The organism is Mesorhizobium sp. M0621, from assembly GCF_040320745.1.
Taxonomy (GTDB): domain Bacteria; phylum Pseudomonadota; class Alphaproteobacteria; order Rhizobiales; family Rhizobiaceae; genus Mesorhizobium.
Genome location: NZ_JAMYQF010000025.1, coordinates 1 through 88,007 on the forward strand (window position 1 = coordinate 1; position 88,007 = coordinate 88,007).

Consider the following 88,007-nt stretch of genomic DNA (forward strand, 5'->3'; position numbering starts at 1 on the left):
CCAAGCCACCAGGCCCAATCACCTTCCGTCACGGCCTTCAGCACTTCCAATCCATCGCACACGGCTGGGGCCTGCGAGATGTGTGAATCGCCTAGCCCACTCCGTGGGGCGAGGAACACCCCATCCTGCGATGGAGTGCCGGCAGGCAAATGAGGGAAAGCGCCAGCGCTCGTCTTCCCCTTCTCCCCCTGCGGAAGAAGGCCAGCAGCGTCAGCGCCCCGTTCACATGCGACGAAAGCAGACACACGCGCGCCCGTTCACCTCTCGGCCTTCACAAGTGTCCAGATCCAGCCGGCAAAGGTCAGCACCAGGAACGGATAGCCGGCGGCGGGCAGGGGTGCCGAGGTCGGCAGCAAAGGCGTGCCCCGGAGGATCATGCCTGCCGAGACGACAAACAGCCCGGCGGCCACGAGGGCGGTGAGCCGCATCCACACGGCGAAAGTCTTCGGTGCGCTGACCATGACAAGCGCGGCCGCCCACAGCGAGATGCCGCCGACATAGGAGGGCACGCTGGCCTCCAGTCCCGCCGCATTGCCGGCCAGCAGCAGGCTTTCGCCGGCGAGAAAGCTTAGGAACCCGGCCGCAACACAGTCATTGCCCAGCCGCTGGTATTTCATCGTCAGCAGCGCGGTCGCCACCACCAGCGCCACGCCGTCGATCGTCCACAGCGTCTCGCGCAGTTCGGCGCTGGCGACGAAGGTGCCGGCAAGCCCGAAAGCGCCACCGATCGCCAGGCCGGTCGCGGCAATGACATCCAGAGTGTTGGAACGCATTTGAAATCTCCCCCAGCGGAGGATACTCCCCGGCGGGGCGATCTCAAAGCCCGGAGGGAAGCGCAAGGCGGAAAACGGCGGAGGTGTCGGGAAGCCCCCTGGCGATCCGGCCTTGTCACGCCCTCGCCAGCGGTCGGAGAGTGGCCGACGCGAATGCCGGTGAGGCAGTTGCCTGAGCCCGCGTCGGCCACTGGCGAACCGAGGTCCGCCGCCCGATTTTTCTAGCGCTCCGGCGATACCCGATCAACTGGGCCGGAGCCGTCCGTACGCATTCGTACAAACCCTTTCCTGGGTATCACTTTCTCATTGCCGTCCGCTCGTCTGGCGCGGCGATCGGAGACCTATTCACGTCTAAGCAAGAGCACTATCGCAAGCCGTGCAGTTAAAATTGCCGCTACGGCGATACGAGAGGCGAAAGAAAAAGCGAATCCCTATCAATGGGTTACGCGGAATTGTCAGTAACCTTTTGATTCCGTTTGAGTTTTTTACCAAATCAGAATAGTATCTGTGTTGGCGGGGTACGCCGGAACCCCCTCGGGCGGTATCGTAGATGCTGCAGTCGGACGGACGGTCGCCCACTTTGGATGGTGGCCTACAAGCCCCCGATGGCAACGAGGCCGGGACCCGCCGCTTTCATATCTCGTAGCCGTAAAACCGGAAGATTTTCTTCTGCGCGTCCGTAAGTTTCAGTGTCCAGTTCTTCCACGGCAGAAGCGTGACACCGCAACCCGCGTAGTGGCCGTTGCCACGAGACGCCATGCGATCTCGGAGAGCTTCCGCGTACTCTGTATTCCACTTTTTGGTTCCGGCGTTTGCTGCTTGGTAAAAGGCGCTGGCAACCACGTCTGCAATCTGACAGCCCGCGTTTTTGTTGTGCTCGATAACCTCAATCAAACGATGGTCGATCACCCTGAAATCTGGGACGTTAGCGGTCTGGTAAATCCGTCCATTCTCGGATTGTTTCGCCAGTAGGTGTATGTACGTTTCAACGTGTCGATACGAGTGCCCACCCCGCTTCGAAAACACCAGCTTTACGTGTCTAGGCTCACCTATCTCGCTGATCGACCGGCGCGCGCACCACTGGCTGACACGTTCGAGTAAGACGCGGATGCAGTAGTTGTAAAAGTAGTTGTGCTTGTGAAGAGTGACTGCTTCGGCTTGGGGATTGCGATACCCCCGCATGTTCTTTTTGTTCGACGCGACGACAAAGAAGCGCAGATTCTCGGCGGCTAGAGCTTGGCAGACGGGTAGCTTTTTGTGTTCGACCAGATTGCGAAAATGCAGGTCGGGGCTTTGCGTCGAAAAGACAGATTTCTTGATTGTCTGTATGAGCGGCACCAAGTCAGGCTCACTGGTGGCGCGCGCCACTGCGCAGCCGACCGTGAACCATTCACTCGCGCCATTCGGATCTATCGGTGCAACAGTTTTGATACCAGGGTCGCCAGCTTCATCAAAATAGGCAACGAAGTACGGGTCTGGTACACTCCCCTCACAAGCCATTCGATATGAAGGCGACCGACAAAGAAAAGAGTCAAGTTGAGAAGTTTCGTGACGCCGCCCGTGAACTGGAAACAGACCAGCCAGAGGAAGCCTTTGACCGCGTGTTGAAGAAGGTGATCAAGGACGCGCATCCAACAGACCATGCGCCTCATCGCCTGAAAAGAACTCCAAGCCGTCAAATAATTGAACGGAACGGGGACGAAACGAATTGCAATGAAAGGCGAATTCAGCCAAGATTCGCCTGTTAAAAAAAGACCCCGCCGAAGCGGGGCCAGTTGGCACTAGAGGGAGATTACCGCCTTAGCAGGACGGAAAACTCCGGCAATGCTCTCGGACGAACTCAAGTCGTCCAAAACGTACACGCACGTAGAAGGTGACGTGTACGGCCTTCGGCCAAGAACATGTAACCATGTTCGTGTCCTCCACCGGGATGGTTCCCGGTTAACCGGAACGCAGGATACGCCCCGCCGGGTATCAGGGCGGGTCCTGTGGCCGGTCTGGAGTTGGGCCGAATCAGATATATTCGATTCAAATGCGCGGTACGACCCCAACAGCTCGCCATGCCCGGTTTTCACAGGCAAACAGGGCGCAAACGGGGCTAGGTAAACACTTCGACGTGTTGACTTCTGTCTCGCCGATATAGGACGACAATCCTAGGTCGAGTTAGGTCGGTTAATCTTTGCAAATACCGATGGCATCTTTCAAGAGATTGCTTCGGATTTGGAAGAACTTCCTCCTGCACCCGACGACCGTCCAGCGCCTCCGCCACCCGGAGACCAATCTCCCACGTGCAGCCTCAGCGTCGCGCTAGCGGGGGGCCCGCTGCCTCCGGCAGCTCCCCCGCTTTCGAAGCCTGTCATCGATCCACCGGATCGATGACTTGGCACGCTTTGCGCGCCAACCGGCTTCTCAATCCCCCATCTTCAAGGCCTGGATAAACGCCTCCTGCGGGATATCCACCTTGCCGAACTGGCGCATCCGCTTCTTGCCTTCTTTCTGCTTGTCCAGCAGCTTGCGTTTGCGCGAGACGTCGCCGCCGTAGCATTTGGCGGTGACGTCCTTGCGCAGCGCCGAGATGGTTTCGCGGGCGATGACCTTGCCGCCGATGGCGGCCTGGATCGGGATCTTGAACAGATGGTTCGGGATCAGCTCCTTCAGCTTCTCGCACATCTGCCTTCCGCGCTTTTCCGCCGCCGTGCGGTGCACCAGCATGGAAAGAGCGTCCACCGGCTCTTCATTGACCAGGATCGACATCTTGACGAGGTCGCCTTCCTTGTAGTCGGTGAGGTGGTAATCGAAGGAGGCGTAGCCCTTGGAGATCGACTTCAGCCGGTCGTAGAAATCGAAGACGACTTCGTTGAGCGGCAGATCGTAGATCAGCATGGCGCGCTTGCCGACATAGGACAGGTCGGCCTGGATGCCGCGCCGGTCCTGGCAGAGTTTCAGGATGCCGCCGAGATAGTCGTCGGGCGTCAAAATGGTGGCGCGGATCCACGGCTCCTCGATGGCGGAGATTTTCACCACGTCGGGCATGTCGGCCGGGTTGTGCAGCTCCTTCATCGAGCCGTCGTTGAGCAGCAGCCGGTAGACGACGCTCGGTGCGGTGGCGATCAGGTCAAGGTTGAACTCGCGCTCCAGCCGCTCCTGGATGATTTCGAGATGCAGCAGGCCAAGGAAGCCGCAGCGATAGCCGAAGCCGAGCGCGGCGCTGGTTTCCATTTCAAAAGAGAAGCTGGCGTCGTTGAGGCGCAACTTGCCGACCGCGGCGCGCAGATCCTCGAAATCGGCGGCGTCGACCGGGAACAGGCCGCAGAACACCACCGGCTGCGCCGGCTTGAAGCCGGGCAGCGCCTTGGCGGTGGCGCGCTTGTCCTCGGTGATGGTGTCGCCGACGCGGGTGTCGGCCACTTCCTTGATCGAGCCGGTGAAGAAGCCGAACTCGCCGGGGCCGAGCTCGTCGACATTGATGCGGGCCGGCGTGAACACGCCGGTGCGCTCGACCAGGTACTTGGCGCCGGTGCCCATCATGCGGATGGTCTGGCCCTTCTTCAAAACGCCGTCGATGATGCGCACCAGAACGATGACGCCGAGATAGGCGTCGTACCAGGAGTCGACCAGCATCGCCTTCAGCGGCGCCGAAGCGTCGCCCTCGCGCGGGGGCGGCAATTGGTGAACGATGGCCTCCAGCACATCGGGAATGCCAAGCCCGGTCTTGGCCGAGATCAGCACGGCGTTGGAGGCGTCGATGCCGATCACCTCCTCGACCTGCTCGCGGATGCGCTCGGGCTCGGCGGCCGGCAGGTCGACCTTGTTCAGCACCACGACGATCTCGTGGTTGTTGTCGATGGCCTGGTAGACATTGGCCAGCGTCTGCGCCTCGACGCCTTGCGACGCGTCGACGACCAGCAGCGAGCCCTCGCAGGCGGCCAGCGAACGCGACACTTCATAGGCGAAGTCGACATGGCCGGGCGTGTCGATCAAATTGAGGATATAGTCCTCGCCATTGTTGGCGCGGTATTTCAGCCGCACCGTCTGCGCCTTGATGGTGATGCCGCGCTCGCGCTCGATGTCCATCGAGTCCAGCACCTGCTCCTTCATGTCGCGCAGCTCCAGCCCGCCGGTCAGCTGGATCAGCCGGTCGGCAAGCGTGGATTTGCCATGGTCGATATGGGCGACGATGGAGAAATTGCGGATGTGGTCGAGGGGCGTGCTCATGGCGCGCGTTTAGCAGGGGCAGGGTTGAGGGGCAAGCCGAGCAGCCCGCTGCCGGGGCAGGCGTGGGCGTTTGTCGGCTTTCCCAGCGGATTTCTAGGAAAATCGATAAATTTTAACCATGTGCGTTAGAGCATAATTCGCGATCGGCATGTTAGCGGGAGACAATATTTCTAGCGAGGATCAAGGCATGCGGGGGCTGGCAGGCAGGTTTATCAGGTCGCGGAGCGGCTCATTCGCACCAATTCTCGTTCTCGCCATGATTCCGCTGATCACCGCGATCGGCTTTTCGGTCGACTACACCCGGGCGGTCCAGACCAAGTCGGACGAACAGGCGGCACTCGATGCCGCGATCCTGTCGATCACCACGATGGATACGGCCTCGACGAAGGCGCAGCGCCAGGTGGCGATGCAGGCTTCCTACGCGGCCAATGGCGGACAGGGCACCGCGACGCTTAACGCCTTTGACGTCAGCGCCAACGGCACGGCCACCGCGCAGGCCATGGCGAGCTTCCCCATGCCGACCGTTTTCATGCAGATCGCCAGGATCCCCACGGTGGCGATCGGCGTTTCGTCGGCGGTAAACAAGACGCCGGCCCTGGTGGAGGCGACCTTCAAGGTCACCGGAGTGTCGGGTTACTGGAACAAGACAATGACGCTCAACGGCAAGATGTTCGGTGCGGCGCAGGACAAGCCGCTGATGACGATCGATTACGTCTACGGCGGCGGCACGGATCCCAAAGGTTACGGCACCACCACAGTCAGCAAAATCGACAGTTTGGGCGTTGCCACGGTGGTCCAGACGCAGGTCTGCAAGGTCGGCAAAAAGGCGCCCACCGGGGTGACGCTCAACACCGACCAGTATGGCACGACATATTACTGTGTGGACACGATGTCTCCTGGCAATACCGCCGGTGCGTCAATCGACGTCAGCCAGATGGCTGGCCTCAATCTGCAGATGTACGTGAAGCCGGGCAACCCGCAAAACCTCTCTTCGAATGATGCGGCCACGTCCAACCGGCTATACAGCGGCGCCGGATACAGCACCGCGGCACAAAAGGCCCTGGACCCTTCCAAATACCTCCCCGTCGAGGTTGCCAGCAACACGATCGTCGACATCTTCCGCCTCGTGCCCTGCGGCGAGACCAGCGACCAGGCTTGGGAGGACGGCGGCAACCCGGTTCCGGCGCCTGTCAGCAACGCCGACTTCTTCTACAACGTGACCGGCAAGTGCGACTTCAACAAGCGGCCGAACAACACGCGGCTGACGCAGTAGAAATTGCCGATCTCCCCCCTCGTGGGGGAGATGGCCGGCAGGCCAGAGGGGGGCGCTGTCCCGCCGGCTTTGCCAAGGTCCATGGTATCCATCCCCACTTGATCTGACCGATCTGACCATCGTTCCATGTTGCTCGCTGTTGCCCGACGACGTCGGCAGGACGTCCGTAGGTGTTCTACGGCGCCCCCCTCTGTCCTGCCGGACATCTCCCCCACGAGTGGGGAGATTGGCAGTCTCGTCGGCCGCGCTCCTGTTGCGAAGGCTGATAGTTGGCGAAGGCAATGATGAGGCTGATCTCCCTCCTTGCGGGGGAGATGGCCGGCAGGCCAGAGGGGGGGTGCTGGCCCGCCCGCCTCACATGGGACCCTCCCTGACGATCACAAACCGGTGAGCGCTGTAACGAAGCGGCAGACGGCGGCGAAGTGGGGACATGAGCGGCGCATCCAGGCGCCGCCGCCCATGGAGCCAGCCGATGTCGCGATACCGCAAATTCGTCACAGTGGCCAGCCTTTGCGCGCTTGCGCTGGCAGTGGCGCTCGGTGCGGCCGCCGCCCGGCCGCTCACCGTGGTCGAGTTGTTCACCAGCCAGGGCTGCTCGTCCTGCCCGCCGGCCAACGCCAATCTGATCAAGGTCAAGGACCAGCCCGGCGTGCTGGCGCTGTCCTTCAACGTCACCTACTGGGACTATCTCGGCTGGAAGGATACTTTCGGCCGCCAGGAGTTCACCCAGCGCCAGGTCAGCTACGAACCGGCGCTCGGCCATGACGGTCCGTTCACGCCGCAAGTGGTGGTCAACGGCCATGCCGATGTCGTCGGCGCCGCACCCGGTGAGATCGAAAAGCTGATCGCAAGCACAGGCCGCATCAGCGGCCCGTCGCTGTCGCTCGACGGCGGCAAGATCAGCATCGGCGCCGGCTCGGTGCCTGGCGGCAAGGCCGATGTCTGGCTGGTGCGCTATCTCAGGGGCGTCGTCCAGGTGCCGGTGGCGCGCGGCGAAAACACCGGCCGCACGCTGCCGCATGCCAATGTCGTGCGTTCGCTCAAAAAACTCGGCAGCTGGACCGGCGACGCCACGGCTCTGGACCTGCCGCCGGCTTCGGACGGCCTGAGCACCGCCGTGCTCGTCCAGTCGCCAGGCGGCGGGCCGATCCTGGCCGCCGCGACCAACTAGATCACGCTTTAAAAAGAGATTGCGCAAACGCCGCACGCGCGGCGCCGCATAGCACGGCCGCCAAGAGGCGCCCCGACGACCAACCCCAAGGAGAGACCATCATGACCACTCTGTTCCGCCTGACGCTGCCCGCCCTCGCTTTCGCTCTGTGCTCGACGGCGCTGTTTGCCGGCGGCATCGCCCGTGCCGACGACGCGATCAATGCGATGAAGCCGGCCGCGAATGCGATGAAACCCGCCGCGGATGCGATGAAGCCTGTAACCGACGTGATGAAGCCCGCCGATCCGATGGCCACCAATGCGATGAAGCCAGCGGCTGACGCCATGAAACCCGCCGCCGATGCCATGAAGCCAGCAGCGGATGCGATGAAGCCGGCGACGGATGCCACGGCCAACTAAGCTGCGGGCCAGCGGCGCACGCGAATGTGAGCCCCCGCCGCAACTCGTGCGTCGCGCCGCCGTTCCTGATCCAATAGACTGATCCCAATGGAAGCCACGAGGAGTGCAACCATGACCGACATCAAGATTTCAAACCGTTCGTTCGGCTTTGTCAAAGGCGCGCTCGCCGCGCTTGCGCTGGCCGCCGCGGGCGCCGCCTTCTGGCTGACGCCGGCGGTTTCGGCCGAGGACGCGGTGAAGATCCCGCCGCCGGCACTGGACGAAAAGGCGGCGGCCGGCAGTGAAAAGGCAATCTTCGCCGGCGGCTGCTTCTGGGGCGTGCAAGGCGTCTTCCAGCACGTCAAGGGCGTGACCAAAGCCGTCTCCGGCTACACTGGCGGCGACAAGGACACCGCCGTCTACGAGACAGTCGGCTCAGGCAGCACCGGGCACGCCGAATCCGTCGAGATCACCTACGATCCGTCCGAGGTGACCTATGGCCAGCTGCTGCAGGTCTATTTCTCGGTCGCGCATAACCCGACGCAACTGAACTTCCAGGGACCGGACTCCGGCACGCAGTACCGCTCGACGATCTTTGCCGAAAACGATGCGCAAAAGAAGATTGCTGAGAGCTACATCGCCCAGCTCGACCAGGCCAAGGTGTTCCCGGAGCCGATCGTCACCACGCTGGAAACCGGCAAGACCTTCTATCCGGCCGAGAACTATCATCAGGATTTCCTGACGCTGAACCCGACCTATCCCTACATCGTCTACAACGACCTGCCCAAGGTGGCGAACCTGAAGGCGCTGTTCCCGGCGTTGTACAGCGAAAAGCCGGTGCTGGTGCTGTCGGCGAGCAATTGAGCTCTCGAAGGGAGACGTCGGCGCGAAGCACCCCCCTCTGCCCTGCCGGGCATCTCCCCCTCAAGGGGGGAGATTGGCGGCTCCGGCGCTCTGCACATTCTTGCTACGTCAGAGATCGGCGAAGGCGACCAAACGCGTAATCTCCCCCCTTGAGGGGGAGATGGCCGGCAGGCCAGAGGGGGGTGCTTCGCGCCTCCGCCACCTCAATCATACGTCAAATCCGATCAATCATACGTCAGATCCGTCGCCTTGCCGCCGAACACCCGGTAGGCATAGAACGAATAGAAGATGATGATCGGCAGCACGACCACGGTGCCGGCCAGGATGATGGCCAGGCTTTCTGGTGCCGAGGCCGCTTGCCAGATGGTCAGGCGGTCCGGCACCACGAACGGATAGAACGACCAGGCGAGACCGGCAAAGCCGAGCGCGAAGATCGCGGCCAGCGTCAGGAACGGCGTCAGCGAATGGCGGTCGCCGGGCTTCGGCAGATGGAAGGTCTGCCGCCACAACCACAGAAACAGCAGCGCCGACAGGATCGGCAGCGGCGACAGATAGAGCATCGACGGCCAGACGAACCATTTGTCGAAGATGCGCGGGCTGGCGAAGGGCGTCGCCAGCGAAATGGCAGCCATGCCGAGCGCCGCCAGCACCAGCGTAGTGCGTAGCCAGCGCACGGCCTTCTTCTGCAGCTCGCCCTCGGTCTTGTAGATCACCCAGGCCGCGCCCATCGCCGCGTAAGCCGCGGCCAGGCAGAACGCCACCAGCACGCCGAACGCCACGCCGCCCGGCCCGACATCGAGGCCGAGCACATAGACGCCCAGCATATAGCCCTGCGCCAGCGAGGCGATGAGCGAGCCGAGGAAGAAAATGCGGTTCCAGCGGTGCTTGCGCTCGGTCGGCACCTTGGCGCGGAAATCGAAGGCGACGCCGCGCAGGATCAGCCCGACCAGAAGCACGAAGACCGGAATGTAGAGCGCGGTCAGGATGACGCCATGCGCCAGCGGGAAGGCGACCAGCAGCAGGCCGACGGCCAGCACCAGCCAGGTTTCGTTGGCGTCCCAGAACGGGCCGATCGCGGCGATCATCGTGTCCTGTTCGGCATCTTCGGCGGCGGCGAACAGGATGCCGATGCCGAGATCGAAACCGTCGAGGATGACGTAGATCAGGATGGCGAGGCCCATCAGGCCGGCGAAGATCAGCGGAAGCGCGGTTGGCCAGTCGAAGGTCATTGCTCTCTCGTCCTTCTCATTACGGCTTCCGCCCTTCGTCATGGCTCCGGGCGTTCGTCATCCGAAAAACCAAATCGTCGGCTTTTCGTCCGCTGCGCGGACCATTCCTCACTCCCCCGCAGCCGGCTGCGACATCGGCGCGTTGAGCACGCCCGGCAGCGGCGAGTTATCGCCGTCCTTCGCAGCCTTCAGCGCCAGGTGCACCAGCACGCCGAGATAGGCGATCAGCAAAAGCACGTAGAGAACGAGATAAATGGCGAGCGTCAGCGCGACATGGCTGCCGGCCACCGGGCCGACCGCGTCGGCGGTTTTCAGCACACCGGTCACCAGCCAGGGCTGGCGGCCGATTTCGGTGGTGTACCAGCCGGCCAGCGTCGCCAGCCAGCCCGACAGCGCCATCGGCACCATCAGCAAAGCGAGCGGCTTCGGCAGGCTGTGGCGGCGCTTGAGGAAGAAGGCCGCCGACCACGACACAAGCAGCATCAGGATGCCGGTGCCGACCATGATGCGGAAACCCCAGAACACCGGGAACACCGGCGGATGGTTGCCGGGATAATCGTTCAACCCCGGCACCACGCCGCTGGTCGAGTGCCGCAGCACCAGGCTGGCGCCGTCTGGAATGGCGATCTCGAACCTGTTTTCCTTGGCCGCTTCGTCGGGCAGCGCGAAGAGCACCAGCGGCACGTTGGGGCCGGTGTTCCAGTTGGCCTCCATGGCGGCGATCTTCTGCGGCTGGTGCTCCAGCGTGTTCAGCCCATGCTGGTCGCCGGCGAAGATCTGGATCGGGATCAGGATCGCCGCGGTGAAAACGCCGGTACGCAGCGCTTTCCACATCGATTCCGAGCGGTCGCCGGTGAGGTAGCGCAGCGCCGACAGGCCAGCAATCAAGAACGACACCGTCAGGCCGGAAGCCAAGAGCATGTGGGTCAGCCGGTAGGGCATCGACGGGTTGAAGACAACAGCCCACCAGTCGACGGCGTGCGCCACGCCGTCGCGGATCTCGAAGCCGGCCGGCGTCTGCATCCAGGAATTGAGCGCGATGATCCAGAAGGCCGAGACGGTGGTGCCGCCCGCCACCAGCACCGTCGCCAGCGTGTGGATGCGGTTGGAGACGCGGCGGAAGCCGAACAGCATGATGCCGAGGAAGGCCGCTTCGAGGAAGAAGGCGGTGAGGATCTCGTAGGCCAGCAGCGGCCCGGCGATGTTGCCGACCTTTTCCATGTAGCCCGGCCAATTGGTGCCGAACTGGAAGCTCATGGTGACGCCGGTAACCACACCCATGGCGAAGGACAGCGCGAACACCTTCACCCAGGTGAAATACGCACGTATCCAGGCGGAATCGCCTGTCGCGTTGTAGCGCAGCTTGAAGAACAGCAGCACCCAGCCAAGCGCAATGGTGATCGTCGGAAACAATATATGGAACGAAATATTCGCGCCGAACTGCATGCGCGACAGGATGAGCGGGTCCATGGTGGGCTCCGGCTGCTTCTAATGATTGAAGAATAGGGCGCGAGCCGGACTTGGTCAAAGCGGCGTCCCGCCGCGAGGCGGAACGCCGCAGCGACCCGCCAATATGACGCATGCATGCTGTGCCCGGCCTGTGCGCCCGTGGCCTGAAATCCCCGTGGCCTGCAATCGGCATGGTCTGCAATCCCCATGGCCTGCGATCATTGTCGAGAACTGTCAGCAGCGGCCTTGACTTCCAGTTGCACGGAACGACATTCGGCCTATATCAGGGGACCTCTTTCAAGCAGCCGTTTTCAGCCATGCCTTCCATCCTGTCCATTTCCGGGGTCTCCAAGACCTACGCCACCGGTTTCACCGCGCTCAAGGAGGTCAATCTCGACATCCAACGCGGCGAGATATTTGCGCTGCTTGGTCCGAACGGCGCCGGCAAGACGACGCTGATCTCGATCGTCTGCGGCATCGTCAACCGCTCCTCGGGCACCGTCACGGTCGACGGTCACGACATCAACAGGGACTATCGCGCGGCGCGCAGCCTGATCGGGCTGGTGCCGCAGGAACTGACCATCGACGCTTTCGAAAGCGTCTGGGCGACGGTCAACTACAGCCGCGGCCTGTTCGGCAAGCCGGCCAGCCCGGCCTTCGTCGAGAAGGTGCTGCGTGACCTGTCGCTGTGGGACAAGAAGGACGCCAAGGCGATCACCCTGTCGGGCGGCATGAAGCGCCGGCTAATGATCGCCAAGGCGCTGTCGCATGAGCCGCGCATCCTGTTCCTCGACGAGCCGACCGCAGGCGTCGATGTCGAACTGCGCCAGGACATGTGGGCGATGGTGCGCCGGCTGCGCGAGGACGGCGTCACCATCATCCTCACCACGCATTACATCGAGGAAGCCGAGGCGATGGCCGACCGCGTCGGCGTCATCAACCGCGGCGAGATCATCCTGGTCGAGAACAAGGCCGAACTGATGCGCAAGCTCGGCCGCAAGCGGCTGGTGCTGGAACTGCGCAATCCGCTGACGGCAATTCCGGAGGCGTTCTCAAGCTACGCGCTGGACCTGTCGGGCGATGGCGGGCAGCTGACCTACACCTATGACAACCAGGCCGAGCGGCCGGGCGTCGCCTCGCTCATCCGCGACCTCGAGGCCGACGGCATCCAGTTCCGCGATATCGACACGCAAAACAGCTCGCTCGAGGAGATCTTCGTCAATCTGGTGAGGAGAGAGCCATGAACCTGCGCGCGGTCATGAATTTTCGCGCGGTATGGGCGATCTACCGGATGGAAATGGCGCGTGCCTTTCGCACCGTGCTGCAGAGCATCGTCTCGCCGGTCATCTCGACATCGCTGTATTTCGTCGTCTTCGGCTCGGCCATCGGCTCGCGCATCACCGAGATCGACGGCATCAGCTACGGCGCCTTCATCGTGCCGGGCCTGATCATGCTGTCGCTTTTGACGCAGTCGATCTCCAACGCCTCCTTTGCCATCTATTTCCCGAAATTCGTCGGCTCGATCTACGAGGTTCTGTCGGCGCCGGTCTCCTATCTGGAGATCGTCATCGCCTATGTCGGCGGCGCGGCGACCAAGTCGATCATCCTCGGCCTGATCATCCTGGCGACAGCGTCGCTGTTCGTGCCGCTCACCATCCTGCATCCGTTCTGGATGCTCGCCTTCCTGGTGCTGACGGCGGTGACCTTCAGCCTGTTCGGCTTCATCATCGGCATCTGGGCAAAGAGTTTCGAGCAGCTGCAACTGGTACCGCTGCTGATCATCACGCCGCTGACTTTCCTCGGCGGCAGCTTCTACTCGATCAACATGCTGCCCGGCATCTGGCGCACGGTGACGCTGTTCAACCCGGTCGTCTATTTGATCAGCGGCTTCCGCTGGAGCTTCTACGGCAAATCCGACGTCTCGGTCGGCATCAGCCTCGGCATGACTGTCGTTTTCCTGCTGGTCTGCATAACCATCGTCGCCTGGATCTTCAGGACCGGTTATCGGCTGAGGAACTGACCCTGGCAGGACCTGGGTTCCTCGCCCCACGAGAGTGGGGAGAGGTGGCCCGGCGTAGCCGGGACGGAGAGGGGTCTTCGCGGCGGCTGGGAGATTGTTGTTCGAGGGTTCCTGATGGGCTTCGTACCATCAGGCCTTGTGCTCTGCCCACGGTGGGTTGGCTTGGCGAATGGCGTCCCCCTCTCCGTCCCGGCTTCGCCGGGCCACCTCTCCCCCGCTTCGCGGGGGCGAGGAACCCAAGTCCTGTAAGCCACATCAAATCGCCTTGACCAGCCGCAGCAGCCCCAGCATCTCGACATAGGTCCCCTCGCGGAAGGCGATGTAGACCGGCTCCTCGACGCCATGGAAACGGCGCTTGAATGCCGCCTGGCCTTGCAGGTTGAACCTGCGCCGGTTGACCCATGGCGAATCGTAGGCGCGCTGAAAAGTGTTGCGCCAGAAGTCGCTTTCGGCAAAGCCGCTCGGGCCGATGTCGACGAGCGGCGACAGGCCGAGCGTGACCACCGAGATGCCCTCTTCGCGAAAACGGTCGACGGCGTACTTGGTCAGGCCGATCTCGGCATGCGGCGAGGCATCGATGTGCTTGCGCTTGAAGGCGGTGGTGTAGCCGATGACCTTGCCGTCGCGATACAACGGGTCGAAGTCGAGCAAGGCGACCAGCTCGCCATCGGGACCGTGCAGCACGAAACGACGCATGTCGATGCCGAGATGGTCGGCGAACGGGCGGTTGAGAAAGCCCATCTCCCAGCGCTTGACAATGCGGTCGCTGCGCCAGTTTTGGGAAAGCCGTGCGATCTCGTCGAGGTGGATCGTGCGCCTGTCCTCTTCGAACGAAAAGCCCTTCTTCAGCAGCCAGCGCTCGGAGTAGCGCACGGTCTCGTTGCGCTTTCCAGAAAAATCATGATCGGGCAGGGTGAGGCGGGTATCGATGCCGAGCCGATTGACCTTGTAGCCGAGCCCGGCCAGCACGCGTGCGGTCTCTTCGCCGATCTGCACGAACCACGGGCTGCCGGCGGTCTCGACGAAGCGTCTGATGTAGTCGGGCCGCAGCATTGGAGCCGCCACCGGATCGCCGAGCGCGAAATGATGCTTCATCTTGGTGCCGAAGGCGATGTAGCCGTCGGCGTCGCCGAAATAGGAAAGCTTGTTTTGCACGGCGCTGGAATAGGCGAGCGAGAAGTCGCCATGGCGGCGAACCAGCGCCAGGCGCTCGATATGCGTCAGCTCCCGCCGCGCCACCTCGGGCGCGGCGCCCTCAAGGATTTTGTCGAAATAGATCCGCAAGGAGGGCATGGTCGAGATTCCGCGTGCCGCCACAGCGCCGCGCGTTCAAGACGCGCAAAGGTGCCGTAACACTTTGATTCTGCGCATGACCTCGAAAACCGAACTCGGCTCCGGGCACACACGTGGGGGATAACAGAGACCCGCCAGCCCCCGAGCCTCGAATCAATCACATTGCCGCGACCTGATTACCGCTGATATCGCGCATATGCCATATAGAGCGCAACCACGGTTCGGCGTGTGGCTCGAAAATCGTATGGCTCGAAAATCGGTGGCGGTTTGCTGTATGGATCCTGCGCGGGATCAAACGGTTACAGCGCCCTGCGAGCTTATTGCAATGGTCGAATGGGATTCGAGAGTGAATGGCTGATATGACAATCAGATCGGTTGCGGACCTGCCGATAACAGTCGAGCCGGCAATCGTCGTCGGCGCCGGTGTTGCCGGACTGGCAGCGGCGCATGCCTTGATGAACGCCGGCGTGCCGACGGCGATCCTGGAAAAGGAAAGCCGACTGGCCGAGCCCTGGCACCGGCGGCATCAGCAGTTGCACCTCAACACCCATCGTGATCTTTCTTCGCTGCCCGGCCTTGCTTATCCCCCTGGCACGCCTGCGTTCCCGCAAAGGACGGCCGTCATCCGCCATATGAATGATTTCAGGGAGGAGAACCGGCTGCCGGTTCAGTTCGGAGTCGCTGTCGAAGAGATAGCCTTCAAGGGCGATCATTGGGCGCTGATGACCAGCGCCGGACTGCGCCTGGCCCGCAATGTCGTCATCGCCACCGGCCGCGACAGGCAGCCGTTCATTCCCGAATGGAAAGGCATGAAGGGTTTCGCCGGCCGCATCATCCATTCGGCGGATTTCGGCAACGCGCAGGGCTATGCGGACCAAAAAGTGCTGGTCGTGGGCGCCGGCAATTCGGGTTTCGACGCGCTCAATCATCTGGCCGGCATAAACACGGCCGCCATCTGGCTGTCGGCCCGCAACGGCCCCGCTTTGCTGCCCAAGCGGATCGGCAAGATCGCCGTGCATAGGCTTTCGCCGCTCATGGCGCGCTTGCCGTTGCGGATCGCCGATGCGGTGATGGCGGCAACGCAGCGCCTGGTCTTCGGCGACCTGACCAAATTCGGCCTGCCGCCGGCGCCCTCGGGCGGCGCCAGCCGGCTGACCTCGGACTACACCGCGATCGCCGCCGACGATGGCGCCGTCCACGCCATCAAGTCGGGCAAGATCACCGTGGTGCCGGCGATACGGGAATTCACCCGCGACGGCGTGATCCTGGCCAATGGCAGCCTGATCCATCCCGACATCGTCATTGCCGCGACAGGCTACCGCACCGGGCTCGAGCCCATGGTCGGCAAGCTTGGCGTGCTCGACGGCAAGGGCGTTCCGCTCTTCAACGGCGGGCAAGCCGATCCGAAGCTGCCCGGGCTGTGGTTCACCGGCATGCGGCCAAGCATTCGCGGCTGTTTCGCCAATGCCGGCATCCTGGCCAAGGCGATCGCCAAGCGGATCGCTGGCTCATCATCCGGCGCCGCACGCTGATTTCGACTCGAGGCCCGACGCTTCGTCATCCACGGGCGGAAGGAGCGCAGCGATGCAGCGCAGACCCCAGATCCATGCCGCGACTTTCAAGCGTTACGGCGGTGCAGAATTCTGCTCCGCCGTCCCTGTGCGGCTCTACCAACGTCGATAAGCGATCAGACCGCGATCTTGCCGCCGCCCTGTTTGGTGATGGCGACCACCGACGGCCGCACCGGCATGTCGGGCTTGAAGTCGGGCCAGCGTGTCGACAGGTCCTCATAGTAGGACGGGCGGCCGAACGGCTCCCAGTCCTCGCCGCCGTCGCCCGGATGCTGGACGGCGACAAAGGCGGTCTGGTCGTCGGGCGCAAACAGCGGACCGCACATTTCGGCGCCGATCGGCACGCGGAAGAACAGTTTCGAGGTCGCCCGCGCGGAGCCTTCGGTGTCCACCGCCCACAGGCCATCGGTGCGGCCGGTGGCTTTCGGGCCCTGGCCGTCGGTGGCCACCCATAGGCGCCCAGCCGAGTCGACCGCGCAATTGTCGGGCATGCCGAACCAGCCATTGGCCGTCGTTGCCGTCGAAAAGGTGGCGCCGACATCGGCCACCGAGGGATCGCCGCATTTCAAAAGCACTTCCCACTTGCCCTTGGTGGCAGTGAAATCGCCGCCATCCTCCGATATCTCGATGATGTGGCCGAAGGCGTTTTCGGCGCGCGGGTTGGCGGCATCGACCTGGTCGGCCTTGCGCTTCGAATTGTTGGTCAGCATGACGTAGACCTTGCCGTTGACACCATTGGGCTGGATGTCTTCGGGGCGGTCCATTTTGGTGGCGCCGAGCAGGTCGGCGGCGCGCCGTGTCTCGATCAGCACGTCGGCCTGGTTGGCAAAGCCGTTTTCGGTCGTCAGCGGCGCCTGGCCGAAGACGATCGGCAGCCATTCGACCGAACCGTCCTCGGCGAACTTGGCGACATGCAGCGTGCCGTCGTCGAGCAGATCCTTGTTGGCGGCATGGTCGTTCGGATTGAACGTACCCTTGGTGACGAATTTGTAGACATAGTCGAAGCGCTCGTCGTCGCCGAGATAGAAGACGACGCGGCCATCTTTGGCGACGATCGATTCGGCGCCCTCGTGCTTGAAGCGGCCCATGGCGGTGCGCTTCCTCGGCGTCGAGGTCGGGTCGTTGACATCGACCTCGACGATCCAGCCGAAGCGGTTGGCCTCGTTAGGCTCCTTGGCAAGGTCGAAACGGTCGTAATGTGCGGCCCACTCATAGGCGCCTTCGGGAATGCCCAGGCGCTTGTAGTTGGCGGCCTCCTTGTGGCCCTCCGGCAGGTCGCCGGAGAAATAGCCGTGGATGTTCTCCTCGGCCATCACGTAGGTGCCCCAGGGGGTGACACCGCCGGCGCAGTTGTTGAACGTGCCGAACACCTTGGTGCCGGACGGATCGGCATTGGTCTTGACGCGGTCGTGGCCGGCGACCGGACCGGACAGCGCCATTTCGGTGTTGGAGGTGATGCGGCGGTTGAGCTTGCCGTCGCGCACCACCTGCCATTTGCCGGAGACCTTGCGGATCTCGACGATGGTGCCGCCGTGGGCTGCCATCTCGACATCGACCTGCTCCTTAGAGAGCGGTGCGACCTCGGCCGACTTCTTGCCGTCCTTGTCGACGATCCTGACGATGCCCGGGAACATCAGATGCGGGTTGGTGTATTCGTGGTTGACGACCAGCAGGCCGTGTTCGGCCGAACCGTCGATCGGGAGATAGCCGACATAGTCGTTGTTGTAGCCGAATTGTTTCGCCTGCGCCTGCGCCGACTGTTTCGTCGGGTCGAACTCCGGCGAATCGGCAAACAGCGGATCGCCCCAGCGCAACAGCACATCGGCGTCGTAGCCGGGTGCGACATGGTGCTTGTCGTCGATGCCTGCCTCCAGCTCGTCGAACGCGAAGGCAGAGCCTTCCGCTGCCCGCGCTTCGTCGGCGCTGACCAGCGCCAGCGGGCTGACGGTGGCGGCGATAGCCGAGACGGCGAGCGAGCCCTTGAGGAAGCGACGGCGCGAGAACCTCGTGGCGATGATCTCGCCCATGGTGCGGTTGTCGGTGGGGTTGGTGGCCGGGCCGTCGTTTTCCTCGAGCAGGCTAGTGCGGAATCGGGCGTCGGCGGAGCGATGTTCGGTCATTGGGCTTTGCCTCTGGCTTCGGGGGGATGGCTGAAGCGTGTTGCCTGTTTAACCCCTTATATCCGGTCGATCACATTTTCGTGACACCTCAAACCGCTTTCAATCGCATTCCACGGTCTCGGCAGCCGACCCTTTCGCAATTGCGCAACGTGGGGACCAAGGTCCCTGATCGGGCCACGCAAAGGTCCCTGTTGGCGCGGCATCGGTCGCGGGCCCCTTACGCCAAAGCGGCTATGTCGGCAATGATCGGCGGTTTGCCAACGCCGGCGTCGGCCTGATGAAAAAGGAGACCGAGATGCGTGGATCGATCCCCGCCCGCTATCGCTGGCTGGCTCTGAGAGCGACATCGGCATTGGCGCTGGCCATCGCTCCCTGTCAACTCGCCTTCCACGGTTCCGCTCCCGGCATCGTTGCCGCAGCCGCGCACGCCAAGGATGGCGGAAATAGTGGCGGAAGTGGTGGAAACGGTGGAAACAGCGGCAATTCCGGGGCCGGTGGTGGTAACAATGGCGCCGGTAACGCTCATGGCGGAACCGACAATTCCGGATCCGGCAATGGCGGAGCTGGCCGTCATGTCAATGCGGCCACCGGCGACAAGGTCGAAGTGGACGGCAACAAGATCGAGGTCGAGCATCCCGACGGCATCAGGGAAGAGATCGAGAACGGCCGTTTCGAGATGAAGGATGCTCTCGGCCGCACGATCGTCGAACGTCCGGCGACGGCGGACGATTTCAGTCGCCTCGAGGCATTGTGAGGCAAGGCCAGAAGCAACAGCCAACCTCACAGTCACCTCCGCCGCCCCCGGCGGAGGTGACCTTGATGTTCGGCATCTGCCGCCGCCCAGACATCGGGAAAGCCAGTCTCCCGTCGGCGATGGCGGTCGCGGCGCCGTTCATACGAAGCTAATATAGCATACGAATAGGACTTTAGTCCAACCTTGCGCTTGCAAAGGTCCTAGGGGACAACCGCAACGGTCGGAGGTCGCTTCCGGGCACCACGTCTTTCGGCGATGTTGGTTGCAACTGCAACGTTGAGGGTGGGCGCGCCGGCTCAATCGACGGAGATCAGGATGCACAGATCGGTCACGACCCGTTGTTGCTGGCTGGCGCTCAGATCCGCGGCTGCGCTGGCGTTGATCATTGCCCCCTATCAAATTGCCCTCCACGGCTCCGTTCCCGGGATCTATGCCGCCAGCGCACAGGCCGGCAAGGGTGGCGGCGGCAACGGCGGCGGTGGTGGCGGCAATTCCGGTGGCGGCAATTCCGGCGGCGGTAATAGCAGCGGCGGAAATAGCGGCAACAGCAACGGGAACGGCAACAGCGGCAACAACGGCAAATCGGGATCCAATCAGGGTAAGAGCGCGAATCATGTCAATGCCACGACCGGCGACAAGGTCGACGTGACAGGCAACAAGATCACAGTCCGGCATCCCGACGGCATAACGGAAAAGGTCGAGAACGGTCGTTTCAGAATGGAGGATGCTCTCGGTCGCACGATCATCGACCGCCGGGCCACGCCGGCCGATGTCAGCCGTCTCAAGGCCTTGTGAAGCTTGCTAACAGGCAACGGCCGGCTTCACATGTCACCTCCGCCGCCCCCCGGCGGAGGTGACCTCGTTTTTAGGCCGGCGCCGCGCGATTTCCGGCACCGCGATGACTCAAGTCCCTGGAGCGGTTCGGGTTTGGTTGAAGCGCTGAACTGTTAAGCACGGTTCCCGTCGCGGTCGCGCGCCTCACGCATCATCAAGGCGGCTTCAGTGCGGTTTCGCACATTGAGTTTCGACAGCACGCCGGTCATGTGATGCTTGACGGTCTTCTCCTGAAGCTCCAGCCGCAAGGCGACTTCCTTGTTGCTCAGCCCCTCAGCCACCAGCCGCAGGATTTCCGTCTGCCGCTCGGTGAGTTGCCGCAGGCGGTCCGCTATGCCGTTGGTGGGTTGCTGGGACTGGAGATCCGAAAGCAGCCGGGCCGACAGCGTCGGCGAAAGATAGCTCTCGCCGGCCGCCACGTTGCGTAGGATGTCGGCAAGCGCGCGAGATCCGATACCTTTGAGGACATAGCCGCACACCCCTGCATTCAGGGCCATGGTCACATCGGCATTGGCCTCCGAAACGGTCAGCATGACGATCTTCTGGGCGGGATGGCCGGCGAGGATGCCGGCAACCGCGGCCAGACCGCCGCCCGGCATGGAGATGTCGAGCAGCAATATGTCGGGCTGCACGGTCGCGGCGATGCGTTCGGCATCCTGCGCCGTGGCACCCTCGCCAACCATCTCGAAGCCTCCGATCTCCGACAGGCTGCGCGTCACGCCTTCGCGGAAGAGGGGATGATCGTCGATAATGGCGATGCGAATGACACCAGTCATGCTTGCTCCTCGACCGATAGACGGATTACCAAACGCGTGCCTTGCGGCCCGGTCAAGGTTTCGAACTGGCCGCCAATGCTTTCGACCCGCTCTCTGAGACCAGCGAGCCCGAGGCCCTCGTCCCGGGCCGGATCGAAGCCTGGTCCGGCATCCGATACTTCAACGTAAAGCCTGCCACCCTTCATTCCGGCACTCACCGCCTGATCCTTGCCTCGCGCGTGGCGATAGGCGTTGTTCAGCCCTTCCTGCACGAACCGATAGATGCTGATCTTCTCCGAGGCGCCGGGCTCTGGCAACTGTCCGGCCAGCGTGAGGGTCACGGACGTTCCCGTCCGCAGCTGGTGTTCGTTGACGGCCAGCCGCAGAATGTCGTTTGCGGCGGCCGTCTCTATCTGCGGCAGGACGAGGCCGGTGCAGATACCGCGTATTTCGCGCAATGCATCCTCCAGTGTCTTGCGGATCATCGCGACCTCGGTCGAGCGGCTTTCGCCCGAATGGCCATCGCCGGAAAACACCGGACTATCCATGCGCAGTGCCGCCAGCGCCACGAGTTGCGCCGGACCGTCATGGAGATCGGCGCCGATGCGGCGCAAATATCTTTCGTTGAGCGCGGTGGCGCGACGGGACGCCCGCTGCACGCGCAGTCGCAAGGCGCTGTTCTGCGTCACCAGACCTTGCAGCTCCGACACCTGGCGGCGCAGCGCGCCGCGCTGATCGTCGATGGTGCGGCTGCCGCGCAGGACGATGCCCGACAGGAGCAGGAAGGCCGCCAGCGTCGCGCCGGCCACGATCAGCCAGCTTGACCACAAAGCGGAGGCGAGCGTGGCTTTGAAGTCGTCGGCGATCTCATAGAATTCGGTGACGGCCACCACCTCGCCCGACCACGGCTCGCGCACGGGATTGTAGATCTCCAGCAACGGTACGCCGATCGCCTCTTCCTGGCTTTCGTTCTCATCGAACGTGTCGAACTGGGCGACGACATCGCCCTGGAAGGCGGAGCGCAGGCCACTGCTCGGTTCGAAGCGGCGGCCGATCAGCGCCGTCTCCTTGGCATAGAGAATCGTGCCGTCGCGGCTCCAGAGCTTGAACGATACGAGGCGCTTGCCGAGCGCGCCCTGGCCAAGCGTCTCGTCGAGCGCCTGCTTGACGGAGTCGCTGAGTTCCTGCTGCTTGCGCAAATCGGGAAGCAGCGGTGCAATCACGCTGTCGACATACAGCGCCGTCGTGGCGGCCGAATTGCGGATCACGCCGTCCCGGATCTGCCCCGTCACCCAGGCACCCACCACCAGCATGACGGCAAGCAGGCCAAAGCCGCCGGCAACGACGAATTGCAGGGCAAGGGAAAGCTCGCCCCAGCGCCGCGCCAAGTTTTGAAAAATACGAATCATGAACCCCTGACCGCCCTTCAATCGATAGGCTGGGCGATTTCAGCACATTGAGCTTCCGGCTTGCCGTTGCCAAGGCCTACGTTTGGCCGAGGTCGCTTGACGTCTCGGCGCGCTTCGGAAACAAGGGCCGCGACACACGCGGCGGAAGCCGCTTCGAGAGGGGATGGTACGTTGAGTTTTTCGGGATTGCTGCAACTCGGCTTTTCGACCGTCATTTTCCTGCTCGCGGCCACCGCCGCCAAGCAATGGGGCATGGCGCCGAACCTTGGCAAGATCCTGCTGACGCTGGCGCTTTATTCTTTGGGCAATCTGATCATGCTGCGGCTGATCCGCGAATTCGGCATGTCGGTGTCGTTCAGTCTGTCGGCCGTCATCCAGCTGGTCTCGGTGAATGTCGTCGCGTTGGTCTTCTTCGGCGAACGGGTCAACGCGTTGCAGGCGACCGGCATCATGCTGGCAATCGCCGCGGTGGCGCTGATCACGCTCGGACCCTATCTGCAAGGTCGGTTGTAACAGGCGAATTGCCGATGAAGAACGCCGCGAACACTCTGCTTAACCGGGTCGAATTCCCGGTGCTGCTGGCCGGCATGGTCATCGCCGCCGGCCTGTGGGGCTTCGAGGAGTTGATGGAGGTGGCGCGGGCCACGACGCCGCACGCTTTCGACACCGAAATCATGCTCGCCTTCCGCAAGGCGGGTCAGCCCGACAGCCCGATCGGGCCGCACTGGCTGGAAGGCGCGATGCGCGACATCACCAGCCTGGGCAGCGGCGTCGTGGTGGTGCTGATCGTAACGGCGGTAATCCTTTATCTCTTGCTTATCCGCAGGCCGGCGACCGCCCTTTTCGTCTTCGTCGCGGTGGCCGGCGGTCAAATCCTGTCGAGCCTCCTGAAAGCCGGCATCGATCGGCCGCGCCCCGAACTCGTCTCGCATCTGGTCAGCGAGAACTCGCTGTCCTTTCCGAGCGGCCACGCCATGCTCTCGGCAGTTACCTATCTGACGCTCGGCGCGCTGGCAGCGCGCTTCCTGCCGGGGCGAACGACGAAGATCTATGTGCTGTCGCTGGCCGTGCTGACGACGCTGCTGGTCGGCATCAGCCGCGTCTACCTCGGTGTACACTGGCCGTCGGATGTGCTGGCCGGCTGGTGCGCCGGCTTCGCCTGGGCGATGCTGTGCTGGCTCACTGCCTGGGCGTGGCAACGATGGCGCGGGCAGCGCCCGAACGGCGACAGCGAGACCGGCGACTAGATCAGCCGGTTGATCAGCCCGTGCCCGCAGCCCGTTAGCAGGAAAACCACCGACAGCAAGCATGCCGATGTCATGAAGGTCTTGAGAACAGTCATACCGCGTTACCCCACCCCAGATGGAACACCCTAGCCCGCAATTCCCAGGAAGTATCTGAAAAAAATGGTCGACCAGGCGACAACGCTTACGGCTCAGACGTTCATATTGATGGTTGAAACATCATAATAATGGTATTATACATTATTTCTGCAGACTCAGACGGGGATTCCGGCCGATGATCACTGCCGCGCAGATGCGCGCCGCAAGGGCGCTGGCCGGCATCGATCAGAAGACGCTCGCCGAGCGTGCCGGCGTTTCGCTTCCGACGATACAGCGCATGGAAGCAAGCGACGGTGTGGTCAGGGGCGTGGTCGACACGCTGATGAAGGTCATCCAGGCCCTCGACCGGGCCGGGGTGGAATTGATCGGCGAGAACCAGACCAGCGAGCGCGGCGGCCGGGGCGTGCGCCTCAAGCCTGTCGTGCCGCCAGATCCCAAGGCTGAGCCGGCATAAAGTCGCGACGGCGACCGCCGACAGTCCTGCCGACGATCCCGCCGCCTTTCAGGTACGGAAGGCAGTCAATGGATCAGACGCAGCGGGCGGTACATCAACCGGCCCACAAGTCGGCAAAGCCGACATTTTCCGAATTGTTCACGCCAAAGCTGGTGACGGTCTGGCGCGAGGGCTACACGCTCGCGAACTTCAAGGCCGACGTCATCGCCGGGCTGACGGTCGCCATCGTCGCGCTACCATTGTCGATGGCGATCGCGATCGCCTCGGGCGTGACTCCCGAGCGCGGCCTCTACACCTCGATCGTCGGCGGATTCATCATTTCGGCGCTCGGCGGCAGCCGCTTCCAGATCGGCGGTCCGGCAGGTGCCTTCATCGTGCTGGTGTCCGCTACGGTTGCCCGGGTCGGTATCGACGGACTGCTGCTGGCAACGATGATGGCGGGCGTCTTCCTGCTCGCCATCGGCTATCTCCGGCTCGGAACCTACATCAAGTTCATTCCCTATCCGGTGACGGTCGGCTTCACCGCCGGCATCGCCGTCATCATCTTTTCAGGACAGATCGTCGAACTGTTCGGGCTGAAGCTTGCCGGCAAGGAGCCGGGACCGCTGGTGCCGAAGTTGATAGCGGTCGGCGAGGCGGCCGGCACCATCAACCTCGCGGCGGCCTTCGTGGCGGTGTTGACGATCGTCACCATCGCCGGCCTGAGGCGCTGGCGGCCGACATGGCCCGCCATGCTCATCGCCATTGGGCTGGCATCGCTGGCCGTGGCGCTTCTTTCACTGCCCGCGGAGACGATCGGCACCCGATTTGGCGGTATCCCACGCAGTCTGCAAATGCCTGCCTTGCCGCCGATCGGCCTGGACAGGATGATTGACGTGCTGCCGGATGCCATCGCCTTTGCCTTGCTCGGCGCGATCGAATCGCTGCTGTCGGCGGTGGTCGCCGATGGGATGACGGGCCGGCGGCATCGTTCCAACTGTGAACTGGTGGCGCAAGGCTTTGCCAACATCGCGTCCGCCCTGTTCGGCGGCATCTGCGCCACCGGCACCATCGCCCGCACGGCAACCAATGTGCGGGCCGGCGCCCACGGGCCGATTTCGGGCGTGGTCCACTCGGCCATCCTGCTGGCGCTGATGCTGGTGGCCGCGCCGCTCGCCAGCTACATCCCGCTCGCCGCCCTTGCAGGCGTGCTGGCGGTCGTGTGCTGGAACATGTTCGAGAAACAGGCCTTCGCCACGCTGTTGCGCGCTTCGCGCGGCGACGCGCTGGTGCTGATGGCGACCTTCCTGCTCGTCATCTTCCGCGACCTCACCGAAGGGATCGTCGTCGGCTTCGTGCTGGGGTCGATCCTGTTCATCGACCGTATGGCCAAGAGCATCGCGGTCGAGGCCGATCAGCCGCTGGTGCGGGAGGACGAGGCCGACAGCACCAACGCCTACGATTCGAGCGAGGCGACCGACGCCGACACCGTCGTCTACCGCATCTCGGGCGCCTTCTTCTTCGGCGCCGCATCGACCGTCGGCACCGTGCTCGACCGCATCGCCGACCAGCGCAAGAACTTCATACTCGACTGCTCGGCCGTACCATTCTTCGATTCGACGGCGGCCAATGTCATCGAGGGCGCCGCGCACAAGGCCAGGCGCGCCGGTGTCCGCTTCATCATATCGGGTGCTGCCCCGCAGATACGGCGCATGCTGATCAATCACGGCGTCAAGCGTCCGCTGGTGACCTATGCCGCCTCGATCCGGGACGCCAGGGCGCAGCTGAAAGGGAAGCTGGAGGCAGAGTAGCAACTGATTTTGCCGGTCGGACAAGGTGCCCACCTGTTGAACTCTTGACCCTGAGTGGCTCACGCACGACGCGACGTGAACGACCGCATTGCGCCTATGTCGGCCGTAGAAGTCGGTCTCGCCATTGCCCGGAAGCAGAGGTCGCCGGCGAAGCGGAGCGATCGTCGTTGCCCAACATCTCGAGCACAGAATATCCGGCACTAAAGTGGACGGTTATGGCGAACCAGCAGCAGAGCGATGCCCAACGCCGGAAGCGTCGCCGTCGCGACGACGAGGAAGACGAATTGCAGGCCGGCCGACGCAGCGACCAAGCCGAGCGCAGGGCTGCCGAAGCCGAGCGCCACGTCGAGGAAGACGGTGTAGAGTCCCATGGCCAGGCCGCGGCTGCGTTGGGGAAGACGGCTTACGGCCTCGGCACCGAAACCGGGATAGACCAGCGAGTAGCCGAGGCCCGTCAGGCCCGCACCGACGGCGGCGAGAACGGGCCCGGGCGCAAGCCAGATCAGCATCAGCCCTGCCGCCTCGACCGCCACGAAGATCACAGCGACGCGCGCGCCCCCTAACCTGTCAGGCAGGTGGCCGAAGCACAGCCTTGCCGCGATCAGCGACGCGGCATAAGCGGTGAAGGGAAGCCAGACCGGCTGCCAGCCGCGTTCGGCAAAGAGCAGCGCGCCAAAGGACAGGATCGCGCCATAGCCAAGGCTGCTGAAAGCAGCTCCGATGCCAGGAAGCCAGACCGCTTGCGCCACGCTCGTCCATGATTGTCGCGCGGCACTCGCGGCGAGGCTGGTGCCACGCATCGGCAGGATGGCAAGCAGCGTCGCAAGCGGCAGGCCGACCGTCGCGAATGCGATCGCGGCGAAGCCGCTCGCCGCGTAAAGCGCAGATCCGATCGGCGCGCCTAGCGCTAACGCCGCGAACATCGCCGTGCCCACCCAGGCTATGACCTTTCCGGAGTTCTGTCCGCCCGCAAGGGAAAGGCCCCAGGCGACGCCGCCGGTGATGATGAAGCTCTCAGACGCGCCCAGTACCGCCCGGCCGGCGAAGAGCGCCGATGCGGACGCTACCGGCCGGTCGAGCAATGCCAGCGAGCCGAGGTAAATGAATCCCGCCAGGGCAGCTGCAATGAGGCCGACGATGACGGCCTGCTTGCCGCCGCGCCCATCGGCATAATTTCCGGCTCCAATGCGCGACAGCATCGAGGCGACGAACTGGCTGCCCGTCACCAGCCCGACTGCGAAGGGACCGAAGCCGAGCTGCTGGTGAAGATGTAGCGGCAGGACGGGTAGCGCCAAGCCGATCAGGAGAAAGCCGGCGAAGACAGCCGCCATGACTGGCACCAGTTCCGCTATCGCGCCATTTCGGTCTGAAGTCCGCGCCATTTGTGGCCACCGATAACACTTTGACAGCCGGCTGTTCCGATCAGTAACGTTCGTAGGTCACGCGCCAGCCCTCGGCCGGATTGTCCGGCGTGAGGACCAATTTGTTGTCCGAGACTTCGAATTTGCGTTTCATGCTCTTCCCGACAAGGTTGCGGACCAGGGAGGACTCGATCGTGATGACGAAGGTCTTGTCCTGGTCGTTGATGGTGATCGGCCCGTAATAGGCTTCGTAGCCATTCGCCGTGTAAGGCGTGTCAGGCGCCTTGGCGTCGGGGTTCTGGGCCTGCACCGAGAGAGTGCCGGCCTCGGTGAAGATGACCTGGCCGGAATATGGCACGGGCTTGAGGTTTCCATCGGCGCCGGCCTCGAGCGACCTCATGCGCCATGCGCCGATGATCGGGGACTCTTGGGAGAAAGCCGGCGTGGCGACCGAAAGCGCAAGCGCCAGGGCGGCTATCTTCAATCTCATCGTCATATGCGTGTTCCTTTTCTGAGTTGTGGGTGCGCACAGGCCGTCCGCCCAATCTTCGCTCACACCGAAAGCATGACCTTGATGGCGCGCCGCTCGTCCATGGCGCGGTAGCCTTCAGCGACCTCGGCCAACGGCAGCTTGAGGTCGAAGACCTTGCCGGGCTTGATCGCGCCCTTGAGCACACGATCCATAAGGTCGGGCAGGAAGCGGCGCACCGGCGCCGGGCCGCCCAACATGCGCTTCTGGCCGAAGAATAGTTTTTGGCCGTCGAAATTCACGCCGTGCGGCACGCCGACATAGCCGATGGTGCCGCCGGGGCGGGAGCAGGCCAGCGCCTGGTCGAAGGATTCTCCCGTGCCGACGCATTCCAGCACCGAGTCCGCGCCAACGCCCTTGGTGAGTTCCTTGATGCGCGCGACGCCTTCCTCGCCTCGCTCGGCCACAATATCAGTGGCGCCGAACTCGCGGGCGAGTTTTTGGCGGCTCTCGTGCCGGCTCATGGCGATGATACGCTCGGCGCCCATCTCCTTGGCCGCAAGCACGCCCATCAGGCCGACCGCCCCGTCGCCGACCACCACTACCGTCGATCCTTCTCGGACCTCGGCTGCGTCGGCCGCATACCAGCCGGTGCCGAGCACATCGGACACAGCCAGCAGGTCAGGGATGAGTTCGGCCGGCGGCACCTCGGCGGTGGCGACGAGTGTGCCATCCGCCAAAGGCACGCGGGCGTAAGGCGCCTGCGCGCCCGACATGAACTCGCGCTGCACACAGGACGACTGGAAGCCGAAGCGGCAATGCGGGCAGGTATTGTCGGAGAGGCAGAACGAGCCGACGACGAACTGGCCGGGACGGACCGTGCGCACCTCTGCGCCGACCTCGACGACGATGCCACAATATTCGTGGCCCATATGCATTGGGCCGTCGACCGGCTGCAGCCCGCGATAGGGCCACAGGTCCGAGCCGCAGATGCAGCTTGCCGACAGCTTGATGATGGCGTCCGTCGGCCGCATGATTTTCGGATCGGCGATTTCCTCGCAGCGGATGTCGCCTGGTTTGTGAAGAACGGTTGCGAGCATTTTGGTTCCTTTTCGAGTGGAGAAGATCAAGCGCCGTAGTCGGCGTCGCTGACATGTTCCAGCCAGTCCACGACCTTGCCGTCCTTGACCTCCTGGACGGCAATGTGGGTCATGGCGGTCTGAGGCGCCGCGCCGTGCCAGTGCTTTTCGCCGGGCGCGAACCAGACGACGTCTCCCGGACGGATTTCCTCGACCGGGCCACCCTGGCGCTGCACGCGGCCAAGGCCGGAGACGACGATCAGCGTCTGGCCGAGCGGATGCGTGTGCCAGGCGGTGCGGGCGCCGGGCTCGAAGGTCACCTGTGCCCCTTGGACCCGCCCGGCATCGAAGGGATTGAAGAGTGGATCGATCCGCACCGTTCCGGTGAACCAGTCAGTCGGCCCCTTGGCGGAAGGCCTTGTGCCTGCGCGAAGAATTTCCATGGTGATCTCCTTTGTGTCCTCAAGTGCGTTCGATGCGAAGCGGGAACTCGCCGCGAATGTGCAGGGCAGGCTCGCCCTCATCGAAGCGGCCGAGCCTGATCAGCCCGGGATGGCGATAGTCGGCGTAGAACATGGCCAGGTTGCCCCAGGGCATGAAATAGCAGAGGTCGTAGGGCTGCTCGTTGGCGAACGGACCACTTCCCTTCTCCGTCAGCTTGCGCGGCAGATAGGCGATCTTCTCGTTATGCGCGTAGTCCTCGATCTTGAGATCAAGCGGCAGCATGGAAAAGAAGTCGCGCGCCGACGGATTGTCGTAGAGCGTGGCGGTCATGGTGCGGCCGTTGAAAACCATCCTGATCTTCATGTCGGTTGACTCCTGGCTGACTGGGGCTTCGCCTTCTTGGCTGGCGGCTGCGCGAGGCAGGGCCGCCATAGCCAGCGCGGCGCCGAGCAATGTCCGTCGGTTAAGCGGTGCACGCTCGATGGTCATGGCAAGGACCTCCGGGCCAAATGCGATGCGGCAAGGGCGGCGAGCGCCGATCCACAGAGCAGCATCGCGCCGAAAGTGAATGCACCCCACCAGCCGACCGTATCGAAGAGCGTGCCGCCGATGGCGGCGCCGCCGGTGATGGCGAGCTGGATGACGGCTACCTGCAACCCGCCGCCTGCTTCCGCGTCGTCCGGCAACGTGCGGCTGAGCCACGTGCCCCAGCCAACAGGCGCGGCCGTGCCGAAGAAACCCCAGGCAACGAGCAGCGGCGCTGTAGGAATCGGCATCGCACCGAAGGCGATGAGCGCTACGGCCAGCGCGGCCATGACCAGCGGTATGACGATGAGGACGCTGAACAGGCGCGTGCGCAAAAGCCGGCCTATGCAGAGGGTGCCGAGCACCCCGGCCAGCCCCATCGCCAGCAGGATCGCCGAAAGCGCGGCGATGTCGAGCCGGGTGACGCTCTCGAGGAAGGGCCGAAGATAGGTAAAGAGCGCGAACTGGCCCATGAACAGCATCATGATCGACGCCATGCCGATGGCGACAGGAAGACGGCCGAGCAGCGCCAGCGGATTGCCTGGACGCTTCCTCTGGCGCGGGGGCAGCACCGGCAGGCTTATCCACTGCCAGGCCAGCGCCAGGAGCCCAAATGGCACGACGAGGAAAAAAGCGCCGCGCCAGCCGACATAGGCGCCAAGAAAACTGCCCAGCGGCGCGGCGATGGTGGCCGCAATGGCATTGCCGGCGTTTAGCATGGCGAGACCCTTCGGAACCATGTCTTGCGGCACGAGGCGCATGACGATCGCGGTCGACATCGACCAGAACCCGCCGATCGCGATGCCGAGCAGCGCCCGACCGACCATGAGAAACGCGTAGTTCGGCGCGAAGGTGACAGCCAGCCCGGACACGATGAGGAGAAGGGTGAAGCCGGTCACGACCAGCCGCCGGTCGATCCGGCGCGTGAGGCCGGCGACCAACAGGCTGGTCACGAGGGCGAAAGCGCCCGAAATCGAGATCGCCTGTCCCGTGCGGCCCTCGGTGATGCCGAGATCGGCCGCTAGCGGCGACAGCAGGCTGACCGGCATGAATTCCGACGCGATGAGCACGAAAACACACAGCGCCATCGACAACACGGCGCCCCATGCGGCGCGGTCTTCGACAAGCCTCGTGTCGTACGTCGTTTCCATAATTGGCATCCTTGCTGGGCGACCGGGCGGATCAGCCGCCAATCCCCGTCGCGATGCCACAAGATATTGCAGAGGAACCCATTCTATTAGACTAAGTAATTCGCATGGACTTATCTGTTCATGATATAAATGTCCGACGAGAGGTGCCTAGTGCAGCGCGATGGCATGAAGGATCTGCTATGGTTCGTGGCGGTCGCGCGGGAGCGCAGCTTCACCAAGGCGGCGGCCAAGCTCGGAACCTCGCAGTCGACCCTGAGTTCGACAATCAAGGAGCTTGAAGCTCGTCTCGGCGTCCGCCTGCTGACACGTACGACGCGGAGCGTCGCGCCGACCGAGGCCGGCGAGCGACTTTTCCAATCTCTTGTTCCCCGCTTCGAGGAAATCGAAGCCGACCTTGCAAGCCTGGTGGCCTTTCGCGACAAGCCCTCCGGAACGGTCCGTATCACGCTGTCCGACCATGCGCTCCAGACGACCGTCTGGCCGAAGCTGAAGCCGTTGCTCAGCAACTATCCTGACGTGCGCGTCGAGCTCTACAGCGACAACGGCATGAAGAACATTGTCGAGGAGCGCTTCGACGCAGGCGTGCGGCTTGGTGAGAGCATCGACAGGGATATGATCGCAGTGCGCATCGGGCCGGATTGGAGGCTCGTGGCCGTGGCTTCGCCGGAGTACTTTTCCCGCCATCCGGTTCCGAGTGCACCCCAGGATCTGGTCGATCATGACTGCATTAATATGCGGCAGGCGACGTTCGGCGGATTATATGCCTGGGAATTCGCCAGGGATGGCCGCGACCTTCGTGTGCGGGTGGAAGGCCAACTCACCTTCAATTCGTCCATTCCCATGATCGAGGCTGCGATAAGCGGCTTTGGGATCGCCTATGTCCCGGAAAACCTCGTCAGCCACCACATCGCCAAGGGATGCCTTAGGCTCGTGCTTGACGACTGGAGTCCGCCATTTGCGGGCTATCACCTCTACTATCCGAGCAGGCGACAGCTCTCGCCTGCGATGGCGATGATCGTTGAGGCGCTTCGTCATCGCATCTGACCTCAAGACTGTGCCTATGGATCATGAAGCTGACATTGGTAAATGGTAGGAGGCGATCGATTGCGCTCATAAATAGATCTGCGACAATGGCAGTGCTGGACGCGACGGTCAGCTGTCGAAGGCCAGTGAGCTGGATAGCTCCTCATGGGCGTCGACCTGTTGCTGCAGCAGAGCGAGTTTCTGCCTGACCATGCCAAGAGCATCGGCGCCGGCGATAAACCGACGGGGCAGCTCCGGCTTGTCGACCAGAGTTATCAGCGCCTGCGCGAGTTTTGCCGGGTCGCCAACTTGCTGGCCGTTCGCGGCTTTCCAGCCCGTTATCTGCTGGGCGCGACGTTCGCTGTAGTCGCTAACGGATGACGGAGCATATTGAGTGGATTCGTCCGTCAGCAGCTCCGTGCGGAAAAACCCGGGGTTCACGATCATCGTTTCAATGCCGAACGGCGCCACCTCGGCTTGCAGTGACTCGATCCAGCCGTCCACGCCGAATTTCGCCGCAGCGTATGCAGAACAGAACTCGAAGCCGACTAGGCCTGCCGTCGATGAGATTGCAATGACCTTGCCAGAACCCTGCGCGCGCATCACCGGCAGGACTGCACGGGTGACATTCATCGCGCCGGTCAGGGTGGACGCGAGCTGAAGTTCGATATGGGCCGGAGTCAGGTCCTCGAAATAGCCCGCATAGAAGCCCGCGGCATTGTTGACGAGCACGTCGAGCCGACCAAAGCGGTCGAGGGTTGCCTTCACCGCAGCGTCGGCGTCGGCCGGCTTGGTCACGTCCAACGTCGCGACCAAAAGATTGTCCGACTGGCCGATCGCCTTGGCGACCCGATCGGGGTTACGACCGGTCGCAACGACCTTATCGCCGATGGCTAACACCGCCTTGGCAAAGTCGAGGCCCATGCCTCGTCCAGCGCCGGTAATCATCCATACTCTATTCACAGCCGTATCCTTCCTGGCCAGTATCTTTTCAGTTTATGCAGCGTTGGCTTTTGGCACGTCCGTCTCAGCGGTGATGTTGAACCACCCGGTGGCGGACTGAATCACACCCCATAGCTTCGCTGGAATATCGATGCCCGCAACGCTCGACGGCCGGATTTCGGTCTCGATCAGATCCTCGCGGCCGCTCTTTGCCAGCTGGACCCACTCCGGGTTCATCACCAGTCCCTGCCCAACCGCGACGAGCGTGAGGCCTCTGTGCAGGGCGAGTTCCGCCTGAACAGGCGTCCTGACCTGGCCCGCGGCAACGACCGGGACCCGACAGCTGGCTCGGTGAGTGATCAGGCCAGCGATGGTGTCGCCCTCGGGCGCCTCTATAGGCTTTGCCTCGAGAACGCTCGTCAGAGATGCATGGAGGTAGTCCACACCTTCATCGATAAGACGTTCAATCAGCTCGTACGTGTCGGCAATACGCAAGCCACCTGCCTCGGGTTCCTCGGGTGACACCCGGTAGCCCACGAGGAAGGGGCGGTTCGCGTGTGCCGCGACCACTCGCTTTGCTTCACGCACCACGGCGATTGGGAAACGCATTCGATTTTCGAGCGTGTCGCCCCATTCATCGCCACGCTGATTGTAGAGAGGCGAGAAGAAGTTCTGGATGAGAAATCCGTGAGCACCATGCAGTTCGATGCCATCGAAGCCTGCCTTGATGGCCCGTCGTGTCGCCTCGCCAAAGGCGGTAATGATCGCGAGGATTTCGTCATTCGTCAGTGCACGTGTCCTCACACCGCCCGGATTGAAGGGACCGGGCGGGACTTCAAGCGCACTGGCGCTGACGACCTCGCCGCCGGGTATAAGTGCCGGCACGGCCTTATTCCCGGCGTGGAAGATTTGCAGGACGGCCAGGGCCCCGCCGCTTTTGGCCGCTGACGCCAGCCTGGAGAGGCTTGGGGTGAAACGGTCGTCGTAGGAGGCGAATTCGCCCGCAAAGCCGATGCCGTCGGGCAACACGTGGGTGCAGCCGGTGAGCACAAGTCCGACGCCAGTCGCCCGACGCCGGTAGTAGGTGATCTCCGCATCAGAGACCGTTCCGTCGTCGTTGGCCGACCACGTGGTCATCGGCGCCATGACAATCCGGTTGTCGAGGTTTAACCCGTTCGGAAATTGGAAGGGCTGGAAGATTTGTTGTGAGGTGTCCACAGCGTTTCCTTTCGACGCGCGTTATCTCCGGGGTGAAATAGCGAATAGGACTCGATACGATTAGCCGCTATAATCTGCATGAAGTTAGAAATGGGATTGATAAATGAGGCGCGGAGATTTCAGCGAGCTGGCCGTCTTCATCGCCGTAGCGGAGGCAGGCAGCTTCACACGCGCCGCAGCAAAGCTCGGCCTATCGCAGTCGGCGCTCAGTTACGCTGTCAGGACGCTGGAACAGCGCCTGGGAGTCCGGCTGATCTCACGCACCACACGCAGCCTGTCCGTGACCGTAGCTGGAGAGCGCTTGCTGCGAAGCCTGCGACCGGCCTTCGATCACATCGAAAGCGAGATCGCCGCCGTCAGCGCCCTGCGCGACAAGCCCACTGGCCTAATTCGCCTGACGACATTCCGGTATGCTGCCAAATCGGTACTGTGGCCCGTCCTCGCCAAACTCCTCCTGGAGTATCCGGATATCGAAGTGGAATTGAGCCTGGACGAGGGGCTGGTCGACATCGTTGCAAACAAATTCGACGCCGGAATCCGGATCGGCGAGCAGGTCCAGAAGGATATGGTGGCAATAAGGGTCGGCCCGGACCTGCGCATGGCGGTGGTCGGATCACCGTCGTATTTTGCAAACCGAACCGTTCCAAAGACACCGCGCGAACTTGGGGAACACAGAGGCATCAGCTACCGCCAGAAGACCGGCGGCGGGCTCTTTGCCTGGGAGTTCGAAAAAGGCGGTGAGGAACTTGAAGTCAGGATGAATGGCCCACTCGTCATCAACGACGGTGAAATGCTTGAGGATGCGGCTCTTGACGGGCTCGGTTTAGCATACACGTTTGAAAGCCAGGTTGCTCCGTTCATCGCGGACGGACGCCTTATCCGGGTACTGGAAGACTGGTGCCAACCCTTCTCAGGCTATCATCTCTATTACCCCAGCCGACGCCAGCACACGGCAGCCTTCGCTCTACTTGTCGAGGCACTCCGTTTCAAGGCGTGACAGGGGAAAAACGCGCTCAAACACGCCGCTCTAACTTGGCATAGCCCTGAGTTATCCTTCTCTCATATGCACAAGTCTGCAATGCGCCCAATATCGGCCGTTAAAGTTAGATGTGCCACCGCCTTACAGCGGACATTACCGGCGACCGCGCCCTGAGGGCGCAGTTGCGCCATTTGCTACCCTTCATGGCGCTTCTCCAGACCTGCCGTTCGCGGTGCGCCTGATGCGACTCAATGGTGCCATTCCCGGGGATTGCGGCGGGGCCACCCTTCCCGCCGCTATCGGTCTATCTGCTGCCAGCAACCGGGCTGGAACGGAAGAATGCCTATTTTGCGGGATCGTCGTTCCAGATGTCGCGATAAATCTGCCAGTTGCCGTTCTGTGCTTTCTTCCAGATCACTATTGCCTTGCCGGAGGCGTCTACGGGTTTGGAGTCTTTGCCGGGCACCTTGTACGTAAAACTGCTTAATTCAAACGCCAAATCTCCGCGCTCTTCCACTTCAACCGTGTTGAGCTTGAGATCGGAAACGCCATAGTCAATTATGCCCTGCCAAAACTTCTGAATGTTCTCCCGCCGATCTACTCGCATCCCATTCGGCGGCAACGCGACCGCGTCCTCAGCGTAGCTCGACGCTATGCCCGCGGCATTCTTGCTGTTCATCGATTTCATGAACTCGGCATTGCTGGCTTCAATGGCGTCTTTGGCCGACTGGGCATTGGCTGGTCCGAGACATAGCGCGGTGATGGCGACGACCAGCATGCAATCCTTCAATGTCATTTTATCCTCCCTTGCTGTGTTCTAATTGCCCCCACCGAGGTTATTTTAGCGTACTGCGGCGGCCGCGTGCCCGACAGGGCGCATTGAGGCATGCCGGTTCATCAAATATGATACTGTCGATCCTTGTCGGATGACGCGCTCGTGAAGAGCGCCGGCTGAATTGCGGGCTTTGGGACCGGGTTGCTGATCAACGGCCTGATTGTCCCGACGCCTTAGCTGAGCGGGGTGGTCCGACCGGTCTCTCAGTTTCCAATTCGAATCGCGGGACCAAGACCCGACCCGCGGCCGGCACTCGTCCTGGAGGACCTGAACGGCTTTAGTGCCGCGTCTCGTTCTTCTGAATGGTCTGTCGCTCGGTGGTCGACAGATCTGCTCCGCGACGGTCATCTCATCGAAGTCGGCAGGCACGCGGACGCCCACAACCTGACCCTCGGACCGAACGACTGGTCTCGGTCTTCGATGGGTCAAATTCCCTCGCTCGTATGCCCACTTGGAATGTCGGTCCCACGCGATCGCGAGCCCGAAGCCATCCGCCGGTTCCGGTGAACGTCGGCTATCGGGGCGGCGAAATGGGCTGATGAAGGTCGGCTTCGGGTCAGATCGCGTCGATGCATGGGGGCGCGTGAACGTCCGCTTCTCACATTCCAAGCCGCAAGTCCGCTTCCGGCGCCACTGCAGCACTTTCCACTTTGAGGCGAAATAATTCTCAACTATGGTCCGCCAGGCTTAAGGCATGGGGGATTGCCGATGGTTTTATCACGCAGGGGTGTCGTGCTCGGCGGCCTGGCGCTGGTCGCGGTCGGTGCAAACGGCAATATTGTTCAAGCCGCGGCGGCAAAATCCTTTTTCGCCGGCACCGCCAGCGACAACAATTTTGTCTATCGCAAGACCAACTTCGCCAAGATCGACAAGAGATGGCATCGCCAGATCGTTAAGTATTTCAGCAGCGAGCCGGTCGGCACCGTCGTGGTCGATACCCGCCACCACTTCCTCTACCTCATCATGGAAAACAAGACCGCCATCCGCTACGGCGTCGGCGTAGGCAAGGACGGCTTCAAATGGTACGGTCGCGCGACGATCGACCGCCGTGCGCTGTGGCCGCAATGGGTCCCGCCCCCCGAAATGCGCAAGCGCAAGCCGGACCTACCGCCCATGGTCGCAGGCGGCGCGTCCAACAATCCGCTCGGGCCGCGCGCGCTCTATCTGTACCGCGACGGCGCCGACATCGGCTACCGCCTGCATGGCACGCTGGAGCCATGGAGCATCGGCACCGACGCTTCCAGCGGCTGCATCCGCATGTTCCCGGAAGACATCATCGACCTCTACCAGCGGTGCCCGATCGGCACCGCGGTGGAGGTGCTGCCGCACATCGCCGACCAGGCGCCCGCTTCCACCACTGTCGAATGATTGGCGCATCATGAACCGCATGATTGAAAACACGCGCCGGCTGCTCGCCGCCGGCCTGCTGGTTCTGGCCGCATCCTGCTCGACCAGCAACACGCTGGCCCCGTCCACGCCCGACGTCACCAACGCCGAGATTGCCGGCTTCCAGAACGTGCAGCCGGGCAGCGAGGAGGATTTTATCCTCAATGTTGGCCGCCGCACCTATTTCACGCAAGGTTCGGCCGCGCTCGATTCTGTCGCCAAGGCCACCCTCGATACCCAGATCGCCTGGTTAGCAAAACATCCGCGCTGGCTGCTCAAGCTGCAGGGTTTCGCCGACGATCCCGGCGCAGGCGAAACGGCGCTGTCGCAGCAGCGCGCCGATGCGGTGATGGACTACCTAGCCGCCGGCGGCATAGACCGCAACCGCATGTGGGCCAAGGGCTACGGCAAGGACAGGCTCGTCCGCGACTGCCCCGACGCCGCCTGCAGGTCGCAGAACCGCCGCGTTGTGTCTAATTTGCGCGATGAGAGGGGCGGGTCGTAGGGGGCTGCTGTTTTGCTTGTCACCAAATCAGAGTCTCACACGGGACAACGGCATGGCTGCTTTGCGCCTCAAAGCGAATCTTCCGCCATCGGACAATGCGAGGTTCGACCGGCGCAGCCTACCGTCCAGGGGCTCCTCCGATCGTGACGCAAGGAATCTGTGCGCAAGCTGTCCGCTGCTGGAGCGCAGCGGCTTTTCGCACGAGCGGCTTTCGAATGTCCGTTTCCACACTTTGCGATATTCACTTGCAAGCGTCGCTTGCTGGAACTGCGTTGGTCAGTCGAAGGCCAATGGTATTTTTAATGGGAGGCTAATATACATAGACGCCCGAAGGAGCAGCGCCTGCCAGATACCTGAGGAATGCCATGCGGAGGTTCATCTTCACGGCAATGTGTATCGCTGCGGCAACGGCCGCTAGCGCCCACGATTGGTACGAAGACAAGATTGACCCGCAGATGAAATTCAAGTGTTGTGGCGGGTCTGATTGCCGCGCCATACCTCGCTCTTCGGTGCGGTTAAGGGTCGACGGTGGTTACATTTACTTGCCGCATAATTTCATCATCCCACGGGACCGTGTACAGGAATCCCCGGACGACCAATACCATATCTGCGAGAATGCCTACGCCGTAACCAATCAGCTGTACTTGCGTTGTTTTTTCGCACCTCGTGCCAAGATCTCTCTGCTTCTCCCACGTTGAGTTACATGCTGCGCGTCGCTGTAAGCTGCTCCCCTGGCCGCCGAGCCCAACGGACCTGAATGCGGCGGTGCGGCCGCTTTGCTTGGCAAGATAGAGTGCCGCATCCGCCTGACGCTGTTAACCGCGGCCAGGTTGGAGTCGATAGCCGAACGGCTGCTTTTCATCCTTTAGATCCAAGCGAGGACCGTCCGTTGGCGGCCCCAAAGGCGACATCAAACATCTGCTCGGCAAATGTCCGCTATTGGCGAATGTCTCGAAGATCGGTCCTGGGGCGCCGATTATGGTTCTCAGTCGAGCTTCAGCGCCGCAACTTCGCCCTCGTTCATCAGCGGCACATAGAGGACTGACTTGCCGTCGGTGCCGATGTCGGCGCTGCCCGGCTTGAAATGCGCCACCGCTTCCGGCGCGCCGCCGACATGATAGCGATAGAGCGTGCCGGTCATGTAGGCGGTGGCGTAGATGGTATCGCCGATGGCAATGACGCCGTCGAGGTCGGCGAATTTCTGCGCGCCCGGCAAGGGCGAAACCGCCTTTGTGGCGATATCGACCGACAGCAGACCGCCCGGCTCCGCCGTGCTGAAATCGGGCTTGATGCCCTTGCCCCAGGAGGCGACGATCAGCCTGATACCATCGGCGAAGATGCCGTTGGGCGAAGCCAGCATCGCGTCCGTGACGAACAGCTCCGGCCGGTCGCCGTCGATGCGGTAGATCGTGTCGGCCAGCATGTCGGTGACATAGACGTTGCCTGATTGGTCCGATGTCATGTCGTTCAGGAAGACCGCGTTCGGCACCGCGATGCTGGCGACGAGCTTGCCGCTGGCGAGGTCGACGACGCGAACCTTGGTGATGTCGGCGACATAGAGCTTGCCGCCCGCTATCGCCATGCCCTTGGGTGCGTCTATACCATCGGTCCAGTGCCGGGTGACCATCTTGCCGTCAACGGACAGCACGCTGAGATAGCCGTTGCCGTCGGCGTCGCCGGGATTGCCGACGATGTTGGAGACGATGATGCGATTGTCAGCGGCGTCGAACAAGGCCGATTCCGGCTGTTCGAGGCCGGTGGCGCGCCAGAGTTCGCCGGCCTCGGCAGTAGGCACTGCGGCGATGCCCATGACGACGAGAAAGGCTGAGGTGACGAAGGTTTTCATGGCTGGTCTCCTGTGGTGACAACGGAGAGCTATGATTTTCGATACTTTCCCGAAAGCCATATTACCACTAGTATCGAAATTCGATACGAAATTCCCTGCAAGAGGTGCATTCCATGAACGGCCTGATCTTCGACGCGTTGAAGCGGACACTGAAGGCGAAGGGCGTCACCTATCGCGAGCTCGCCGAGCGCATGGGCGTTTCCGAGCCAACGGTGAAGCGCATCTTTCACGAGCGTAATTGCAAGCTCGACCGGCTGATGGAGATCTGCGCTGCCGCCGGCGTCGAGCTCGAAAACGTGCTCGGCTCGATGAACCGGGGACCGGGGCCGGTCAACCACATCGCGCCGGAGATCGAGCGCAAGCTCGCCGGCCGGCCGGCACTGCTGTTTATCTTCGTCATGCTGTCGGAGAAATTCACGCCCGAGGGCATCATGCGCTCGCAAGGCCTCAGCGAAGCCTCGATGTTTCTCTATCTGCGCGACCTGGAGGAGCTCGGTTTGATCGCGCTCGGACGGAGTCTGTCGGCAAGATTGCTGGTCGAGACGCCGATCCAATGGAATTTCGAAGGGCCACTGCGGCCGCTGTTCGAGATGACCAACAAGAACTTCATCGGCTGGGCCATCACCCATATCGAGAACGAAGCGACCTTCGTCAGCTTCTCGAGGCGGATGCGGCCGGAGACGGCGGAGATGGTGCGGCGCGAGGCGCAGGACCTCGCCGATCGCGCCAAACTGCTGGCCCATCACGACCAGCACACCACGCCGGAAGACGGGTTGGTCGGCTACAAATGGACGTTTGCCTTTGGTGCAACGCCATTTCCGGCAATCATGCCGATCGGGCCGCATCCGCGCGATGCCGGCGCGTTCGATCGGCCCGCCGCTCCCGCAAAGGGACGCCGCCCGTTACCGGCCTGACACGGCCAATCATCCCGAGCAGGATAGGGCGCGTTGGGATAGAACAGATCCGGCACCAACACGGATTGCCCCTCTGCAGCCAGGCATTCCGCCATTGCGCCCAGCGCCGGCCGCGGGCTGAACGCATCCATGTGGAGAATGACACCGGGCGCTGCGGTTTCTGGTGACCTGAACAGGGAAGCCTCCGCCTGTCCTGCTTCGGTTTTCACCATGATCTTTTGTCCGGACATTTTGCTCTTTGCAGCCGCGGTTCAGAAATGAAATCACATTCATGATAGAGTTCGCGCACTGATTTGCCAGGCTGTAGAGGTCGGGTTTGCCGAATGCGTGCCCCGTGAAATCGAAGTGATCCTATGCCGACCGCGCCAACACTTGAACTTCGCCGCTATTCGCGCCTGAAAAATTTGCGAGCGCGCGCAGAACGCCAGGGTGCTGCATTGCAGTTCTGGGCCCGTACGGCATCGCTCGCTGTGATCTCCTGCTTCCTTTCATTGATCAGCCACTGGGATGCTTCGCTGCTCTTCGTGCTGGCGGGCCTCGTGCTGTTCCAGCTCGTCGGCCTGATCCAGTTTCTCTTTGCGCGGCGTCGCACGGCGCGATGGTGGATCGGTTACCTCGTCGGTACGCTGGACATCATTCTGTTGACCGTTCTGCTGGTAACGCCCAACCCGTTTTCCCTGGAGGTCGCGCCGGCCGCGATGCAACTGCGCGAGGGCAGCTTCAAATTCCTGCTGATTTTCGTATGCCTTGGCGCGCTGACCCTTTCGACACGATTGGCGCTCTATCTCGGCGCGCTCGCGGCCTTGACATGGGCGATCGGGGTGGGATGGGTGATTTCTCATCCGGGAACCGTCATTCCGGCGACGAACCTCTATTCCCTGCCGATGACAGAGCGACTGAACCTCTATCTCAACCCCAATTTCGTCGATACATTTGCGCAGGCGACCAACGTCTTGGTTGTGCTGATTATCGGCGCGATCATGGCGCTGGTTGTCTATCGTTCCCGACATCTGTCGGAAGACTATGTTAAGGCAGAGCGCGCCCGCGCCAATCTCGCCCGGCATTTTTCGCCCAATGTCGTCGACCAGCTCGCCACCGATGACGAGCCCTTCGGCCCGGTCCGCCGGCAGGATATCGCGGTGCTGTTCGCCGACATCGTCGGCTTCACACACTATTCCGAGGATCATCCCGCCGAAGCAGTGTTCGAACTTCTGCGTCAGTTCCACCGTCGCATGGAACAGGTCGTTTTCGACCACCATGGCACCGTCGATAACTATATCGGCGATTGCATCATGGCGACATTCGGGGTTCCGCAAGCCAGCCATGACGACGCGAGTCGGGCCATCCAGTGTGCTGAAGCGATGGTCGCCGCTCTCGAAGACTGGAATGTACAGCGGGTGTCCAGAGGATACCCGCCGCTGGACGTTCGGATCGGTGCACAATATGGCGCAGTGGTCATCGGCGCGGTCGGCAGCGAGCGCAATCTGTCCTTCGCGGTGGTGGGCGACACCGTCAACGTCGCCAGCCGTTTGCAGTCGCTCTGCCGTGAGCTTCAGGCGAATATTTGCTTTGGGTCACGACTGATTGAGGCCGCGAAGGCGGAATCGCCCACGACACAGTTGAATGCGCGCGATCATGGACCGGTGAGCATCCGCGGCCGGGACGAACCGGTCCATGTCTGGGTCGAACACAGAGCCGAAAACCAGGATGCTATTGCGGTTTCGGCGTAATATAGGCCGCCATGTGAAACGCCTGCACCTCGGCTGGATAGCGGTAGGCCGCGCCATAGGGGCCATCATGTGTCTGAGGCGATTGCGCCAGCCTTTGCGGCTGCAGCATCTGTGCTTGCCTTGTCGTCCCAGACCATCTGCCGGTAGTCGAAACCATATTCCAGCGTCGGCTTGACGATCCGGAAATAGGGCGACAGGTCGAAATCGCGCGGCGTGTAGAGTGAGTGGTGGCGGATGTGCAGGATTTCCTTGCGCGAATAATTCGACTGCGCCGAAGCGCGGCCGGGCGCACGGGTGATCTCGGGCAGGATCGGATAGCGGATCTGGCCATAGGCCTCGGCGATCAGCGTCGAGCAGATCGCCCGTGTCGGATCGCCGGAGCCGAAGGCCAGCATGCGGCGGCGCCAGCGCACCGGCACCGGCGGCGTAGGCAGGAAGAACCGCAGCATGTCGAAAATGTTCTTGAGGTCGTATTTCAGGCCGAGTTTGCTGACCATGAAGGCGACGACCTTGTCACGGTCCTCCGGGGCCAGCCCGCTCGCCCGGCAGATGCGGGTGTTGTAGGTGCGATAGCGCGACAACGGCACGGCGATGCAGCCTTCTCCGATCGTCACCTCGATCAGCCGCCGCCGCTCCGTTCCGTCTTCCGGTTCGGCCAGCGCGTCGCCCACATAGAAGGCCGCATGCGACCAGGTCGACTGGGTCAGGTACTTGATCGCCGCCGAGATCTTCTGGTTGCCCTCGATCAGCAGGATGTCGCCGGGCTCAAGCGTGCGGCGCAGCGTCTCGGCATCGGACGGCGTATAGGGCTCGTAGCCGGAAGATTCTTCCTGCAGCCGGCCGGCAAGCCAGCGGCCAAGTCGATCCAGAAGCGTGTCGCCGGGCGCGGTCATGTCCTATGGCGATTAGCATAGGCGGGCGGCTGCGCGCCAGCCGCACGTCGGTCAGCCAGCCGCGGCACTCGCGTCTTCCGGCGGCGGAGCCAGATCGTCGCGCGCCTTGCGGGCCAGCTTTTTCGTCGAGCGTTTGGGGCTGTCGCCGAACAGTTCGGCCGCCTCGGCCAGACAGCTCTTTTTCAGCTGCTTCTCCGACCGCTTCAAAAGCTTGCCCAGAAGCTTCGTGTCCTCGGGCGGTCCGAGCGGGCGGTCATCGGCCTCGAGCAGGCCGCGCATCACCAGCACGTCGTGCAGGTCGCCCAGCCGCTCGCCCAGCTCGTCGACCGCCTTGCGCCGGGCCTTGATCGGCGTCGGCCACAGCCTGCCGAGCAGCGACAGATGCATGCCGTGGGTCTTGGCCGCCTTGCGCAGATCGTGGAAGTCATTGGCTTCGCCGCGCGATCCGGCCTTGTCCAGCGCCTTCCTGGCACGGCGCAAGGTGATGCGGGCGCCTTCGGCGAGCACGTCCGCGGCCTGTTCCGGCTGATCGGGCAAGGCAAGGCTTTCGATCCGCTTAAGGCCGTCCTCGCAAGCGGCTGCTGCGGCACCGATCGCCGCTTCGAGCCCGCTGCCTTCGTGCATTTCATGCTGGTGGGCAATCAGCCTATCGCGCACCACGCCCAACCGATCGTCGGCGCTCTCTTTGGGAAAGCTTGCCGCCAGCCGGTCGATGGTCTCGATCAACGCCGTCGCTTCGCGTGGGCCGGCAAGCAGAGCCGCCACGTTGCGGTAGCACTGGTTTTCGGTCTCGCAGAATGTTTCGTCACCGGAACGAACGAGACGCAGCAAGGCACGCGCGTTCTTCAGTCGCTTGCGGCATTTGTGCAGCGCCTGCTCCGGCCGGCTACGCGCGGCGTCAAGATGATGCAGCGCCTTGCCGATTTCCTCGGCAAGAATACGCCTGACCTCGCCGGTCAGCGGCAGGCGCGGATCGATGCGAAAGCTCATGCGGCGATCTCCGGTATCCCCCCGAGGGCGAGCGACGCGTTGTAGAATTTCTGCTCACCGGTGACTTCACGGCCGAGCCAGTCAGGCAGCATTTCGTCCGGCACGTCCTCCGGCGTCTCGAGTTCGGCGACCACAAGTCCCGCAAGCGACCCGCCAAAAACATCGACTTCATAGAGATAGCCGCGATGCCTAACATGGTGACGTGTCTTCTCGATGACACGTCCGATGGCGAAATCCAGCATCTCCACCGCCTCCGACAGCGGGATCGAATATTCGAATTCGTCGCGCTCGCGCGCCTTGCTGCCGAATTTCAGCGTCAGCTTGGCGGAAGTGCCATCGCTGATGCGCACGCGCACCGTGCGCCCGGGGCCGGCGGCGAGATAGAACTGCTGGATGCGGATATCCGCCTCGGCCAGTTCTAGCCATGCGGTGCTGGAGACCAGGAATTTGCGTTCGATTTCCTTGCCCATGGCCGCGCACTAAAGCGGTTGCCGCCGTCCATGGCAAGACAATGGCGTACACAAGTTGGCGCTCACGGGTTGACTTTAATCAATCGATTGATTAAATAACGCTCATGGCAAAGTCGCCCGACCCCCAAAGCCCTCGTCGCGAGCCGACCGAGATGACGCGTGCGGCTCTTGTGCGGGCGGCGCTGAAACTATTCGGCCGAAAGGGTTTTGACGGCACCTCGACGCGCGAGATTGCCGCGGAGGCGCACGCCAATATCGGTTCGATCGCCTATCATTTCGGCGGCAAGGAGGGTCTTCGCACCGCCGCCGCCGACTTTATCGTCGAAACCGTCCAGACGGTTGCCGGCCAGGCGCTCGGCAATATGCAGGCAACCGCGCGGGGCAGTCCCGAGGCGGCGCAGGCCCAACTCTTCGCGGCGCTGGAGCGGATGGTCGGCTTTGTCGTGGCAAGTCCGCAGGCCGGCGAGATCGTGCAGTTCCTGCTGCGCGAGCTTTCGCATCCGACGGCGGCCCTCGACCGCATCTATGACGGCGTCTTCGAGCCGACGCATCGCCGGATGTGCCAGCTCTGGGAACAGGCGACAGGCGAGCCGGCCGAAAGCGAGGCCACAAGGCTCACCGTGTTCACGCTGATCGGCCAGGTCATCTATTTCCGCATCGGCCGCGAGGCGGTGATGCGCCGCATGGGCTGGCACGACATCGGCGCCGCCGAGGCCGCCAAGGTGGTGGCGGCCACATCGGGCAATCTCAAGGCCATACTGGCTGCCAGGAAGAGGCAAGGATGAAGGGGCAAAGACCATGAGCTTTCTGTGTTCGCTGCCGCTCGCCGCGCAGCTCTTCTCGGCCTGTGCCCCGGCTGCCCCGCTGGCCGTCGGCTATGTCGAGGGCGACTATGTGCTGCTGGCGCCGATCGAGGTGGCGCAGGTCGAGACCGTCACCGTGAAACGCGGCGACCGTGTGGCGCCCGGCGCGACCGTGGTGACGCTGGAAAGTGCCGATATGAAGATCGCGGTGGCGCAGGCCGAGGCCGGGCTTGCCCAGGCGCAGGCGCAGTTGGCCGACCTGCAGATCGGCAAGCGGCCGGAAGAGATCGCGGTGCTGAAGGCCGAGCTCGACATGGCCAGTGCCCAGGCCGCCGATGCCAAGCGCAAATTCGACCGCGCCGCCGATCTGTTCAAGCGCGGCGCCGGCACGCAGGCCGATTTCGACACTGCGTCGGCGACGCTGGAGACGGCCAATGCGCAGGTCGGCCAGGCCAGTGCCAATCTCGCCGTCGGCGGCCTGCCGGCGCGGCCCGAAACAATCAAGGCCGCCGACAATCAGGTCAAGCAGGCGCAGGCGACCTTGGAGCAGGCGCAGTGGCGGCTGTCGAAGCGTGTGCTGGCAGCGCCCTCGCCAGGCCGCGTCAACGATGTCATCCGCAATCCGGGCGACACATCAGGTCCGACCGCGCCAGTCATTTCGATCCTGCCCGACGGCGCGGTGAAGCTTAGCGTCTACATACCGGAGAGCGCCTTCTCCTCGGTCAAGGTCGGCACCTTGCTCGGCGTCCATTGCGACGGCTGCGGCCCGGATGTGAAGGCGCGGGTCAGCTACGTCTCGCCCGATCCCGAATTCACCCCGCCGGTGATCTACTCCTTGGAGAACCGGCAGAAGCTGGTCTACCTCGTCGAGGCGCGGCCCGAGGGCGATGCCGGCCCGCTGCAGCCGGGCCAGATCGTCGATGTCGATCTGGCGGACAGCGCAAAATGAACGTCATCGACGTCCATGGCCTGGTCAAGCGTTTTGGCGACAAGACCGTCGTCGACCATGTGACGATGACGGTCGCCGAAGGCGAGATCGTCGGCTTTCTCGGGCCCAACGGTTCGGGCAAGACCACCACCATCCGCATCATGTGCGGCCTGCTGACGCCCGACGAAGGCGAAGGCACGGTGCTCGGCTTCAACATCCGCACCGACAGCCTGCGCATCAAACGCGAAGTCGGCTACATGACGCAGAAATTCTCGTTCTACGAGGATCTGACGATCGGCGAGAATCTCGAATTCGTGGCGCGGCTCTATAGGCTGAAGCCGGTCGAAGAGCATGTCGCCGGGACGCTTGAAGACCTCGGCCTCACCACGCGCCGCAACCAGCTCGCAGGCACCTTGTCGGGCGGCTGGAAGCAGCGTCTGGCGCTCGCCGCCTGCATCATGCACAAGCCGAAATTGCTGCTGCTCGACGAGCCGACGGCCGGCGTCGATCCGAAGGCGCGGCGCGAGTTCTGGGACGAAATCCATCGCCTCGCCAGCGGCGGGCTGACCGTGCTGGTCTCCACTCACTACATGGACGAGGCCGAGCGCTGCCACCGCATCAGCTATATCTCCTACGGCAAGATGCTGGCCACCGGCACCGTCGCCGAGGTTGTGGAGAACGCCGGGCTGACCACGTACGTTCTGCAGGGTCCGCGGCTCGACCAGGTGGCCGAAGCGCTTCAGGGCCGGCCCGGCGTCGACCAGGTGGCGCCGTTCGGCGCGACGCTGCATGTCGTCGGCTCCGACAAGAAGAAGCTGGAAGCAGCGCTCGCCGATGTCGAAAAGCAGCACAAGGGCGTGAAAGTTTCGCCTGGCGAAACCAGCCTTGAGGACGTCTTCATCCAGTTCATGTCCGGCTCGAAGGACAACATGGCATGAACAACGTCTTGTCCTTCGCCCGGCTTGGTGCGCTGCTGATCAAGGAATTCATCCAGATGCGGCGCGACCGCATCACCTTTGCCATGATGCTCGGCGTGCCGCTGATGCAGCTGGTGCTGTTCGGCTACGCCATCAACAACGACCCCAAAAGCCTGCCGGCCGCACTCGTGGCAACGAGCAGCGACCCCTACACGCGGGCCATGGTCTCGGCGCTGCAGACCACCGGCTATTATCGCTTCGACCATGTCGCACGAAGTGCCGAAGAGGCCGAGTTCCTGATGGCGCGCGGCGATGTCGCCTTCGTCGTTACCATCCCCGCCGATTTCGCCCGGCGTGTCGAACGCGGCGACAGCCCGCAGATCCTGATCGAGGCCGACGCCACCGATCCGGCCGTCGCCAGCGGCGCCATCTCGACGCTTGGCACCGTCGCCAGCCAGGCTCTGCTTCGGGCGCGCGGCATGCAGGAGGCGGCCGCCGAGGCAGCGCTTGGCCAACTCGAAGTGGTGGTGCACCGGCGCTACAATCCCGAAGGCATCTCGCAATACAACATCGTGCCCGGCCTGCTCGGCGTCATCCTGCAGATGACCATGGTGATGATGACCTCGATCGCACTGACGCGCGAGACCGAGCGTGGCACGATGGAGAACCTTCTGGCGATGCCGTCGAGCCCGCTCGAGATCATGCTGGGCAAGGTGCTGCCCTATCTGGCGGTCGGCGCCGTGCAGGTGGTGGTGGTGCTGGCGGCGGCGAAGCTTTTATTTGCTATCCCGTTCACCGGATCGATGTCGCTGCTCTTGACCGCCGTGCTGATCTTCGTGCTGGCGCTGGTGCTGCTCGGCTATACGATCTCGACCATCGCCCGCACGCAGATGCAGGCGCTGCAGCTCACCTTCTTCTTCTTCCTGCCGTCGATCATGCTGTCCGGCTTCATGTTTCCCTATCGGGGCATGCCAGGCTGGGCGCAGGTATTCGGCGAGATACTGCCGCTGACGCATTTCCTGCGCATCATTCGCGCGGTTATGCTGAAGGAAGCCGAACTGCCGGCGGTGGCCGGCGAGATTGGCTGGCTGGTGGTGTTCGTGGCTTTGTTTGCCGGCGTAGCATTGGTGCGGTTCAGGCGAACGCTGGATTAGACGCCGCCTTGAGCGTCAGGGCGCTTTTGCAGCGCAGAAGGTTTTTGGAAGCCGGCGGGACAGCACCCCCCTCTGGCCTGCCGGCCATCTCCCCCGCAAGGAGGGAGATTACGCACTCCAACCGCTTTCGCCAACCTCCAGCATTGCAGAGATAAGCGGCACCTCGAGGCTGCGATCCCCCCCCTTGCGGGGGAGATGCCCGGCAGGGCAGAGGGGGTGTGAAGGATCGCTGCAGCTATCATTCTGCGCCGGTGCAATTCGGCAGCCAGCTATGCCGCCATGATCTCGGCATACGTCCCGAAATCGACATTGCCGCCGGACAGCACCACGGCAACGCATTTGCCCGATAGCGCGATCTCGCCCGATGACAGTGCCGCCAGCGCCACGCAGCCGCCGGGCTCGACCACCAGCTTGAGATAGGCCATGGCGTCGCGCATCGCCTGCGCGGTTGCCTTGTCGGAGACGGCGATGGCACCAGTGAGGTTCCTGCGGTTGATCTCGAAGGTGATCAGGCCGGGCTCGGCGGTCAGGATCGCGTCGCAGATCGAGGCGTGGCCGGGCTCGTTCGAAACCCTGGCGCCCGCGGCCAGCGAACGGCGGGTGTCGTCGAAATACTCGGGCTCCACCGCCCAGACCGCGGTGTCGGGCGAGGCGTCCTTGACGGCAACGGAAATGCCGCTCGACAGGCCGCCACCGCCGCAGGGTACGACAACCGCGTCGAGGCTGACGCCAAGCGCTTTTGCCTGGCGCATCAATTCGAGGCCGATCGTGCCCTGGCCGGCAATGATGGCCGGGTCGTCGAAGGGCGGCACCAGCACCATGCCTTTTTCGAGGTAAGGGCGGATCACGGTCATGCGGTCGTCGCGAAAGCGATCGAACGGCACCACTTCCGCACCCATCTTGCGGACATTGGCGATCTTCATCGCCGGCGCGTCGGCCGGCATGGCGATGACCGCCTTGACGCCGAACATCGCCGCCGATGCCGCGACGCCTTGCGCATGGTTGCCCGACGAGAAGGCGACGACGCCCCGGCTGCGTTCCTCTTCGCTGAGCGACGACAGCTTGTTGTAGGCGCCGCGGAACTTGAACGAGCCGGTGCGCTGCAGCGTCTCCGGCTTGAACAGTATGCGGGCGCCGAAGCGCTTGTTCAGCTCCTGCGATTCGATCAAGGGAGTTTCGACGATCAGACCGGATAGACGCGCGGCGGCGGCGTGAATGTCGGCGATGCCGGGAGGGGTGGTCATGGCGGGTCCTGCAAAGATGTGGTCCGGCCATGGTGCACGGAAAGGCCCGCGCGATGCCAACGAAAAGATGTGATGGTTACAAAGTTTGGTCGATATAGGCCGGGCCACTGTCTCCAGCGCCTCGGCCGTCACACCCCCCTCTGCCCTGCCGGGCATCTCCCCCGCAAGGGGGGAGATTGGCAGCTCATGCGTTGCACCAGCTTTGAGACATTGGAGATTGGCGAAGGCCGAAGCGACATCCGATCTCCCCCCTTGCGGGGGAGATGGCCGGCAGGTCAGAGGGGGGTGCTGTCCCGCCGACATCTCGCAAATTCACCCCAACAGCGTCCTCTGCCTCTTGCTCCCACCCAGCTTGCGCCAGTTGTTGAACCGGTGGCTGGCGGCGGCGAATGAAATCTTCATCTGCTGGGCGACTGAATAACGCGACTTGCCTTCGTCGAACATGCGGTAGCAGCACTCGACGCCTTCCTCGGTCAGTTTCCCGTCCGGGGCCTTGTTGTGTGGGTTGGCGGGATCGAATTTCTCGACCTGCTGTTCGACCAGGCCTTTCAGGCGCTGCAGGTCGGCCTCGATGCTGGCGATGAGATCGAGAACGGGCTTGGGATCATAGGGGTGCGGAGGCTTTGTCGCCGTCATCTGCTGGCTCCTTGTTCTTGGCTTGGCTCAGTCATATAGGTGAACATTCACTGATAATGAAGGCCTTGCTTCGCGCGCGGGCTTCAACAATTCTTGACCGCGACCCAAGCGCGCGATTGACCGAAGGCGCGCCAAACCCTAGTTTAGAACTATTCTAAACTAGGGTGAATTCCTCATGCTTTCCCGCGTCTTCGGCTTCGGCCGCCGTTCCTTCGAATCGCTCTCCGAAAAAGAAATCCTGGCGCTGGCCATTTCGTCCGAGGAAGACGACGGTCGTATCTACCGGGCCTACGCCGACGGACTGGCCGACACCTTTCCGCAATCGGCAAAAGTGTTCGAGGAGATGGCCGAGGAGGAGGACGGCCATCGCGATGCGCTGATCGAGCTCTTCCGCGATCGTTTCGGAGAGCGCATTCCGCTGATCCGGCGCGAACATGTGAAGGGTTATTACGAGCGCAAGCCCGACTGGCTGGTGAGACCCCTTGGCATCGAGCATGTGCGCAGCCAGGCCGAGGCGATGGAGCGTCAGGCCTATCTGTTCTACGTCGAGGCGGCCAAGCGCACCACGGATGCCTCGACCCGGAAACTGCTCGATGATCTAGCGTTGGCGGAACAGGGTCATGAGACGCTGGCGCAGCGCCTGGAGCAAAAGCACGTGCCGGGCGAAGTGAAGGACGAAGAGGCCGCCGCCGAGCAGCGCCAGTTCATCCTCACCTATGTGCAGCCGGGGCTTGCCGGACTGATGGATGGGTCTGTGTCGACACTGGCGCCGATCTTCGCCGCCGCTTTCGCCACGCATGACACCTGGCAGACCTTTCTGGTCGGGCTTGCCGCCTCGATCGGCGCCGGCATTTCGATGGGCTTCACCGAAGTGGCTTCCGACGACGGCAAACTGTCGGGCCGTGGTTCGCCGGTAAAACGCGGCATCACAACCGGCGTCATGACGTCGGCGGGTGGCCTTGGCCACGCATTGCCCTATCTCATCCCGCATTTCTGGACGGCGACAGGTGTCGCGGCAGTCGTGGTGTTCTTCGAACTGTGGGCGATTGCCTTCGTCCAGAACCGCTACATGCAGACGCCCTTCCTGCGTGCCGCCTTCCAGGTGGTGCTGGGCGGCGCCCTGGTGTTCGCGGCGGGTGTGTTGATCGGGAATGCGTGACCAGCTTCACTCACCCATTCACTGCCCGACTATCCCCAGGCGCCTCGTCCCTCTCGGTCAGCCCATAATCGCGCACCACATGCGCAATGCGCAGACGGTAGCCGGCAAAGATACCGCCGCGGCCGGCTTTCTGCGCCTGCCGGTGTTCCTCGGTGTTGCGCCAGGCCTTGACCGCCTCCTCATCGCGCCAGAACGACAAGGACAAGATGCGGTTCGGGTCGACCAGGCTCTGGAAGCGCTCGATGGAGAGAAAGCCGTCTATGCCGTCGAGCAGCGGCCGCAAGTCGGCGGCGATGCTCAGATAGGCATCGCGCCTGCCCGCCGCCGGCTCGACCTCGAAGATGACGGCGATCACGGCAGCACCAGTTTCGCGTGCGGTCCCGAGACGTGTTTCAAGAACATGCGGTCCTCCTTCAGAATGAATCTTTCGCGCCTGGCGAACTCGTAGTTTGCCTTGCCGGCGGGATCGGCGGCAAGCCGGGCCCGGTAGGCTTCGTACGCCGCCAGGTTCTCGATGTTGTAGGCGGCGTAGGCGGTCGTCGCCGAGCCCTCATGCGGCGCGTAATAACCGATCAAATCGGCGCCGCAGCGCGGAATGGCCTGGCCCCAGTTGCGCGCATACTCCTCGAAGGCCGCCTTGCCGAACGGGTCGATCTCGTAGCGGATGAAGCAGGTAATGGTCATTGTGGTCTCCTTGGGTTTCTGCGTCGATAGTTCGAGCGGCGTCGAAACATTGTGTTGCCTGACCCGCTAGGTCTGCCAGAACGATTTCGCGCATTCGCGGCGCACCTCTTCCGGTGTCAGGCCAAGGTCGCGCAGCAGATGATCGTCGATCTCGGCAAGGTCGAGACGCTGCAAATGGCGGTCATACCAGCGGGCCAGCAGCCGCGTGCGCAGCCAGGTGACGAACGGGAACGATTGACGGTCGGGAAGCGGTGCTGAGGGGGAAGCGGTTCGTGCGGTCATTGTCGTCTCCTTGATCTGATCGGAGAATAGTGGTTATCTGACATGAATGCTTCGATGGGGAACGAACTATGCGCGAAGGACCCGACGTCGCCCGCATCGCCAGCCTGGTCGGTGACCCGGCGCGGGCGAACATGCTGAATGCACTGATGGGCGGCACGGCGCTGACGGCCAGCGAACTGGCGCTTGAGGCCGGCGTCTCGCTGCCGACCGCCAGCTCGCATCTGGGCAAACTGATGGAAGGCGGGCTGCTGACCGTGGCGAGCCAGGGCCGGCATCGCTATTACGGCCTCGCCGGTCCGCAGGTGGCAGGCATGATCGAGGCCATCACCGGCGTCGCGGAAGCCGTTGGGCCAAAGCGCGTTCGGCCGGGCCCTCGCGACGGCGCCATGCGGGTGGCGCGCGTCTGCTACGATCACCTCGCCGGCGAGCAGGCGGTGGCGATGCTCGACCGTCTTGTCGCCAAAAAAATTCTTCTGCGCGACGACAAGGAGATCAGGCTCGGGCCGGCGGCCGCATCGCATTTCGCCGCCATCGGCATCGATGTCTACACCAAGCCGCGCCGGCCAGTGTGTCGCGCCTGCCTCGACTGGAGCGTGCGGCGCTCGCACCTAGCCGGCACGCTGGGCGCCGCCATCCTCGACAAGATCCTTTCGGAAAAATGGGCACGCCGCGAAAAGAACAGCCGCGCGGTCATTTTCTCGCCGCCGGGCAAGCAGGCGTTTGAGAGGGTGTTTTTGACGTGACTGTGGAGGTGCCGGTTTCGCGATGTCGGCGGGACAGCACCCCCCTCTGGCCTGCCGGCCATCTCCCCCGCAAGGAGGGAGATTATTCGCTCCACCGCCTTCGCCAATCTCCAATGTTGCAGGAGTGAGCGGAACGGCGAGGCTGCCAATCTCCCCCCTTGCGGGGGAGATGTCCGGCAGGACAGAGGGGGGTGTGAAGGATCGCTACATCCGCCATTCGGCCAACGCTGCATCCGAAGATGTCGCCGCCTCCAATCACCCCCGCTTGAGCACCTTCCCCTGCCCGAAAAAATCCGCCCACGGATCGGCTTTCGCCAGCTGCTTCAGCGTCGTCTTGTCGCCGATCGGGAAAGCGTTCGGCGCCAGCCCGGCCTCGATCTCGGCCCAGGTCACCGGCATCGACACGGTGGCGCCCTTTTTGGCGCGTGACGAATAGGGCGCGACCGTCGTCGAACTCCTGCCATTGCGCAGATAGTCGACGAAGATCTTTCCGGTGCGCGCCTTTTTCGACAGCGTCGCCGTGTAGCGGTCGGAGGCACCCTGTTCGAGCGCGCGGGCAAAATCATGGGCGAAGGTCTTCACCGCGTCCCAATCCGCCGACGGCTTCAGCGGCACCAGCACATGATAACCCTTGCCGCCTGAGGTCTTGACGAAATTCGGCAGCGACAGCTCGTCGAGCTTGCCCCTGATATCGAGCGCCGCTTGGCGCACCGCCTTCACGTCGACGCCTTCATCGGGATCGAGGTCGAAGATAATCTGGTCCGGCTTTTCCAGCTCGTCGACGGTGCAGCCCCAGATGTGGATCTCGACCACCCCGTATTGTACGAGCGCCGCGACGCCGTCGAAATCCCGGACGAACAGAATCTCCTCGCCGTCGGTCGGGTCCTTCATGCGGGCGATCTTGTCGCTCATGCCGGCCGAGGCGTGCTTCTGGAAGAAGCGTTGGCCGCCGACGCCGTCCGGCGCCCGCACCAGGCTGAGCGGCCGATTGACGACGAACGGTTTCATGCGCGGCCACACCTGCGCGTAATGGTCGAGCAGCCCCTGCTTGGATATTTTTTCGTCCGGCCACAGCAGCTTGTCGGGGTGGGAGAGTTTGACCGTGGTCGTCATCGACCCGGCAGCCTTGGCCGCACTGCCTGTTGGCTTTGCCGTCACGGGAGCCTTGCCTGTCGACGCCTTGGGCTTTTCCTGCACGACTTCCTCCGCCGGCTTGTCCTCGCGCAATCCCTGGAACGAGGCGTGGCGTATTATACGGTCGGATGTCCAGCTGCGAAACTCCACTTCGCCGACAAGTTCCGGCTTGACCCAGACAAGGCCCTTGCCCTTTGGCACGGCCTTGTCGAAGGGCGATGATTTTGCCGTCAGCGCATCGAGCTTCTTCTTGAGATCGGTGGCGACCTTGCCAGAGAAGCCGGTACCGACGCGTCCGGCATAATGCAGTTTGCCGCCCTCGTGGAAGCCGACGAGGATCGAGCGCAGTCCGCGCCCGGTCTTGTCCGACGGCAGATACCCTCCGATGACGAATTCCTGCCGTTCCGTGCATTTCGACTTCACCCAGGTGGGGCCGCGTCCACTGCGATAGGGCGCGTCGGCGCGCTTGGAGACGACGCCTTCGAGCCCCATTCGGCAGACATGCTCCAGCATGATGTTGCCGGGTTCGGCGAAATGGTCGCTGAAACGGACTGCTGCATCCTCCCGCTGCTTACCGAGCAGGTCCCGCAAGGCCTGCTTGCGTTCGACCAATGGTTCGGCGCGCAGGTCTTCGCCGTCAAGGCGCATCACGTCGAAGACATAGTAGAGGAAGCGATCCGTCCGCTTCGCTGAGAGATCGGCTTGCAGCAGCGCAAAGGACGAAACACCGCTGTCGGCCAGCACGACGATCTCGCCGTCGATGATGGCGTCGCTGCATTTCAGTCCGGCGAGTTCAGCGATGATCTCCCCGCCGAACTTCTCGGTCCAGTCGAGGCCGGTGCGGGTCAGCAGTCGCACGTCGGCGCCGGCGATCTGTGCTTGCATGCGATAGCCATCGAATTTGACTTCGTGCAGCCAGTCCTTACCCGGCGGCGCATCCCGTTCCAGCGTGGCCAGCTGCGGCTCGATAAAGTCGAGTTTCTTGTCCCCGGCCTTCGCCTTGCCGACGACCGGCTTGTTTGAATGCCAGACCTTTGGCTTCTGGCCTTTGGCAGTCTTGCCTTCGCCGACTTCTTCGATCGTCAGGCCCGACTTCACCGATTCCGGTGCTTCCTCAAGGATATCCTCGCCCGGACGCGCGGCAGCATCGTCCGACTTGATCAGCAGCCAGTTGTCGCGCTTTTCACCCGCGCGTGGCTTCAGCCGCACCAGATGCCAGAGGCCGTGCAGCTTATGCCCCTTCAGTTCGAAGCTGATATGGCCCTTCTTCATCGCCTTGGCCGGGTCGATCTCGGGGGTCCAGGTACCCTCGTCCCAGACGATCACCGAACCGCCGCCATATTCGCCCTTGGGGATTGTGCCTTCGAACGGTGCATAGTCGATCGGATGATCCTCGACATGCACGGCCAGCCGCTTCTCATGCGGGTCGAGGCTCGGGCCGCGCGTCACCGCCCAGCTCCACAGCACGCCCGCATGTTCGAGGCGAAGATCGTAATGCAGCCTTGTCGCGGCGTGCTTGTGGATGACGAAGATACCGCCGGCCTTGGCTTTCTTGTCGCGAGAAACCTTGCCGGCCGGCTCGGCCGTTTTCTTGAAATCGCGCTTGGAGTGATACTGTTCGAGGCTCGCCATCGCTTCGTGTCCTCAGGCCGATTTGCGCTTGGGCGCGCCGGCTTTCGGCTTGGCGCGTTTAGCCTTCGTTGAGCCGTCATCCGACGATAGGCTCTTCTTCAGCGCGTCGAACAGATTGACGACGTTGGAGGGTTTTGGCGCCACCGTGGCCTCGGGCGCCTTCCTGCCCGCCTTCTTGGCACGGATCAGTTCGAGCAGTGCGTTCTCGTATTCGTCCTCGAATTGCGCTGGATCGAACTTCTCCTTCTTCTTGTCGATGATCTGCTCAGCCAGATCGGTCATCTCCGGATCGGTCTTCACCGCCTTGATGTCGCCGAACACCGCGTCGGGCGCGCGCACCGTGGTGTCGTAACGCAGCGTCGTCAGCACCATGCCCGTGTCGAGCGGTTCGATCATCACGGGGCGCTCGCGTTGATAGAGCACGATGCGCGCCAGCCCGGCCATCTTCTTGCCCGCCATGGCGTTGCGGATGACGGCGAACGCCTCTTCCGACACCTTGTCGGCCGGCGCGACATAGTAGGGCGTGTCGAGATAGATCTGCTGGATAGAGGCTTTATCGACGAACCCATCGAGAGCCAGCGTATGCGATGCTTCGATCTGCACAGCCTCGATCTCGTCTTCCTCGATCTGAAGGAATTCGCCGTCGTCGACCTCATAGCCCTTGATCTCGTCGCCGTCACCGAGCGGCTTGCCGCTTTTGGAATCGACATAGATGCGCTTCACCGTGTTGCCGGTCTTGCGGTTCAGCACCCGAAACGAGACCTTCTCGGCGTGGCTGACGGCGTTGGTCAACTCCACGGCGCAGGTGACCAGCGACAGCTTCAGATAACCCTTCCAGGCTGGACGCGGCGCCATGACTTTTTCCCTTCCAGAACCCGATGAGGATGAGAACGGACAGATGCCAGTCCAGTTCCCCAAAGGCACGACGATTGGATGTCCAGGTTGGTTTGCGGCGTCGAGGCGTCAAGCACGGAAATTTCACGGGTGCGGCAAGAATTGAAACAGAACCGCGCGCGGGCGACATTCAAACGAAACATATGTGATGCAAAAGTCACATTGGCCGGAATGCCGACCAACTGCACGGAAAGACCCCGAATCAGCCGCATTCCAGCCACGAAGCAAGGCATTTTCGACCAGATATTAACATCACGTTCACCGACTATTCACGCCTCGACGCTATGATGACCGCAATTCGGAAGGGACATCCGAAAATCGGGACAGGGACCAGGTAAATGAACTTCCTCGCGCATCTCATCGGCTATGCCGCCGCCATCCGCGAATTCGTCGCGCCGACCTATCGGCCCGAGCGCTATTACATGCGCGGCCCCGGCCCGGCCTGCGCCCGTCGCGGCAACTCGCTGGGCGCGCACTGATCATGGCATTCGAAAATCGCCACGACAGCCGGATCTGCAGGCCGGCAGCCCAGTCCCGCGCCACCACCTATCGCGCCGAACGTCCCGCTCTCGCCGACAGGCGGCGTGCGACATCGCCACGGCTTTGATACCGCCTTCGGCTGGCTTAGTGTTACAGGACACGAGCAGCCGAGGCCCGCGTGACCGACCTTCCCCCGCCCTTCGGTAAAAGCCATCCGCTGATCGTCTTCGATGGCGTCTGCGTTTTGTGCTCCGGCTTCGTGCGCATGGTGGTCAGGCTCGACCGCCAAAGCCGCTTCCGCTTCGCTACCGCGCAGTCGCCGTTCGGCGAAGCTCTGTTCAGGAAACACGGGCTGCGCACGGACTCCTACGAAACCAATCTCGTCCTGATCGACGGCGTCGCCTTCACGCGGCTCGACAGTTTTGTCGCCGTCATGTCGGAACTCGGCTGGCCCTGGCGGGCGATGAAGGCTTTGCTGTTGCTGCCGCGCCCGCTGCGAAACTGGCTGTATGATTGCATCGCCAGGAATCGCTACGCCCTGTTCGGCAGGAAGGACAGCTGCGAGATACCCGCACCCGAGCTGCGGGAACGGTTTCTTGGCTAGAAAGCCTGGCTCTGGGGGAACAGCGCTTGAAGCGTCTCATCGTCGCCATCCGCTCACCGGCTTGATTGTGCGCTATCGCGGCTGGCTCGTGCTGTCCGGCCCGCATGGCTCCAGCACGATCGCGCCACCGGCCGCCTTGCCAAATTCTCGGCAGCCCTGAGCCGTGCACAGTGTCCAGCCGTCGCCGGTCGCGCCGGAGGCGGCAAGCACGACGCGCCGCTGCGGGACGACATCAGGCGCATAGACCCACCAGCCGTCGCGCAGCACCGCGCCTTCCGGCGGCTCCATGCCGGCGCCCGAGCCCCTGATCCGCGCCTCGATCACCTGCAGGCCGGTAGGCGTCACCTTCCAGTCTTCCTCCCAGAGCGTTCGTTCCACCGAATGCGTCCAGGACAGCGTGAAGGCGGCAACGGAGAGCGTCACCGTCTTGCCGGCCGCCAGGATGCACAGGCTCATGCGGAGATCGATGCTTGCCGCGCCCGCCAGCAATGCCAGCCGACCCAGGTAAGCGCCAGCGCCCAGCCGGCCTCGTCGGTGAGCGGCACTGCGGCGACCAGAAGCACGCCGGCGGCGAAGGCCAGCAGGCGCTCCCACCACGCCATGCGGCGGGCCAGAAAACCGACGGCAGCGGCGCCCCACAGCACGATGCCCATGCACGCCTTGGCGACGATGTAGGCGACCTCGACGGGATAGCCGAACTGGGCGGCGATCGGCCCGGCGTCCTGCAGCATCAGCGCCGGCGTATAGACTGCCATGAACGGCACCACGAAGCCGGCAATGGCGAGTTTGGTCGCCTGGATGCCGATCTTGAGGCCGCTCTCCTTGGCCATGGGGGCGGCGGCAAACGCCGCCAGCGCCACCGGCGGCGTCAGGTCGGCCATGATGCCGAAATAGAAGACGAACATATGGCTGACCAGCAGCGGCACCCCGAGCGACAGCAGCGCCGGCCCGGCCAGCGACGAGGTGATGATGTAGTTGGGAATGGTCGGGATGCCCATGCCGAGCACCAGGCAGGTGACCATGGTCAGCACCAGCGACAGGAACAGATTGTTCTCGCCGATCGAGATGATCCAGCCGATGAAGGTCGAGGCGATGCCGGTCAGCGTCAGCGTGCCGATGACGATGCCGACGATGGCGCAGGCAATGCCGACCGGCAGCGCGTTCTTGGCGCCTTCGGCAAGCGAGTCGACGCAGATCCGCAGCGTCTCGCGTCCGCCCCTGAAGGTGAAGCAGGCGACAATCAGCGCGGCGATGACAAGGCCAAGGAGGTTGACGCCGAACTTCATGAACGAGGCGGCGGCGAGCCCGAGTGCCAGCCAGAAGACGACACGGAAGGCGAGCGGCCCGATCGCTGCCGCCAGTGGCGTGCCGAGGATGAGCACGATGGTCAGCGCCAGGCCCATCGTGCCGGCGAAGATCGGCGTATAGCCGGCAAACAACAGATAGATGAGGGCCGCAAGCGGCAGCACCAGCGGCCAGTGTTGTTTCACCGCGTCCCATGGGTTGGGCAGGTCCGTCTTGGCCATGCCATGCAGGCCGGCCTTGCCAGCTTCCAGATGCACCTGCCAGAAGCAGGCGCCGAAATAGAGCAGCGCCGGGATGATCGCCGCCTTGACCACTTCGGCATAAGGCACGTTCAGCGTCTCGGCCATGATGAAGGCGACCGCGCCCATCACCGGCGGCATGATCTGGCCGCCCATCGAGGAGGTTGCCTCGACGGCGCCGGCGAAAGCCGCGCGGAAGCCGAAGCGCTTCATCAGCGGGATCGTGAACTGGCCGCTGGCCACCACATTGGCCACGCCCGAGCCGGAAATGGTACCCATCAGCGCCGACGACAGCACGCAGACCTGCGCCGGGCCGCCGCGCCAGGTGCCGACAAGACCGAGCGCGAAATCGTTGAACAGCGCGATCATGCCGGCGCGTTCCAGAAAGGCGGCGAAGACGACGAAGATGAAGATGTAGGCGGCCGAAACATAGATCGGCGTTCCGTATATGCCTTCGGTGCCATAGGCGAAGGTGTCGACGAGTTGGGCGAAGTCATAGCCGCGATGGATGAAGGGCGGCGGCAGATGGTTGCCGACGAAGCAATAGGCGAGGAAGATGAAGGCGATGACCGCCAGCGGCAGCCCCATCAGCCGCCGCGCGGCCTCGAAGACCAGCACCACCAGCACGGCGCCGACGATCAGGTCCGGCGTGGTCAGGAAGCCGGAGCGGCGGATGAGATCGGCATAGAACACCCAATTGTACAGGCCTGTGCCGAAGCCGAGCACACCGAGCGTCCAGAACGCGGCTTTCGCCGTCACGCTTTTGGCGCGCAGGTTGGCGATCAGGCCGAAACCGAGCAGCAGCAGGAAGCCGACATGCATGGCGCGCACCACCTGGCTTGGAATGCTGCCATAGGCGGCGACATAAATCTGGAACACGGAGAAAGCGACGGCGATGAAAAAGGCGGCCTTGCCGGCGATGCCTTCGCCGAAGCCGGGAGGCAGCCCTTCGATTTGCTCTTCGACGACGGGAAGATGGAAGGTGGCGGATTTGCCGTCGGTTGTCGTTGCTTCGCTCATCCGACGATCTCCAAAAGGAGCGAATAGTGCGAGGCGCCCCCCTCTGCCCTGCGGGGCATCTCCCCCTCAAGGGGGGAGATCGGATACACTGATGTCGGCGCTCGTTTTGCAACGTCAGCGATTGGCAAAAGACATCGCGACGGCCAATCTCCCCCCTTGAGGGGGAGATGCCCGGCAGGGCAGAGGGGGGCGCCTGGCGAAGACATGTCGGATTGCCAAGCGCCTACCTCAGCAGCCCTTTCTCCTTGTAATATTTCTCAGCACCCGGATGCAGCGGCACCGGCATGCCGTCGAGTGCCTTGGCCGGGTCGATCGCTTTGGCGGCGGCATGCGCCGCGGCCAGCTGGTCGAGATGCTCGAACAGCAGTTTGGTCATCTGATAGGCGGTCTCATCTGAAACATCGGCGCGGGTGATGAGGAAATTGCCGACGGCGGCGGTCGCGACATCCTCGCTCTGGCCCTCATAGGTGCCCTTGGGAATGACCACCGAAAGATAGGGCGCGCCGATCTTGGCGACGTCTTCCGCCGGAACCGCAACGACGTTGATCGGCACGGAAGTGGCGAGGTCGCGGATCGAGGCGACGCCGAGCCCGGCCGATTGCAGCGTGGCGTCGAGCTGGCGGTTCTTGATCAGTTCGACCGATTCGGCGAAGGGCAGATATTCGACCCTTCCGAGATCCTCGTATTTCAGCCCGGCGGCGGCGAAGATGGTGCGCGCGTTGAGTTCGGTGCCGGACGCCGGCGCGCCGACCGAGAGGCTCTTGCCCTTGAGGTCGGCCAGCGTCTTGATGCCGGATTCCTGGCTCGCGACGATCTGGATGTAGTTGGGATAGATGGCGGCGATGCCGCGGAGTTTGTCGAGCTTGCCTGGATATCCGGCCTCGGTATTGCCTTCGGCGGCCAGCTTGACGGAATCGCCGAGTGCAAAGGCGATCTCACCCTTGCCCTGCTGCAGCAGATTGAGGTTTTCGACCGAAGCCTTGGTCGCCTGCACCTGGGTACGGGCGCCTTCGATGCCCTTGCCGTAGATTTCAGACAATGCCACGCCGAGCGGATAATAGACGCCGGACGTGCCGCCGGTCAGCACGTTGATGAATTCCTGCGCTCCTGCCGGCATCGCGCCGAAGCCGAGTGACAGCGCCATTGCGCCAGCTGCAACAAATTTCGTTCTGAAATGGAACATCTGATCTCCTCCCTGAAATAGTGGCGCCGCACTGCCCTCCTCGGCGCGGACCGGGCGAGTTTAGACGGCAGACGGCAAATGCCAACCCGCAATTGCAGCCATTAGACGAACGGTTGAGGCGCGCAAAACCCGAGCGCCAGGCGCTGCGGCTCGTGTCCATCATCAATCCGGCAGCGCCGCGACCGCAACGATTTCAATGACGATGTCTGCTTGCGCGAGCGCCGCAACGCCGATCACCTCCGAGGGTGGTGGATTGTTATAACTGCAGTGCTTCGGACAATGCTCGGCAAAGAACGCGTCCAGCACGTCGAGGCGAAAATTAGGAGAGCTGAGAACGCCACCATCGGGAAATGGACCTCTGACGAAGAAGGTCAGCCTGATGAGATGGTCCAATCCACTGCCGAGCTCCTCGAGGTCCGACTTGATGTTGCCGAGAACGCCGCGCCACTGCGCTGCCGCATCGCCGGCGAAGCCGCCGCCCTTCTTGCTGGCCGGATCGTAGTCGTCCGATGTCGCGGTGTTTCCACAGAGATAGACGGTACCTTTCGCGCCGCTGACGACCGTGCCCTTTCCCCACGGCATCAACCGGCCGTTCTTGAATTTCTTGTGAGTCACGAGTTCCATTTTCTTTCTCCTGCCGCTCGCATGACCCGCCCGTCCACGACAGAGGATAGTGCTGCGAGGAACCGCTGCCAGAGCGGCGCCGGCTGTCGTCCGGCAGGCAAGGTGAGATCTGGTCCTTGCGAAACTTGGTGGTGAAGCCGAAAGTTTTTTTGAGCGGCCTGTCGAAATCGCGTGCTGCCGCACGACATACGTCCGGCTCGCAACGAAGCGGCCGTCGAGAAAACGGGAGAAGACCATGCGATACATGCTTTTGATCTACGTCAACGAAGCCGCGATGGCGGCCGCGCCGACCGATAAGACCTACGAGATCAGCGCAGCCTATGGCGCCTATACCGAGGCGTTGAAGAAATCCGGCGCCTGGCTGGCCGGCGACCGGCTGAAGCCGACCCAGGCCGCCACTTCGGTGCGGATGGCCAACGGCAAGACCAACGTACTCGACGGTCCCTATGCCGACACTAAGGAGCAACTCGCCGGTTTCTACATGATCGAGGCTGAGGATGCCGATGCCGCTATCGCCTGGGCGGCGCGCTGCCCCGCTGCCAGCGTCGGCACGGTCGAGCTCCGGCCGATCTGGGAACAGACCATGTGATGGAGAATGGCCCGGAGATCGCGCGGGCGGCAGCGGAAGTCGCCGCCCGGCAAAGCTACGGCAAGCTCGTTGCCTGGCTCGCGGCGCGCACGCGCGACGTGGCCGGCGCCGAGGACGCGCTGGCCGATGCCTTCGCCGCCGCACTCGAGCGATGGCCTCAAACCGGCGTACCCAAGAAACCGGAAGCCTGGCTGCTGGCGGTGGCAAAGCGGCGCCGCGTCGATGCGGTGCGGCGGCGGCTGACCAGCGAGGCCGGCCGCGAGCATCTCAAGCTGATTGCCGAGGAGGCGGAGGCGCACATGACCGACGAAGACCTGCCCGACGAGAGGCTGCGGCTGATGTTTGCTTGTGCCCATCCGGCGATCGAATCGAGCGTGCGTTCGCCGCTGATCCTGCAGACCGTGCTGGGTTTCGACGCGGCAACGATCGCCTCTGCCTTCCTGGTCTCGCCCGCAACCATGGGCCAGCGCCTGGTTCGCGCCAAGACCCGCATCCGTGAAACCGGCATTCCGTTCCGCGTTCCGGAGCGGGCCGAGCTCGGCGAACGGCTGGATGCGGTGCTGGAAGCGATCTATGCCGCCTTTGCCGAAGGCTGGTCCGATCCGGCGGGCACCGAAACGCGCCGGCGCAATCTGGCGACCGAAGGCATCTGGCTCGGCCGCCTGGTGGCCTCGCTGATGCCGGAAGAGCCCGAGGCGCTGGGTCTGCTGTCACTGATGCTGTTCGCCGACGCGCGGCGCGCGGCACGGCGCGATGCGGCCGGAGATTATGTGCCGCTGGCCGAGCAGGACCATACGCTGTGGGATGGCGCTTTGGTCGACGAAGCGGAATCCCTGCTCGGCCGCGCCGCCACCATGGGTGTCATCGGCCGCTACCAGCTCGAGGCGGCCGTGCAGTCCGCACATGCGGCACGGCGGCTGACCGGCCGTACCGACTGGGTGGCGATCCGCGAACTCTACGACGCGCTGCTTTCGATCGCGGGATCGCCGGTGGTGGCGATCAACCGTGCGGTGGCGATTGCCGAGGCCGAGGGCGCCGTGGCGGGATTGGCGGCCCTTTACGTGCTGGGCGACGACAAGCGGCTTGATGACTATCAGCCCTATTGGGCAGCCCGCGCCGGTCTCCTGGCCAGGCTCGGTCAGGTGCCACAGGCAACCGAGGCCTATGACCGGGCGATCGGCCTAGAACGCGACCCGGCGGTGCGCCGCTTCCTGCAGGGAAAACGGGCAATGCTCAGAAATTGAGCCTCGCCACCGGCCGTTCGTTCAGCTTGGCCACATTTCGTGCGACGTGTTGAGTGTCTTCATCAGCGGATGATCGCGCAGCCCGGCCCACAGGCGTTCGATATTCGGCCAGGCGGCGCGCGCCCTGTCGACGTCGGGATGCCAGGCTACCAGCATGACGAGATAGATGTCGGCCAGCGACATCAGGTCGCCGACCAGCCAGTCACGGCCTTCGAGAGCGGCATCGAGAACGGCGAAGCCGCGGTCCATCTCGGCGACGGCTGCCTGCTTGACCGCCTTGGTGCCGTCGGCATCGGCCGTGTAGCGATATGCGTAATAGAAACGCAGCACCGCCGGATAGAGCGCCGACGACATGAAGGCCATCCAGCGCAGGAAGTCGGCGCGGGCAGGCGCGTCGACAGCCGGCGCCAGGCCGGCATTGGGGTGACGCTCGGCAAGCAGGATGCAGATCGCCGCCGATTCGGTCATCGAGCTTCCGTCCGGCAAGGTCAGCACCGGAACCTGGTTCAACGGACTGATGTCGAGGAAGGCCGGATCGGGCCGGTCCGTCTTCGGCACGTCGATCTGTTCGAACGGCGCATTCGCCAACGCCAGCGCCGCCTCGACGACGAAGCCGCCGCTGCCGGGACGGGTGTAGAGCTTGTACATGAAATCCTCCCCCGGCCCACGGAAAGCAGGCCGGTGGGGATATGAACCGGAAGCAGGGCACTGCTCAAGCCGGTGGCTGGCGCCACGGGCGGTTTTTTCAGCGGACCAGCTTGGTCACGAAGAAGCGTAGGGCTACGAGCCCAGCCCCTCGAACAGGATCGTCGACAGATAGCGCTCGGCGAAGGACGGGATGATCACCACCAAATTCTTGCCCTTGTTCTCCGGCCGCGAGCCGACGACGATCGCCGCCTGCAGGGCGGCGCCCGACGAGATGCCGACCGGTACGCCTTCGAGACGGGCTACGAGGCGGGCATTGGCGACCGAATCCTCGTTCGACACCTTGACGATCTCGTCGTAGATCGTCGTGTCGAGGATTTTGGGCGCAAAGCCGGCGCCGATGCCCTGGATCTTGTGTGGGCCGGGCTGGCCACCCGACAGCACCGGCGAGGATTCCGGCTCGACGGCAACGACATGCACCGAGGGCTTGCGCTTCTTCAGCACCTGGCCGACGCCGGTGATGGTGCCGCCGGTGCCGATGCCGGCGATGAAGATATCGACCTCGCCATGTGTGTCGTTCCAGATCTCCTCGGCCGTCGTCGTGCGATGGATTTCCGGGTTGGCCGGATTCTCGAACTGCTGCGGGATGATCGCGTTGGGGATCGTCGCTGCCAGTTCGTCGGCCTTGGCGATGGCGCCTTTCATGCCTTTCGGGCCCTCGGTCAGCACCAGCTCGGCGCCAAGCAGCGCCAGCATTTTCCGGCGCTCGATCGACATCGTTTCCGGCATCGTCAGGATCAGCTTGTAGCCCTTGGCGGCGGCGGCGAAGGCAAGCGCGATGCCGGTGTTGCCCGACGTCGGTTCGATCAGCGTGGTCTTGCCGGGAGAAATCTTGCCGGAAGCCTCCAGCGCCTCGATCATCGCCACGCCGATGCGGTCCTTGACCGAAGCGATCGGATTGAAGAATTCGAGTTTGGCGATGAGATTGGCGACGATGCCCTTTTCCCGAGCGAACTTGTCGAGCCGTACCAGCGGCGTGTCGCCGATCGTATCGGTGATGGAATCGTAGACGCGGCCGCGACCGGGCACGCGGGCTGATGTGACGGGCTTGTTCATTGGTTTCGCTCCCAGAATTTCAGGCAAGTGGAATTGCAGCCGGCAAGATAGGGCTTTCAACCGCGCAACATAAGCTGTCGGCCGAAAATAACCGAGTGGGACCTGTGTCTAAAACGTCTCCGTCCCGGAAAAGCATTTCCCGCAAAGGCCTGTTTGCGAAATGCTTTGGCCGAAAGCCCTATTGGCGGGCGGCAATCGCTGCTGCGGCACCGACCATGAAGCCGGCGGCGGTGCGGTTCAGTGCCTTGAGCGCGCGCGGCGACTTCAGGAACCAGCGCGCCTTGGCCGCTAGCGCCAGATACGGCACCAGCACCACCAGAAGCACGACGACCGTCAGCGCGACGAGAATGCCGTAATCGGTCAGTGTGATGGTCTTCAGGTCGACGATGGTCGGCGTGATCGCGAGGTAGAAGATCATCGTCTTCGGATTGCCGAGCGTGACGGTCAGGCCGGCGACAAAGCTCGACAGCAGCCCGCTTTTGCCCTTCCTGGCCTCGACGGTCTCGGGCGTGATGCCGCTGTTCCAGAACCGCCAGCCGAGAAAGGCAAGATAGGCGACGCCAAGCCATTTGATGGCGAGAAAGACCATGCCGAAACTCTGTGCGACGAAGGCAAGACCCAGCACCACGGCGGTGAGATAGGTGAGATCGCCAACCATCAGGCCAAAGGACATCGCCAGCGACGAACGGAAGCCGGAGCCGAGTGCTCGCGCAACGAGCGCGGTTACGCCGGGGCCAGGAATGGCGGCGGCGATGCCGAGGGCGGCACTGTAGGCGAGGAATCCGGTGAGGGTCATGGTTGCGGCCTCAAATCAGAATGCCTTGTCGCATAGAATGGATCAGGATTGAATTCCCTGGGGATCGGAATCCATTGCACCAGATATCGCTGAAACACGTGGAGAAGGCCCCCTCATCCGGCCGCTTCAGGAGCGACCGCCGTCATGGGTGACGCGCCAGATGGTGCCGTTGCCGTCCTCGGTCACAACAAGCGCGCCGTCGTTCGCCACCGCCACGCCGACCGGCCGGCCCCAGACCTCGCCGTTGGAGACGACGAAGCCGGTGATGAAATCCTCGTATTCGCCGGTCGGCTTGCCATTCCTGAACAGCAATCTCACCACCTTGTAGCCTGTCCTGTTGCCACGGTTCCATGAGCCGTGCAGAGCCACAAAGGCGTCGCCCTTGTATTCGGCCGGAAAGTTCTTCCCTTCGTAGAAGGCGATGTTGAGCGGCGCCGAATGCGCCTGCATCAGCACGTCGGGAATATCAGCCTTGCCGGCAAGATCGGGGCGCGCGCCCTTGTGGCGTGGATCCTCGTTGTTGCCGATATAGTACCAGGGCCAGCCATAGAAGGCGCCGTCCTTGACCACGGTCGCATATTCCGGCGGCACATTGTCGCCAAGCCCATCGCTTTCGTTGACGACGCACCACAGCGCGCCGGTCGCCGGCTGCACGGCCATGCCCGAACAGTTGCGCAGGCCAGTGGCGACGATGCGACCGTTCTTGCCATTGGGATCGAAGGCCAGCACAGCCGCGCGGCCATCCTCGGAACCCCAGGCAGCACCGAGCGGCTGCGACGTCGCCCAGGCGTCGAGGCCACCCTCCGGTTCTTTGCCCATATTCTGCGCGGCGTTCGAACCAGACCCGACCGATAGATAAAGCGTCTTGCCGTCCGGCGAGAAAGCGATATCGCGGGTCCAGTGATGACTTGAAGGGATGTTGTCGACAATGGTCTCGGGATCGTCTGATGCCTTCAGGTCGCCATTGCGATAGGCAAAGCGAACCACGCTGTCGCTGTTGGCGACATAGACCCATTGCGGGTCATTGCCCGGGGGATAGAAGGCAATGCCATAGGGCTGGTTGAGATTGCCGGCAAAGATGCCTCTCTCAATGGGTTTGGCGCTGCCGTCTGCGAGGCGGTAGACGCGGATCTGATTGGCTTCGCTGTCGGCGACGAACAGGTCGCCGTTCGGCGCGACGCGCACGACGCGCGGATTGTCGATGCCCGACGCGATCAACTCAGCCGAGAACCCTGGCGGCAGCTCCGGCTTGGCGCCTGCCGGCCTTTCGGCGAGGCCGGCGCTGTTCGAGGTTGATTTGGTGACGTCGGGTCTTGGCAGATCTTCGGGCTTGATCAGGCGGCGCACACCCGGCCTGTCGGCACGCCAGTCGCCGAAGGCGGCGGCACCTTTCAATACGGGCTCCGCCTGCTGGGCGAATGCGGCGGTGAGAAACACCGAAGCGGGGAGGGCCAGCCCGGCCAATCGGATCATTCAATCCTCCAAACCTGGTCACATAATGACAGGCTGCAAAGAGGGCAAACGGGCGGTTTCGTCTGTTGTTCCGCGGCACACGATGAGTTGAAGTGAGAGCGGAGGTTTCCAGTTTCAGTTGCCGGCAGCGTAGAAATCGTCGTCGAGGCGCTTTTCCAGTTCGACGAGATCGGCCGGCAGCGGCAGGCCCATGGCGCGCATTTCCCGCAGTTTCTCGCGCAACTGCTCCTGGATCTCGTGCTGATCTTCCGGCTGGTTGACCATCTCCTCGAGCAGCAGGCTGATCCGGGCCTTGAATTCTTCGAGCGCCATTCTTTTTCTCCTCAGCTGCTTGTTGTTTGTTTTTTGGGTCTAAGGGTTGAGATTCAGGTCAGGCCGGCATCACCTGAATATCAATACACTTAGCGGAGCATGCGGGAAATCAGTTGCGCCGTATAGTCGACCATCGGCACGATGCGGGCATAGTTGAGCCGGGTCGGGCCGATGACCCCGAGCGCACCGACGACACGGGCGTCTTTGTCGCGATAGGGCGCGACCACCAGCGAGGAACCGGACAGCGAGAACAGCTTGTTTTCCGAGCCGATGAAGATACGCACGCCCGATCCTTCCTCGGCGAGGTCGAGCAGCTGGATCAGCCCGTCCTGCGTCTCCATGTCCTCGAACAAATGCCGCAACAATTCGATGTCGGCCTGGGCGGTGACGTTTTCAAGCAGGTTGGCGCGGCCGCGCACGATCAGCCGCGCCGGCAGGCCGCTGTCTGCGCCGGCCCACACCGCCAGTCCCTTTTCGACCAGGTCCTGCGACAGCGTGTCGAGCGCGGCCTTGGTCTCTTCCTTGATGCGGGCAATCTCGATCCGCGCCTCGGCCAGCGTGCGGCCGCGGATATGGGCGTTGAGGAAGTTCGAGGCCTCGTGCAGTTGCGAGACTGTGATGCCGGCGGGCAGCTCGATGACGCGGTTTTCGACGTCGCCATTCTGCGACACCAGCACCGCCAGCGCCTTCGTCGGCTCAAGCTGGATGAATTCGATGTGCTTGAGTGCCACTTCGTTCTTGGCGGCCAGCACCAGGCCGGCGCCGCGCGACATGCCCGACAGCATCTGGCTGGCCTCGGTCAGCATGTGTTCCAGCGTCGCGCCCGAGCCGGACGCCCGCACCTGCGCCTCGATGGCGCGGCGCTCCTCGTCGGAGAGGTCGCCAAGCTCCATGAAGGCGTCGACGAAGAAACGCAGGCCGGCCTGCGTCGGCAGCCGGCCGGCCGAGATGTGCGGCGCGTAGATCAGGCCGAGATGCTCGAGATCGCTCATCACGTTGCGGATGGTGGCCGGCGACAGCGAGGACGGCAGGATGCGCGACAGGCTGCGTGATCCCACAGGTTCGCCGTCCCTGAGGTAGGAATCGACGATGCGCCGAAAAATGTCGCGCGAGCGCATGTCCAATGATTGAAGCGCGGGCGCCTGTGAATTCGGATCGACTGCCTTGGTCATTGCGGCCAAAAACCTCCGGCCCAAAGATATAGACTTCGCTACGGCCCGCGCAACCCGGTGTCTGCGTCAGATCACCCCGGTGTCTGTGTCGGATCGTCAGGCCATTTTCCTTTGCGCCATGCGTCCCATGCGGCTACAAGCCGGCCAAGATTCCGAAAAATGACAAGAAAGCAGCCTTAATGCGCCCTTCCAAACGCCAATTCGACGAAATGCGTGCCATCTCCTTCGAGCGCGGCGTCTCCAAGCATGCCGAAGGCTCTTGCCTGGTGAAGTTCGGCGACACGCATGTCCTGTGCACGGCCAGCCTCGAGGAAAAAGTGCCGGGCTGGATGCGCAATTCCGGCAAAGGCTGGGTGACGGCGGAATACGGCATGCTGCCGCGTTCGACCGGCGAGCGCATGCGCCGCGAGGCTTCCGCCGGCAAGCAGGGCGGCCGCACGTTGGAGATCCAGCGGCTGATCGGCCGTTCCTTGCGCGCCGTGGTCGATTTGCAAGCGCTGGGCGAGCAGCAGATCACCGTCGACTGCGACGTCATCCAGGCCGATGGCGGCACCCGCACCGCCTCGATCACCGGCGGCTGGGTGGCGCTCTACGACTGCCTGCGCTGGATGGAAGCCCGCCAGATGGCCAGCGTCGCCAAGGTGCTGAAGGACCACGTCGCGGCGATCTCCTGCGGCATCCATGACGGCCAGCCGGTCATCGACCTTGATTATCTCGAAGATTCCTCGGCTGGCACCGACGCCAATTTCGTCATGACCGGCAAGGGCGGCATCGTCGAGATTCAGGGCACCGCCGAGGGCGAGCCTTTCTCCGAAGAACAGTTCGCCGAATTGATGAACCTGGCCAAGAAAGGCATCCAGCGCCTGGTGAGTTTGCAGCAGATGGCGGTGGCTTAGGTTTCAAATGCCGAGCGTGAATGCCCCCCTCTGGCCTGCCGGCCATCTCCCCCTCAAGGGGGGAGATCGGCTGTGGTTGCGGGTTTCGCCAATCACCAAGGTTGGAAGCCATAAGCCGGCGCCAAAGCCGCCAATCTCCCCCCTTGAGGGGGAGATGGCCGGCAGGCCAGAGGGGGGCGCCTAGTGACGCCCTCCGCTATTCTTGAATCGGCTCTCTACGTCACCGACCTTGCCGCGGCCGAAACCTTCTACACCGGCGTCCTCGGCCTAAACCTGCTCGGCAAAGTCGACGGCCGGCACCTGTTCTTCCGCTGCGGCCCGGGCGTGCTGCTCGTCTTCAACGCCGAGGCGACGAAAGTGCCGCCGGCGCCCGACGCCAGGCTGCCCGTGCCGCCGCATGGCGCTGTCGGTGAAGGCCATCTCTGCTTTGCGGCGACCGCTGACGAAATCGCCGACTGGAAAGCGCGTCTCGAGGCGAAAAACATAGCCATCGAAAGCGAATTCGAATGGCCGCAGGGCGGCCGTTCGATCTATATACGCGACCCCTCGGGCAATTCGATCGAATTCGCCGAGCCACGAATCTGGGGCCTTTGATGCATTCTCTCGATGGAAAGAAGATCGTCGTCGCCAGCCACAATGCAGGCAAGCTGCGCGAATTCGCCGACCTGATGGGGCCGTTCGGCTTCGAAGCGAAATCCGCCAAGGACTACGGCCTGCCCGAGCCCGATGAAACCGGCACCACCTTTGAGGAAAACGCCTACATCAAGGCGCTGGCCGCCGCCAAGGCGACCGGCCTGCCGGCATTGTCGGACGATTCCGGCCTGTGCGTCGATGCGCTCGACGGCGCGCCCGGCGTCTACACCGCCAACTGGGCCGAAACACCCGACGGTTCGCGCGATTTCGGCATGGCCATGCAACGCACCGAAGTGGCGCTGCAGGAAGTCGGCGCCGCCTCGGCCGAACAACGCAAGGGCCGCTTTGTCGCCGTCATATGCCTGGCGTTTCCCGACGGCGAGGCCGAATATTATCGCGGCGAGGCCGAAGGCACGCTGGTCTGGCCGCCGCGCGGCGACCTCGGCTTTGGCTACGACCCGGTGTTCTTGCCCGATGGCTTCGAAAAAACCTTCGGCGAGATGAGCGCCGAGGAAAAACATGGCTGGAGGCCCGGCCAGCCGACGGCGCTGTCGCACCGCGCCCGCGCCTTCCAGAAATTCGCCAAAGCGAGATTGGGCTCGACATGAGCATGCTGCTCGACCGGGCGCCCGGCTTCGGCGTCTATGTCCATTGGCCGTTCTGCGCGGCCAAGTGCCCCTATTGCGATTTCAACAGCCATGTCCGCCATCAGCCGGTCGACCAGGATCGTTTTGCCAGCGCCTTCGAGGCCGAGCTTGCGACGATGCGCGAACGCACCGGGCCGCGCGAGGTAACCAGCATTTTTCTCGGCGGCGGCACACCGTCGCTGATGAAGCCGGAAACGGTGACCAGGGTCCTTGACGCCGTGGCGAAGAACTGGACCGTTCCCGACGGCATCGAAGTGACGCTGGAGGCCAATCCGTCCTCGGTCGAGGCCGAACGCTTTCGCGGTTACCGGGCGGCCGGCGTCAATCGTGTCTCGCTCGGCGTGCAGGCACTGAACGACAAGGATTTGCGCTTCCTCGGCCGGCTGCACAATGTCGATGAAGCCCTTCATGCGATCGGCCTGGCACGCGAGATCTTTCCGCGGCTGTCCTTCGATCTGATCTATGCGCGGCCCGGCCAGACACCGGAAGCTTGGGCATTGGAGCTCGAACAGGCGATCGGCCATGCCGCCGACCACCTGTCGCTCTACCAGCTGACCATCGAGGAAGGCACGCCCTTCCACGCCCTGCATGCGGCGAAGAAATTCATCATCCCCGACAACGACCACGCCGCCGATCTTTATGCGCTGACGCAGGAGATCACCACGGCGCACGGCCTGCCGGCCTATGAGATTTCCAACCACGCCAGGCCGGGCGCCGAAAGCCGGCACAATCTGACTTATTGGCGCTATGGCGAATATGTCGGCGTCGGGCCGGGCGCGCATGGCCGCTTCGTCGAAAACGGCCGCCGCACCGTGACGATCGCCGAGCGGATGCCGGAAACCTGGGCCAATCTGGTCGAGGCCAAGGGCCATGGCGTCACCGGCGGCGAGATCCTGACGCGTTCGGAGGAGGCCGACGAATTCCTGCTGATGGGCCTGCGGCTGGCCGAAGGCATCGACCTCTCTCGCTACGAAGCGTTCTCCGGACGCGGCTTGTCGAGCGCGCGGCTCTTGATACTGCAGGGCGAGGGGCTGGTGGCACCGATCGGCAATGCTCGCCTGCGCGCCACACCAGCCGGCATGATCGTGCTCGACGCCGTGGTGGCGGACCTGGCGCGGTAGGGTCAGGGGCCAAATGGCCGGACTGTGGTGGACGATTTATCGATTGAGCAAGGATGCTAGAAGTTCGGCTTGCTTAGCCAAGGCGCGTCGCGCGCCACATCCAAGATGGGTCCTGCGATGAAGTTCCTGATCCACGAGACCTTGCGGACACTGAACACCGATGATGTGTTCGAGTTTGGATTAACCGAGATCTCGAAATCTCCGGAACATGACGATCTCTTTGAGGCTGAGGCGATCTTCATCCGAAACACAAAGGTAACATCAAAATTAAAATTGACTCACTTGAGCGAATTCAACGTTGTTCTTAGTTTCATAACATATATCGGGAGTAAGCTTCGAGGGATCGCCAAGGATAATTTGGTCGAGTTTGATTTGAATGGACTGACGTTTGATCAGTACATCCCTATGAGCAAAAAACTGCGTGAGATCTGGGATGAGTAATCGGTGAAGGCCGTCCTCTTCGTCTGCAGCCAGAACCGTTTGCGCAGTCCGACCGCCGAGCAGGTGTTTTCCAAGCGCCGGGATATCGAGGTCGCGTCGGCGGGAACCAACCACGATGCGGACACGCCACTGACGCATGAGTTGGTCTCCTGGGCCGACATCATCTTCGTCATGGAAAAGGCGCACCGCACCAAGTTGCAGAAGAAATTCAAGGCGAGCCTGAAGAAGGCCCGTGTGATCTGCCTCGACATACCGGACGACTATGAATTCATGGACCTGGAGCTGATTAGCCTTCTGAAAGCACGCGTTTCGCGATATCTCGGTTGAAACCGCCACTCGCGAGGCCACCCGAATGAACCTGACCGTATCCTCCTGGCAATTCTGGGCGCTGCTGTCGGCTGCGTTCGCAGCACTCACGGCGATCTTCGCCAAGGTCGGCATCGAAAACATCAATTCCGATTTCGCCACCTTCATCCGCACGGTCATCATCCTGATCGTGCTCGGTGCGATCCTGCTGGCCAGCGGCCAGTTCCAGTCGCCGGCTACGATCTCGGGAAAGACTTGGGCTTTCCTCGGCCTGTCCGGCCTAGCGACCAGAACCTCGTGGCTCTGCTACTTCCGCGCGCTTAAATCGGCAATGCGGCGCAGGTGGCGCCGATCGACAAGTTAAGCGTCGTGCTTGTGGCGGTGTTTGGCGCGGCCTTTCTCGGCGAGCGGCTCACCGGAGCGAACTGGCTTGGCGTCGCCCTTATCGCGGCGGGCGCGGTGCTGGTCGCCTATCGGGGATAGCGGCTCGCCATTGCGGGCGCTTTTTGTTTCAAGACGGGTGATGAAGATATCGAAGCGATTGGGCATCGTCCGGTCAGTGCTCCGTCGTGCTGTCGGGTTTGTTGTCGGAAAGCCTGACATTCGTGGGCAAGCAGGCCTGCTTGGCCAGGCTGGCGTCGGTCTTCGCGGGGAGGCGCTTGTCCTTGCGTACGGCAACGCGGTTGCGCTCGGCCCGATAGGGCTCGAAAGCGTCCTGCATACTAAGGCTATCCATCCTGTCCTCCTCGGGAATCAGGGGGTAAATCCGCCGTAGCCGGTTTCGTTCCCTACTGTGGCAAAGGAATGGCGAGGGCGGCGCAACGTCAGCTTTTGCAAGCCGACGCTGGCCGTGCCAAACAGGGCTGAATGGAGAAGGCATCAGTGACCGGCGAAACGGGCAAGCGTAGCTATGTGGTCGGGCAGACCGAGATCGCGGCCCGGCCGCTCGAGCCGGCGCTCTATCTGGTGGCAACGCCGATCGGCAATCTGGCCGACATAACGTTGCGCGCGCTGGAGACGCTGGCCGCCGCCGACATCGTCGCTTGCGAGGACACGCGGGTATCACGCGTGCTGCTCGACCGTTACGGCATCCGCCGCCGCACCACGGCCTATCACGAGCACAATGCCGGCGAGGCCGGGCCGAAGCTGATCGCGGCGCTCCAGGCCGGACAGAGCGTCGCGCTGATCTCCGATGCCGGCACGCCGCTGGTGTCCGATCCGGGCTACCGGCTGGTCGGCGAGGCGCGCGACCACGGCATTCGCGTCGTGCCGATCCCCGGCCCGTCGGCGCCGCTCGCGGCCTTGACCGCATCCGGCCTGCCGTCGGACGCCTTCCTGTTCGCTGGATTCCTGCCTGTGAAGACCGGGCAGCGGCTGACGCGGCTGGGGGCGCTGAAGGCGGTGCCGGCGACGCTGATCTTCTTCGAATCGCCGCGCCGGCTGGCCGAATCCCTCGGCGCCATGGTCGAAGCGCTCGGCGGCGAGCGCAAGGCCGCGATCGGCCGCGAATTGACCAAGACCTTCGAGGAGATGCGCACCGGCACGCTGCAGGCGTTGGCCGACCATTATGCGGCGGCTGATACGCCGAAGGGCGAGATCGTCGTCTGTGTCGGTCCGGCCGAGGCCAAGGCCGACGAACCAGCCGATATCGACCGCCTGCTGCTGTCGCTCGCCGCCGAGATGCCGGCCTCCAAGGCCGCTGCGGAAGCCGCAAAGATGACCGGCGGCCAGAAACAGGCGCTTTACCGGCGGCTGCTGGAACTCAGGGATGCCGCTGGAGAAGGCGGTGGCTGAGCGCCCGAGCGCCAGCCGGCAAAAAGCGTATCGGCGCGGCCATCGCGGCGAGTGGCTGGCGGCGGCAGCGTTGATGCTGAAGGGCTACCGGATCCTCGCACGCCGCCATCGCACCCGCTTCGGCGAGATCGATCTCATCGCGCGACGCGGCGACCTCGTGCTGTTCGTCGAGGTCAAGGCACGGCGTACGCTGATGGAAGCCATGGAGGCGATCGGCCACGAATCGGAGCGCCGCATCGAGGGTGCGGCCGACATCTGGCTGTCGCGCCAGTCCGACTACGGCAAACTGTCGATGCGCTTCGACATGGTCGCGGTGCTGCCCTGGCGCTGGCCGGTGCATGTCGAGAACGCGTTTTATGGAAGGAGTTGAGGGGTCACTTGGGGCCGTTGCTCGCCCTTCGCTGGCTCCCTGCCCTTCGGGCGTTCAGCCCCTTCAAAAGGTCCAGTGGACCTTTTGATCCGCCCGAAGGCGGACCGGGCCTTCACCGTTCGTCGTTCGGAAAGCCAAGCAACTGGCTTTCCGTCCGCTTCGCGGATCACTCCTCACCCCCAGATCATCAAGCCAACCAACCCCACACCACCCACCACCAGCCGCCACCAGCCGAACAGCGAATAGCCGTTGCGCGAGACGTAATCGAGCAGGAAGCGCACGACGATGAGCGCCGTGACGAAGGCGGCGACGAAGCCGACGGCGATGACCGGCAGGTCGGCGCTGCTCAGCACGTTGCGGTTCTTGAACAGGTCGAAGGCAAAGGCGCCGACCATGGTCGGGATCGCAAGGAAGAAAGAAAATTCCGCCGCCGCCCGCTTGTCGACGCCCAGCAGCAGCGCGCCGACGATCGTCGAGCCCGAACGCGACGTGCCGGGGATCAGCGACAGGCACTGGAAAAGCCCGATCTGCAGGTAAAGCCGGGTCGGGAAGCGCTCGACGTCGCGGTAGAACGGCTTGAGGTTCATGCGGTCCACCGCCAGCAGCACGACGCCGCCGATGATCAGCATGATGCAGATCAGCCTCGGTGATTCGAACAGCACCGTCTTGATGAAATCATGCGCCAGCGCGCCGATGATCGCCGCCGGCAGGAAAGCGATGAGGATGCCGATGGCGAAATGCCGTGTCAGCCGGTCATGCGGCAGGTCGAGCAGCATTTGCCACAACCGGCGGAAATAGACGCTGAGGATCGCCAGTATGGCGCCGAGCTGGATCAGGATCTCGAAGGCCTTGCCGGTCGAATGGAAGCCGAGGAAATGGCCGGCGAGCAGGATATGGCCGGTCGACGACACCGGGATGAACTCGGTCAGCCCCTCCAGCAGGCCGAGCAGCAGGGCTTCGACGATGGTCTGGCTTTCCATGGCTACCTCGGCATTGGCGTGACGGCTGACAGAACGGCTTGCTTGTCATGGCGTGCAAGTCCCCCTATAGGTCGCAACACCCTGACGGCCCGCTAACCGGGCGGCCAAGACTTACCGGTGCGCCCTGCGATTCGCCAGTGCGCTTTATTATCGCGGAACCATGCTGACGCTTTTCCACCATCCCATGTTCGCCACCTGTCGCTTCGTCCGCCTCGCTTTCGGCGAGTATGGCGAGGAGTTGGCTCTGATCGAGGAAAAGCCGTGGACCCGGCGCAAGGAGTTCCTGGCGCTGAACCCGGCCGGCACACTGCCGATCCTGCTGGCCGAAGGCGACGTGCCGATCGTCGGGGCAACGGTGATATCGGAATATCTCGATGAAACGCGCGGCGTCTTGAAGCGCGACAAGCGGCTGTTCGCCGAAGATCCGATGCAGCGCGCTGAAATCCGCCGGCTGATCGACTGGTATCTCAGCAAGGCCGAAAGCGAAATCACCCGCCATCTGGTGCGCGAACGCGTGCTGAAGCCGGTCATGCCGGAGATTGCGGGCGGCGGCTCGCCCGATTCAGGCGCGATCCGTGCGGCGCGCGCCAACATCCGCCAACACATGAAATACACCAACTGGCTGGCCGGCACCCGCCATTGGCTGGCCGGCTCCAGGGTTACCTATGCCGATCTAGCCGCCGCCGCGACGCTGTCAGTGCTCGATTATCTCGGCGAGATCGACTGGCGCGAACACCCTGCTGCGCGCGAATGGTACACGCGGGTCAAGTCGCGCCCCTCCTTCCGGCCGCTTTTGACTGACCGCGTGCGCGGCCTGTCACCGGTGTCGCACTATGCGGACCTCGATTTCTGACGCCGCAAAACTGCGCGCGCTGATCGACGCGGAGGCGCGTCGCGCCGGCTTCGATGCCGTCGCCGTCACCACTCCCGATGCGATCCCGCTGGCGCCGGCTCGTCTGGCCGAATTCGTCGCCGACGGCTTTCACGGCTCGATGGACTGGATCGCCGAGACGCTGCAACGCCGCGGCGAACCGACGGTGCTGTGGCCGCAGGTGCGCTCGATCATCGTGCTGGCGATGAATTACGGCCCCGACCATGATCCGCGCGGCGTGCTCGCCAAGTGCGATCGCGGCGCCATCTCGGTCTATGCGCAAAACCGCGACTATCATGAGGTGATGAAGGGGCGGCTGAAGGAAATCGCTGGCAAGCTCATGGCGCGCGCCGGTGGCGACGTGAAGGTGTTCGTCGACACCGCACCGGTGATGGAAAAGCCGCTGGCAGAAGCCGCAGGTCTTGGCTGGCAAGGCAAGCACACCAATCTGGTCAGCCGGGAGCATGGCTCCTGGCTGTTTCTCGGCACCATCTTCACCACCGCCGAGCTCGTGCCCGACCGGGCCGAAATCGATCATTGCGGCTCCTGCCGCGCCTGCCTCGACGTGTGCCCGACCGATGCGTTCCCGGCGCCCTACCGGCTCGATGCGCGGCGCTGTATTTCGTACCTCACCATCGAGAACAAGGGGCCGATCCCGCACGAATTCCGCGAGAAGATCGGCAACCGCATCTATGGCTGCGACGATTGTTTGGCCGCTTGCCCGTGGAACAAGTTCGCCCGGGCTGCTTCCGAAGCAAAACTCGCCGCCCGGGACGATCTGCGCGAGCCGCCGCTCGACGACCTGTTGCGATTGGACGACGCCGCATTCCGCGCCTTCTTCTCCGGTTCGCCTATAAAACGCATCGGCCGTGATCGTTTCATCCGCAACGTGCTGATCGCCGCCGGCAATTCCGGCGATGCCTCGCTTGCCGGCACGGTGCGTGCGCTGCTCAGCGACGCCTCGCCGCTGGTGCGGGGCGCGGCAATATGGGCGCTGGCGCGGCTGGTGCCCGATGCCGAATACTCCGAACGGGCCGCTATCGGCCTGAAAACCGAGAGCGACGAAGCCGTACGCGACGAATGGCGTCTGGCGCGGCCAAACAGGGCGCATGCATGAGCGAAAAGCAAATCTTCATCTTCGGCGCCGGCTATTCCGGCAAGGCTTTTGCCCGCGCCAACAAAAGTGCCGCAGGGATTTTCGGTACGACGCGGTCACCGGACAAATTCGAGGCGCTGCGCCAGGCCGGCATCGCACCGCTGCTGTTCGACGGCGCGCTGACCGAGGAAATCGGTGATGCGCTGAGAGAAACAACGCATCTGGTGATTTCGGTCGCTCCGGAAGAGGCCGGCGATCCCGTTCTAAATGCCGCGCGAGAGGCAATCGCTCAAATGCCGGTGCTGGAATGGATCGGCTATCTCTCGACCGTTGGTGTCTACGGCAACTACGACGGCGCGTGGGTCGATGAAACCGCTGAGTGCCGGCCGGTCTCGAAGCGCTCGGTGATGCGGGTGGCGGCCGAACAGGACTGGCTGCAATTGGGCACGGACATTGGCCGGCCGGTGGCGATCCTGCGCCTGTCCGGCATTTACGGGCCGGGCCGCAACGCCATGGTCAATCTGGAAAACGGCACCGCAAGGCGGCTGGTCAAGCCGGATCAGGTGTTCAACCGCATCCATTGCGACGACATTGCCGGTGCGCTGTGGCAGCTGATCGAAGGAAACACAGGCGGCATCTTCAACGTCACCGACGATCTACCGGCGCCGCCGCAGGACGTCGTCGCCTATGCCGCTTCGCTGATGGGTGTCACCCCGCCGCCTGAAATTCCTTTCGACGCCGCCCAACTTTCGCCCATGGCGCGGTCCTTCTATGGCGAGAACAAGCGTGTCGCCAACAAGGCGATCAAGGCGGCGGGCTATTCCCTTCGCTTTCCGGACTACCGCGCCGCCTTCGACCATATGTGGGCAAGCGGCGACTGGCGCGACGGCGAGCCGCGCAGCCCGATGAAGCGCTGACGATCGATGGCGCGAGCGCGCCGTGCTATGATTCGGCCTTGGGATTGCGGTGGGGAACCGGTTTCATGAAAACAGCGATGCGGCTATCTCTCGGTAAAAAATCACTGCTGGCAGCCGCGCTCGGCCTGTTTGCCATTGTTGGGTTCGCCACGCAGCCTGCGAGCGCCGAGGAACGGGCAAAAGACCTGTTCGGCGCCAAGAAACTGCCGGCGGCGACATCAACGCAGTCGATCGGCTTCTATTCCAAGGGCTGTTTTGCCGGCGGCGTCGCCATTCCCATGGACGGTCCGACATGGGAAGTGATGCGGCCGTCACGCAACCGCCGCTGGGGCCATCCGGCGATGATCGCGGTGATCGAGCAATTGTCGCGCGACGCAGCGGCTGATGGTTGGCCGGGCTTGCTGATCGGCGACATTTCGCAGCCGCGCGGCGGGCCGATGATGACCGGCCATGCCTCGCACCAGATCGGGCTCGACGCCGACATCTGGCTGACGCCGATGCCCAGCCATCCGCTATCGATGGCTCAGCGCGAAACCAAGAGCGCCACCTTGATGGTCGACGAGAAGACGCATCTGGTGAGGGACGCGCTGTGGACGCCGGCGCATACAAGGCTTCTCAAGCGTGCGGCGAGCTACAGCCAAGTCGAGCGCATCCTGGTCAATCCGGGTATCAAGAAAAAGCTCTGCGACACCGTCAAGGGCGACCGCAGCTGGCTGCGCAAGATCAGGCCGTTCTGGGGTCACGACTATCATTTCCACATGCGCATCGGCTGCCAGCCAGGATCGCCGGGCTGCAAGGCGCAGGAAGCGACGCCGGACGATGATGGCTGCGGCAAGCCGCTGGCCTGGTGGTTTACCGAGGAGCCGTGGCGGCCCAACAAGAACCCGGATGCACCGAAGGCCCGCGACCTGATGACGATGGCGAACCTGCCCCAGGAATGCCGCGCCGTGCTCGACGCGCCGGGGCCGGCCTCAGCCGAGGCCGCGACCTATCATGGCGGCAGCGTGCCGGTCGCGGTGGCCGCTCCCGAACCCGAAGCGCCGTCGCTGCCGGCCACCACGGCCAGCGGCACGGCTGGATTGCCGAGCGGGGTGAGCGCCTTCACCGAGACGCCCGAGATCGGCATCCCGCTGCCGCGGCCACGGCCGCCTGCAAACTGAGGTCGCCGCGCTTGTCGGTGGCCTCAATTGGTTAAGAGTCTGATGTTTGCGAAACAGTGGCCGTTTGGCCGCAGACCCGGCCGCAGCGCGCCGCCGGGTTCGAAAACCGTTTCCCTTTTCAAACTCATGCGCTAGTCAACGGGAGTGCGGCTAGATGCCGTCAGGGGCGCCGGGACGGAAGAGAGCATGCCAGGCACAGGTGACGACGATACTTTGTTGCGGTTTCCGATCCTGATCGGCGACATCGGCGGCACCAATGCGCGCTTTTCGATCGTGCTCGACGCCAATTCCGAGGCCGGCGAGCCGACCATCGTCCAGACGGCCAACTACAACACCATCGACGAGGCGATCCAGGCGGCCGTGCTCGACCGCTCGTCGGTGCGCCCCAATTCGGCGGTGCTGGCGGTGGCCGGCCCGGTCGATGGCGACGAGATCGAGCTCACCAACTGCCCGTGGGTCGTCAAGCCGAGAAAAATGTTCGCCAATCTCGGCTTGAGCGACATTGTCGTGCTCAACGATTTCGAGGCGCAGGCGCTGGCCGTCGTCGCGCTCGGCGAGGAGCACATGGAAAAGATCGGCGGCGGCACGCCGGAGCCCAATGCCGGTCGCGTCGTGCTGGGTCCGGGAACCGGGCTCGGCGTCGCCGGGCTGGTCTATGCGCTTCGCCACTGGATTCCGGTACCCGGCGAGGGCGGCCATATGGACATCGGCCCGCGCACACCGCGCGATTTCGAAGTTTTCCCGCATATCGAGAAGCTTGAGGGCCGCATTTCGGGCGAGCAGATTCTGTGCGGGCGCGGTCTGGTCAATGTCTATCGGGCGGTGGCCAAGGCGGATGGCAAGCCGTCGCCTTTCACCACGCCGGCGGAAGTCACCGCCGCCGCACTTGCGAAAACCGATCCGGTCGCCGAAGAAGCGCTGGAGACCTTCGTCACCTGCCTTGGGCGCACCGCCGGCGATCTCGCACTGGTGTTCATGAGCCGCGGCGGCGTGTTCCTCACCGGCGGCATCGCGCAAAAGATCGTGCCGGCGCTGAAAGCCGGCAATTTCCGCGCCGCCTTCGAGGACAAGGCGCCGCACAGCGCGCTGATGCGGACCATGCCGGTCTATGTCATCACCCACCCGCTGGCCGCACTCCTGGGCCTTGCCGCCTATGCCCGCAACCCCTCGCTGTTCGGCGTCCAGACGGAGGGCCGCCGCTGGCGCGACGAAGTTAGTCATCCCAAGGCATAGGCAAGCCGGCTCCTTGGCGTTAAGAGGGGTGCCGAATTGCCCGGCCGCGGGAAGCGGAAACCCTACGAAGCGCTCCGATTTGACATTTCAGCCCCCCAATTTGTCGAAACCCCGTGCGGGCGAGATCGTGGCGGTCATCCGCCGCATTCTCCAGGAAAACGGCCGCGAATATCGGGGCGCGTATATCTTCACGATCCTCTGCCTGCTGACCGTGTCGGCGACGACGGCGCTTGCCGCCTGGATCATGAGCCCGGTCGTCAACCAGATCTTCTATGAACGGCGCGGCGACCTGATCCCATGGATTTGTGCCGCGCTGCTCGGCGCTTTCATCTTGCGCGGCCTTGCCGGCTACGGCCAGGCGGTGACCATGGCCAGGATCGGCAACAATCTGGTAGCGCGCTACCAGCAGCGCATCTTCAACCATCTGATGAAGCTCGGCGTCTCCTTCTTCAACGACACAAGGTCCGGGCGGCTGGCCGCGCAGGTCAACGAGAACGTCAACGGCATTCGCGACCTTCTGTCGATGACGGTGACCTCGACGGCACGCGACGCCGTTTCGCTGGTCGGCCTGGTCGGCGTCATGATCTACCAGGACCCGGTGCTCTCGCTGAGCTCGCTGCTGATCGGGCCGCCGCTGATCTGGACCGTCACCTACCTGATGCGCCGGGTGCGGCGCATCACCCGCGAATCGGTGCAGATCAACTCGCGGCTGATCGGCGCCATGCAGGAGGCGACGCAAGGCATCGCAATCGTCAAGGCCTTCACCATGGAGCACGAGCTGTCGCGCAGGATCAGCAAGCTCGCCGAGGATGCGGAACAGCGGTCGAACAAGATCGCCCGCGTCTCCGAGCGGCTGACGCCGGTTTCCGAACTGCTGGCCGGCATCGCCTTCGCCAGCGTCATCGCCTATTCCGGCTACAGGGCCACCGTTCTCGGCCAGCCGCCCGGCGCGGTGTTTTCCTTCATTACGGCGCTGACGCTCGCCTATGATCCCGCCCGCCGGCTGGCGCGCATGCAGGTCGGCATGGAACGCGCGCTGGTCAATGCGCGCATGATCTACGAGCTTCTCGACATCGAGCCGCAGCAGAGTGACGCTGCTGGTGCCGCCGAGGCGAAATTCACCTCCGGCGAAGTGCGCTTCGACAGCGTCTCCTTCCGCTATGTCGAGGAGGCGCCGGTCCTGCACGATCTGAGCTTCACCGCCGCCGCCGGCAAGGTGACCGCGATCGTCGGCGCCTCGGGCGCCGGCAAGACGACATTGGTGGCGCTGCTGCAGCGCTTCTATGACGTCGAGGCGGGCACGATCGAGATCGATGGCCAGGACATCTCGAAGGTCACCAAACAGTCGCTGCGGGGCTCCATCGCCTATGTGTCGCAGCAGCCTTACCTGTTCGAAGGCACCATTCGCGACAACATCCGCTACGGCCGGCTGGGTGCCACCGATGCCGAGATCGAACAGGCCGCACAACAGGCCGCGGCCGACGATTTCATCCGCCAGCAGCCGCAGGGCTATGACACGCCGGTTGGAGAGAATGGCGTGACGCTGTCGGGCGGCCAGCGCCAGCGCGTATCGATTGCACGCGCCATCGTGCGCCAGGCGCCGATCCTTTTGCTCGACGAGGCAACATCGGCGCTCGACAACGAAGCCGAAGCCCGCGTCCAGCAGGCGCTCACCCAGGTCATGGAAGGGCGCACCACCATCGTCATCGCGCACCGGCTGTCGACGGTGGTCAACGCCGACCACATCATCGTCATGGAACAGGGCAGGCTGGTCGAGGAGGGCACGCATGCCTCGCTGATGGCCGATCCGCACAGCGTCTATGCCCGCTTCCACCGCATCCAGGGCGTGAAGGGCCTGGGGCTTGTCGACGACAGCGCGCCGATCCAGACTTCGGTGCGAAGCATCGAGACGCAGAGCATCGCCGGGAGCACGACATGAGCGAGATATCAGCAACCGACAGACCGGCAAATGATATGGGCCTGGTGGTGGTGGGTGCCGCCGGCCGCATGGGCCAGACACTCATCCGCGCCATCCACACCATTCCAGGCGCGCGGGTCATCGGCGCTGTCGAGCGCGCGGATTCGCCCCATCTGGGCAAGGATGCGGGCGAACTCGCCGGCGTCGGCCGCATTGATGTGGCGATCAGCGGCGACCCTCTGCCGGTATTCGCCAAGGCCGATGGCGTGCTCGATTTCACCACTCCAGCCTCATCAGTCGAATTCGCCGGCTACGCGGCGCAGGCGCGCATCGTCCATGTCATCGGCACGACCGGTTGCTCGGCCGAAGACAATGCTGGAATAGCGGCGGCGGCGCGCCACGCGACGATCGTCAAGTCAGGCAATATGAGCCTCGGCGTCAATCTTCTGGCAGTGCTGGTCGAACAGGCGGCGCGCGCGCTCGATGCCGAGGATTTCGACATCGAGATTCTCGAAATGCACCACAAGCACAAGGTCGACGCGCCGTCGGGCACCGCGCTGCTGCTTGGCGAGGCTGCCGCCGCCGGGCGCGGCATCCCGCTGGCCGGCAATGATGTGCGGGTCCGCGACGGCCATACCGGCGTGCGCAAGGCGGGCTCGATCGGCTTTGCCACGCTGCGCGGCGGCTCGGTGGTCGGCGATCACAGCGTGCTGGTGGCTGGCACCGGCGAGCGCATTACGCTGTCGCACCACGCCGAGGACCGCGCCATCTTCGCCCGCGGCGCCGTCAAGGCAGCGCTCTGGGCGCGCGGCAAGAAGCCGGGATTGTATTCGATGCGGGACGTGCTCGGCCTCGGCTGAGCGACCAATCCGCCAACTTGCCAATCTGCCAACCCGAAGGGAGCAAACATGTCGAGAACCCTCGTGCTCGTGCGCCACGGCCAGAGCGAATGGAACCTGAAAAACCTGTTCACCGGCTGGCGCGACGTCGACCTGACCGAGCAGGGCCACGCCGAGGCCAAGGCCGCGGGTCAGAAACTCAAGGCGCGCGGGCTGAAATTCGACATCGCCTTCACCTCGGCGCTGATCCGAGCCCAAAAAACCTGCCAGCACGTTCTCGACGCGGTCGGCCAGAGCGACCTGAAAACCATCCGCGACCAGGCACTGAACGAGCGCGATTATGGCGACCTCTCCGGCCTCAACAAGGACGACGCCCGCAAGAAATGGGGCGAGGAGCAGGTGCATGTCTGGCGCCGTTCCTACGACGTGGCGCCGCCCGCCGGCGAAAGCCTGAAGGACACCGGCGCCCGCGTCTGGCCCTATTACCTGCACGACCTGCAACCGCACGTATTGCGCGGCGGCACGGTGCTGGTCGCCGCGCACGGCAACTCGCTGCGCGCGCTGATCATGGCGCTGGACGGCAAGTCGGGCGAGGAGATCGTCAAGCTGGAGCTCGGCACCGGCGTGCCGGTCATCTACCAGCTCAACGCCGATTCGACCGTGGCTTCGAAGGAAGTGCTGGAGGGCTGATAGTCCTTGAGTCGGCAAGCAGCAGGCCGTTCTTGATCGAGCATGATCTCTGGACATATGAAAACCGTTTGTCCGAGAAAACCGGTTCTCACTTTTCGGGATCATGCTTTGAAAAAAGCGCGTTGACACACATCGCTTGCCCGCTTACATGAGCCCGCACCAGCCCAGATGGCGGAATTGGTAGACGCGCACGGTTCAGGTCCGTGTTCCGCAAGGAGTGGAGGTTCGAGTCCTCTTCTGGGCACCATCACACGCTAAGCGTTTGATGGTGAAACGTTTTTGATGTCATTCGGCAATTTGGCCCAGTTGTAACAGTCGCTGTTATAGGTGGGGCATATTGCGTGGCAGGATTGCCTGAGCGAATGATGTTGCGGGGCGGCACGTATTATTGCCGTGCCTGGGTGCCGACAGACGTGGCGCCAACCTTCGGCGGAACGCTGGTTGTGACCTCGTTGCGCACAAAAGATCTGAAAATCGCGAAATCTAGGCTTGCCCGAAAGACTGTCGAATTGGAGGACCAGTTCGAACGTGTTCGATCGGAAAGAGACACAGCGATCACATTTCGGTTTCGCAGCGGACCGAGGGTGACTTTTTCGCGCTGGCGAAACGGTACGGCGTAGAGGTAGCCGAGCGCGAAATCGTTGCACAGGCAACTTTCTTCGAACAAGCAACCCGCGATCCCAAAAGGCTCTGGAGCGGCGATCTCATCATCTCGCCGACGGCTGCTGACTATGGACATGGCGAAACGTGCGAAATTTGAAGGCGCACCTTGCGCGGCAAAGCCGATGACATCCGCTCGATCGAGTCGATGGATATCGTCGACTGGAAGGATGCCTTGGTAAAGCCCGGAAAGCGGCCAAGACAATTTCGAACGGGCATTTGGGTTGTGCTCGTGCATTGTTCTGCGACCCATTTAGTTAGGGTGGAAGGTCACTACCGTGGCTGTGGCTCTGCTTCCACTTCAACTATTAACTGTTTTCAAATTTGCACGTTGACGCTTCCTCTGTCGGAGGGTTAATAATCTCCTAATATAAGAACCTTCTAACATCTCGTGGTGGGCAACCAACGGGTTGGGGCGATGCAGTTGGGGTTGGAGACGCAGCGCGGCGACTAGGTCGCCGCGCCATGATCATGGATAATTTATCCGTTCGTGAATGGCCAGTTCGAGCCGGCTCTTCGTGCGCGCCGGCTATCCATCCCAGTTTGTGTGCCAATCGTGCGACCCTTTGCTCGGACAGAGCAGTGGTCGTCTAGGGCTATCAACAAGCAGGCGTAGGGTCGTCTGTTTTAGATCAAACAGGGGTTGAAAATGGCTACTCAGGTCATCGGTGCCGGCGGCACCACGACATCGTTCTCCAACACACCGCAGGCGAAGGATGACGTTTTCAATTTAACCGAGGATACGGTCGTCCTCGCTTCAGGCTCGCAAACCAGCATCTTGCTGGACGTGATGCTGAATGATCTGGGCGGAGCCGCAAAAACCCTCTATTCGGTGGATGACGCGATTTCCGACGCGGCGACGGGCACCAAGCAATACGCGCCGATCGACCTGACGAAGGCAGACGCTCTGACAAACGGCGTCTCCGGCTGGGAAAGCCTCGGCGGCGGCGTTTTGATTCGCATCAACAACGGCAAGGTCGAAATGGACCTTAGCGGGTATCTGGCGGCGCATGGCTTCTCCAGCCTGCAGGCCATGGGTCCGGATGACCATATCAATGAGACCTTCACCTATGCGATCAAGCTCGGCAACGGAACGCTGAGCTGGGCCAGCGTGTCGGTCAACATTCAAGGCACCAATGACGACGCGATCATCACCGCTGTTACCGGCGCAGACCTGACTGTGGTGGAGGCCGGCGGCGTTGCCAATGGCACGCTGAATGATCCCAACGCCAGTGGGCAGCTGACCATTACCGACCCCGATGCCGGCCAGAACCATTTCCAGGCTCCCCCAAGCCTCTTGGGCACTTACGGCACGTTCGCCTTCGACACGACAAATGGCGTGTGGGCCTATACGCTCAACCAGGCGCTTGCCGATCCGCTGACACAGGGCCAGCATGTTACGGACACTCTGACAGTAAAATCGGCGGATGGAACGGCGAGCTATAACATCGTCGTCAATATCACCGGCACCAACGACGCGGCGACGGTGAGCTCGGACTCGAAGTCCGTGACCGAAGGCGACACGGCGGCGGCGCTGAACACCAGCGGCCAGCTGACGATCACCGACCCTGACACGGGTGAAGCGCATGTGGTGGCGCAGACCAATGCGGCCGGCGCCTATGGCGACTTCTCGATCGACGCCGACGGCGCCTGGACCTACACCGGCAACGGCGCGCACAACGAACTGACCGCGGGTCAGGTCGTGACCGACACCTTCACGGTGACGAGCCAGGACGGCACGGCGACGGGGACGGTGACGGTGACCATCACCGGCACCAACGACGCGGCGACGGTGAGCTCGGACTCGAAGTCCGTGACCGAAGGCGACACGGCGGCGGCGCTGAACACCAGCGGCCAGCTGACGATCACCGACGCTGACACGGGTGAAGCGCATGTGGTGGCGCAGACCAATGCGGCCGGCGCCTATGGCGACTTCTCGATCGACGCCGACGGCGCCTGGACCTACACC

At 63.2% G+C, this 88,007-nt stretch carries 89 protein-coding genes, 1 tRNA gene and 1 pseudogene; 50 read left to right on the forward strand and 41 right to left on the reverse strand.

The window, feature by feature from the left end; genetic code table 11:
• Positions 1-257 precede the first annotated feature (257 nt).
• Together NKI38_RS18275 and NKI38_RS18280 are read right to left on the reverse strand one after the other, a co-directional pair.
• Entirely contained in the window at positions 258-773 is a 516-nt protein-coding gene (locus tag NKI38_RS18275; RefSeq protein WP_352659605.1) for a hypothetical protein, read from the reverse strand.
• A gap of 633 nt (positions 774-1,406) precedes the next feature.
• A complete protein-coding gene (locus tag NKI38_RS18280) occupies positions 1,407-2,273 on the reverse strand; it encodes a DUF3800 domain-containing protein (protein ID WP_352659606.1) in 867 nt (288 codons plus the stop codon).
• Between the two features lie 5 nt (positions 2,274-2,278).
• Here NKI38_RS18280 and NKI38_RS18285 point away from each other — a divergent pair, with 5 nt between their 5' ends.
• Positions 2,279-2,521, forward strand: coding sequence for a hypothetical protein (locus NKI38_RS18285; protein WP_352659607.1), 243 nt, complete (start codon positions 2,279-2,281; stop codon positions 2,519-2,521).
• A gap of 661 nt (positions 2,522-3,182) precedes the next feature.
• Here NKI38_RS18285 and lepA read toward each other — a convergent pair.
• Positions 3,183-4,988, reverse strand: coding sequence for a translation elongation factor 4 (lepA, locus tag NKI38_RS18290; RefSeq protein WP_352659608.1), 1,806 nt, complete (start codon positions 4,986-4,988; stop codon positions 3,183-3,185).
• Between the two features lie 187 nt (positions 4,989-5,175).
• Between lepA and NKI38_RS18295 the strand changes: the two genes are divergently transcribed.
• The 4 genes from NKI38_RS18295 (at position 5,176) to msrA (ending at position 8,673) form a co-directional block, all read left to right on the forward strand.
• Positions 5,176-6,261: a TadE/TadG family type IV pilus assembly protein gene (locus tag NKI38_RS18295; protein ID WP_352659609.1), complete on the forward strand. Its 1,086-nt coding sequence runs from the start codon at positions 5,176-5,178 to the stop codon at positions 6,259-6,261.
• Positions 6,262-6,733: 472 nt separating this feature from the next.
• A complete protein-coding gene (locus tag NKI38_RS18300) occupies positions 6,734-7,432 on the forward strand; it encodes a DUF1223 domain-containing protein (RefSeq protein WP_352659610.1) in 699 nt (232 codons plus the stop codon).
• Positions 7,433-7,533: 101 nt separating this feature from the next.
• Positions 7,534-7,830 carry a hypothetical protein gene (locus tag NKI38_RS18305; protein WP_352659611.1) on the forward strand — a complete coding sequence of 99 codons (297 nt, stop codon included), beginning with the start codon at positions 7,534-7,536 and terminating at the stop codon, positions 7,828-7,830.
• Between the two features lie 111 nt (positions 7,831-7,941).
• A complete protein-coding gene (msrA, locus tag NKI38_RS18310) occupies positions 7,942-8,673 on the forward strand; it encodes a peptide-methionine (S)-S-oxide reductase MsrA (RefSeq protein ID WP_352659612.1) in 732 nt (243 codons plus the stop codon).
• A 224-nt stretch (positions 8,674-8,897) separates the two neighbouring features.
• Here msrA and NKI38_RS18315 read toward each other — a convergent pair whose 3' ends face one another.
• Together NKI38_RS18315 and NKI38_RS18320 are read right to left on the reverse strand one after the other, a co-directional pair.
• On the reverse strand, positions 8,898-9,902 hold the full coding sequence (locus NKI38_RS18315; RefSeq protein ID WP_352659613.1) for a cytochrome d ubiquinol oxidase subunit II: 1,005 nt from the start codon (positions 9,900-9,902) through the stop codon (positions 8,898-8,900).
• 108 nt (positions 9,903-10,010) lie between these two features.
• Positions 10,011-11,372, reverse strand: a complete 1,362-nt coding sequence (locus NKI38_RS18320; protein WP_352659614.1) for a cytochrome ubiquinol oxidase subunit I — start codon at positions 11,370-11,372, stop codon at positions 10,011-10,013.
• Positions 11,373-11,668: 296 nt separating this feature from the next.
• On the opposite strand from NKI38_RS18320, the gene NKI38_RS18325 reads away from it, so the two are divergent.
• Both NKI38_RS18325 and NKI38_RS18330 read left to right on the forward strand, forming a co-directional pair.
• Positions 11,669-12,595, forward strand: coding sequence for an ABC transporter ATP-binding protein (locus tag NKI38_RS18325; RefSeq protein ID WP_352659615.1), 927 nt, complete (start codon positions 11,669-11,671; stop codon positions 12,593-12,595).
• A 14-nt stretch (positions 12,596-12,609) separates the two neighbouring features.
• The gene (locus tag NKI38_RS18330) at positions 12,610-13,371 is read left to right on the forward strand and encodes an ABC transporter permease (protein WP_352659678.1); all 762 of its coding nucleotides are present in this window, start codon (positions 12,610-12,612) and stop codon (positions 13,369-13,371) included.
• Positions 13,372-13,626: 255 nt separating this feature from the next.
• Here NKI38_RS18330 and NKI38_RS18335 read toward each other — a convergent pair whose 3' ends face one another.
• Positions 13,627-14,664 carry a phosphatidylglycerol lysyltransferase domain-containing protein gene (locus NKI38_RS18335; protein WP_352659616.1) on the reverse strand — a complete coding sequence of 346 codons (1,038 nt, stop codon included), beginning with the start codon at positions 14,662-14,664 and terminating at the stop codon, positions 13,627-13,629.
• Positions 14,665-15,014: 350 nt separating this feature from the next.
• Between NKI38_RS18335 and NKI38_RS18340 the strand changes: the two genes are divergently transcribed.
• Complete coding sequence (locus NKI38_RS18340) at positions 15,015-16,196, forward strand: flavin-containing monooxygenase (RefSeq protein WP_352659617.1); 1,182 nt, start codon at positions 15,015-15,017, stop codon at positions 16,194-16,196.
• A 155-nt stretch (positions 16,197-16,351) separates the two neighbouring features.
• Here NKI38_RS18340 and NKI38_RS18345 read toward each other — a convergent pair whose 3' ends face one another.
• Complete coding sequence (locus NKI38_RS18345) at positions 16,352-18,355, reverse strand: PhoX family protein (RefSeq protein WP_352659618.1); 2,004 nt, start codon at positions 18,353-18,355, stop codon at positions 16,352-16,354.
• A 295-nt stretch (positions 18,356-18,650) separates the two neighbouring features.
• Here NKI38_RS18345 and NKI38_RS18350 point away from each other — a divergent pair, with 295 nt between their 5' ends.
• On the forward strand, positions 18,651-19,109 hold the full coding sequence (locus NKI38_RS18350) for a hypothetical protein (protein ID WP_352659619.1): 459 nt from the start codon (positions 18,651-18,653) through the stop codon (positions 19,107-19,109).
• A 315-nt stretch (positions 19,110-19,424) separates the two neighbouring features.
• Positions 19,425-19,904 (forward strand): hypothetical protein, encoded by a 480-nt coding sequence (locus tag NKI38_RS18355; protein ID WP_502899333.1) that lies wholly within the window; start codon positions 19,425-19,427, stop codon positions 19,902-19,904.
• 152 nt (positions 19,905-20,056) lie between these two features.
• Here the strand turns inward: NKI38_RS18355 and NKI38_RS18360 are convergent, their stop codons facing one another.
• Positions 20,057-20,719, reverse strand: coding sequence for a LuxR C-terminal-related transcriptional regulator (locus NKI38_RS18360; protein ID WP_352659621.1), 663 nt, complete (start codon positions 20,717-20,719; stop codon positions 20,057-20,059).
• Complete coding sequence (locus tag NKI38_RS18365; RefSeq protein WP_352659622.1) at positions 20,716-22,107, reverse strand: sensor histidine kinase; 1,392 nt, start codon at positions 22,105-22,107, stop codon at positions 20,716-20,718. Before NKI38_RS18365 ends, NKI38_RS18360 begins: the two co-directional genes overlap by 4 nt.
• A 171-nt stretch (positions 22,108-22,278) precedes the next feature.
• On the opposite strand from NKI38_RS18365, the gene NKI38_RS18370 reads away from it, so the two are divergent.
• The 4 genes from NKI38_RS18370 to NKI38_RS18385 all read left to right on the forward strand — a co-directional run bounded on the left by NKI38_RS18370 (position 22,279) and on the right by NKI38_RS18385 (position 25,694).
• Positions 22,279-22,620, forward strand: a complete 342-nt coding sequence (locus NKI38_RS18370) for a hypothetical protein (protein ID WP_352635049.1) — start codon at positions 22,279-22,281, stop codon at positions 22,618-22,620.
• Between the two features lie 14 nt (positions 22,621-22,634).
• Positions 22,635-23,354 carry a phosphatase PAP2 family protein gene (locus NKI38_RS18375; protein WP_352659623.1) on the forward strand — a complete coding sequence of 240 codons (720 nt, stop codon included), beginning with the start codon at positions 22,635-22,637 and terminating at the stop codon, positions 23,352-23,354.
• A gap of 271 nt (positions 23,355-23,625) precedes the next feature.
• The gene (locus NKI38_RS18380; protein ID WP_352659624.1) at positions 23,626-23,904 is read left to right on the forward strand and encodes a helix-turn-helix domain-containing protein; all 279 of its coding nucleotides are present in this window, start codon (positions 23,626-23,628) and stop codon (positions 23,902-23,904) included.
• Between the two features lie 68 nt (positions 23,905-23,972).
• The gene (locus NKI38_RS18385) at positions 23,973-25,694 is read left to right on the forward strand and encodes a SulP family inorganic anion transporter (protein ID WP_352659625.1); all 1,722 of its coding nucleotides are present in this window, start codon (positions 23,973-23,975) and stop codon (positions 25,692-25,694) included.
• Positions 25,695-25,894: 200 nt separating this feature from the next.
• On the opposite strand, the gene NKI38_RS18390 is transcribed toward NKI38_RS18385, so the two are convergent.
• From NKI38_RS18390 to NKI38_RS18415, 6 genes are read right to left on the reverse strand one after another with little or no spacing between them, the layout of a single operon-like run.
• A complete protein-coding gene (locus NKI38_RS18390; protein WP_352659626.1) occupies positions 25,895-27,076 on the reverse strand; it encodes an arabinose transporter in 1,182 nt (393 codons plus the stop codon).
• Positions 27,077-27,116: 40 nt separating this feature from the next.
• A complete protein-coding gene (locus tag NKI38_RS18395) occupies positions 27,117-27,551 on the reverse strand; it encodes a lipocalin-like domain-containing protein (RefSeq protein ID WP_352659627.1) in 435 nt (144 codons plus the stop codon).
• Positions 27,552-27,607: 56 nt separating this feature from the next.
• Positions 27,608-28,624: a zinc-dependent alcohol dehydrogenase family protein gene (locus NKI38_RS18400; protein ID WP_352659628.1), complete on the reverse strand. Its 1,017-nt coding sequence runs from the start codon at positions 28,622-28,624 to the stop codon at positions 27,608-27,610.
• A gap of 26 nt (positions 28,625-28,650) precedes the next feature.
• Complete coding sequence (locus NKI38_RS18405; RefSeq protein WP_352659629.1) at positions 28,651-29,046, reverse strand: (R)-mandelonitrile lyase; 396 nt, start codon at positions 29,044-29,046, stop codon at positions 28,651-28,653.
• A 19-nt stretch (positions 29,047-29,065) separates the two neighbouring features.
• Complete coding sequence (locus tag NKI38_RS18410; RefSeq protein ID WP_352659630.1) at positions 29,066-29,536, reverse strand: cyclophilin-like fold protein; 471 nt, start codon at positions 29,534-29,536, stop codon at positions 29,066-29,068.
• Entirely contained in the window at positions 29,533-30,723 is a 1,191-nt protein-coding gene (locus tag NKI38_RS18415) for an MFS transporter (protein WP_352659631.1), read from the reverse strand. Before NKI38_RS18415 ends, NKI38_RS18410 begins: the two co-directional genes overlap by 4 nt.
• Positions 30,724-30,888: 165 nt before the next feature.
• Between NKI38_RS18415 and NKI38_RS18420 the strand changes: the two genes are divergently transcribed.
• Positions 30,889-31,767, forward strand: a complete 879-nt coding sequence (locus NKI38_RS18420; protein ID WP_502899330.1) for a LysR family transcriptional regulator — start codon at positions 30,889-30,891, stop codon at positions 31,765-31,767.
• Positions 31,768-31,875: 108 nt separating this feature from the next.
• Here the strand turns inward: NKI38_RS18420 and NKI38_RS18425 are convergent, their stop codons facing one another.
• Both NKI38_RS18425 and NKI38_RS18430 read right to left on the reverse strand, forming a co-directional pair.
• On the reverse strand, positions 31,876-32,709 hold the full coding sequence (locus tag NKI38_RS18425; protein ID WP_352605482.1) for an SDR family oxidoreductase: 834 nt from the start codon (positions 32,707-32,709) through the stop codon (positions 31,876-31,878).
• A 33-nt stretch (positions 32,710-32,742) separates the two neighbouring features.
• Positions 32,743-33,906: an NADH-dependent flavin oxidoreductase gene (locus tag NKI38_RS18430; protein WP_352659632.1), complete on the reverse strand. Its 1,164-nt coding sequence runs from the start codon at positions 33,904-33,906 to the stop codon at positions 32,743-32,745.
• 103 nt (positions 33,907-34,009) lie between these two features.
• Between NKI38_RS18430 and NKI38_RS18435 the strand changes: the two genes are divergently transcribed.
• Complete coding sequence (locus NKI38_RS18435; protein ID WP_352659633.1) at positions 34,010-34,903, forward strand: LysR family transcriptional regulator; 894 nt, start codon at positions 34,010-34,012, stop codon at positions 34,901-34,903.
• A gap of 325 nt (positions 34,904-35,228) precedes the next feature.
• Here NKI38_RS18435 and NKI38_RS18440 read toward each other — a convergent pair whose 3' ends face one another.
• Positions 35,229-35,681, reverse strand: coding sequence for a YybH family protein (locus NKI38_RS18440; protein WP_352659634.1), 453 nt, complete (start codon positions 35,679-35,681; stop codon positions 35,229-35,231).
• Between the two features lie 747 nt (positions 35,682-36,428).
• Here NKI38_RS18440 and NKI38_RS18445 point away from each other — a divergent pair.
• A complete protein-coding gene (locus NKI38_RS18445) occupies positions 36,429-37,088 on the forward strand; it encodes a L,D-transpeptidase (RefSeq protein ID WP_352659635.1) in 660 nt (219 codons plus the stop codon).
• Positions 37,089-37,098: 10 nt separating this feature from the next.
• Entirely contained in the window at positions 37,099-37,611 is a 513-nt protein-coding gene (locus NKI38_RS18450) for an OmpA family protein (RefSeq protein WP_352659636.1), read from the forward strand.
• 985 nt (positions 37,612-38,596) lie between these two features.
• Here the strand turns inward: NKI38_RS18450 and NKI38_RS18455 are convergent.
• The gene (locus NKI38_RS18455) at positions 38,597-39,457 is read right to left on the reverse strand and encodes an SMP-30/gluconolactonase/LRE family protein (protein ID WP_352659637.1); all 861 of its coding nucleotides are present in this window, start codon (positions 39,455-39,457) and stop codon (positions 38,597-38,599) included.
• Between the two features lie 113 nt (positions 39,458-39,570).
• On the opposite strand from NKI38_RS18455, the gene NKI38_RS18460 reads away from it, so the two are divergent.
• Together NKI38_RS18460 and NKI38_RS18465 are read left to right on the forward strand one after the other, a co-directional pair.
• Positions 39,571-40,371: a helix-turn-helix domain-containing protein gene (locus tag NKI38_RS18460; protein ID WP_352659638.1), complete on the forward strand. Its 801-nt coding sequence runs from the start codon at positions 39,571-39,573 to the stop codon at positions 40,369-40,371.
• A gap of 353 nt (positions 40,372-40,724) precedes the next feature.
• Positions 40,725-42,101, forward strand: a complete 1,377-nt coding sequence (locus tag NKI38_RS18465; RefSeq protein ID WP_352659639.1) for an adenylate/guanylate cyclase domain-containing protein — start codon at positions 40,725-40,727, stop codon at positions 42,099-42,101.
• A 65-nt stretch (positions 42,102-42,166) separates the two neighbouring features.
• Here NKI38_RS18465 and NKI38_RS18470 read toward each other — a convergent pair whose 3' ends face one another.
• Genes NKI38_RS18470 through NKI38_RS18480 form a run of 3 tightly spaced genes read right to left on the reverse strand, consistent with a single transcriptional unit; the run spans position 42,167 to position 44,454 of the window.
• Positions 42,167-42,994, reverse strand: a complete 828-nt coding sequence (locus NKI38_RS18470) for a YiiX/YebB-like N1pC/P60 family cysteine hydrolase (protein ID WP_352659640.1) — start codon at positions 42,992-42,994, stop codon at positions 42,167-42,169.
• Positions 42,995-43,045: 51 nt separating this feature from the next.
• On the reverse strand, positions 43,046-43,984 hold the full coding sequence (locus NKI38_RS18475) for a CHAD domain-containing protein (protein ID WP_352659641.1): 939 nt from the start codon (positions 43,982-43,984) through the stop codon (positions 43,046-43,048).
• Entirely contained in the window at positions 43,981-44,454 is a 474-nt protein-coding gene (locus NKI38_RS18480; RefSeq protein WP_352635504.1) for a CYTH domain-containing protein, read from the reverse strand. Before NKI38_RS18480 ends, NKI38_RS18475 begins: the two co-directional genes overlap by 4 nt.
• Before the next feature lie 104 nt (positions 44,455-44,558).
• Here NKI38_RS18480 and NKI38_RS18485 point away from each other — a divergent pair, with 104 nt between their 5' ends.
• The 4 genes from NKI38_RS18485 to NKI38_RS18500 are packed head-to-tail and all read left to right on the forward strand — an operon-like array spanning position 44,559 to position 48,256.
• Complete coding sequence (locus NKI38_RS18485) at positions 44,559-45,239, forward strand: CerR family C-terminal domain-containing protein (protein ID WP_352635506.1); 681 nt, start codon at positions 44,559-44,561, stop codon at positions 45,237-45,239.
• Between the two features lie 13 nt (positions 45,240-45,252).
• Complete coding sequence (locus NKI38_RS18490; RefSeq protein ID WP_352635508.1) at positions 45,253-46,206, forward strand: HlyD family secretion protein; 954 nt, start codon at positions 45,253-45,255, stop codon at positions 46,204-46,206.
• Positions 46,203-47,123 (forward strand): ABC transporter ATP-binding protein, encoded by a 921-nt coding sequence (locus NKI38_RS18495; protein WP_352659642.1) that lies wholly within the window; start codon positions 46,203-46,205, stop codon positions 47,121-47,123. Before NKI38_RS18490 ends, NKI38_RS18495 begins: the two co-directional genes overlap by 4 nt.
• Positions 47,120-48,256, forward strand: coding sequence for an ABC transporter permease (locus NKI38_RS18500; protein ID WP_352659643.1), 1,137 nt, complete (start codon positions 47,120-47,122; stop codon positions 48,254-48,256). Before NKI38_RS18495 ends, NKI38_RS18500 begins: the two co-directional genes overlap by 4 nt.
• Positions 48,257-48,525: 269 nt before the next feature.
• Here the strand turns inward: NKI38_RS18500 and NKI38_RS18505 are convergent, their stop codons facing one another.
• On the reverse strand, positions 48,526-49,500 hold the full coding sequence (locus NKI38_RS18505) for a threonine/serine dehydratase family protein (protein WP_352659644.1): 975 nt from the start codon (positions 49,498-49,500) through the stop codon (positions 48,526-48,528).
• Between the two features lie 312 nt (positions 49,501-49,812).
• Entirely contained in the window at positions 49,813-50,136 is a 324-nt protein-coding gene (locus tag NKI38_RS18510) for a hypothetical protein (protein WP_352635515.1), read from the reverse strand.
• Between the two features lie 175 nt (positions 50,137-50,311).
• Between NKI38_RS18510 and mbfA the strand changes: the two genes are divergently transcribed.
• Complete coding sequence (mbfA, locus tag NKI38_RS18515) at positions 50,312-51,295, forward strand: iron exporter MbfA (protein WP_352659645.1); 984 nt, start codon at positions 50,312-50,314, stop codon at positions 51,293-51,295.
• 10 nt (positions 51,296-51,305) lie between these two features.
• Here the strand turns inward: mbfA and NKI38_RS18520 are convergent, their stop codons facing one another.
• The 3 genes from NKI38_RS18520 to NKI38_RS18530 all read right to left on the reverse strand — a co-directional run bounded on the left by NKI38_RS18520 (position 51,306) and on the right by NKI38_RS18530 (position 52,261).
• Positions 51,306-51,650 carry an antibiotic biosynthesis monooxygenase family protein gene (locus NKI38_RS18520; protein ID WP_352659646.1) on the reverse strand — a complete coding sequence of 115 codons (345 nt, stop codon included), beginning with the start codon at positions 51,648-51,650 and terminating at the stop codon, positions 51,306-51,308.
• Positions 51,647-51,979, reverse strand: a complete 333-nt coding sequence (locus NKI38_RS18525; protein ID WP_352659647.1) for an NIPSNAP family protein — start codon at positions 51,977-51,979, stop codon at positions 51,647-51,649. Before NKI38_RS18525 ends, NKI38_RS18520 begins: the two co-directional genes overlap by 4 nt.
• A gap of 66 nt (positions 51,980-52,045) precedes the next feature.
• Entirely contained in the window at positions 52,046-52,261 is a 216-nt protein-coding gene (locus tag NKI38_RS18530) for a DUF1127 domain-containing protein (RefSeq protein ID WP_352659648.1), read from the reverse strand.
• A 68-nt stretch (positions 52,262-52,329) separates the two neighbouring features.
• Here NKI38_RS18530 and NKI38_RS18535 point away from each other — a divergent pair, with 68 nt between their 5' ends.
• Positions 52,330-53,004, forward strand: a complete 675-nt coding sequence (locus tag NKI38_RS18535; protein WP_352659649.1) for an ArsR/SmtB family transcription factor — start codon at positions 52,330-52,332, stop codon at positions 53,002-53,004.
• Positions 53,005-53,259: 255 nt separating this feature from the next.
• Here NKI38_RS18535 and ligD read toward each other — a convergent pair whose 3' ends face one another.
• Both ligD and ku read right to left on the reverse strand, forming a co-directional pair.
• Positions 53,260-55,770: a DNA ligase D gene (ligD, locus tag NKI38_RS18540; protein ID WP_352659650.1), complete on the reverse strand. Its 2,511-nt coding sequence runs from the start codon at positions 55,768-55,770 to the stop codon at positions 53,260-53,262.
• 12 nt (positions 55,771-55,782) lie between these two features.
• Positions 55,783-56,625 carry a non-homologous end joining protein Ku gene (ku, locus tag NKI38_RS18545; RefSeq protein WP_352659651.1) on the reverse strand — a complete coding sequence of 281 codons (843 nt, stop codon included), beginning with the start codon at positions 56,623-56,625 and terminating at the stop codon, positions 55,783-55,785.
• Between the two features lie 377 nt (positions 56,626-57,002).
• Between ku and NKI38_RS18550 the strand changes: the two genes are divergently transcribed.
• Together NKI38_RS18550 and NKI38_RS18555 are read left to right on the forward strand one after the other, a co-directional pair.
• Positions 57,003-57,143, forward strand: coding sequence for a hypothetical protein (locus NKI38_RS18550; RefSeq protein WP_013528645.1), 141 nt, complete (start codon positions 57,003-57,005; stop codon positions 57,141-57,143).
• Positions 57,144-57,322: 179 nt separating this feature from the next.
• Positions 57,323-57,748 (forward strand): thiol-disulfide oxidoreductase DCC family protein, encoded by a 426-nt coding sequence (locus NKI38_RS18555; protein WP_352659652.1) that lies wholly within the window; start codon positions 57,323-57,325, stop codon positions 57,746-57,748.
• A gap of 72 nt (positions 57,749-57,820) precedes the next feature.
• Here NKI38_RS18555 and NKI38_RS18560 read toward each other — a convergent pair whose 3' ends face one another.
• The 4 genes from NKI38_RS18560 to NKI38_RS18575 form a co-directional block, all read right to left on the reverse strand.
• Complete coding sequence (locus NKI38_RS18560; protein WP_352659653.1) at positions 57,821-58,204, reverse strand: DUF1850 domain-containing protein; 384 nt, start codon at positions 58,202-58,204, stop codon at positions 57,821-57,823.
• Positions 58,201-60,312, reverse strand: a complete 2,112-nt coding sequence (locus tag NKI38_RS18565) for a TRAP transporter permease (RefSeq protein ID WP_352659654.1) — start codon at positions 60,310-60,312, stop codon at positions 58,201-58,203. Before NKI38_RS18565 ends, NKI38_RS18560 begins: the two co-directional genes overlap by 4 nt.
• Positions 60,313-60,535: 223 nt before the next feature.
• Entirely contained in the window at positions 60,536-61,495 is a 960-nt protein-coding gene (locus NKI38_RS18570; protein ID WP_352635534.1) for a TAXI family TRAP transporter solute-binding subunit, read from the reverse strand.
• Between the two features lie 162 nt (positions 61,496-61,657).
• Positions 61,658-62,365: a RidA family protein gene (locus NKI38_RS18575; RefSeq protein ID WP_352659655.1), complete on the reverse strand. Its 708-nt coding sequence runs from the start codon at positions 62,363-62,365 to the stop codon at positions 61,658-61,660.
• Here NKI38_RS18575 and NKI38_RS18580 point away from each other — a divergent pair.
• Positions 62,355-62,708, forward strand: a complete 354-nt coding sequence (locus tag NKI38_RS18580; protein WP_352635538.1) for a YciI family protein — start codon at positions 62,355-62,357, stop codon at positions 62,706-62,708. The genes NKI38_RS18575 and NKI38_RS18580 overlap by 11 nt on opposite strands.
• Positions 62,708-63,952, forward strand: a complete 1,245-nt coding sequence (locus NKI38_RS18585) for an RNA polymerase sigma factor (protein WP_352659680.1) — start codon at positions 62,708-62,710, stop codon at positions 63,950-63,952. Before NKI38_RS18580 ends, NKI38_RS18585 begins: the two co-directional genes overlap by 1 nt.
• A gap of 21 nt (positions 63,953-63,973) precedes the next feature.
• Here the strand turns inward: NKI38_RS18585 and NKI38_RS18590 are convergent, their stop codons facing one another.
• From NKI38_RS18590 to hrcA, 6 genes are all read right to left on the reverse strand, one after another.
• Entirely contained in the window at positions 63,974-64,600 is a 627-nt protein-coding gene (locus NKI38_RS18590) for a glutathione S-transferase family protein (RefSeq protein WP_352659656.1), read from the reverse strand.
• Positions 64,601-64,732: 132 nt separating this feature from the next.
• Positions 64,733-65,713, reverse strand: a complete 981-nt coding sequence (gene cysK, locus NKI38_RS18595; protein WP_352659657.1) for a cysteine synthase A — start codon at positions 65,711-65,713, stop codon at positions 64,733-64,735.
• A gap of 178 nt (positions 65,714-65,891) precedes the next feature.
• The gene (locus tag NKI38_RS18600; RefSeq protein ID WP_352659658.1) at positions 65,892-66,509 is read right to left on the reverse strand and encodes a LysE family translocator; all 618 of its coding nucleotides are present in this window, start codon (positions 66,507-66,509) and stop codon (positions 65,892-65,894) included.
• A gap of 126 nt (positions 66,510-66,635) precedes the next feature.
• Positions 66,636-67,982 (reverse strand): PQQ-dependent sugar dehydrogenase, encoded by a 1,347-nt coding sequence (locus tag NKI38_RS18605; protein WP_352659659.1) that lies wholly within the window; start codon positions 67,980-67,982, stop codon positions 66,636-66,638.
• Positions 67,983-68,096: 114 nt separating this feature from the next.
• Complete coding sequence (locus NKI38_RS18610; RefSeq protein ID WP_111545355.1) at positions 68,097-68,294, reverse strand: hypothetical protein; 198 nt, start codon at positions 68,292-68,294, stop codon at positions 68,097-68,099.
• Between the two features lie 89 nt (positions 68,295-68,383).
• Positions 68,384-69,466, reverse strand: a complete 1,083-nt coding sequence (gene hrcA, locus NKI38_RS18615) for a heat-inducible transcriptional repressor HrcA (protein ID WP_352659660.1) — start codon at positions 69,464-69,466, stop codon at positions 68,384-68,386.
• A 179-nt stretch (positions 69,467-69,645) separates the two neighbouring features.
• On the opposite strand from hrcA, the gene rph reads away from it, so the two are divergent.
• The 7 genes and pseudogenes from rph to NKI38_RS18650 all read left to right on the forward strand — a co-directional run bounded on the left by rph (position 69,646) and on the right by NKI38_RS18650 (position 73,993).
• The gene (gene rph, locus NKI38_RS18620) at positions 69,646-70,362 is read left to right on the forward strand and encodes a ribonuclease PH (protein WP_352659661.1); all 717 of its coding nucleotides are present in this window, start codon (positions 69,646-69,648) and stop codon (positions 70,360-70,362) included.
• 183 nt (positions 70,363-70,545) lie between these two features.
• On the forward strand, positions 70,546-70,956 hold the full coding sequence (locus NKI38_RS18625; protein WP_352659662.1) for a VOC family protein: 411 nt from the start codon (positions 70,546-70,548) through the stop codon (positions 70,954-70,956).
• Positions 70,956-71,603 (forward strand): RdgB/HAM1 family non-canonical purine NTP pyrophosphatase, encoded by a 648-nt coding sequence (gene rdgB, locus NKI38_RS18630; protein ID WP_352659663.1) that lies wholly within the window; start codon positions 70,956-70,958, stop codon positions 71,601-71,603. Before NKI38_RS18625 ends, rdgB begins: the two co-directional genes overlap by 1 nt.
• On the forward strand, positions 71,600-72,763 hold the full coding sequence (gene hemW / locus NKI38_RS18635) for a radical SAM family heme chaperone HemW (protein ID WP_352659664.1): 1,164 nt from the start codon (positions 71,600-71,602) through the stop codon (positions 72,761-72,763). The genes rdgB and hemW overlap by 4 nt, the downstream gene beginning before the upstream one ends.
• A gap of 117 nt (positions 72,764-72,880) precedes the next feature.
• Positions 72,881-73,204 carry a hypothetical protein gene (locus NKI38_RS18640; protein WP_352659665.1) on the forward strand — a complete coding sequence of 108 codons (324 nt, stop codon included), beginning with the start codon at positions 72,881-72,883 and terminating at the stop codon, positions 73,202-73,204.
• A 3-nt stretch (positions 73,205-73,207) separates the two neighbouring features.
• Positions 73,208-73,531 carry a low molecular weight protein tyrosine phosphatase family protein gene (locus tag NKI38_RS18645; protein WP_352659666.1) on the forward strand — a complete coding sequence of 108 codons (324 nt, stop codon included), beginning with the start codon at positions 73,208-73,210 and terminating at the stop codon, positions 73,529-73,531.
• Between the two features lie 25 nt (positions 73,532-73,556).
• A pseudogene (locus NKI38_RS18650) lies at positions 73,557-73,993 on the forward strand (EamA family transporter).
• A gap of 73 nt (positions 73,994-74,066) precedes the next feature.
• On the opposite strand, the gene NKI38_RS18655 reads toward NKI38_RS18650, so the two are convergent.
• Entirely contained in the window at positions 74,067-74,246 is a 180-nt protein-coding gene (locus tag NKI38_RS18655) for a hypothetical protein (RefSeq protein ID WP_352659667.1), read from the reverse strand.
• Between the two features lie 146 nt (positions 74,247-74,392).
• On the opposite strand from NKI38_RS18655, the gene rsmI reads away from it, so the two are divergent.
• Positions 74,393-75,304: a 16S rRNA (cytidine(1402)-2'-O)-methyltransferase gene (gene rsmI, locus NKI38_RS18660; RefSeq protein WP_352659668.1), complete on the forward strand. Its 912-nt coding sequence runs from the start codon at positions 74,393-74,395 to the stop codon at positions 75,302-75,304.
• On the forward strand, positions 75,297-75,674 hold the full coding sequence (locus tag NKI38_RS18665; RefSeq protein WP_352659669.1) for a YraN family protein: 378 nt from the start codon (positions 75,297-75,299) through the stop codon (positions 75,672-75,674). Before rsmI ends, NKI38_RS18665 begins: the two co-directional genes overlap by 8 nt.
• A 173-nt stretch (positions 75,675-75,847) precedes the next feature.
• Here NKI38_RS18665 and NKI38_RS18670 read toward each other — a convergent pair whose 3' ends face one another.
• Positions 75,848-76,654 carry an undecaprenyl-diphosphate phosphatase gene (locus NKI38_RS18670; protein WP_352659670.1) on the reverse strand — a complete coding sequence of 269 codons (807 nt, stop codon included), beginning with the start codon at positions 76,652-76,654 and terminating at the stop codon, positions 75,848-75,850.
• Positions 76,655-76,814: 160 nt separating this feature from the next.
• Here NKI38_RS18670 and NKI38_RS18675 point away from each other — a divergent pair, with 160 nt between their 5' ends.
• The 11 genes from NKI38_RS18675 to NKI38_RS18725 all read left to right on the forward strand — a co-directional run.
• Positions 76,815-77,507, forward strand: a complete 693-nt coding sequence (locus NKI38_RS18675; RefSeq protein ID WP_352608726.1) for a glutathione S-transferase family protein — start codon at positions 76,815-76,817, stop codon at positions 77,505-77,507.
• On the forward strand, positions 77,488-78,642 hold the full coding sequence (gene queG, locus NKI38_RS18680; protein WP_352659671.1) for a tRNA epoxyqueuosine(34) reductase QueG: 1,155 nt from the start codon (positions 77,488-77,490) through the stop codon (positions 78,640-78,642). The genes NKI38_RS18675 and queG overlap by 20 nt, the downstream gene beginning before the upstream one ends.
• On the forward strand, positions 78,639-79,538 hold the full coding sequence (locus NKI38_RS18685) for an SDR family oxidoreductase (protein ID WP_352659672.1): 900 nt from the start codon (positions 78,639-78,641) through the stop codon (positions 79,536-79,538). The genes queG and NKI38_RS18685 overlap by 4 nt, the downstream gene beginning before the upstream one ends.
• A gap of 65 nt (positions 79,539-79,603) precedes the next feature.
• A complete protein-coding gene (gene mepA, locus NKI38_RS18690) occupies positions 79,604-80,698 on the forward strand; it encodes a penicillin-insensitive murein endopeptidase (RefSeq protein ID WP_352659673.1) in 1,095 nt (364 codons plus the stop codon).
• A 186-nt stretch (positions 80,699-80,884) separates the two neighbouring features.
• Entirely contained in the window at positions 80,885-81,931 is a 1,047-nt protein-coding gene (locus tag NKI38_RS18695; protein ID WP_352659674.1) for a glucokinase, read from the forward strand.
• A 79-nt stretch (positions 81,932-82,010) separates the two neighbouring features.
• Positions 82,011-83,870: an ABC transporter ATP-binding protein gene (locus NKI38_RS18700; RefSeq protein WP_352659675.1), complete on the forward strand. Its 1,860-nt coding sequence runs from the start codon at positions 82,011-82,013 to the stop codon at positions 83,868-83,870.
• Entirely contained in the window at positions 83,867-84,709 is an 843-nt protein-coding gene (dapB, locus tag NKI38_RS18705) for a 4-hydroxy-tetrahydrodipicolinate reductase (RefSeq protein ID WP_352659676.1), read from the forward strand. Before NKI38_RS18700 ends, dapB begins: the two co-directional genes overlap by 4 nt.
• 48 nt (positions 84,710-84,757) lie before the next feature.
• Entirely contained in the window at positions 84,758-85,378 is a 621-nt protein-coding gene (locus NKI38_RS18710) for a 2,3-bisphosphoglycerate-dependent phosphoglycerate mutase (protein WP_023762619.1), read from the forward strand.
• A 162-nt stretch (positions 85,379-85,540) separates the two neighbouring features.
• Positions 85,541-85,625 (forward strand) — tRNA-Leu (locus NKI38_RS18715).
• Between the two features lie 118 nt (positions 85,626-85,743).
• Positions 85,744-85,998 carry a DUF6538 domain-containing protein gene (locus NKI38_RS18720; RefSeq protein ID WP_352659681.1) on the forward strand — a complete coding sequence of 85 codons (255 nt, stop codon included), beginning with the start codon at positions 85,744-85,746 and terminating at the stop codon, positions 85,996-85,998.
• A 689-nt stretch (positions 85,999-86,687) separates the two neighbouring features.
• A partial coding sequence (locus NKI38_RS18725; RefSeq protein ID WP_352659677.1) for a VCBS domain-containing protein occupies positions 86,688-88,007 on the forward strand: 1,320 nt, incomplete at its 3' end.

Bases quoted from the DNA above. Each gene is read 5' to 3' on its own strand.
- NKI38_RS18350 (WP_352659619.1), top strand. From the start codon at position 18,651: ATGCGTGGATCGATCCCCGCCCGCTATCGCTGGCTGGCTCTGAGAGCG.
- NKI38_RS18510 (WP_352635515.1), bottom strand. From the start codon at position 50,136: ATGACGGCGACAAAGCCTCCGCACCCCTATGATCCCAAGCCCGTTCTC.
- NKI38_RS18295 (WP_352659609.1), top strand. From the start codon at position 5,176: ATGCGGGGGCTGGCAGGCAGGTTTATCAGGTCGCGGAGCGGCTCATTC.
- dapB (WP_352659676.1), top strand. From the start codon at position 83,867: ATGAGCGAGATATCAGCAACCGACAGACCGGCAAATGATATGGGCCTG.
- NKI38_RS18330 (WP_352659678.1), top strand. From the start codon at position 12,610: ATGAATTTTCGCGCGGTATGGGCGATCTACCGGATGGAAATGGCGCGT.
- NKI38_RS18405 (WP_352659629.1), bottom strand. From the start codon at position 29,046: ATGGAAATTCTTCGCGCAGGCACAAGGCCTTCCGCCAAGGGGCCGACT.
- NKI38_RS18275 (WP_352659605.1), bottom strand. From the start codon at position 773: ATGCGTTCCAACACTCTGGATGTCATTGCCGCGACCGGCCTGGCGATC.
- NKI38_RS18655 (WP_352659667.1), bottom strand. From the start codon at position 74,246: ATGGATAGCCTTAGTATGCAGGACGCTTTCGAGCCCTATCGGGCCGAG.
- lepA (WP_352659608.1), bottom strand. From the start codon at position 4,988: ATGAGCACGCCCCTCGACCACATCCGCAATTTCTCCATCGTCGCCCAT.
- NKI38_RS18695 (WP_352659674.1), top strand. From the start codon at position 80,885: ATGCCAGGCACAGGTGACGACGATACTTTGTTGCGGTTTCCGATCCTG.
- NKI38_RS18610 (WP_111545355.1), bottom strand. From the start codon at position 68,294: ATGGCGCTCGAAGAATTCAAGGCCCGGATCAGCCTGCTGCTCGAGGAG.
- NKI38_RS18285 (WP_352659607.1), top strand. From the start codon at position 2,279: ATGAAGGCGACCGACAAAGAAAAGAGTCAAGTTGAGAAGTTTCGTGAC.
- NKI38_RS18640 (WP_352659665.1), top strand. From the start codon at position 72,881: ATGAAGTTCCTGATCCACGAGACCTTGCGGACACTGAACACCGATGAT.
- NKI38_RS18415 (WP_352659631.1), bottom strand. From the start codon at position 30,723: ATGGAAACGACGTACGACACGAGGCTTGTCGAAGACCGCGCCGCATGG.
- NKI38_RS18305 (WP_352659611.1), top strand. From the start codon at position 7,534: ATGACCACTCTGTTCCGCCTGACGCTGCCCGCCCTCGCTTTCGCTCTG.
- NKI38_RS18500 (WP_352659643.1), top strand. From the start codon at position 47,120: ATGAACAACGTCTTGTCCTTCGCCCGGCTTGGTGCGCTGCTGATCAAG.
- NKI38_RS18550 (WP_013528645.1), top strand. From the start codon at position 57,003: ATGAACTTCCTCGCGCATCTCATCGGCTATGCCGCCGCCATCCGCGAA.
- NKI38_RS18395 (WP_352659627.1), bottom strand. From the start codon at position 27,551: ATGACGATGAGATTGAAGATAGCCGCCCTGGCGCTTGCGCTTTCGGTC.
- NKI38_RS18355 (WP_502899333.1), top strand. From the start codon at position 19,425: ATGCACAGATCGGTCACGACCCGTTGTTGCTGGCTGGCGCTCAGATCC.
- queG (WP_352659671.1), top strand. From the start codon at position 77,488: ATGCGGACCTCGATTTCTGACGCCGCAAAACTGCGCGCGCTGATCGAC.
- NKI38_RS18565 (WP_352659654.1), bottom strand. From the start codon at position 60,312: ATGAGCGAAGCAACGACAACCGACGGCAAATCCGCCACCTTCCATCTT.
- NKI38_RS18400 (WP_352659628.1), bottom strand. From the start codon at position 28,624: ATGCTCGCAACCGTTCTTCACAAACCAGGCGACATCCGCTGCGAGGAA.
- NKI38_RS18455 (WP_352659637.1), bottom strand. From the start codon at position 39,457: ATGAAAACCTTCGTCACCTCAGCCTTTCTCGTCGTCATGGGCATCGCC.
- NKI38_RS18435 (WP_352659633.1), top strand. From the start codon at position 34,010: ATGAGGCGCGGAGATTTCAGCGAGCTGGCCGTCTTCATCGCCGTAGCG.
- NKI38_RS18685 (WP_352659672.1), top strand. From the start codon at position 78,639: ATGAGCGAAAAGCAAATCTTCATCTTCGGCGCCGGCTATTCCGGCAAG.
- rdgB (WP_352659663.1), top strand. From the start codon at position 70,956: ATGCATTCTCTCGATGGAAAGAAGATCGTCGTCGCCAGCCACAATGCA.
- NKI38_RS18675 (WP_352608726.1), top strand. From the start codon at position 76,815: ATGCTGACGCTTTTCCACCATCCCATGTTCGCCACCTGTCGCTTCGTC.
- NKI38_RS18385 (WP_352659625.1), top strand. From the start codon at position 23,973: ATGGATCAGACGCAGCGGGCGGTACATCAACCGGCCCACAAGTCGGCA.
- msrA (WP_352659612.1), top strand. From the start codon at position 7,942: ATGACCGACATCAAGATTTCAAACCGTTCGTTCGGCTTTGTCAAAGGC.
- NKI38_RS18570 (WP_352635534.1), bottom strand. From the start codon at position 61,495: ATGTTCCATTTCAGAACGAAATTTGTTGCAGCTGGCGCAATGGCGCTG.
- mepA (WP_352659673.1), top strand. From the start codon at position 79,604: ATGAAAACAGCGATGCGGCTATCTCTCGGTAAAAAATCACTGCTGGCA.
- ku (WP_352659651.1), bottom strand. From the start codon at position 56,625: ATGGCGCCGCGTCCAGCCTGGAAGGGTTATCTGAAGCTGTCGCTGGTC.
- NKI38_RS18345 (WP_352659618.1), bottom strand. From the start codon at position 18,355: ATGACCGAACATCGCTCCGCCGACGCCCGATTCCGCACTAGCCTGCTC.
- NKI38_RS18460 (WP_352659638.1), top strand. From the start codon at position 39,571: ATGAACGGCCTGATCTTCGACGCGTTGAAGCGGACACTGAAGGCGAAG.
- NKI38_RS18480 (WP_352635504.1), bottom strand. From the start codon at position 44,454: ATGGGCAAGGAAATCGAACGCAAATTCCTGGTCTCCAGCACCGCATGG.
- NKI38_RS18315 (WP_352659613.1), bottom strand. From the start codon at position 9,902: ATGACCTTCGACTGGCCAACCGCGCTTCCGCTGATCTTCGCCGGCCTG.
- NKI38_RS18360 (WP_352659621.1), bottom strand. From the start codon at position 20,719: ATGACTGGTGTCATTCGCATCGCCATTATCGACGATCATCCCCTCTTC.
- NKI38_RS18560 (WP_352659653.1), bottom strand. From the start codon at position 58,204: ATGAGCCTGTGCATCCTGGCGGCCGGCAAGACGGTGACGCTCTCCGTT.
- NKI38_RS18575 (WP_352659655.1), bottom strand. From the start codon at position 62,365: ATGTATCGCATGGTCTTCTCCCGTTTTCTCGACGGCCGCTTCGTTGCG.
- NKI38_RS18390 (WP_352659626.1), bottom strand. From the start codon at position 27,076: ATGGCGCGGACTTCAGACCGAAATGGCGCGATAGCGGAACTGGTGCCA.
- NKI38_RS18490 (WP_352635508.1), top strand. From the start codon at position 45,253: ATGAGCTTTCTGTGTTCGCTGCCGCTCGCCGCGCAGCTCTTCTCGGCC.
- NKI38_RS18585 (WP_352659680.1), top strand. From the start codon at position 62,708: ATGGAGAATGGCCCGGAGATCGCGCGGGCGGCAGCGGAAGTCGCCGCC.
- NKI38_RS18420 (WP_502899330.1), top strand. From the start codon at position 30,889: ATGAAGGATCTGCTATGGTTCGTGGCGGTCGCGCGGGAGCGCAGCTTC.
- NKI38_RS18535 (WP_352659649.1), top strand. From the start codon at position 52,330: ATGCGCGAAGGACCCGACGTCGCCCGCATCGCCAGCCTGGTCGGTGAC.
- NKI38_RS18280 (WP_352659606.1), bottom strand. From the start codon at position 2,273: ATGGCTTGTGAGGGGAGTGTACCAGACCCGTACTTCGTTGCCTATTTT.
- NKI38_RS18465 (WP_352659639.1), top strand. From the start codon at position 40,725: ATGCCGACCGCGCCAACACTTGAACTTCGCCGCTATTCGCGCCTGAAA.
- NKI38_RS18590 (WP_352659656.1), bottom strand. From the start codon at position 64,600: ATGTACAAGCTCTACACCCGTCCCGGCAGCGGCGGCTTCGTCGTCGAG.
- NKI38_RS18445 (WP_352659635.1), top strand. From the start codon at position 36,429: ATGGTTTTATCACGCAGGGGTGTCGTGCTCGGCGGCCTGGCGCTGGTC.
- NKI38_RS18605 (WP_352659659.1), bottom strand. From the start codon at position 67,982: ATGATCCGATTGGCCGGGCTGGCCCTCCCCGCTTCGGTGTTTCTCACC.
- hrcA (WP_352659660.1), bottom strand. From the start codon at position 69,466: ATGACCAAGGCAGTCGATCCGAATTCACAGGCGCCCGCGCTTCAATCA.
- hemW (WP_352659664.1), top strand. From the start codon at position 71,600: ATGAGCATGCTGCTCGACCGGGCGCCCGGCTTCGGCGTCTATGTCCAT.
- NKI38_RS18470 (WP_352659640.1), bottom strand. From the start codon at position 42,994: ATGACCGCGCCCGGCGACACGCTTCTGGATCGACTTGGCCGCTGGCTT.
- NKI38_RS18320 (WP_352659614.1), bottom strand. From the start codon at position 11,372: ATGGACCCGCTCATCCTGTCGCGCATGCAGTTCGGCGCGAATATTTCG.
- NKI38_RS18375 (WP_352659623.1), top strand. From the start codon at position 22,635: ATGAAGAACGCCGCGAACACTCTGCTTAACCGGGTCGAATTCCCGGTG.
- ligD (WP_352659650.1), bottom strand. From the start codon at position 55,770: ATGGCGAGCCTCGAACAGTATCACTCCAAGCGCGATTTCAAGAAAACG.
- NKI38_RS18325 (WP_352659615.1), top strand. From the start codon at position 11,669: ATGCCTTCCATCCTGTCCATTTCCGGGGTCTCCAAGACCTACGCCACC.
- NKI38_RS18580 (WP_352635538.1), top strand. From the start codon at position 62,355: ATGCGATACATGCTTTTGATCTACGTCAACGAAGCCGCGATGGCGGCC.
- NKI38_RS18525 (WP_352659647.1), bottom strand. From the start codon at position 51,979: ATGACCATTACCTGCTTCATCCGCTACGAGATCGACCCGTTCGGCAAG.
- NKI38_RS18485 (WP_352635506.1), top strand. From the start codon at position 44,559: ATGGCAAAGTCGCCCGACCCCCAAAGCCCTCGTCGCGAGCCGACCGAG.
- NKI38_RS18440 (WP_352659634.1), bottom strand. From the start codon at position 35,681: ATGACATTGAAGGATTGCATGCTGGTCGTCGCCATCACCGCGCTATGT.
- NKI38_RS18380 (WP_352659624.1), top strand. From the start codon at position 23,626: ATGATCACTGCCGCGCAGATGCGCGCCGCAAGGGCGCTGGCCGGCATC.
- NKI38_RS18335 (WP_352659616.1), bottom strand. From the start codon at position 14,664: ATGCCCTCCTTGCGGATCTATTTCGACAAAATCCTTGAGGGCGCCGCG.
- rph (WP_352659661.1), top strand. From the start codon at position 69,646: ATGCGCCCTTCCAAACGCCAATTCGACGAAATGCGTGCCATCTCCTTC.
- NKI38_RS18505 (WP_352659644.1), bottom strand. From the start codon at position 49,500: ATGACCACCCCTCCCGGCATCGCCGACATTCACGCCGCCGCCGCGCGT.
- NKI38_RS18670 (WP_352659670.1), bottom strand. From the start codon at position 76,654: ATGGAAAGCCAGACCATCGTCGAAGCCCTGCTGCTCGGCCTGCTGGAG.
- NKI38_RS18300 (WP_352659610.1), top strand. From the start codon at position 6,734: ATGTCGCGATACCGCAAATTCGTCACAGTGGCCAGCCTTTGCGCGCTT.
- cysK (WP_352659657.1), bottom strand. From the start codon at position 65,713: ATGAACAAGCCCGTCACATCAGCCCGCGTGCCCGGTCGCGGCCGCGTC.
- NKI38_RS18410 (WP_352659630.1), bottom strand. From the start codon at position 29,536: ATGACCATCGAGCGTGCACCGCTTAACCGACGGACATTGCTCGGCGCC.
- NKI38_RS18365 (WP_352659622.1), bottom strand. From the start codon at position 22,107: ATGATTCGTATTTTTCAAAACTTGGCGCGGCGCTGGGGCGAGCTTTCC.
- NKI38_RS18530 (WP_352659648.1), bottom strand. From the start codon at position 52,261: ATGACCGCACGAACCGCTTCCCCCTCAGCACCGCTTCCCGACCGTCAA.
- NKI38_RS18495 (WP_352659642.1), top strand. From the start codon at position 46,203: ATGAACGTCATCGACGTCCATGGCCTGGTCAAGCGTTTTGGCGACAAG.
- NKI38_RS18600 (WP_352659658.1), bottom strand. From the start codon at position 66,509: ATGACCCTCACCGGATTCCTCGCCTACAGTGCCGCCCTCGGCATCGCC.
- mbfA (WP_352659645.1), top strand. From the start codon at position 50,312: ATGCTTTCCCGCGTCTTCGGCTTCGGCCGCCGTTCCTTCGAATCGCTC.
- NKI38_RS18475 (WP_352659641.1), bottom strand. From the start codon at position 43,984: ATGAGCTTTCGCATCGATCCGCGCCTGCCGCTGACCGGCGAGGTCAGG.
- NKI38_RS18450 (WP_352659636.1), top strand. From the start codon at position 37,099: ATGAACCGCATGATTGAAAACACGCGCCGGCTGCTCGCCGCCGGCCTG.
- NKI38_RS18720 (WP_352659681.1), top strand. From the start codon at position 85,744: ATGTTGCGGGGCGGCACGTATTATTGCCGTGCCTGGGTGCCGACAGAC.
- NKI38_RS18710 (WP_023762619.1), top strand. From the start codon at position 84,758: ATGTCGAGAACCCTCGTGCTCGTGCGCCACGGCCAGAGCGAATGGAAC.
- NKI38_RS18340 (WP_352659617.1), top strand. From the start codon at position 15,015: ATGGCTGATATGACAATCAGATCGGTTGCGGACCTGCCGATAACAGTC.